The sequence below is a fragment of the Nocardioides sp. genome, assembly GCF_036405735.1.
Lineage (GTDB): Bacteria > Actinomycetota > Actinomycetes > Propionibacteriales > Nocardioidaceae > Nocardioides.
In genome coordinates, this window is record NZ_DASWXC010000069.1 from 1 (window position 1) to 104,217 (window position 104,217).

Consider the following 104,217-nt stretch of genomic DNA (forward strand, 5'->3'; position numbering starts at 1 on the left):
CGGTGCCCGGGTCGGCACCGGGGCCGCCGCCGAGCACTCGGACGCCGGCCGCCGGTCCACGGTCGAAGTTGGCGATGGTCGCGATCCGGTGCCGGTCGGCGACCAGGGCCAGGGAGACGTCGAGCGCCTCGTCGGTGCCGACCAGGTCGAGGGCGGCGGAGACACCGGCGGGGGCGAGGTCGCGGACGCGGTCGGCGAGGCCGTCGCCGTACGCCACCGGCTCGGCACCGAGCTCACGCACCAGCGCGTGGTTGCGGGGGCTGGCGGTGCCGATCACGCGCGCCCCGCGCAGCCGGGCGAGCTGCACCGCCGCCTGGCCGACGCCGCCGGAGGCCCCGTGCACGAGCACGACGTCGCCCTCCCCTACGGCGGTCGCCGTCAGGGCGTGGACGGCGGCCGCGCCGGCCACCATCAGGCCCGCCGCCTCCTCCCACGTCACGGACGCGGGCTTGGGCGTGAGCGCGTCGACGGGTACGACGAGCTCGCTGGCGTAGCCGCCGACGACCCGGAAGCCGATCACCTCATCGCCGACGCCGACGCCGACGCCGACGCCCGCGACGTCCGGACCGACCTCGACCACGACGCCGGCCACCTCGGAGCCCAGCCGGCGCGGCAGCCCGCCGCCGAACAGCCCCCGCCGGGCCTTCACGTCCGCGGGATTGACCCCGGCGGCACGCACCTCCAGCCGGACCTCACCCGGACCCGGCTCGGGAACGTCGGTCACCACCACCCGGAGCACCTCCGGGCCCCCGAACTCCTCGACGACGACGGCCCTGCCTGCGCGCTGCGTCCTGCCGGTCATGGCGCCCGAACCTACCGCCTGGACGTCCCGCCTGAAGCTTCCGGTGTGTGCCGAGCGCCGCTGTGGGGCACCGGCGCGTCGTGCGCGCGGAGACGCGTGCCACGCCGACGCACCCAGGAGAGCCCATGGCAGACAGCACCGACGCCGCACTCGGCCACGAGCGGTCGGACACCGACCCGAGGCCCGAGCACAGCCTCAAGCGGGTGATGGGCCCCGGCCTGCTGCTGCTCTTCATCGTCGGTGACATCCTCGGCGCCGGCGTCTACGCCGTCACCGGCCAGATGGCGGGGTACGTCGGCGGCCTGCTGTGGCTGCCGTTCCTGCTCGCGTTCGTGGTGGCGACGCTGACGGCCTTCTCCTACCTGGAGCTGGTGACGAAGTACCCCAGCGCCGCCGGAGCGGCGCTGTACACGCACAAGGCGTTCGGGATCCACTTCCTGACCTTCCTGGTCACCTTCGCGGTCGTGTGCTCGGGCATCACCAGTGCCTCCACGTCGGCCAACACGCTCGCCCAGAACTTCTTCCAGGGCCTGGCCGTCAACGGGGTGTGGGACCAGACGGCCGACGGCTCGGTCGTGACCTCGGTGGACACCGGCGTTGTGACCGCGCTGGCGATGGGGTTCATGGTGCTGCTCGCGCTCATCAACCTGCGCGGCGTCGGTGAGAGCGTGAAGTTCAACATCGTGCTGACCCTGGTCGAGATGGTCGCGCTGTGCATCGTCATCGGCGTCGGATTCGCCGTGATCGCGCGCGGCGAGGCGGACATGTCCGAGCTGGTCAGCTTCGAGGACTACCAGGGGATGGGCTGGGTCTTCGCGGTCACCGCCGCGACCTCGATCGCGTTCTTCGCGATGGTGGGGTTCGAGGACTCGGTCAACATGGTGGAGGAGACCAAGCACCCCGAGCGGATCTTCCCGCGCACGATGCTGCTAGGGCTCGGGATCGCGGCGCTGCTCTACATGCTGGTCGCCGTCTCCGTGGTCAGCGTGCTCAGCCCCGGTGAGCTCGAGCGCATCTACGAGTCGGAGGGCCGGGCGCTGGTCGAGGTGGTCCACAAGGGCTCGCCCGACTTCCCGATCGACAAGGTGTTCCCGTTCCTCGCGGTCTTCGCGGTCGCCAACACCGCGCTCATCAACATGCTGATGGCCAGCCGCCTGGTCTACGGCATGGCCCGCCAGCGGGTGCTCCCGCGACAGCTCGGCTCGGTGCTCGCGGGCCGGCGTACGCCGTGGTTCGCGATCCTCTTCACGACGCTGCTGGCGCTGCTGCTCATCTGGTACGTCACCAGCGACCCGGAGAGCAACGTGGTGGCCAACCTGTCCTCGACGACCGCGCTGCTGCTGCTGTGCGTGTTCGCCGTCGTCAACGTCGCCTGCCTGGTCCTGAAGCGCAAGCGCGCCGATCACGACCGGACCTTCTTCACCGCGCCCGTGGTCGTGCCGGTGATCGCGGCGCTGCTGTGCCTCTACCTCGCGGGGCCCTGGGTGGACCGCGACGGCGTCGTCTACGAGATCGCCGGCGGGCTGATGGTGATCGGCGTCGGGCTCTGGCTGGTCACCTGGCTGATCAACCGCTTCACGAACACCGACCAGGCGCCGCCGCGGTTCGCGGACGTCGAGCACATGGAGGACGGGCTCGACTGACCCGCGACCGGCGGAATGGGCCCCGGGTCAGGGCAGGTCGACGACCAGCGCGCAGTGGTCCGACAGCGGCAGCCGGCGTACCTCCGCGCGCACCTCCAGCGGCGGGTCGGCCAGCACGTGGTCCAGCTGCTCCGTGGGCGCGTCGGCCGGGAAGGTCGGGCCCGCGGCGACGCCGGTCAGGCCGCTGACGGAGGCCGCGCGCTCGGGACCCATGTTGAGGTCACCGGTCACCAGCAGCGGTCGCGGGCAGCCGGCCACCGCCCGCACCAGCGCGCGTAGCTGGCGGCCGCTCCACCACGGGACGAACGACAGGTGCGTCGTGCACACCGTCAGCTCACCCGACGGCGCCTGCACGTGCGCGGCCACCGCCACGCGCGGCTCGTCGCGCACCATCGTCGGCAAGAGGTTGCCGCGGAACCGCATCGGCTGCGGGAACGGCGCCTGCGGAAGCCGGATCACCTGCCACGAGGAGACGGGGAAGCGGCTCAGCAGGGCGATGCCGTACGCCGCGGCGTCCGGCTGCTCGTCGCCGGTGGCCGCCTCCCAGGTCGCGCCCGGGCTGCCGGCGAGCGCGGCGACGAACCGGTGCTCGGGGGCGCCCATCGCCTCGGCCGCGACCGCCGTCAGGTCGGCCCGGTTGGACCGGGGCTGGTTGCGGTCGACCTCCTGCAGCGCCAGTACGTCGGGGTCGAGCTCCTTCACGGCGCGCTCGAGCACCGCCACGTCGACCTCGTGGGCATCCTGCGCGCGCCCGTTGAGGATGTTGAAGGTCACCAGTCGCACCAGTGGCGAGTACCCGGTCGGCGCGCAGGGCATGACCGGGGCATGAACCTGAGGGCATGACCTGAGGGCATGACCGGGGCCTCGCGCGGCAACTGCAACGCCATGACCGACGAGAACCGCCGTGGCCTGCGGGAGGCCCTCAAGCTCGTGGCCGTGACGCTGAAGGAGGGCGACGTGCCGTTCGCCCTGGTCGGTGGCTACGCCCTGTGGGCCCGCGGGGGGCCGGAGCCGCACCACGACGTTGACTTCATGGTCGCCGAGGAGGATGCCGCCCGAGTGCAGGCCCTGCTCGCCGAGGCCGGGCTGCACGTCGTGCAGCCGCCGGAGGACTGGCTGTTCAAGGTGTTCATCGGGAGCGAGCCCAGCACCGCGATGGTGGACGTCCTCTTCCGCGCCAACGGCGTCCCGGTCACCCGGGAACGGTTCGCCGAGGTCGACGAGATCGAGGTCGAGTCGGTGCAGATGCCGGTGCTGGACGCGACCACGCTCATGTCCGACCGGCTCAACGCGATGGAGGAGCACGCCTGCAACTTCGGTGCGTCGCTGCCCGTGGCGCGGGCGGTCCGCGAGCAGGTGGACTGGGAGGAGGTGGAGCGGCGGACCGAGGACAATCCGTTCGCGGCGTCGTTCCTGTTCCTGGTCCGGCGGCTGGGCATCGTCTGACGGGCGGCAGGCGCCCGCGTACCCTGGGGTCGTGACTGATCGCACCATCCCGACGCTGGCTGAGCTGCACGCCATCGGCGCGGCCCAGCAGCCGTCGTACCCCGACCCTGCGGCCGTGTCGGCGGCCGTCGACCGGCTGCGCACCCTGCCGCCGCTCGTCTTCGCCGGGGAGTGCGACGACCTCAAGGCGAAGGTCGCCGCCGCCAGCCGCGGCGAGGCGTTCATCTTGCAGGGCGGCGACTGCGCCGAGACGTTCGCGGGCGCGACCGCCGACAACACCCGCAACAAGCTGCGGGTGCTGCTGCAGATGGCCGTGGTGCTCACCTACGCCGCGTCGGTGCCGGTGGTCAAGATCGGTCGCCTGGCCGGGCAGTACGCCAAGCCGCGCTCGTCCGACACCGAGACCCGCGACGGGCTCACCCTGCCGGCGTACCGCGGCGACGCCGTCAACGGCTACGACTTCACCCCCGAGTCGCGCATCCCTGACCCGCAGCGGCTGCTGGACGTCTACCACGCCTCGGCCTCGACGCTGAACCTCGTGCGCGCCTTCACCACCGGCGGGTACGCCGACCTGCGGCAGGTGCACGCCTGGAACTCCGAGTTCGTGCGCAACTCGCCCGTCGGCGCCAAGTACGAGGCGATGGGCCAGGAGATCGACCGCGCTCTGACGTTCATGCAGGCGATCGGCGCCGACCCCGACGAGTTCCACCGGGTCGACTTCTACTCCAGCCACGAGGCGCTGCTCATGGAGTACGAGCACGCCATGACCCGCATCGACTCCCGCACCGAGCAGCCCTACAACGTGTCGGGCCACTTCGTGTGGATCGGCGAGCGCACCCGCCAGCTCGACGGCGCGCACGTGGAGTACTTCCGCCACATCCGCAACCCGATCGGCTGCAAGCTCGGCCCGAGCGCGACGCCGGACGACGCGCTCGCGCTGGCGCACCGGCTCAACCCCGAGAACGAGCCGGGCCGGCTGACCTTCATCACCCGCTTCGGCGCCGGCAAGATCCGCGACGGCCTGCCGGGCCTGGTGGAGAAGGTCACCGCCGAGGGTGTGAACGTCGCGTGGATCTGCGACCCGATGCACGGCAACACCTTCGAGGCGTCCACGGGCTACAAGACCCGCCGCTTCGAGGACGTGCTGGACGAGGTCCAGGGCTTCTTTGACGTCCACCGCGCGCTCGGCACGGTGCCCGGCGGCATCCTGGTCGAGAACACCGGCGACGACGTCACCGAGATCATCGGCGGCGGCGAGGAGCTCGACGAGCACGGCCTGGCGCACCGCTACGAGTCGGTCGTCGATCCCCGTCTCAACCGGGTCCAGTCGCTCGAGCTCGCCTTTCTCGTCGCCGACATGCTCCGCAAGCCCTGAGCTGGTCGAGTCCCGCCTCCTGGCCCCGCGAGTCCCGCCTCATGGCCCCGCGAGTCCCCGGTTCTGGCCCCTAAAGGGCTGACAGGATCTCGGCGGCCCGCTCGGCGTCGGCCTTCGTCACGTCGAGGTGCGTCACCAGGCGGACCGTGCGGGGACCGACGGCACTGACCAGCACCCCGGCCTCGCGCGCCCGGGCGACGTACGCCGGCGCGTCCGCGTGCCCGAACACGACGATGTTCGTGTCGACGCTGGCGGGGTCCACGCCGACCGCGTCGGCGAGGAGCCGCGCGTGGGCGTGGTCCTCGGCGAGCCGTTCCACATGGTGGTCGAGGGCGTGCAGGCCGGCGGCGGCGAGGATCCCGGTCTGACGCATGCCGCCACCCATCCGCTTGCGCCACACCCGGGTCTCCGCGATGGCGGCGCTCGAGCCGACGACCAGCGAGCCGACCGGCGCACCGAGGCCCTTGGACAGGCACACGGCAAGCACGTCCGCGACGGCGCCGTACTCGGCCAGCGGTACGCCGGTGGCGACGTGGGCGTTCCAGATCCGCGCGCCGTCGAGATGGACCGCCGCGCCGTGGCCGTGGGCGAAGTCGCGCACCGCCTGGAGGTCGGCGAGGGGGAGCACGGCGCCGCCGGCGAAGTTGTGGGTGTTCTCCACCGAGATCGCGGCGGTGGGGACGAAGAACGGCCCGAGGTCGGGGGCGAAGAGAGTCTCGATGAGCGGCAGGTCGACCTGCCCGCGCGGGTGGTGCCAGGTGCGCATCGTGACGCCGCTGTAGGCGCCGTGGGCGCCGAGCTCGGCGCGCGCGATGTGGGCGGCCGACTCGCACAGCACCTCCTGTCCGGGGCTCACCAGGGTGCGCACCGCCAGCACGTTGGCCATCGACCCGGTGGGCGTGAACAGCGCCGCCTCATGCCCGAACAGGCCGGCCACCCGCTCCTCGAGGGCGCGGACGGTCGGGTCCTCGCCGTACACGTCGTCGCCCACCTCGGCGCGGGCCATGGCAGCGCGCATCGCCTCGGTCGGGCGGGTCAGGGTGTCGGAGCGCAGGTCGATCACGTGGTCATCCTCTCCCACCGTCGAAACCCGTTCGATGGCCCCTCGAATCCCGGCCCGTGGCCCTGCGAGTCGCGGCGCGTGGCCCTCACCAGCGCCGGTTGGTGTAGCGGCTGTCCAGCGTCTCACGAAGCTCGGCCAGCCAGCGCTCCCGAGCGCGCCCGGTGAAGTCGCCGCGCTTGACCACGATGACGACCCACCCCTGCTGGCGCAGCCAGGCGCGGCGCCGCTCGTCGTGCTCCCTCTGCTCGGGCGTGCGGTCGTGGAACTCCCAGCCGTCGTACTCGATCGCGATGCGGTAGCGCGGGTAGCAGAGGTCGAGGCGGTACGTCGGCACGCCGTCGATCTGGATCCAGACCTGTGCCTCCGGGACCGGGAGCCCGGCGTCGCGGATCTCCAACAGCGTCCACGACTCGCGCGGCGACTCGACCCGCAGATCGATGAGAGGGATCATGCTGCGCAGCTGGATCACCCCGCGCCGGCGACGGTAGCGACGCGTCGTCTCGGCCGCGAGGCGGTCGGGACTGAGGTCGTGGCGGCGGCACATGTCGTTGAGGAGCGCGTAGGCCTCCCGCCGCCGCAGCAGGCAACCGAGGTCCAGGGCCGTGCGCAAGGGGGTCGTCACGCGGAGGCCCTCGACCACCATGATGTCGTCGGGCTGGAGGTCGCGTGAGTGGCCGTCGACATCACCTCGTTCGGTCGGATGCCGACCGCGCAGGGTGCAGATCTCCACCGGTGGCAGGTACTGGTGCTCGCCGTACGTCAGCGCGTCGACGCCGTGGATCCAGGCAGCGGTGCGATCGCACACGACGTGCTGAGGCTCGACGACGAGCGCGACGGCACCGGTCCGCAGCTCGATGGTGTCGGGCAGGTCGGCGCTCACATAGACACCGGTCAGGAGGCGTCGTACGTCGCCGGCTGTGACCAGCGCGCGCAGCCTCTTCCTCGTCAGGCCGATCGTGGCGAGCTCGTCATAGCGGAAGGGAGTGTCCGGGAGAACGATCGTGGTCATGGGGGCAGCGTCCGACGGACGGACGTGCTCGGTGGCGGGCGCTCAGCGGGACTGTGGACGACGCGGCGCACGAGCGGTGCTGTGGACGGTGAACGGCCCCGTCGGCGGCCTCAGGCGGGACTCGCGGGGCCATCAGGCGGGACTCACGGGGCCACGGGGCGGGACTCAACGAGTCGTCCCGACCAGGCTCACCTCGCTGATCGGGGTGGCGTCGCGGGAGACCGGTCGACCGGGGGCCGACACGGCAAGGAGGCGGAGCCGGACCGTGGCGGTGCGAACGTCGTCCAGAGACATGGTCTGCAGCGAGCGGGACTCGGTGAGCTGCTGGGTGAGGGCGGTGCCGTCGTCGAAGAGCCACTCGACCGCGAGGACGCGGCGGTTGGCGGCGTACCAGTCGACCCGCCGCCCGCTGGGACCGTCGCTCTTGGCGTAGCCGTTGACGAGGCCGACCTCGCTCAACGTCACCGGCCCGGCGAAGGCGAACGTGAGCTCCGCACCCGTGCCGTCGCCCGGCATCCGCCAGGCCGTGCTCGGGTCGCCGTCGAGGACGTTGGCCGCGGCGAAGGAGATCGGCGCGCCCGCGAGGTCGACGCCGTCGGGGGAGGTCGCCGACGCCTCGGCGGTGGCGTACGCCGCCAGGGCGACCGCCTCGCCGGTCGTCCCGGCGCTCCCGGCGGAGGCGGTGGGGGTCCCGGATTCCCGGTCGGAGCCGTCCGCGAGGAGCAGCCAGCCGGCCACTGCGAGGACCAGCACGAGCATTAGACCCCCGACGCCCCAGACCGCCCCGGCGTGCAGCCGGGTCAACCGGGTCAGGCGGGTCAGCCGGCGACGCGGCGGCAGCACCGGCACCGCCGGCAGGGCCGACCGCACGGCCGTCATCGTCGTGACGGCCTCGGTCGCCTCGTCGGCGTACAGGGGGTAGCGCGGCCCCGCGGTCGGGAGGGCAGGGGCAGGAGGTGGCTCCACGGCGGCGATGGTCCCGCAGCGCCCGCAGGTGCGGCTGGCCCCGAGCTCGTGGCCGCACTGCGTGCAGTACTTCACCGCACCGACTCTAGGCGACGCTGCTGCGTCCGACGACTTGCGGAAGCGTCCGCACCGCCTGGGCCAGCTCGCGCAGCTCACCGCCGAGCAGGGCCTGAGGGCCGTCGCACAGCGCGGTCTCGGGGTGCGGGTGCACGTCGACGATGATGCCGTCGGCGCCGGCGGCGATGGCGGCCCGCGACAGCGGGACGACCAGGTCCTTGCGACCGGCCGCGTGCGAGGGGTCGACGATCACGGGGAGATGGCTGGCGGCCTGCACGACCGGAACCGCGGAGATGTCGAGGGTGTTGCGGGTGGCCGGCTCGAAGGTCCGGATCCCGCGCTCGCACAGCACGATGTCGAGGTTGCCGCGCTGGGCGATGTACTCCGCAGCCATCAGCCACTCCTCGATGGTCGCGGTCATGCCGCGCTTGAGCAGCACCGGCTTGCCGGCCTTGCCGACGGCCTGCAACAGCCCGAAGTTGGCCATGTTGCGGGTGCCGATCTGCAGCATGTCGGCGTGCTCGGCCACGACGGCCACGTCGCGGACGTCGACCACCTCGGTCACCACCGGAAGCCCGACCGCGTCGCCGGTCTCGCGCAGGATCTGCAGCCCGGCGACGCCCAGGCCCTGGAAGGCGTACGGCGACGTGCGCGGCTTGTAGGCCCCGCCCCGCAGGATCGTGGCGCCGGCGGCCTTGGCCATCTGGGCGGCGGCGAGAGTCTGCTCCGCGGTCTCCACGGCGCAGGGCCCGGCCAGGAACGTGAACGTCTCGGGGCCGATCGGCACGCGGGTGGTGCTGCCCACCCAGATCGTGCTGCGCTCCGGGTGGTGCTGTCGGCTCACCAGCTTGTAGGGGTCGGAGATACGGTGCACGTCGGCCACCCCGGCCAGGGTGCGCAGGTTGAGGTGGTGGAAGGACTCGATGTCGCCGACCAGTCCGATGATGGTCCGACTCAGGCCCTTGCTGACGAAGGCCTCGCCGCCGACGCTCTCCACCCGCTCGACGACGCGGGCCACGTCCTCGGCGGTGGCGTCCGGCGCCATGACCACGACCATGCTGGGACGGTAGCCCAGCGGTCCGCCATGCGGGACGGCAATTCCGCATGGCGGGATGACAGCCTGCGCCGCGCGCCTACTGCGGCAGGTGCGGTACGTCGGCGATGTCGGGCGCCCCGCGGCGCGGCCGCACCTCGACGACCAGCATCGCGGTCAGCACCAGCGCTCCACCGAGCAGCATCCGGATCCCCAGCGACTCCCCGCCGAGCAGCACGGCGAAGAGCGCCGCGAACACCGGCTCCATCGTCATGATGATCGCGCTGCGGGTGGGGGAGAGGTGGGCCTGCGCCCACGTCTGTGCCAGCAGGCCGAGCAGGCCGACGACCAGCGCGAGGTAGATCATGACCGCCCAGTCCTGGCCGGTGCTCGGCAGCACCACCCCGCCCGGAGCGGTGCCCGCGAAGCACACCGCGGCGATGACGAGCAGTTGGACCGTGGACAGCCCGAGCGCCTCGCGCGGCGTGGACCAGGCGCCGAGTCCGACGATGTGGAGCGCGTAGAGCGCGGCCGAGAGCAGGGTGAGGCCCTCGCCGTACCCGATCGCGAAGCCGTCCAGGGTCAGCACACCGAGCCCGGCGGCCGCGAGCAGGACCGCGGTCCAGGTGAGCGCGGTGATCCGGCTGCGCAGGATGAGCGCGGCCAGCAGCGGCGTGATCACGACGTACATGCCGGTCACGAAGCCGGAGACACTGGCCGAGGTGTGGTCCAGCCCGACGGTCTGGAGCACCTGGGCGACGCCGTAGACGAGGCCGAGGGCCGCGCCGCGGCGCAGCAGGGTCGGTGACAGCGAGGTCACCGCACGCGGTGCGACGGCGAGGAGGACGACGCCCGCGATGCCGAACCGCACCGCCAGGTAGTCGACGGCGGGCACCCGCTCCAGCATGTCCTTGAGCAGCACGAACGAGCTGCCCCAGCCGAGGGTGACGAAGACCAGCGCGAGCGTGGCGAGCAGCGCCACGGGCGCCGGCCGCCGCGTCACGCGTGCGCCTCGGCGGCCTCCGCGCGCAGCTGCTTGAGCAGGGGGATGCACTCGTTGTCCGCGTCGCGCGACCCGGGTGTCTCGAGGATGAACGGCACTCCCTCGGTGGCAGAGTGCGCGAACAGCTCGCGGAACGCGTCGGTGCCGATGTGGCCCTGCCCGATCTTCTGGTGCCGGTCCTTGAACGCGCCGCGCACGTCCATCGAGTCGTTGGCATGGATCAGCCGCAGCCGGCCCGGGCCGCCGATCTCCACGATGCGATCCACCGTCGCCGCTGCGCCGCCGACCTCGTCGAGCGGCGCGCCGGCCGCGAAGACGTGGCAGGTGTCGAGGCAGATGCCGGCCTTGGGGTGGAAGTCGAGGGCGGCGAGGTACGCCGTCAGGTCCTCCACGCCGGCGCACAGGCTGCGGCCCTGCCCGGCCGTGGGCTCCAGCAGCAGCCACGGCGCGCCCTCGTCGTCGCCGCCCGAGGACCCCGACGACACCGCGTCCAGGACGGGCAGCAGCGCCGCGCGCACCTGCCGCAGCGCCGTCGCCAGCTGCTCCTCGGGGTCGCCGTCGGTGCTGACGAACGAGCCGGTGTGCACGACGACGCCCTCGGCGCCGATCTCGGCGGCGCGCTTGAGGTTGTGCGCGACGACCGCCGCCGACTTCTCGTAGGTCGCGGGGGTGGGCGAGCCGAGGTTCACCAGGTACGGCGCGTGGATGAACGCCCGCATGCCGCGGCTCTCCAGCTGCCGGCGGAACTCCTTGTCCTCGGCCGGCCTACCCGCCGACAGCGCCCAGCCGCGGGGGTTCCCGACGAAGATCTGCAGCGTCTCGCAGCCCATCAGGTCGGCCTGCGCCAGCGCGCCGGCGACGAGGCCCTTCCCGACCTGGACGTGGGTGCCGATCGGGTTGCGCATGGTGCCGGATCCTACGGCCGCCGACGCCATGGCGCCGACTCGTCGCAGCGCCAGGGAGCGCCCTAGACCAGGTTGAGCGTGATGGTGCTGCCCTTGGGGACCTTGCTCCCCGCCTTGGGGTCGGTGGAGAAGACGTAGCCCAGGCCGATGTACGCGGGACTGTGGGCGGTCCGCACCTGGAAGCCGAGCTCCTCGAGCCGCTCGGTCGCCGCCTCGACGCCGGAGGCGCGCAGCTGCGGCACGACGACCAGCTCGGGGCCGCGGGAGACGAGCAGGGAGACGGTGTCGCCCTTGTACAGCGTGCCGGTCGGCGGGCTCTGGCTGATGACCAGACCAGCGGCGATCGTGTCGTCGTACTGCCGGTCGCGCTTCACCTTCAGGCCGGCGGCCTTGAGCGCGGCGACGGCCGCGTCGGCGCTCTTGCCGGTCCAGTCCTCGAGCTCGATGGGCTGTCGGCCCTTGCTCACCACGACGTCGACGGAGGTGCCGGGTCGCAGCACGGTGGCGGCGGCTGGCTCGGTGCGGATCACCTGGCCCGCGGGCACGGTCTCCGACCAGCGCTCGATCGCCTGGCCGTAGGTCATCTTGATCGCGAGCAGTGCGTCCTGGGCCTGGTCGACGGTCTGCCCGGCGAGGTCGGGCAACGCGTAGACCTCGGGGCCCTTCGACAGCGTCACCGTGACCGTGCCGCCGTCGAGCACCCGCTCACCCGGCCCGGGATCGGTGCGGAGGACGGCGCCCGCCTCGACGGAGTCGGAGTACGCCGGGTCCGCGAGCTCGACCTGGAGGCCGGCCGCCTGCAGCCGCTCGACGGCGACCGGCTCGGCGAGTCCGAGCACCCCGGGCGCCTGGGTGTAGCGGGCGAAGCCGAACCACCACGCCCCGCCGCCGACGCCCACCGCCAGCAGCAGCGCCAGCACGAGGACCAGTGGGCCGCGGCGTCGGCGCCTGCTGGTCGGCGCAGGAGTCGGCGCCGGAGCTCGCACCGAGGCCGGGGCGGGGGCGGCCACCGTCTCGCGGGGCACGGCGACGGTGGGGCTGTGCCGGATCTCCGGCCGGGTGTCCTCACGCTGCGCGGGCGGGGTGAGGTCGGCGGTCAGGTCCGGGTCGTCGGGGAGCCCCTCGGCGAGCGCGGCGATGACGCGCTGCACCTGACGCAGCAGCACGCCGGCGTCGGCCGGCCGGAGCCCGGGGTCACGTGCGGTGGCGCGGGCGACGAGCGCGTCGACGTACGGCGGCAGCCCGGCCACCAGCGTGGAGGGGGCCGGCACGTCCTCGTGGACGTGCTTGTAGGCGACCGCGATCGGTGTCTCGCCGGCGTGCGGCTTGTGGCCGGTCAGCAGCTCGTAGAGCATCACGCCGGCGGAGTAGACGTCCGCGCGGGCGTCTGCACGTCCCTCGGTCACGATCTCCGGCGCGATGTAGGAGACCGTGCCCATCAGCACACCGGTCGAGGTGTGCTGGGTCTCGGCGGTCACCGCGCGCGCCAGGCCGAAGTCCGCCACTTTCACGGCGCCCTCGGGGGTGATGAGGACGTTCTCCGGCTTGACGTCGCGGTGCACCAGTCCGGCGCGGTGGGCGGCGGCGAGCGCGGCCAGCACCGGCTCCAGCATCGCCAGCGCGCGGCGCGGGGCCATCGGGCTCTCGGCGGAGACGGTGTCGCGCAGCGTGTGGCCGGGCACCAGCTCCATGGCGAGGAAGAGCGTGCCGTCGTCATCGCCCTGGTCGAAGACCGAGACGACGTTGGGGTGGCTGAGCTTGGCGGCGGCCCGGGCCTCGCGCACGAACCGTGCCGCGAAGGCGGTGTCGTCGCCCAGGCCGGCGTGCATCACCTTCACCGCGACCGTGCGGTCCAGGCGCTGGTCGTGGGCTTCGTAGACGGCCGCCATCCCGCCGCGCGCGATGCGGGCGGTGATGAGGTAGCGGCGGTCCAGCAACCGGCCGAGCAGCGGGTCGGTGTCGGTGCCGGGGCGCGCCACAGCCGCGGTACGGGCATGCCGGTCAGGCTGCATGTCGACCTCCTGCGACCGGTCGGGGAAGGAACCGGATGCGGTCATGGTACGGACCGCGCGCCGCCGGATCGGCATCCGGCGCGCCGGAGTGGGACGATGGACCCATGGATCAGACCTCCGACCCCACCCCGCTGGCCGACCACGACCTGGCCGCGCTGGTCCCCGAGTGGATCGACTGGGCCGAGGCCGCCCGACGGCTCGGCGTCACCGTCGGCAAGGTGCGCACGATGATCCGCGACCACGAGCTCGCCGCTGCCGTCCCCAACCCCGGCGAGCCGGGTGCCGGCCAGCGCATCCCGGCCGACCTCATCCAGGACGGGCTGCCGGTCAAGGGTCTGCCGGGCCTGCTGACCCTGCTCCACGACGGTCACTTCACCGACCGCGAGATCATCGCGTGGCTCTTCCTCGACGCCGATCTGCCCGGCCGACCGATCGACGCCCTGCGGGAGAACCGCGGCTCGGAGGTCAAGCGGCGGGCCCAGGCGATGGCGCTCTGACGGGAGCCGACGATGACCCGACTGGCGGAGCTCCTGGCAGGGGTGCTGGCAGGCCGGGTCGCGCCCGGCGTCTACCACTGGCGCCCGGCGCTCACCCTCGAGCAGCTCGCCGATGCCGCGACGCCGACGGGATGGCGCACCGCCTACCTCGACGGTGAGGGCGTGCAGAGCCGGGGCGAGGCGTACGACGCGCTCAAGGTGACGCTCGGGCTGCCGGCACACGTGGCCAGTGACCTCGACGCGCTGTGGGAGGGTTTGCGTGACCTGCCCCGGCCCACCGTCGTGCTGTGGGAGGAGTGGGGGTCGCTGGCGTGGGCCGACCGGCCCGCGTTCGTCGCCATCGCGCGGCTGCTCGACGAGCGGGCGGCCGAGGTCGGCGGCCTGGTGGTGCTGTTGCGCGGAGAGGGGCCGGCGACGGACTACCCGTCCCTGGACGGATCCTCGGGCTGACCTCAGAGCCGCCGCTGGGTGGCGGCGTCCGCGAGCGCGCCGAGCACGGCCCGCGCGGTGGTGTCGGGAGCGGCCGCGGGCAGCGAGGCGAGCGCCGTACCGGTCAGCTCGGCGATCATCGCCTCCACCCGGTCCCGGGCACCGGAGTCGGTGATGACGGCGCGGAGCCGGTCCACCTCGGTGGCGGCGCCCGGCGTGCCCAGTAGCGAGTCCAGCAGCTCCCGGTCGGCCGGGGGCGCGCCCTCCAGGGCGAGCGCGACCAGGACCGTGCGCTTGCCCTCGACGAGGTCGTCGCCGGCGGGCTTGCCGGTCTCCTGCGGGTCGCCGAAGACGCCGAGCAGGTCGTCGCGCAGCTGGAACGCCTCGCCCAGCGGCAGCCCGACGTCGGTCAGTGCGGCGAGCTGCTCCTCGCCGGCTCCGGCCAGTGCCGCGCCGATGTGCAGTGGGCGCTCGATGGAGTACTTCGCCGACTTGTAGCGCAGCACGGTCAGCGCGGTCGCGACGTCGGCATGTCCGCGGGCCTGCACCGAGACGTCGAGGAACTGCCCGGCGATCACCTCGGTGCGGCACAGGTCGAAGACCTCCAGGGCGGCGGTCACCCGGTCGGCGGGGAGACCGCAGCGCCGCAGGAGCTCGTCGGCCCAGGACAGCAGCAGGTCGCCCAGCAGGATGGCCGCGGCGGCGCCGTACTGGCCGGCGTCACCCCGCCACCTCTGCGCGCGGTGCTCCTCGGCGAGCGCCCGGTGGGTCGCGGGCCGGCCCCGGCGGGTGTCGGAGGCGTCCATGTAGTCGTCGTGGACCAGCGCCGAGGCGTGCAGCAGCTCGAGCGCCGCGCAGGCCCGCACCAGCCCCGCCTCCGTGGCGGCGTCGGGAGCGGGGGCCAGTGCGCGGTAGCCCCAGTAGCAGAACGCCGCCCGGAACCGCTTGCCGCCTGCGACCGTGGTGCGCGCCTGGGTGACCAGCCGCGCGGCGTCGGGGCCGAGCGGCGTCAGCATGTCCTGCCGGCTGTCGAGGAAGTCGTCGAGCGCCTGCTGCACCTGGGCGCGGAACTGGTCGGTCTCCCACTGGCCGGTCACGCCCCGAGCCTAGGGCGTGGACAGCGGGCCGGGCCGGCGGGCCCCGGTCCCTAGACTGTGCGGGTGAGCCAGCGCATCGGGGACCTCGTCGGCCAGGGCGGCCGGTCCTTCTCGTTCGAGTTCTTCCCGCCCAAGGACGAGGTCGGTGAGGCCCAGCTGTGGGCGGCGATCGAGGCGCTGGAGCCGGTCCGCCCGACGTTCGTCTCGGTGACGTACGGCGCCGGCGGCTCGACCCGCGACACGACCGTGCGGATCACCGAGCGCATCGCGCGCGAGACCTCGCTGCTGCCCATGGCCCACCTGACCTGCGTCGGCCACACGGTCGCCGAGATCGAGACCGTGCTCGACGCCTACGAGGCGGCGGGCGTGCGCAACGTGATGGCGCTGCGGGGCGACCCGGTCGCCGGGCCGCGGGCGCCCTGGACGCCGACGGAGGGCGGGCTGACCTACGCGGCCGAGCTGGTCGAGCTGGTGCGCTCCCGTGCCGCCTTCGACATCGGTGTCGCCGCGTTCCCCGAGGGCCACCCGTCCGCAGCCTCGCTCGACGCCGACGCCGACGTGCTGGTCGCCAAGGCCGAGGCGGGTGCCCGGTTCGCGGTCACCCAGATGTTCTTCCGTGCCGCGGACTACTTCTCGCTCGTCGACCGGGTCCGCGCCCGTGGCGTCGACATCCCGATCCTGCCCGGCATCATGCCGATCCTGAACCTCGCGGCCATCCGCCGCCAGGGGGAGCTGATCGGCACCTCGGTCCCCGACGAGATCGTCAGCCGGATCCAGGCCCACGCCGACGACCCCGCTGCGGTCCGCGCCGAGGGCATCGCCCTGGCCGCCGAGCTGTGCGAGGAGCTGCTCGAGGGCGGTGCTCCCGGGCTGCACTTCTACACGCTGAACCGCTCCAAGGCGACGCTGGAGATCTTCTCCGCGCTCAACGTCACCAGCTGACGAGCGACGGCAGCCGGTCTCAGGCGGGGCCGATCGCCTGCGCCACGAGCGCGGCCGAGAGGCCGACGAACGGAAGGCCGTCGCCGGAGACGGCGTGCGCGCCGGCGGCGTACACCCCCGGCACGGGGGTCAGGGGTCCGAGCCGGTCGCGCACCGAGCGCCGGCCCTGCCACACCACTCCCAGCGGCGAGCCGTGCCAGCCCTGGACCAGCTCACGGGGGGAGAGGTCGACCCGGCTGACGACGCGCTCGCGGAGGTCGATCCGGTGCCGCGCGAGCGCGACCAGGACGTCCTCGTAGAGCTTTCCGCGCACGTGCACGGTCCACGCCTGGTGCCCGTCCGGCGCGCGGCCGCCGGTGCGGACCACGAGGGTCGGGTCCCCGTGCAGGACCGTCTCGTGGGGCAGGTCGGGCAGGTCGCCGGTCAGCCCCAGGTGCACGACCGAGGGCGGGATGGCCGGCATGGAGGCCGCGGCGTGTCGCGACAGCGCGGGCAGGCGCCGCGGGTCGACGGCGCACACGACGGCGTCGGCGTCGATCTCGCCGGCACTGGTGGCCACGGCGGCCACCCGGCCGTTGCGGACCACCAGGTCGGTCGCGGTGGTGCCGGTCAGCGCGGTGACCTTGCGGGTGACCAGCCGCCGCGCCAGAGCGTCACCGAGCGCCGCCATGCCGCCCTGGTAGGTCCAACAGCCGAACCGCTGCTCGAGGTAGGCGGTCAGGCCCGCCCAGGCCGGGACGTCGCGGGGGTCGTGCCCCGCGGCGCGGAACGGGTGGGCCGCGACTAGGCGCAGCCGCTCGTCGGGGAGCGCGGCCCGGAGCCGCCGCTGCAGCGTCTCCCGGCTCGTCAGCAGAGCCCGGACCGGCTTCGGGGGCTCGGCGGTGCTGGCCTCGAACACATGCAGCCGGAGCGCCTCCCAGGCCGGCCGGTACGCCGCCACGTGGTCCACCCACGCCTGACCGAGGGGGCGGCCCCGGCGGTCGCTGAGCTGGTCGAAGGCGGCGAGCTGGGCCGCTCGCGAGCCCCCCGGGAGCCGGACCGAGGACCCGTCGGCGAACCGGTGCTCCCGCACGACGTCGAGCTCGACCTCGGTCAACTCGCGCTCGAGGGGGCGGCCGGACTTCCGGAAGAGATCCCGGACGACGGCGGGCAGGATGGTGGCCGTCGCGGCGCCGTCCCAGGCGAACCCGTCCTGCTCGACCGGCCGCAGCGCGCCGCCGAGCGCGGGCTCGGACTCGACGAGTGTCACGGCGTGGCCGAGCTTCGCGAGCCGGGCCGCGGACGCCAGCCCGCCGAACCCCCCGCCGACCACCACCACGCGTGCCACGGGCGAACCCTAGGGCATCGTCGGGACGGTGCTCACTCGACCTCGATCGGGTCGCCACCGGTGAGGGCGAGCAGCTCGGCGTACGTCGTGGAGAAGACCGCCGCCGGGTGCCCGGCCGCCGCCCACACCACCGGATGCCGCTCCAGCCACGGGTCGACGTAGGTCGGTACCGGGGCCGGGTGGCCGATGGGGGAGACGCCGCCGATGACCTGACCGGTGTGCTCGCGGACGAACTCCGGCGTCGCGCGCACGAGCCGCTCGACCCCGATCCGCTGCGCCACCAGCCCGGTGTCGACGCGATGTGCCCCCGAGGTGAGCACCAGCACCGGGTGGACATCCGCGCTCGGGTGTGCGGCTGGATGTGCGGCGAACAGCAGGCTGTTGGCGATCGCGCCGACCTCGCAGCCCAGCGCCTCGGCGGCCAGCGCCGCGGTGTGCACCGAGTCGGGCAGAATGACGACGTCACCCGTCCCGCCTCGCGCGGCGTGCGCCGCGCGGAACCGCGTGATGGACGGGTGCTCGTCAGGCGTCACGGGTGCGCTGCCTGCAGGAGTGCCGGTGGCCATGACGTGACCCTAGCGACCAGTGTGAGTGCGTGTGAGGAGCGTGACCGTGGACGAGCGACCGATGTCGCTGAGGCTGGCCGTGCAGATGCTGTGGGCCCTGCTCGTGGTGGGAGCGGTGACCGTCCTGCTCATCGTCCTGCGCGAGGACGACCTGATCCGGACCTGGGCGGAGGGCAACCGCGCCACGCGCGAGATCCTGGAGCGGCAGGGCCTGGAGGCCGTCAAGGACGGCAGCGTGCAGCCGCCGCAGTTCGTGCCGGTCGCGGTCACGATGTACGTCGTCCTCGCCGCCCTGGTGTGGGTGCTCGGCGTGTTCCTCCGCAACGGCTTCGAGTGGGCCCGGTCGGGGATCACCGTCGTCCTGGTGTTCTCCGGCGTGGCCGCGGTCGGTGGGATGCGCGTGGGGCAGCCGACGCTGTTCGACGTCTGCACCGTGGTCTGTCTGGTGCTGGTGGCCGCCCTGCTGGTGGCGCTGTGGCACCCGCGCACCACCGCCTACATCCATGCCGACCTCGACGGTCCTGCCGACGACCAGGCAGGAGTGTCGGCGCCCGCTGCTTGACTCGGTGACGCGTCGGTCCGGGCTCTTGAGGAGTCGGAGCACCGCCGCTAGACTTCGAACACGTGTTCGAAGCGGATCGAGGAGTGAGCATGACCGAGCTGCTGTCGCCGGAGGCGCCGGCGTTCCTGCCCGCGACCACGCACGCCTACCTGCTGCGCGCGGCGGACTCACTGGCCGAGGCCCTCGACGCGGACGACACGCCGTCGCGCTACGCGTTCGCCCATGTCGCGGCGCTGCAGGCGGCCGCGGCCCTGCTCGCCGCCCGCAGCCGTCCGGCGCTCCCTCCCGCGGGTCGACGCCGCCCCCAGCGCAACGCGTGGGTGCTGCTCGCCGACGTCGCCCCCGAGCTGGCCGAGTGGGCCGCCTTCTTCGCCGCGGGCGCCGCCAAGCGCGCCGCGGCCGAGGCGGGCTCGACCCGGGCGGTCACCGACGACGAGGCGCTCGGGCTCGTGCGTGACGCCGACCGATTCCTCGGCATCGTCGAGCGTTCGCTCGGTCTGGTCCCGCACTCGCAGCTGGTCGCGGCGGACCGGGAGGTCGGCTGACCCGTAGGGTGGCCCCATGAGCGCAGCGAGCGAACGCCGGGGGAGCGCCCGCACCGCCGTCGTGTGGGACACCCTGCGGCCGATGCTCGACGGGCGCGGGCTCGACGTCCTCGACGTCGGCGGCGGGACGGGCGGCTTCGCGGTCCGTGTCGCGGGGCTCGGTCACCGGGTGAGCGTCGTCGACCCCAGTCCCGACGCGCTGGCCGCGCTCGACCGGCGCGCCCGCGAGCAGGGGGTCGTGGTCGAGGGCCGGCAGGGCGACCTGTCGAGCCTGCTCGACGTCGCCGGGTCCTCCGCCGCCGACGTCGTGCTGTGCCACGGCGTGCTCGAGGTCGTCGAGGACCCGGCCGCGGCGCTGGCGGTGCTGCGGGAGGTGCTCCGACCCGGCGGCCGGCTCAGCCTGTTGGTGGCGCAGCGCAACGCCGCGGTGATCGCGCGCGCCATGGCCGGCCACTTCGCACAGGCGGCCGCGCTGCTCGACGACACCACGTCGACCGGGCGGACCGGGCGGCGCTTCACGCTGGCCGAGGCCGAGCAGCTGCTCACCGACGCCGGCTTCACCGTGGCCGCCTCGCACGGCGTGCGGGTCTTCTCCGACCTCGTCCCGGGATCGCTGCTCGACCTGGAGCCCGGTGCCGCCGGCGCGTTGGTCGAGCTGGAGCGGGCGGTCGCCTCGCGGGCCGAGTTCGTCCCCCTCGCCACGCAGCTCCACCTGGTCGCCGAGCGCTGAAATTTCCGGGCTCCGCCTACCGTGGAGCCGACCGCCTGCCTAGACTTGCGTCAAGCACGACCGTCGGACCAGTGGAGGACACGGTGCCACTCTCGGAAGAGGAGCTGCGACTGCTCGAGCAGATGGAGCGGGCCCTTCTCCAGGAGGACCCGAAGTTCGCCTCCACGCTGCGCGGCACGACGCTCAAGCGCGCCGCGCACCGGCGCGCGATCCTGGCCGGCGTCGTGTTCCTCGTCGGCGTCGCGCTGCTCATGACCGGTGTCATCACCCAGCTGCCCGTGGTCGGCATCGTCGGCTTCGTGGTCATGCTGGGCTCCGCCACGGTGGCGGTCGCGGCGTTGCGCGGCAAGCCGACGCCGACCCCGCACCTGCCCGGTCACCACCCCAGCCAGGGCGGGTTCACGGTCATCGACGGCGGCCGCTCGGGTCGCACTGGCCGGTCCGGTCGCAGCGAGCGCCGGTCCCACGGCTCCTTCATGGACCGCATGGAGCGTCGCTGGCAGCGCCGCCGTGACGAGTCCGGCGGCTGGTGACCCAGCCCGTCTAGCTCACCCGGTCAGTTCACCGAGTCGACCAGCTCGCGCGCCAGCCTCGCGTCGGCGTCGACCGCTGCCGGGCTCGGCTGCCGGCTCAGCACCGACCGCGGCCACCAGGCCGCGCGACGACGGGTGCGGCCCGACAGGCCGGTGGTGAGCGCGGCCAGGATCGCCTCGGCGTCCGCCACCGGGACCAGTGCCGCGGGGCGCGGTGAGTACCGCTCCAGCTCGAGCAGTGCCACCAGCCGCAGCAGCGCCTGCTCGGCCTCGCCGTGGCCGACGTACGTCGCCAGCCGCTCGCCGGTCTCCCGTGGGGAGCGGCCCTCGGGCCACGGCAGCCCGATGTCGACGACGGTGTCGCGCAGCTCCAGCCAGACCGACTCGGGGCTGGCCTCGGCCAGTCGTGCGGCCCGGCGCCGGCGGCGGATGCGGCCGGGCAGCATCAGCAGCGCCATGACCACGAGCAGCACCAGGGCCGAGGCGAGCGCCCACCACCAGGCATCTCCGGCGACCTCGCCGCCCGACGCGTCGTCGGTCTGCTGCGTCTCCGGCCGTGGCGCCGCGCTGGGGCCCGAGCTCGCCGCGGCGCTCGGGGCCGCGGAGGTCGTCGGGGCGTCGGGGCGCTCGGCGTTGATGTTGCGGGTGTACGCCGGGACCTGCTCGGCCCGCGCGGCCGGGGTCGGCTCGAAGCGGACCCAGCCGGCGCCGGAGAAGTACAGCTCCGGCCACGCGTGCATGTCGTGGGCGCTGTAGACGTAGGTGTTGGGGGCCACCTCGTCCGGGATCAGGAATCCGACGGCCACCCGGGCCGGGATGCCGAGGGCGCGCGCCATCGCGGCCATCGCCGTGGCGAACTGCTGGCAGAAGCCGGTCCGGCCGCCGGTGCCGGGGGTCAGGAACTGCACCAGGTCGTCCGGGCTGCTGCGCAGCGGCACGTCGTCGTCGTAGGTGAAGCCGCCGTCCTCGCGGAACCAGTCCTGCAGCGCCACCGCCTTCGCGAAGGGCGAGCCCGCGTGCTCGGTGACCGAGCGGGCGAGGTCGCGCGCCTCCCGCGGGAAGTCGTCGGGCAGGTCGCGGAAGATGGCGGGCACCGACCCGGCTCCCACGGCGGCGTCGCGCAGGTCGGCGGCCTGCAGGGTCACCTCGAGCGCGGTGAAGGTGTAGTCCATGCCCGCGGCGCTCTGGCCGTCGCCGGCCAGGAAGTCCATCGTGCTGGTGTCGTAGCGCCAGTCGCCCTCGGCCTCGATCTCGGTGATGGGGTTCTGGGTCGGGAGCCAGCGGGACTCGAAGCCGTCGAAGACGCTCACGTCGTACGCGTGCTCCACCCGCTCCAGCCAGGGGGCGAGGCCCTGCGGGTTGGGCAGTCGTCCGTCGGCGTCGTTGCGCGCCGGCACGTCGCGGTCGCCGGCGGTCCACTCGTTGTCGCCGAAGCGGGCCAGGGCGGCGACACGCAGGTAGCGCGGGTCCGGGTCCGCGGTCGTGATCTGGACCAGGGGGACGTCCCGCCCGCGGGTCAGCTCCTGCTTCAGTCCGACCAGGGGGTTCGTGACCGTGATCTTGTTGCCGCCGCCGCTGCCCGGGCCGAAGCCGAGGAGGTGGACGTCGAGCGTGGGCACGGCGCCCGGCACCACCAGTGCCAGCACGGTCGCGACCGACCCGACCGTGCCGGCGCCCATCCCGAGCCGGCCCCGCCCGGTCAACGTCGGCGGGTCGAGCCGCTCGCCCCAGCGGCGGACGCGCTCGCTCTGCTGCAGCACCAGCATCGTGAGGAAGCCGGCCGCCGTCAGCACGAAGCACCACCACGGGACCGGGTCGTCGACGACGCTGAAGGGGACGGCGAAGATGGCGAGCAGCGGCATCCCGGCCAGCGCCGGACGGCGCAGCGAGCATGCCAGCAGGTCGACCAGCAGCAGGCAGGCGAGGCCGCCGCCGAGCAGCAGCGGCTCGATGCCTCCGGCGACGGGGACCGGTGGCTTGAGCCGGGCGGCGGTGTCGAGGCCGGTGTCCACCGCGGCCCGCAGCTCGGCGGCCGTCCCGCCGACCGGCAGCGGGGAGCCGGTCAGCAGCAGGCTGACAGCGGCGATGCCCAGCACGAGCTGGGCCACGAGCACGACTGCCGTCGGCATTCGCGCCGTGCGGGCCAGCAGGCCGCTCACCGCGACGACCGCGGCGAGCAGCGTCATGGGCTGCAGGTAGCCGCCCGGGTCGGTGGTGAAGCTGCGCCAGGCCAGCGTGCTCGCCCACACGGTCGCCGCGGCCACCAGGGCCAGCAGCACGGGGGCGAGCGCGGTGTCACGAAGTCGCATGGTCACGACCCCTCCCACGCGGACCACGCGACCCGAGCGCCTGCCACGCCTGGTCGATCCGGGTGTCGGGCAGCACGGTCGCGGCACGCCAGCCCTGCTGCAGCAGCAGCCCGGTTGACCCGCCGGTGCCGAGCTGGGTCGGGCCCCAGGCGTCCACGTCCAGCGCCATCGCCAGGGCGAGCCCGGAGTGGTGGACCATCCGCCGCAGCACGGGCAGGTCGGTTCCGGTCACACTGCCCAGCACGGCGACGGTCACGCCGCCGGAGCCGTGCTCGCCGAGCCACCCCGCCTCGAGCGAGACGGTCGGCTCGGGCCGCACCATGGCGAGCGCCTCCAGCAGCTGCCCGGCCGCCACGTCGGCGTCGCGACTGTGCCAGGCGCTGGCCGGCTCCTCGCCCGACGCGGTCACCAGCCGGACGGCGTAACCGCGCCGGCTGAGGTGGGCGGCGACGGACGCGGCCGCGACGACCGCCGTCTCCAGCGAGGACGCCAAGCCGTGTCCGCGGTGCGCGCCCGCGCGGTTGTCGAGGAAGACGGTGGCCCGTGACTGCCAGGGCTGCTCCTCGCGACGCACCATCAGCGCGCCGACGCGGGCCGAGCTGCGCCAGTGCACCCGGCGCAGGTCGTCGCCGCGGCGGTAGTCGCGCACGGTGACGTCCTCCGCGCTCCCGCCGGCGAACGCGCGCGGCCGGTGATCCCCCGATCCCGACTGCGCCGCCTCGAGGGGGACCGACGGGAGTGCGACGGTGCGGGGCGTGACCACCAGCTGCGTGGTGGTGCGGAACGTCCTCGTCAGCTCGACCAGCCCGAAGGGGTCGCCCACCCGGACCGACATCGGTCCCAGGTCGTACCGGCCACGGACCTCGGCCCGCACCGGGTAGGTGACCCGCCGGCGCCAGCCGTGCTCGATCCGCTCCAGGACGAAGCGAGGGCGGCTGCCCAGGGCGTAGGGCAGCTGCTCCTCGACGCGCAGCGCCCCCGAGGGCATCCGCCCGTCGTTGCGCAGCGTCAGCGCGACCTCGGCCGCCTGTCCGGCGCTGACGACCGACGGGGTGACCGTGCGGGTGAGCGAGAGCCGGTAGCGGCCTTGCGCCACGGCGTACGCCGTGAGCAGGGGAAGGGCGAGCAGCAGCACGCCGACACGCAGCAGGGTGGACTGACCCAGCGCGAAGGAGCACACCACGGCGCTGCCGCCGGCCGCGAGGAAGCACCGCCCCCTGACGGTCAGTCCGCGCAGCGACTCGCGCATGGTCGGCCTCCTCAGCCGGCGGCGGGGACGGGCACGGAGGCCAGCACGGAGTCGAGCACGCTGGCCGGGGTCCGTCCGCTCATGGTCGCCTCGACGGTGGGGAGCAGCCGGTGCGCCAGCACCGGCGTGACCAGGGCTGCCACGTCATCGGGGAGCACGTAGTCGCGGCCGTGCAGCGCGGCGCTGGCCTTCGCGGCCCGTACCAGGTGGAGCGTGGCGCGAGGGGAGGCGCCGAGGACCAGCTCGGGGCTGGTACGGGTGGCCGAGGTCAGCGCCACGGCGTAGCGCTGCACCGCGTCGGCGACGTGGACCTGGCCGACGATGCCGATCAGCTTGCGGATCTCCGCGGCGTCGGTGACCGCCTCGAGGTCGTCGAGCGGGTTGGCCCGCGTGTGGGAGGAGAGCATCGCGATCTCGGCGGCGGGCGGGGGATAGCCGACCGACACCCGCGCCATGAAGCGGTCGCGCTGCGCCTCCGGGAGGGCGTAGGTCCCCTCCATCTCGATGGGGTTCTGGGTGGCGATCACCATGAACGGCGTCTCGAGCTGGTACGTCGCGTTGTCGACCGTGACCTGGTGCTCCTCCATGCACTCCAGCAGAGCGGACTGGGTCTTGGGGGAGGCCCGGTTGATCTCGTCGCCGACCACGATGTTGGCGAAGATGCCGCCGGGGCGGAACTCGAACTCGCGGGTGTTCTGGTTGAACACCGACACGCCTGTCACGTCGGAGGGCAGCAGGTCGGGCGTGAACTGGATGCGCCGGACCGAGCAGTCGATGCTGCGCGCCAGCGCCTTGCTGAGCTGCGTCTTGCCGACGCCGGGCACGTCCTCGATGAGCAGATGGCCCTCGGCGAGCAGGACCACGAGGGCGGAGAAGACGACGTCGGGCTTGCCCTCGATGACGCGCTCGATGTTGGCCCGGATCCGGCCGGCGACGCGGGTGACGGTCTCGACGTCGGCGGGGCCACCGGGGCCGGCGAGGCCAGTGCTGGACGTGCTCACGTGCGGGGTCCTTCCGGGCGGGCCGCGTTGCGCGGGTGGGACCACCGTATTCGCCCCGGCAAGGCCTGTGGGCGGCGGGCGGGAGCGGAAACCCCGTCGCAACACCGGCGAAGTGGTTGACGGTGGGGGAAAGTGGTTTAAGGTGGGGCAAAGTGGAGGAAGAGACCACTGACGTGGAGCGGTAGGGGGTGGGCCGGTGTTCTTCATGGGCACGTACACCCCGAAGCTCGACGAAAAGGGCCGCCTCTTCCTCCCGGCGAAGTTCAGGGACCGACTGGCGGAGGGCGTCGTGGTGACACAGGGTCAGGAGAACTGCCTGGTCGTGTGGCCCGAGGACGTCTTCCTGGCGGAGGCCACCCGGGCGCAGCAGGCGCCGCTGACCTCCCGCGGTGCGCGTGACTACGCCCGCGTGCTCTTCGGCGGCGCCGAGCAGGGCGCGCCGGACAAGCAGGGGCGGATCAGCATCTCGCCGTTCCTGCGGGCCTACGCCGGGCTCACCAAGGACGTCGTCGTGATCGGCGTGATGGACCGGATCGAGATCTGGGACCCGGAGCGATGGCGCGACTACTCGACCGTCGCCCAGGCCAAGTTCGCCGAGCTCGACGAGGACGCCGCGCAGAACTGACCGGCACCCGCACCATCCGGCTCCACCCCGCACCACCCGGCACCACAACTCAACAGCGGCTCCGCAGAGCGAGGTCTCAGTCCCGCTCCCGAGGTCTTCTGGGGCACCTTCCCCGGTTCCAGACGACCGTCCGCCCTCTGGGGCACCTTCCCCGGCTCCAGATGGCGATCCCTTCCACCCCGGGAGCGGGCATGAGACCTGGCCCTGCGGAGCCGTTCCCCACTAACCAGCACCACCAGAAGGGTCGAACCGCGATGACCACCACCCCCATCGCACCCCAGGCGCCGCGCCGGGTGCGTCACCAGGCCCGTGAGGCCGCCGTGGTGATGGTGTTCTCCGCCGGGACCTCGCTGGGCATCGCGCTGGTCCTCCTCGTCCTCGCCAGCCTCACCCAGCAGGGCTGAGTCCCCATGAACAGTCCGAGCACCCCTCCGATCCCGCCCAGCGGACCGCGGCACGTTCCGGTGCTGCTCGACCGGGTCGTGGCGCTGCTCGCGCCGGCGCTCTCCCACGACGGCGCCGTCATGGTCGACTGCACCCTCGGCCTCGGCGGCCACTCGGCCGCCGTCTTGGAGCGCCTCCCGGCAGCGCGCGTGATCGGCATCGACCGCGACCCCGAGGCGCTGCGGCGGGCGGGCGAGCGGCTGGCGCCGTACGGCGACCGGTTCACCGGCGTGCACGCGGTGTACGACGAGCTGCTGGACGTGATCGAGGGCCAGAGCCTGGACCGTGTCGGTGGCGTGGACGCCGTGCTGTTCGACCTGGGCGTCTCCTCGATGCAGCTCGACGTGCGGGAGCGGGGCTTCGCCTACGCCGAGGACGCGCCCCTCGACATGCGGATGGATCCGACTCGCGGCCTGACGGCTGCCGACGTGCTCAACACCTACCCGGTGGCGGAGCTGACCCGGGTGCTCCGGGAGTACGGCGAGGAGAAGTTCGCCGCCAAGATCGCCCGGGCCGTCGTACGCCGCCGCGAGACCGAGCCGTTCACGACCTCGGGGCCACTCGTGGAGCTGCTCTACGCGACCATCCCGGCGCCCGCGCGCCGCACCGGGGGACACCCCGCCAAGCGGACCTTCCAGGCGCTTCGGATGGAGGTCAACGACGAGCTGGGCGTGCTGCGCCGGGCCATGCCCGCCTCGCTGGAGGCGATCGGCGTGGGCGGCCGGGTGGTCGTGGAGTCCTACCACTCGCTCGAGGACCGCCTGGTCAAGAACGTCTTCGCCGGGGCCACGCGGCTCGACGTCCCGCCGGATCTCCCGTTCGTGCCCGAGGGCGCCGAGCCCGCCCTGCGGCTGGTCACCCGCGGCGCGGAGCAGGCCGGCCCCGACGAGACCGCCGACAACCCCCGCGCCGCCTCGGTCCGGCTGCGCGCCATCGAACGAGTCAAGCCCTTCCTTCCCCGAGGAGCCACATCATGAGCAGCGCCAGCCCCGTGCCCTCAGGCCGTACGACGCCACTGCGCGGCCGCCCCTGGCTCGACGGCGCTGCGCTGCAGCGCGCCAGGCTCGCCGTCGTACCCCGCGTGCGGGTGCGGGCCTCGCGCTTCCCGTTCGTCACCCTCGTCAGTCTGATCCTGCTGGCCGGCGTGGTGGGACTGCTGTGCTTCAACACCTCCATGCAGCAGGCGGCCTTCACCGAGAGCCGGCTCTCCCAGCAGGCCACCGACCTGGCCGCGCGCCAGCAGACCCTCGAGATGGAGCTGGAGGAGCTGCGCGCCCCCCAGCACCTGGCCGCGCAGGCGCAGAAGCAGGGCCTGGTCATCGCGACCACGGTCGCCATGCTCGACGTCGAGACGGGGAAGGTGAGGGGCCAGGCCGCTCCCGCCACCGCCGACGCGACCCCGCCGCTGCGCCCCCGCGTCCGCAAGCCGGTCTTCCGCTGAGCTTCCCTCACCGCGACACGCGGCCGGCTGACCGCCGGTTGGGCGCTCGCCGGGGGAGACTGGCGGCACACACCGCAGGGGTAGGGAGAAGGGACGAGCGTGGCAGGCAACCAGCGCACCGTGCGCCAGCCGCGACGGGGCACCCGGCGCGGGTCGCCGCACGTGCGGCTGCGGATCGGCTTCATGCTGATCGCGATCGTGCTGTCCGTCTTCGGCGCCCGGCTGGTCCAGCTGCAGGGGATCGACCCCTACTCCTACGCCGCCGCCGCCCGGGCCGCGAACCTGGTCGACATCGACCTGCCGGCCGAGCGCGGTGACATCCTCGACCGCAACGGCGAGCCACTGGCCGACTCCGTCGAGGGCCTGATGATCGTGGCCGATCCCGCCCTGACGAGGAAGCACGCCCCGGAGCTGGCGAAGTTCCTCAGCAACCGGCTCGGGATCGACTACGCCAACGCCCTGCGCCAGCTGCGCGGCGACCCGGACAGCAGGTACGAGTACGTCGCCCGCAAGATCCCGGCCACCGTGGCGAGCGAGGCGGTCGACGAGGCGCGCGAGCTGGGCTACAAGGGTCTCTCCACCGAACGGGACCCCATCCGCGCCTATCCGGGTGGTGATGTGGCCGCCAACCTCGTCGGCTTCCTCGGCACCGACGAGTCCCTGGGCGGCCTGGAGCGCAGCTTCGACACCTACCTCGCCGGCAAGGACGGCAAGGCCACCTACGTGGAGGGCAGCGGCAACCGGATCCCGCTCGGCGAGAGCACCACCGTCGAGCCGGTGGACGGCAAGACGCTCACCACCACGCTCGACCGGGACCTGCAGTCCTATGCCCAGCGCGTGATCGCCGAGGCCGTCGACCGGTCCAACGGCGAATCGGGCGTCGTCGTCGTGCAGGACACGCAGACCGGAGAGCTGCTCGCCCTGGCCGACTACCCGACGTTCGACGCCAACAAGCCCGGGGAGGCGCCGAAGGCGGACCGCGGCAGCCGCGCGCTCAGCGACGTCTACGAGCCCGGGTCGGTGCAGAAGGTGCTGACCCTGGCCGCCCTCATCGACGCCGGCAAGGTCACCAGCCGGACCCGGCTCACCGTTCCGAACACCCTGCACCGCCAGGACCGCGTCATCCACGACTGGTTCGACCACCCCACCAAGCGGTGGACCCTTGCGGGCGTCGTCGCCCAGTCCTCCAACATCGGCACGGTGATCGCCGCCGACAGCTTCGCGGCCGGCCAGCTGCGCGACTACCTCACGAAGTTCGGCCTCGGCCGCACCACCGACATCGGGCTGCGCGGCGAGTCCGCCGGCATCCTGCCGTCCCCCACGCAGTGGAACGCCCAGATCGAGGACCGCATCGACTTCGGCCAGTCGCTCTCGGTCAACGCCGTGCAGATGACCACCGCCGTCAACGCTGTCGCCAACGGCGGGGTGCGCGTCTCCCCGAGCATCGTCAAGGGGTCGGCGACCACCGCGGCCGGGGTGGCGGTCGGCACCGACCACACCACGCGCGAGCGGGTGGTCAGCGCCGAGGCCGCCCAACAGATGATGGAGATGATGGAGCGGGTCCCCGACCCGGAGACCGGAACGGCGCCGCGCGCGCAGGTGCCGGGCTACCGCGTCGCAGGCAAGACCGGTACGGCGCAGCGGGCCAACTCCGAGTGCGGCTGCTACGACGGCTCGTTCACCGTCTCCTTCGCCGGCTTCGCGCCGGCCGACGCCCCGCGCTTCACCGTCTACGCCCTGGTCCAGAACCCGCGCAACGGCGGCGGCGGCGGCTCGCTGGCCGGACCGGTGTTCGCCAAGGTCATGAGCTTCGCACTGCGCCGCTACGGCGTCCCACCGACCGGTACGCAGCCGTCGCGCCTGCCGGTCGAGTGGGGCCGCGGCAGGGGATAATCGCCGCGTGCCCTCCACCGTCGATCGCGCGCTCGTCGCCGCGACCCGTCCGCTGCGTCCGCTGCGCACCCCGCTGGCCGACCTCGTCGAAGAAGGCATGACGCTGGCCGGCGATCCGGCGACCGTCGTCACGGGGGTCTCACTGAGCTCGCAGCGTCTGCTGCCCGGCGACCTGTACGCCGCCCTGCCAGGAGCGCGCGTCCACGGCATCGACTTCGCCTCCGACGCTCTCGAGGCCGGGGCGGTCGCGATCCTCACCGACCACGTGGGCGCGAGCCGGATCCTGCCGGGGTCGCCGATGCTGGCCGGCGTACCCGTGCTGGTGGCATCCGACCCCCGGGCCGTGCTGGGCCGGCTGGCGGCCCGGATCTACGGCGAGCCGGCGACCGCCATGCGGATGATCGGCGTGACCGGCACCCAGGGCAAGACCACCGCGACCCGGCTGATCGAGAGCGGCCTGCAGAAGGCGGGCCTCACGGCCGGTGTCATCGGCACGGTCGGCACCCGCGTCGCCGGCAAGGACCTGTGGACCAGCCTCACCACGCCCGAGGCGCCCGACCTGCAGGGGCTGTTCGCGCTCATGCGCGAGAAGAAGGTCGGCGTGTGCGCGATGGAGGTGTCCAGCCATGCCCTGGTGCTGGGACGGGTCGACGGCGTCGTCTTCGACGTCGGGGTCTTCTTGAACCTCGGCCGCGACCACCTCGACTTCCACCACGACGTGGCCGACTACTACGCGGCGAAGGCCTCCCTGTTCACGCCGGAGCGCGCCCGGCTCGGCCTGGTCAGCATCGACGACGAGCACGGACGGCGGCTGGCGACCGAGGCGGCGATCCCGGTGCGCACGTTCTCGACCCGCCAGGAAGCCGGCGCGGACTGGACCGCCGTCGACGTCGAGCTGGGCCCCGCGGGCTCCACGTTCCGGGCGATCGGCCCCGACACCGACGTGCCGGTGCACTGCCCGCTGCCGGGCGACTTCAACGTCGCCAACACGCTGGCCGCGGTCGCGGCCTGCGCGGAGGTCGGCCTGCCGGCCACGCAGGTACGCCGGCTGGGCGACGCGATCGGGCGCGCCGGCGGTGTCCCGGGCCGGCTGGAACGGGTGGAGGTCGGACAGGACTTCACCGTCGTGGTCGACTACGCCCACAAGCCCGATGCCGTGGAGGCCGTGCTGCGCACGCTGCGTCCGCTCACCGACGGCCGGGTGATCGTGGTCCTGGGTGCCGGTGGCGACCGGGACACCGGCAAGCGCCCGATCATGGGCGCGATCGCGGCCCGGTTGGCCGACGTCGTGGTGGTCACCGACGACAACCCCCGCGGAGAGGACCCGGCGGCGATCCGTGCCGCGATCCTCGCCGGCGCCCGTGGCGGCACGGCGACCGTCCGCGAGGTCGGCGACCGCCGGGCCGCGATCCAGGAGGCGGTCGGCATCGCGGAGGCCGGCGACATCGTCGTCCTGGCCGGCAAGGGCCACGAGAGCGGCCAGGAGGCGGCCGGGGTGGTGCAGCCCTTCGACGACCGCGAGGTCGCCCGCGAGGCGTTGCTCACACGCCTGCGCGGCACGACCGGCATGGCGTGAGGCGGCGTGGTGGGGCGTAGGCCAAGATGGCCTGTGCCTGTGGCAGGGCCCGGCAGGGACATCACCCAGGGACATCAGCGAGTGAACGAGCAGTGAGGCAACGATGAGAGCGATCCTCTTGGGCGGCGGTCTGGCCCTGTTGCTGTCGCTGCTCGGAACGCGTGTCGCGATCCGTCAGTTCACGCGGCTCGGCTACGGCCAGGAGATCCGCGACGACGGCCCGACCAGCCACCACACGAAGCGGGGCACGCCCACGATGGGCGGCGTCGTCATCATCGTCTCGGCCGTGATCGCCTACTTCGTCGCGAAGCTCATCACCCGCGCGGAGCCGTCGGCCTCCGCGCTGCTGCTGCTGTTCTTGTTCGTCGGCATCGGCGCGGTCGGCTTCCTCGACGACTTCATCAAGATCTTCCGGCAGCGCAGTCTGGGCCTGCGCAGCAAGGCCAAGATGATCGGCCAGACGGTCGTGGCCATCGCCTTCGGCGTGCTCGCGCTGTGGGACGAGCTCGCCGACGAGGCCGGCCGGCTGCCGGCGGCCGACCAGATCTCGTTCCTGCGCGACTTCGGCTGGACGCTGCCGACGGCGCTCGTGCTGTTCGTCATCTGGTTCCTGGTCACCGGCTTCAGCAACGCGGTCAACCTGACCGATGGTCTCGACGGCCTGGCCACGGGCGCGAGCGCACTGGTGTTCGCGGCGTACGTCGTCGTCGGCATCTGGCAGGCCAACCAGACCTGCGGCGTGACGCTGAACCCGCACTGCTACGAGGCCCGCGACCCGCTCGACCTTGCGGTCGTCGCCGCCTCGATCGCCGGCGCCTGCATCGGCTTCCTGTGGTGGAACGCCTCGCCGGCGCAGATCTTCATGGGCGACACCGGCTCGCTGGCGCTCGGCGCCGCGCTCGCCGGCCTCGCGATCCTGTCGCGCACCGAGCTGCTGCTGGTCGTCCTCGGCGGCCTCTTCGTCACCATCACGCTCTCGGTGATGCTGCAGGTGAGCTTCTTCAAGGCCACCCGTCGCTTCACCGGCGTCGGCCGGCGGATCTTCCGGATGACGCCGCTCCACCACCACTTCGAGATGCTCGGCTGGGAGCAGGTCACCATCGTGATCCGGTTCTGGGTCATCACGGGCCTGTGCGTCGCGGCCGGCGTCGGGATCTTCTACGCGGAATGGGTGACCGGGAACTGATGGCTGGGCGCGAGCTGGGATCCCTGGGCCGGGAGGACTCCTGGGAAGGCGTGCGCGCCGTCGTGGCGGGCTTCGGAGTCTCGGGCTTCGCCGCGGCCGACAACCTGCTGCATCTGGGCGCCACTGTCACCGCTCTCGACGAGAAGCCGGGTGAGGGGGACCGCGCGGAGCGGGCCGAGCTGCTGGAGGTGCTCGGCGCCAGCATCCGGCTCGGGCCCGGCGCCACCGCCACGCTTCCCGAGGACATCGACGTCGTGGTGACCAGCCCCGGCTGGAAGCCCTCGGCGCCGCTGCTTGCCCAGGCCCGCGAGCGTGGGATCCCGGTGTGGGGCGAGGTCGAGCTGGCGTGGCGACTGCGCGCTCCGGGCCCGTCGGGACAGCCGGCGCCCTGGCTGGCGGTCACCGGCACCAACGGCAAGACCACGACCGTCGAGATGCTCGACACCATCCTGCGCACCGCCGGCCTGCGCAGCGCGGCCGTCGGGAACGTCGGCCGGCCGGTCGTCGAGGCCGTGATGGACCCCGAGCCCTACGACGTCTTCGCCGTCGAGCTCTCCAGCTTCCAGCTGCACTACACCGAGTCGATGGCCGCCGAGTCGGCGGCCGTGCTCAACCTCGCTGAGGACCACCTCGACTGGTACGGCTCCGGCGACGCCTCGCCGATGGAGCTCTACGCCGCCGACAAGGGCCGCATCTACGAGCGCGTCTCCCGCGCCTGCGTCTACAACGTCGCCGACCCAGCCACCCGCCGTCTCGTGGAGGAGGCCGACGTGGTCGAGGGCGCCCGGGCGATCGGCTTCACGCTCGGCATGCCGAGCGTCGGCATGCTCGGCGTGGTCGAGGGAATCCTGGTCGACCGGGCCTTCATCGAGCAGCGCCACGACAGCGCCGCCGAGCTGTGCACGGTCGCGGACCTGGCCAGCGACGCGCCGCACTTCGTGGCGAACGCCCTGGCGGCGGCCGCCCTGGCCCGCGCCCACGGCGTCAGCCAGGCCGCGGTGCGTGACGGGCTGCGCTCCTTCCGGCCCGGTGGTCATCGCATCAGCGTGGTGGCCGAGCGCGACGGCGTCACCTGGGTCGACGACTCCAAGGCGACCAACCCGCACGCTGCGCAGTCCTCGCTGCAGGCCTACGGGTCCGTGGTGTGGGTGGCGGGCGGCCTGGCCAAGGGCGCCCGGTTCGACGACCTCGTGCAGGCGGTGCGCGACCGGTTGCGGGGCGTGGTGCTGCTCGGCCGCGACCGCGACGTCATCGCCGAGGCTCTTGCGCGACACGCCCCCGATGTCCCGGTGGTGACCCTGCCGAGCGGTGAGACTGGTCCCGGTGACGTCATGACGCACGTCGTCGACGCGGCAGCCGGTCTCGCCCGGCCGGGGGACACCGTGCTGCTCGCGCCGGGATGCGCCTCCATGGACATGTTCACCGACTATGCCGCCCGCGGGGACGCGTTCGCCGCGGCGGTGCGTGCCAGGAACAGCAGCTAGACCAGCAAGCGGAAGGGGAGGCCCGGTGACCACCGCCAACCCCGAGGACGCCGCTGCAGCCGGTCCTCTCGCACGCGTCCGGTCGGGACTCCAGGCGCGGCCCTCGTCGCGCTGGCTCACGGCCGTGCGCGAGGCGCTGGACCGGCCGCTCACCGCCTACTACCTGCTGCTCGGCGCCTCCGCCCTGCTGCTGACCATCGGCCTGGTCATGGTGCTGAGCTCGTCGAGCGTGTACTCCTTCCGGGAGTACGGCGACTCCTACTACACCATCAAGCGCCAGGTGGTCTGGGTCGTGCTCGGCATCCCCGCCGCCTGGGTCGCCAGCCGGTTGCCGCTGCGGGTCATCCGAGGCTTCGCCTACCCGGCGTACGTCGTCTCGCTGGCGCTGCTCTTCGCCACGGTGTTCGGGGGGCGCGAGGTCAACGGCAACCAGAACTGGCTGGTCCTCGGCCCGATCCAGATCCAGCCCTCGGAGATCGCCAAGCTGTGCCTGGTCCTGTGGGCGGGGCACATCTACGCGAACAAGGAGCGCCGGCTCGACAGCCTCCACCAGATGGCGGTCCCGGTCGTGCCGGGCCTGCTGCTGGCCACCGGACTGGTCGTCGCCGGTGACGATCTCGGTACCGCGCTGGTGCTGCTGGCGATCCTGGTCGGGCTGCTGTGGGTGGTCGGCTTCCCGGGACGCGTCTTCGGGCTCGGGTTCTCCGCGGTCGGCGTCGCGGTCTTCGGGTTCGCCACCCTGGACCAGGAGCGGGTCTCGCGCCTGACGAACTTCGTGGACCCCTTCCAGGACTTCGAAGGTGCCGGCTGGCAGGCCGGCCACGGCCTCTACGCGCTCTCCAGTGGCGGCTGGTTCGGCGAGGGCATCGGCGCCTCCCAGCAGAAGTGGGGCTCGCTCCCGGAGGCGCACACCGACTTCATCTTCGCGGTGCTCGGCGAGGAGCTCGGTCTGGTCGGCACGCTGCTGGTGGTCGGCCTGTTCCTCACCATCGCCTACGCCGCGGTCCGGGTGGCCCGGCAGACCGAGGACCCGTTCGTCCGCTACGTCACCTTCGGCATCGTGGTCTGGCTGCTCGGCCAGATGATGATCAACGTGTCGATGGTGCTCGCCCTGGGCCCCGTCATCGGCATCCCGCTCCCGCTGGTGTCCTACGGAGGCTCGGCGCTGCTGCCGTCGCTGTGTGCCCTCGGCCTGGTGATCGGCTTCGCGCGCCGGGAGCCCGAGGCCGCCCGCGCACTCGCGGCCCGGAAGAAGTCCCGCTCGGCGGGCCTGTCGGCCGGTGTTCCGGGACGCCGCGCCTAGGCTGAGCCCGATATGCGCGTCCTCCTCGCCGGCGGCGGTACCGCCGGACACACCTCGCCCCTGCTCGCGACGGCCGACGCCCTGCGCCGCCTGGATCCCGCGGTGGAGGTGACCTGCCTCGGCACGCCGCGCGGGCTGGAGACCACCGTCGTCCCGGCCGCCGGCTACCCGCTCGAGCTGGTGCCGCCCGTGCCGCTCCCGCGCTCGCTCGGCGGCGAGCTGTTCAAGGTGCCGGGCCGGCTCCGGGCCGCCGTGAAGGCCACCCACGAGGTGTTCGAGCGGGTGCGGCCCGACGTCGTCGTCGGCTACGGCGGCTACGTCTCGGTCCCGGCGTACCTCGCGGCGCGCTCGCGCAAGGTCCCCGTCGTCGTCCACGAGCAGAACGCGTTGCCCGGCATCGCCAACAAGCTCGGCGCCCGCGTGGCGACCCGGGTCGCCGTCAGCTTCCCCGACACCCCGTTGCCGAAGGCCGAGTACGTCGGCCTGCCGGTGCGGCCGATGATCGCCACCCTGGACCGTGCGGCGCTGCGCGCCGAGGCGCGAGCCTTCTTCGGCCTGGACCCCGACCGGCCGACGCTGGTCGTCACCGGCGGCAGCCAGGGCGCGCGCCGGCTCAACGAGGCGGTCACCACCGCGGCCGGCGCCCTGGTCGCCGCGGGGATGCAGGTGCTGCACGTGGTCGGCCCGAAGAACGACCTGCCCCCGGCCGCGCCGGGCTACGTGCCGGTGGGATTCGTCGACCGGATGGACTACGCGCTCGCCGCCGCCGACCTCATGGTCTGCCGCGCCGGCGCCAACAGCGTCGTCGAGGCGGCCGCCGTCGGCGTGCCTGCCGTCTTCGTGCCGCTGCCGATCGGCAACGGCGAGCAGGAGCACAACGCGCGCCCGGTCGTCGACGCCGGCGGTGCGCTGCTGGTCGCCGACGCGGCCTTCACCGCCGAGTGGGTGACGGGCACCCTTCCGGCGCTGGCGACCGACGAGGCCCGGCTCGCAGCGATGGGCTCCGCCGCGGCGGCGCTGGTGCCGCGTGACGCGGCCGAGCGGCTCGCCCGGATCGTGCTCGAGACCGCCACGAGGACGGGCCGATGAGGATCCCCGTCCCCGAGGTCATCCTCCCCGCCGACCAGCTCGGCCCCGTGCACTTCGTCGGCATCGGGGGCGCCGGGCTCTCGGCGATCGCCCGGATCATGCTGGCCCGCGGCATCCCGGTCAGCGGCAGCGACGGCGTCGCCTCGCCGACCCTGGACCGCCTGCGCGAGCTGGGCGCCACCGTCCACGTCGGCCACGCCGCCGAGCACGTCCACGGCGCCCAGACGCTGGTCGTCTCGACGGCCGTGCGCGAGGACAATCCCGAGTACCTCGAGGCGGTCCGGCTCGGCCTGCGCATCCTGCCCCGCTCCGCCGGGCTGGCCTCGGTGATGGCCGGGCGGCGCGTCCTCGCCGTCGCCGGCACCCACGGCAAGACCACGACCACCTCGCTGCTGACCGTCGCCCTACAGGCCGCGGGCGCCGAGCCGACGTACGCCGTCGGGGGTGACCTGACCTCCAGCGGTACCAACGCCGAGGTCGGCGCGGGGGACCTCTTCGTGGCCGAGGCGGACGAGAGCGACGGTGCCTTCCTGGTCTACCGCCCCCACGCCGCGATCGTGACCAACGTCGAGGCCGACCACCTCGACTCCTGGGGCACCGAGGCGGCGTACCGCGAGGCTTTCGCCGAGTTCGTCGAGCGCGTCGACGACCGCGCGGCCGGCGGCCTGCTGGTCGCGGTCGTCGACGACCCCGGCGCCGCCGCGCTGCGTGCGGTGGCCACCTCGCTGGACCGCGCCTTCGTCGGCGTGGGGGAGAGCGACCTCGCCGACGTCCGGGCCGTCGACGTCGTGCTGTCCGGCACGACCTCGAGCTTCACCGTCGTGGACCACGGGGTGGAGCTGGGCCGGGTGACGCTGCAGATCCCCGGCCGGCACTATGTGCTGGACGCGCTCGCAGCGTTGACGCTCGGCGTGCGGCTCGGCTACGACTTCGCCGACCTGCGCCGCGGACTGGAGGCGTTCGGCGGCACCCGTCGCCGGATGGAGCGCAAGGGCTCGGTCGACACTCCCGGTGGCGCCATCCGGGTCTACGACAGCTACGCCCACCACCCCGCGGAGATTGCGGGGGACCTCGAGGCCGCCCGCTCGGTCGCCGGCGAGGGCCGCGTCGTGGTCGCCTTCCAGCCACACCTGGTCTCTCGGACCCGCATCTTCGGCCCCGAGATGGGTCGCGCGCTCGGGGCCGCCGACGAGGTGGTCGTGCTCGACGTCTACCTCGCGCGGGAGGACCCCGACCCGGAGGTGACCGGCGACCTGGTCGCTCGGCACGTGCCGCTGCCGCAGGACCGGGTCGCGTCCGTGCCCGGACTCGACGAGGCCGTGGACGAGCTGGTCGCGCGCGCCCGGCCCGGGGACCTGGTGCTGACGCTCGGCGCCGGCAGCGTCACCGAGATCGGACCGCGGGTGCTCGACCGGCTCGGGGACCGATGAGGCGACGTACGACGCCGCCAGCGGACCGAGTGGACCGAGCGGACCCGGTGGCCCCGGCGGATGCGGAGGCGCGGGCGCTCGTGCGCAACCGCCGCCGGTTCGCGCGGCGGCAGTGGCGGCGCCGGTGGCTGGCCTGGAAGAACGTCCTGGCCGTGGTCGTCGTGCTCGGCCTCGTGGGCGGTGCGGTCTGGACGGTGTGGTTCTCCACGCTGCTCTCGGTGCAGGGCGTCGAGGTGGCCGGGACGAGCGCCCTCAAGCCGCAGCAGGTCCGGCGGGCCGCCGGCGTGCCGCTGGGCGAGCCGTTGGTGTCGGTGGACCTGACCGCCGTGCGCGCCCGGGTGGCCGCCCTCGCCCCGGTCGAGCGGGTGGAGGTGTCCCGGCAGTGGCCCGACCAGGTGCTGGTCGAGGTCACCGAGCGGACCCCGGTGGCCGTGATCGACATCGGCGGACGGCTGCGCGGCCTGGACCGGCACGGTGTGGTCTTCCTCGACTACCGCAAGGCCCCGCCGGCCCTGCCGCGCGTCAAGACCCCCGCCGGCACGGGCGTCGAGGCGCTGCGCGAGGCCGCGGCGGTGGTGAGCGCGATGCCGCCCGACCTGGCCCGCATCGTCGACCACGTCGCGGTCGAGACCGTCGACCGGATCTCGCTGGAGCTCGGCGACGGCCGCACCGTGGTGTGGGGGAGTGCCGACGACTCCGCCCAGAAGGCCCGGGTGCTGCAGGCGCTGCTGCGCCAGGACGCGAAGACCTACGACGTCTCCGTCCCGGGCCAGCCCACGACCTCGGGCTGAGCTGGCCCGCGGTTTTGGCCGCGCCGCTCCGCGTGTCGCCGCGAATCCGGCCCGCTCGGTGCCTACTGTCGTGACCACGACGAGGTTGACATAACTATAACCCTCAGCCTGAGGGTGACAGTTGAAGGTCGATCGGCGTGTCGCAGAGATCTTGGCGCGGGCCCTCCGCGCACCAGAGCACGACCGAGCACCAAGCCATTGAAGGGGCGAGCACCGTGGGAGCTGCACAGAACTACCTGGCGATCATCAAGGTCGTCGGCATCGGCGGCGGTGGCGTCAACGCCGTCAACCGCATGATCGAGGTCGGCCTCAAGGGGGTCGAGTTCATCGCGATCAACACCGACGCCCAGGCGCTCCTCATGAGTGACGCCGACGTCAAGCTCGACATCGGCCGCGAGCTCACCCGCGGCCTCGGCGCGGGCGCGAACCCGGATGTCGGCCGCCAGGCCGCCGAGGACCACTCCGACGAGATCGAGGAGGTGCTCAAGGGCGCCGACATGGTCTTCGTCACCGCGGGCGAGGGCGGCGGCACCGGCACCGGCGGCGCCCCCGTCGTGGCCAAGATCGCCCGCAGTCTCGGCGCGCTCACCATCGGCGTGGTGACCCGGCCCTTCGCCTTCGAGGGCCGCCGGCGGGCCAACTCCGCCGTCGAGGGCATCGAGGCGCTGCGCGCCGAGGTCGACACGCTCATCGTCATCCCCAACGACCGCCTGCTCTCCATCTCCGACCGCAACGTCAGCGTGCTCGACGCCTTCAAGCAGGCCGACCAGGTGCTGCTGCAGGGTGTCGCGGGCATCACCGACCTGATCACCACCCCCGGCCTGATCAACCTCGACTTCGCCGACGTCAAGTCGGTCATGTCCAACGCCGGCTCGGCGATCATGGGCATCGGCTCGGCGCGCGGTGAGGACCGCACCGTCCAGGCCGCCCAGACGGCCGTGTCCAGCCCGCTGCTCGAGGCCAGCATCGACGGCGCCCACGGCGTGCTGCTCTCGATTGCCGGTGGCTCCGACCTCGGCCTGTTCGAGATCAACGAGGCGGCCGCGCTCGTGGCCGACGCGGTCCACGCCGAGGCGAACATCATCTTCGGCGCCACCATCGACGACGCCCTGGGCGACGAGGTGCGGGTGACGGTGATCGCGGCCGGCTTCGACGGCGGCGCTCCGAAGACCCGCGACGAGAGCAACCTGATGCGGCAGCAGTCGCGCCCGGTCCGCCCTCAGCAGACCCAGGAGGAGGCCCGGGCCGCCGTCGCGGCGGCCGTCGCGGCCCGACCGGAGGTGGCGAGCGAGCCCGCCGGCCCGAGCACCCCGCCGCCCGCGCCGCGCCCGGCCGCCCCCGCCGTCGAGAGCCCCGTCCTGAGCGAGGACGACCTCGACGTGCCGGAGTTCCTCAAGTAAGGCGCATGTACGCCTTCCGCAGCACGCTGAGCCCCGCCGCAGGGGCCCCCGTCGACCTGGCGTTCACCGACCGGCTCGGCGGGGTCAGTGCTGCTCCCTTCGCCGAGCTCAACCTGGCGGTCTCAGGGCCTGACGACGAGGAGGCCAAGCGGGTCAACCACGAGCTCCTGCTGGCCGACTTCGCCCCCGGCAGCCGGCTCGCCGACCTCTACCAGGTGCACGGCAACGAGGTCGCGGTGGCGGCACCGGGCACCCGGCCCGAGTGCGACGGGATCGTGACGGCCGAGCCCGACATCGTGCTGCTGGTCCGCGCGGCCGACTGCGTCCCCGTCCTGCTCGCCGACCCGGCGGCCGGCGTCGTCGGCGCGGCCCACTCCGGACGGGCCGGCCTGGTCCGGGGCGTCGTGCCGGCGACGGTTGACCGCATGCGGCAGCTCGGCGCGACCTCCGTAGAGGCGTGGATCGGGCCGTCGGTCTGCGGTGGCTGCTACGAGGTGCCGGCCGCCCTCCAGGCGGAGGTGGTCGCGGCCGAGCCTGCCGCCCGGTCGACCACGAGCTGGGGGACCCCGAGCCTCGACATCGCCGCAGGCGTGCGTGCCCAGCTGGAGCGTGACGGCGTCACCGTCCACGACGTCGGCCGCTGCACCCGAGAGTCGGACGACCTCTACTCCTACCGCCGCGACGGCGAGCGGGCCGGCCGGCAGGCCGGCGTGATCCGGCTGCGGGGCGCCGCATGAGCCCGACCGACGCTCGCCGGCAGCAGCTGGCCGACAACCTGGCCGTCGTACGCCGGCGGATCGCGACCGCGGCCACCGCCGCTGGACGCGCCGCCGAGGACGTGGACCTCGTCGTCGTCACCAAGTTCTTCCCCGCCTCCGACGTGCGGATCCTGGCCGACCTCGGCGTCACCGCGGTGGGGGAGAACCGCCACCAGGAGGCGCAGCAGAAGGCCGCGGAGTGCGCGGAGAGCGGGCTGCGGGACCTGTCGTGGCACTTCATCGGCGGCCTGCAGAGCAACAAGGCGGCCGCGGTCGCGGCGTACGCCGACGTGGTGGAGTCCGTCGACCGGCTCAAGCTCGTCGGTCCGCTGGACCGCGGCGCCCAGCAGCACGGCCGCACCCTGGACGTGCTGCTGCAGGTCAGCCTGGACGCGCCCGGGGCCGAGCACCGCGCCGGCGCCCGGCCCGAGGACCTCCCCGGGCTCGCTGCTGCGGTCCAGGACGCCGCGGCCCTCCGGCTGCGCGGTCTGATGGCCGTCGCGCCGCTCGGCGAGGACCCCGCCGCCGCGTTCGCGCGGCTCGCGGCGATCCGGGCCGACTTCCTCCACGACCACCCCGCCGCAGAGTGGCTCTCGGCGGGCATGAGCGGTGACCTCGAGCAGGCCATCGCCCACGGCGCGACACACGTGCGCGTCGGCTCCGCGGTCCTCGGATCGAGGCCCCGTGTCCCCTAGTGTTCGAAACGGATCCACCACCCAGGCCGGTCGGCGGCCGAAAGGAAGGCAAGTGTCATGAGCGGCGCTATGCGCAGGATCGGTGAGTACCTCGGCCTGCTCGAGGACACCGGCCGGTACGACGACTACACCGACGAGTACTCCGACCTGGGGCGCTACGACGACGGCGACTACACCCGCGAGACGCCCGCGGTGCGGCCCGCGCGCGCCGAGCGTGCCCCGCGTCCGGCGCGCACCGCCTCGGTCTCGGACCTGGCTGAGCGCCGGCGTCCGCAGCCGCTGCCGTCGGTGGCCGAGCTGTCCCGGATCATGACGCTGACGCCGACGACCTACAACGAGGCCCGGGCGATCGGTGAGCACTACCGCGACGGCACGCCGGTGATCATGAACCTCACCGAGATGGACGACGCCGACGCCAAGCGCCTGGTCGACTTCGCGGCGGGCCTGATCTTCGCCACGCGCGGCACCATCGAGCGGGTGACGAACAAGGTCTTCCTGCTCTCGCCGCACAACGTCTCGGTGACCGCGGAGGACAAGCAGCGCATCGCCGAGGGCGGGTTCTTCAACCAGTCCTAGTCGGAGCCGAGCGCCGTCCTTCGACCAGCGTCCTCTAGGGTTCACCACCATGCAGATCGTCGGCACGGTTCTCTATGTCGCGCTCTGGGCCTTCATCGGGCTGCTCTGGGTTCGGTTCGTCGTCGACTGGGTGCAGGTCTTCGCCCGGTCCTGGCAGCCGCGAGGCTTCCTCCTGGTGCTGCTCGAGCTGGTCTACAGCGCGACCGACCCGCCCATCAAGGCGCTGCGGCGGGTCATCCCGCCGCTGCGCATCGGCTCGATCGCGCTGGACCTCAGCTTCCTGATCGTGCTGTTGGTGGCCTACGTACTGCTGCGGATCGTCGCGACGACGATGCTGTGACCCGTCGGCCCGGCCGGCGAGCACCTGGGTGCTGAGGCGCTAGAGTGCCTCGTGTAGGACTCCGGTGTGGCCAACGCACCACTCGGCACCACTCGGCGCTGCCCCGGCAGTGCCACGCACGACCCTGACTTTCTGACGTACCGACTTCCGAACAACCGAGCAAATGAATTGGGTGAGGTCATGCCGCTGACGCCTGAGGACGTGAGCAACAAGCGATTCACGCCCGTCCGGCTCCGCGAGGGCTACGACATGGGTGAGGTCGACCAGTTCCTGGACGAGGTGGAGGCCGAGCTGGCCCGCCTCACCAAGGAGAACGACGACCTGCGCGCGAAGCTCGCTGCCGCGCAGGGCGCCGGCGCGTCGTACACCCCGCCGGCCCCGGAGCCGGTGGTCGAGGCCGCTCCCGAGCCGACGCCGGCTCCCGCGCCCGTCGCGGCGCCGGTGCCCGCGGCCGGTGGCGTCGAGACCATCCGCGTCGAGACCGTCGCGGAGGCGTCCAACGCGGCCGCTCGGCTGCTGGAGATCGCGACACGCAACGCCGACGAGGTCGTCGAGGGTGCCAAGAACGACGCCGACAAGATCGTCGGCGAGGCCCGCACGAAGGCCGAGCGCCTCGAGTCCGAGGCGAAGGCCAAGGCCGACCGGCTCGAGTCCGACGCCCGCACCCGCGCGCAGATGCTCGACTCCGAGACCGCCGAGCGGCGCCAGCAGATGTTCGGCGACCTGGAGAAGGAGCGCGACAAGCTCTCCGCCGAGGTCGAGGGCCTGCGCTCCTTCGAGCGTGAGTACCGCTCCCGCCTGAAGAGCTACTTCACCCAGCAGCTCGAGTCGCTCAACAGCATGGGTGGCGAGACCACCGGTGCCGAGGACGTCCCGCCGGCGCCCAAGCGGCTCCGCTCGATCCTGGGCGAGGAGGAGGGCTGAGCAGCCCTTCCCGCTGAACCTCACGGAGCCCGGCCGACGCCTGTCGGCCGGGCTCCGTGTCGTTGTCGTGGGTGAGGTTCCGGGGCGGCTGGTTGAGTGCCACTGGGGGACCGGCTACTCTCCCGGAACGCTGTGAGGAGGCCCATCGATGGCGGCAATCCGCAAGGCACCGGCCCGCACGACCAAGAAAGCGAGCACCGTGGCGAAGAAGGCAGCAGCAAACCCGAAGCCCGCGGACCTGGTCGTCAAGGCCGACGAGACCGCGTGGACCCAGGCCGAGCTCGACGAGGTGCTCACCGAGCTCGACGAGCAGCGGCGTCACAGCAACGAGGTGCTGACCGCGATGGAGGCCGAGCTCGACGGCCTGATGCGCGACTCCGGCGACGGCGCCGGCCAGGACCAGGCCGACATGGGCGCGACCAGCTTCGAGCGCGACCAGGAGCTGACGGTGGTCAGCAGCGAGCGCGACAAGCTGGCCCAGATCGAGCGGGCGCTCGAGCGCATCGCCGACGGCAGCTACGGCGTCTGCGAGTCGTGCGGGCAGCCGATCGGCAAGATGCGGCTGATGGCGTTCCCGCGTGCCACACTGTGCATGACATGCAAGCAGCGCGAGGAACGTCGCTGAGCGACCTCAACGACACAGCAGCCCCCACTCCCGCCCCCGTACGGCGCCCGCGGCTCCAGGCCCTGGCCGTCGTCGTGGCCGCCGCCGGGCTGACGGTCGACCAGCTCACCAAGACCATCGCGGTGGACCGCCTCACCGGCCGGCCCGACATCGAGGTCGTCGGCGAGCTGCTGCAGCTCCACCTGACCCGCAACCCCGGTGCCGCCTTCAGCACGGGCACCGGCTTCACCGTGGCCCTCAGCTGCCTGGCGGTCCTCGCCGCCGTCGTCGTCGCATGGCTGGTGCGCCGGGTCGGCAGTCCGCTGTGGGCCCTGTCCCTGGGACTGCTGCTGGCCGGGATCACCGGGAACCTCGGCGACCGGCTCTTCCGGGCGCCGGGGCCGCTGCGCGGACACGTCGTGGACTTCCTCATGCTGCCGAACTGGCCGGTCTTCAACGTCGCCGACATCTGCATCACCGCCGCCGCGGTCGGCATCGTGCTGCAGACCTTCCGTGGGATCGCCATCGACGGCCGGCGGGACGGCGCGTGACCGCCGCCGCCGAGCACCGCACGCTGCCGATCCCCGAGGGGCTGGCGGGGGACCGCGTCGACGCCGCCCTGGCCCGCATGTTCGGCCTCTCCCGCACCCGGGCCGCCGAGCTGATCGCCGAGGGCCTGGTCCTCATCGACGGCGCGGGCGTCAGCAAGAGCGACCGCGTCATGCCGGGCTCGCTGCTGGAGGTGACGATCCCCTCCGCGGTCGATCCGCTCGAGGTCGTCCCCGAGGTCGTCGAGGGCATCAAGATCGTCCACGACGACGACGCCATCGTCGTGATCGACAAGCCGGTCGGCGTCGCCGTGCACCCCAGCCCCGGTTGGACCGGACCGACCGTCGTCGGACACCTGAAGGCCGCCGGCTTCCGCATCTCCACCAGCGGGGCCAAGGAGCGCGAGGGCATCGTCCAGCGCCTCGACGTCGGCACGTCCGGGGTGATGGTGATCGCGAAGTCCGAGTACGCCTACTCCGTGCTGAAGAACGCCTTCCGCAACCGCACGCCGCGCAAGATCTACCACGCGCTGGTGCAGGGACACCCGGACCCGCTCGAGGGCACCGTCGACGCGCCGATCGGGCGCCATCCCAAGCACGACTACAAGATGGCGGTGCTGGCCGACAGCAAGGGCGGCCGCCACAGCGTGACGCACTACGAGACCCTCGAGGCGCACCGGTTCGCCTCCCTGCTCGAGGTGCACCTCGAGACCGGCCGCACGCACCAGATCCGCGTGCACATGAGCGCGCTGAAGCACCCCTGCGTCGGCGACCTCACCTACGGTGCCGATCCGACCCTGGCCAAGCGCGTCGGCCTGGAGCGGCAGTGGCTGCACGCGGTGCGGCTCGGCTTCGAGCATCCCGAGTCCGGCGAGTACGTCGAGTACGAGTCGGCGTACCCCGAGGACCTGCGACACGCCCTCGACGTCATCCGTGACGCCCACTGAGCCTCGCCCCGAGCTGGTGATCCGCCCGGCCGGGCCGGAGGACGCCCTCGCGATCGCCGGCCTGTTCACCGCGGCCCGTGACGCCGCCGTCCCGCTGATGCCGCCCAGCGTCCACACGGCGGAGGAGGACCGCGCGTTCTTCACCGCCCGCGTGAGCGCCGCGGAGACCGAGACGTGGGTGGCGGAGGCGGGCACCGACCTCCTCGGGTTCGTCCTGCTGACCCCCACCTGGCTGGACCACCTCTACGTCCGTCCCGACGCCCAGCGCGCCGGTGTCGGCACCGCGCTGGTGGAGCTGGCCCAGGCGCTGCGCCCCGGCGGGCTGGGGCTGTGGGTCTTCGAGAGCAACGCCCCGGCCCGGGCGCTGTACCGCCGCCACGGGTTCGTCGAGGTGGAGCGCACCGACGGCTCGGGCAACGAGGAGCACGCCCCCGACCTGCGGCTGCGCTGGCCCTGAGCGGAGTGTCGGCGGTGCATGACAGGATCGGCCCCAGGCTCGCGTAGGCTGAGGCCCTTCCCCCTTGGCCGTCGGCAGGAGCCGTCGTCACCGTCTCTTCGCGACCCCTGAGGAGGGCCCTCCGCCGTGACCGCGCAGGACTCGTTCGTCCACCTGCACGTCCACACCGAGTACTCCATGCTCGATGGTGCGTCGCTGCTGGACGGCCTGTTCCAGCGGGTCTCGACGCTGGAGATGCCGGCGATCGCGATGACCGACCACGGCAACCTGCACGGCGCCTACGACTTCTACTCCAAGGCCAAGAAGTACGGCGTCAAGCCCATCATCGGCATCGAGGCCTACCTCACCCCGGGCACCCATCGCGGCGACCGCCGGCGGGTGCGCTGGGGCAAGGGCAACGCGTCGGAGGAGGGCGGCGACGACGTCTCGGGCGGTGGGGCCTACACCCACATGACGATGTGGGCCGAGTCGACCGAGGGCATGCACAACCTGTTCCGGCTCTCGTCGAAGTCCAGCCTCGAGGGCTACTTCTACAAGCCGCGCATGGACAAGGAGCTGCTGCAGACCTACGCCAAGGGCCTGATCGTCTCGACCGGCTGCCCCAGCGGCGCGATCCAGACCCGGCTGCGGCTCGGCCAGTGGGACGAGGCGGTCCAGGAGGCCGGCGAGCTGCAGGACATCTTCGGTCGCGACAACGTGTTCCTCGAGCTGATGGACCACGGCATCTCGATCGAGAAGCGGGTCCGTGACGACCTGCTCAAGCTCGGCCGGCAGCTCGGCATCCCGCCGATCGCCACCAACGACTCCCACTACAACAACCCCGAGGACGCCGGCGCCCACGAGGCGCTGCTCTGCGTGCAGTCGGGCAGCCGCATGGCCGAGCCGCCGTACAGCCAGGGCGGCAAGCGGTTCGCCTTCGAGGGCAGCGGCTACTACATCAAGTCCGCGGCCGAGATGCGCGAGATCTGGGGCGACCACAACGACCTGCGCGAGGCCTGCGACAACACGCTGCTGATCGCCGAGCGCTGCGAGGTGGAGTTCACCGAGTCGACCGGCGGCTTCATGGCGCGCGCCGACATCCCGCCGAGCGAGACCGAGGAGAGCTGGTTCCGCAAGGAGGTCTGGCGCGGGATCGAGGCGCGCTACCCCGGCGACGCCCTGACCGAGGAGGTCAAGGAGCGCACCAACTTCGAGCTCGACATCATCGCCCAGAAGGGCTACTGCGGCTACTACCTCGTGGTCGCCGACTTCATCCAGTGGTCCAAGCGCAACGGCATCCGTGTCGGCCCCGGCCGTGGCTCCGGTGCGGGCTCGATCGCGGCGTACGCGCTCCAGATCACCGACCTGTGCCCCCTCGAGCACGGGCTCTTCTTCGAGCGGTTCCTCAACCCCGAGCGTCCCTCGATGCCCGACTTCGACATCGACTTCGACGACCACCGCCGCGGCGAGGTCATCGCCTACGTCACCGAGAAGTACGGCGCCGAGCGCGTCGCCCAGATCGCCACGTTCGGCCGGATCAAGGCCAAGCAGGCCATCAAGGACGCCGCCCGCATCCTCGACCACGGCTTCGCCATCGGCGACCGGATCACCAAGGCGCTCCCGCCGGACGTGATGGGCAAGGGGGTGCCGCTCAAGGACATCTTCAACACCGAGCACAAGCGCTACGCCGACGGCGGCGAGTTCCGCGCCCTCTACGACCAGGACCCCGACGTCCGCACGATCTACAACACCGCGCTCGGCCTCGAGGGCCAGATCCGGCAGACCGGCGTCCACGCGGCCGGCGTGATCATGTCGAGCGAGCCGCTGCTCGACATCGTCCCGCTGATGGACCCCAAGCAGGACGGGCAGGTGATCACGCAGTTCGAGTACCCCACCTGCGAGTCGCTCGGCCTGGTCAAGATGGACTTCCTCGGCCTGTCCAACCTCCACACCATCGAGGACGCGCTGGCCAACATCGAGGCCAACCGCGGCGAGAAGCTGGTGCTCGAGGACGTCGGCTTCGACGACCGGGCGACCTATGAGCTGATGGGCCGCGGCGACACGCTCGGCGTCTTCCAGCTCGATGGTGGCGGCATGCGCGCGCTGCTACGGCTGATGCAGCCCGACAAGTTCGCCGACATCACCGCCGTCTCCGCGCTCTACCGCCCGGGCCCGATGGGTGCCGACTCGCACACCAACTACGCCCTGCGCAAGAACGGGCGCCAGGAGATCGACTACATCCACCCGGCTCTCGAGGAGCCGCTGAAGGATGTGCTGGGCGAGACCTACGGCCTGATCGTCTACCAGGAGCAGGTCATGGCGATCGCGCAGGTGCTCGCCGGCTTCACCCTCGGCGCCGCCGACAACATGCGCCGCGCCATGGGCAAGAAGAAGAAGGAGGAGCTCGACAAGCAGTACGCCGGCTTCGAGGCCGGCATGCTCGAGCGCGGCTATCCCCGCGACGCGATCAAGAAGCTGTGGGAGATCCTCGTCCCCTTCGCCGACTACGCCTTCAACAAGTCGCACTCCGCGGCGTACGGCGTGGTCACCTACTGGACCGCCTACCTCAAGGCCAACTACCCCACCGAGTACATGGCCGCGCTCCTCACCTCGGTGAAGAACGACAAGGACAAGATGGCGCTCTACCTGGGGGAGTGCCGCCGCATGAAGATCGCGGTCCTGCCGCCCGACGTCAACGAGTCGGCCCACAACTTCACCGCTGTCGGCACCGACATCCGCTTCGGCCTGACGGCCGTGCGCAACGTCGGGTGGAACGTCGTCGACGGCATCGTCGCCGCCCGCGACGAGAAGGGCCGCTTCGAGGACTTCAACGACTTCCTCGACAAGGTGCCGGCCCAGGTCTGCAACAAGCGGGTCATCGAGTCGCTGGTCAAGGCCGGTGCGTTCGACGACATGAAGCACAAGCGCCGGGCGCTGGTCGCGATCCACGAGGCCGCCGTCGACCAGTACGTCGACATCAAGAAGAACGAGGCGATCGGGCAGGACTCCCTGTTCGCGGACCTGGGGAGTGTCGACGACGGCGATCAGAACTGGGCCGGCTTCGGCATCTCGGTGACGATCCCCGACCTCGACGAGTGGGACAAGTCCACCCTGCTCGCCCACGAGCGCGAGATGCTCGGCCTCTACGTCTCCGACCACCCGCTGTTCGGTCTCGAGCACGTGCTGTCCAACGGCACCGACTGCACGATCGGACAGCTGCTGGCCGACGAGGCCCGGCCCCACAACTCCACCGTCACCGTCAGCGGGCTGGTCACCAGCATCCAGCGCAAGATCACGAAGAAGGGCGATCCCTGGGCGACGGTGACCCTCGAGGACCTCGAGGGTGGGATCGAGGTGCTGCTCTTCCCGAGCTCCTATGTCCTGGCCGCCCCCCACCTGGTGGAGGACGCCATCATCCGCGTCAAGGGCCAGCTCTCCCGCGACAAGGAGCAGCCGGAGCTGCGCGGGCAGGAGGTGACCGTCCCCGACCTGACCGACGCCGGTGTCGGTCCGGTCGTGATCACCCTGCCGCAGACCCGCTGCACGCCGCCGGTGGTGGCCCAGCTGCGCGACGTGCTCGGCACCCATCCCGGCCTCACCGAGGTCCGGCTCAAGCTGCTCACCCGCCAGTCCACCCATGTGATGCGGCTGGGCGACAACCTCCGCGTGACCCCGAGCCCGGCGCTCTTCGCCGACCTCAAGCAGCTGCTGGGCCCCGGATGTCTCGGCAGCTGACCCGCTGGTGCGCTGCCGTCGTCCTCGTCTTCGCGCTCGCGGGGGCGGCGTGCGGCTGGCTGTGGGAGTGGGTGTGGGACGCGCCGACCGGCGTCGTCGTGAAGGGCGCCTGGTACCCCGACCCGTGGGACGCCGGGAACCGCGCCGCGTTCTCCGGCACCGGCTGGTACGTCGCCATCGCCCTGACGGCGGGTCTGCTCCTGGGGCTGGGAGCGGGCCTGCGGTCGCGTGGCCGCGAGCTCGCGACGCTCGCCGCGGTCCTGGTCGGGTCTGCCCTGGCCGGTGCGCTGATGTACGCCGTCGGCGTCTGGCTGGCTCCAGCCGACCCGGAGCCGATGGCGGCCGGCCTGGCCGACGGCCAGCGGCTGCGCGGCTCGCTCAGCGTCAGCGGCGCGACGTCGTACGCCGCGTTCACGGTCGGCGCGCTGCTGCCGCTCGCCGTGCTCTACCTCACGGTGACCCGGCGTCCCGCCGAACCTCGCACGGCCGAGCCGACGCGGCGCTAGGCTCCGCTGCGTTCTCGTCCGCCTCGTCTCGAACTCCGGGGAACCCATGTCTGAGCACCATGAACCGCCCGCCGACGACCTGCTGATCGGCGGACCCGACGCCCGTCCCAAGGGCCGCGGTCGGGCCTACCTCGCCGGTGGCGCGCTCGCCGTGCTCGCCGTCGGCGGAGGCGCGGCGGCCTGGGCGGCGCTGTCGTTCTTCGGTACCGGCGCTCAGCCGGCGGAGGCGCTGCCGGCCTCGACACTCGGCTACGTCAGCGTGGACCTCGACCCGAGCGGCGCCCAGAAGATCGAGGCGCTCAAGCTCGCCCGGAAGTTCCCGGCGTTCAAGTCCGAGGTCGGGCTCGACAGCGACGACGACCTGCGCCAGTGGATCGTCGAGGAGTTCGCCAAGGACTCCGGGTGCGACCTCGACTTCGAGGCCGACGTCGAGCCGTGGCTCGGGTCCCGGGCCGCGATGGCGGCCGTCGACGGCGAGGACGGGCCCTTCCCGGTCTTCGTGCTGCAGACCACCGACGCGGACCGGGCCGAGAAGGGGCTCGCCGCGTTCGCGGAGTGCGGCGGCGAGGAGGCCGGCTGGCGGATCGAGGGCGACTGGATCGTCCTCGCCGAGACCGAGGCGCAGGCCGACGCGGCCGTCGCGGCCACCGACGAGGGCACCCTCACCGACGACGCCGACTTCCGGAAGTGGACCGAGCGCGTGGGCGACAGCGGCCTGCTCACGGCGTACGCCGCGCCCGAGGTCGGCGGCCTGCTGGCCGACGCCGCGGTCGCGGACCTCGGGGACGTGGCCCAAGGCCCTGCCGCGCTGCCCGGCTGCGAGGCCGCGAGCACGGCCTACGAGGAGGAGCTGCGCGCCAAGCTGACCGCCTTCGACGGTGCGGCGGCCACGGTGAAGTTCAACGACGGCGGCGTCGAGCTGCAGGCGACGGCCGACTCGGGGATCCAGACCGCCGCCGGCCTTGGCTCCCTCGCCTCGGCGGACATCGACAACCGCGCGGTCACCGGCCTGCCGGCCGACACGGCGTTCGCCTTCGGCGTCGGCCTCCCGGAGGGCTGGGCCACGGCGCTCGAGGAGAACCTCGCCGCACTGTGCGGTGAGGGCGTCGACCCGGAGTCGTTCGGCGACGAGCTCGCCGAGGGGTTGGGCTTCGACGTCTTCGGGGAGCTGCCGCAGGTGCTCGGCCGGTCCGTCGTCGTCGCGCTCGGCGCCGACATCGACGTGGAGGCGCTGATGAACAGCAGCGACCCGACCGGCCTCCCGCTCGCGATCCGGACCACCGGCGACAAGGCCGCGGTCGACCGCGTCGTGGCGAGCCTGGCGTCCAGCTTCGGCGTGCCGCAGGACCTGGTCACCGTGCGCGAGGGCGAGGACGGTGTGGCGGTCTCTCTCGACGCCACCTACGCCGAGCAGGTCGCCGCGGGCGGCGAGCTGGGCAAGGACGAGGTGTTCCGCGACCTGGTGCCGAACGCCGCGGACGCCAGCTTCGTGTCCTACCTCAACCTCGACCGGCTGCAGCCGGCGATCGAGCAGCTCGCCGGGGGCGACCAGGAGGCGGTCGAGAACCTGGCGCCGCTGCAGGGCGTGGGCCTGAGCTCCTGGAACGAGGACGACGAGCTCCACGTCCTGCTGCGCGTCAGCGTCGACTGACCCCGCCGGTCGCGGCCTCAGTTCGGTGACCAGCGGGTCCGGGCGACCTCGGTGGCGGGCAGCGACGGGACGACGTTCATCGCCCGCAGCTCCTCACGCAGCATCTCGTTGACCAGCGCGAGCCGTTCGCCGGCGTCCTCGGCCTCGAGCAGCGTCTGCCGCTCGTGCAGCGGCAGCGGCGCACACGCCGCCAGCGTCCAGGAGAGGTACTCCGGGTCCCGGGGCAGCGTGCCGGAGTAGGGATCGCTGCGCAGCCCGACCAGCGCCGCACGGAACGCGGTGAAGGTGGCGCGGGCGCGGTCCAGCAGCTCCACGGGTACGGCGACCTGCGGCTCGGGCCGCTCCGACACCTCGCCGACCGGGAACGGCCCGGTGGCGTCGAGACGGTCCAGCCGGATCCGGTCCAGGCCGACCACCATGACGTCGAAGCCGCCGTCGGGGTCCGGCTCGGCCTCGACGAGCTGCACCCGCACGCCCACGCGGTAGAGCGACTGTGCCCCGTGGTCGCCGACCTCGTAGCCCTCCCGGATGGCCACGGTGCCGAACACCCGATCGGCCGGGTCGGGGATCTGCAGCAGGTGGTCGACCATCGCGGTGTAGCGGTCCTCGAACACCCGCAGCGGCACGCTCACGCCGGGGAACAGCACCGCGTTGAGCGGGAACATCGGCAGGGTCGCTGACGCGTCGGGCACGCGTTCCAACCTAGGGCATTCCCCGGGCCTCGGGTGGCCGTGATCAGCGGTAGCCGGCGGCGCGGTCCACGCGGTGGTGGTAGCGATGGCCGACGATCCCGCCGAGCACGGCGCCGAGCAGCATCACGGCGAGCAGCACGACCGCCGTGAGCGCCAGACCCCATCCGAGCTGGTCCTGGCTGAGGTCGACCGAGGGCAGCTCGACCTGCTCGAGCACGTTGTAGCGCGACCCGAACACTGCGCCGACCGCTCCGGCCAGCGCCGCGACCACCAGGCCGATGAGCCAGACGCCGACCCCCTGCCGGGCGCCGTCGAAGCGCGACATCCGGCCGGCGACGTACCCACCGGCGTAGTAGGCGACGAACATGACGACGGCCAGGACGATGGCCGCCCCGAGCCCGATCGAGGCGGCGTTGGCCTCGGCCTCGGTCCGGGTGAGGTCGAGGTTCTCGCCCACGGCAGTGGCGATCGCGGAGGCGATCCCGGCCAGGAGCACCATCAAGCCGACCGCGACGAGCCAGCCGAAGAAGCCGGCGCCCCAGTTGACGCCGCCGAAGTTGTCGTGGGCCCGGTCCGGCGTCCGGTCCCGGGTGCGGTCATCGGAGCGGTCCTCGGCCCGGTGGTGCGCCCGATCCGCGGCCTGGTGTGTGGCCTGGTCCTGGTGGCGGTGATCGCGATGGAGCAGCGAGTGCAGTGACATCGAACGTCCTCCTGGTCGACGGATCTCCCTGTCCGGTCGCCGATCCAGGCGCGAGGCATGCCTGCTGCGCCGCGTAGAATCGGGCGCATGACCTCGCCAGGATCGATCCGACGCATCCGCCGCATCGACCTGCGCCGCTCGGCCCTGACCGGTGGCCCGGTCGACTACCGCCGGGCGGTGCCCCGCGCGGAGTTCGACGTGGAGGCGGCCGTCGACATCGTCAAGCCGATCACCGACGCCGTGCGCGAGCGCGGCGTCGAGGCGATCTTGGAGTTCAACGCCAGGTTCGACGGTGTCGAGCAGACCGAGATCCGGGTGCCGGTCGAGGTGCTGCACCGGGCCCTGGAGAAGCTTGCTCCCGAGATCCGCGCCGCGCTGGAGGAGTCGATCGCGCGGCTGCGCGCCACCTGTCAGGCCGAGCTGGAGACCGACGCGGTCACCGAGCTCGGCCCCGGCGCGCGGGTCACGCACCGCAAGGTGCCCGTGGGCCGCGTCGGCCTCTATGTCCCCGGCGGCCTGGCGCCGCTGGTCTCCAGCGTCGTCATGAACGTCGTGCCCGCCCAGGTCGCCGGCGTCGAGTCGATCGCGCTCGCGAGCCCGCCCCAGAAGGAGTTCGGCGGTCTGCCGCACCCCAGCATCCTGGCGGCGTGCGCGCTGCTCGGCGTCGAGGAGGTGTACGCCGTCGGCGGTGCCCAGGCGATCGCCATGTTCGCCTACGGGGTCGAGGCGAGCGCGACCACGGAGGGGTGCGAGCGCGTCGACCTCGTCACGGGGCCGGGCAACATCTACGTCGTCACCGCCAAGCGGGTGCTCAAGGGTCAGGTCGGCATCGACTCCGAGGCCGGGCCGACCGAGATCGCGATCCTCGCCGACGACACCGCCGACGCGGCGTACGTCGCCGCCGACCTGATCAGCCAGGCCGAGCACGACCCGCTGGCCGCCGCCGTGCTGGTGACCTCCAGCGAGCGCCTCGCCGACGAGGTCGAGGCCGAGCTGGACAAGCAGGTCTCCGTGACCAAGCACGCCGAGCGCATCGGCATCTCGCTGAGCGGCAGCCAGTCCGGCATCGTCCTGGTCGACGACGTCGAGCAGGGCATCGACGTCGTCAACGCCTACGCCGCCGAGCACCTCGAGATCCACACCCAGAACCCCGACGTCGCCGCGAGCAGGATCCGCAACGCCGGCGCGATCTTCGTCGGCCCGCACGCCCCCGTGAGCCTCGGCGACTACTGCGCCGGCTCCAACCACGTGCTGCCCACCGGCGGCTGCGCCTGCCACTCCTCGGGTCTGTCGGTGCGTGCGTTCACCAAGTCCGTGCACGTGGTCGACTACTCGCGCGAGGGCCTGGCAGCGGTCAGGGACCACGTCGTGACGCTCGCCGAGGCGGAGGACCTGCCGGGCCACGGTGCCGCGGTCTCGGTCCGGTTCTCCGAGCCGTCGCCGGTCGAGTCTGGCGAGACCACGCCGTGAGCTGGCCTCCGATCCGGCCCGAGCTGGCCGGGATCGAGCCGTACGGCGCGCCGCAGCTGCCGCTCGACCAGGTGCCGGTCCAGCTCAACGTCAACGAGAACCCCTACGGCCCCTCGCCGGAGTGCGTCGCCGACATCGCCGCCGCGGTGGCGGCGGCGGCCGCGACGCTGAACCGCTATCCGGACCGGGAGTTCACCGAGCTCCGCACCGCGCTCGCGGCGTACCTCTCCCGTGACGCCGGCCCCTCCGGCGCCGGCATCGCCCCGGAGCAGGTGTGGGCCGCGAACGGCTCCAACGAGGTCATGCTGCAGCTGCTGCAGGCCTTCGGCGGTCCGGGCCGCACGGCGGTGAGCTTCGCGCCGACGTACTCGATGTATCCCGAGTACGCCCGCGACTCGATGACCGAGTGGGTCGCCGGCCGCCGTGAGGACGACTTCTCCCTCGATCTGGCCAAGGCCCGAGCGCTGGTGGAGGAGGTCCGGCCCAGCGTCGTGCTGCTGCCCAGCCCGAACAACCCCACCGGCACCGCGCTGCCGCCCGAGGCGGTCGACGTGCTGTGCCGGGCGGTGGGCGAGGCGGGCGTCGTCGTCGTCGACGAGGCGTACGGCGAGTTCCGCCGCGCCGGGGTGCCCAGCGCCCTGGAGCTGCTGCCGTCCCATCGCAACCTCGTGGTGACGCGCACGATGAGCAAGGCGTTCGCCGGTGCCGGCCTGCGGCTCGGTTACCTCGCGGCCGACCCGGCGATCTGCGACGCGATCCGGGTGGTGCGCCTGCCCTACCACCTCTCCGCGCTCACCCAGGCGGCCGCGCTCGCCGCCCTGCGCCACGCCCCCGAGCTGCTCGGCAAGGTCGACGAGCTGCGCGCCGAGCGCGACCGGCTCGTGACCTGGCTCAAGGAGCAGGGCCACGACGTCGCCGAGAGCGACGCCAACTTCGTCCTGTTCGGCAGCTTCGCCGACCGCCATGCGGTGTGGCAGGGCCTGCTGGACCACGGCGTGCTGATCCGGGAGACCGGACCCGACGGCTGGCTGCGGGTGTCGGTCGGCACGTCCGAGGAGATGAGAGCATTCCGCCAGGCATTGACCTCCGTCACGGTGACGGAGACAGGAAGGGTGACGGCATGAGCAGGACCGCGCGCATCGAGCGGCAGACCTCGGAGTCGAAGGTCCTCGTCGAGGTGGACCTCGACGGCACCGGACGTCACGACATCTCCACCGGCGTCGGCTTCTACGACCACATGCTCACGGCGTTCGCCCGCCACGCGCTGGTCGACCTCACGGTCCAGACCGAGGGCGACACGCACATCGACGCCCACCACACCGTCGAGGACACCGCCATCGTGCTGGGCCAGGCCCTGCGCCAGGCGCTCGGGGACAAGAAGGGCGTACGGCGCTTCGGCGACGCCACCGTGCCGCTCGACGAGGCGCTGGTCCAGGCCGTCGTCGACGTGTCCGGCCGGCCCTACTGCGTCCACACCGGTGAGCCGGAGGGTCAGCAGTACGTCCAGCTCGGCGGCACCGCGGGGTCGGGGCCGGCGTACCTCGGCTCGCTGACCCGCCACGTGTTCGAGACCATCGCGTTCCACGCCCACCTGGCCCTGCACGTGCGGGTGCTGGCGGGCCGCGAGCCACACCACATCGTGGAGACGCAGTTCAAGGCCTTCGCCCGCGCGTTCCGCGACGCCATCGCGCTCGACCCGCGGGAGACCGGCGTGCCGTCGACCAAGGGCAGCCTGTGAGCTCCACGAACGGTCGGGCACTGTGACAGCTCCCAGCGTCGTCGTCCTCGACTACGGCTCCGGCAACCTCCGATCCGCCGTCCGCGCGGTCGAGCGCGCCGGCGCCTCGGTGGAGCTCACCGCCGACCTCGACACCGCGATGGCCGCCGACGGTCTGCTGGTGCCGGGCGTCGGCGCGTTCGCGGCCTGCATGGCCGGGCTGCGCGCGATCCGCGGCGAGCGGATCATCGCCCGCCGGCTCTCGGGCGGCCGGCCGGTGCTGGGCATCTGCGTGGGCATGCAGATCCTCTTCGAGCACGGCGTCGAGCACGGTGTGGACACCGAGGGCTGCTGCGAGTGGCCGGGCACCGTGGAGCGGCTGCAGGCGCCCGTCGTACCCCACATGGGCTGGAACACCGTCGAGGCCCCCGAGGGCAGCCGGATGTTCGCCGGCATCGAGGACGAGCGCTTCTACTTCGTGCACTCCTACGGTGTGCGGACGTGGGAGCTGGTGACCAACGACCGCACGAAGGCGCCCCTGGTGACCTGGGCCGACCACGGTGGCGACCGGTTCGTCGCCGCCGTCGAGAACGGTCCGCTGTGGGCCACGCAGTTCCACCCCGAGAAGTCCGGCGACGCCGGCGCCGCGCTGCTGCGCAACTGGGTCACCTCGCTCAAGGCGGCCTGATGGCCGCGGGTGCCCGGGCCCGTGCGCGCCGCGTCCGGCGCCCGCGCGGCGGCTACGCGACCAGGCGGCGGCGCGAGGTCGAGACGCTCGTGCTGGTGCTCTTCGTCCTCAACGTCTTCGTCTGGTTCGTGGTGCCGCAGTGGTCCGGCCGGGCGCTGGCGGTGGTCGCCAGCGTGCTGGTGGCGCCCGTCCTCTACACGTTCATGTTCCGCCGTCCCTGAGAGAAGCGATCCCATGTCCTACCTCGAGCTCCTTCCCGCCGTCGACGTCAAGGGCGGCCAGGCCGTCCAGCTGGTGCAGGGCGTCGACGGCTCCGAGAAGCGCTTCGGCGACCCCGTCGAGGCGGCCCTGCGCTGGCAGGAGGCGGGGGCGGAGTGGATCCACCTCGTCGATCTCGACGCGGCCTTCGGCCACGGGAACAACCGGGAGCTGCAGGCGGAGATCGTCGGCCGGCTCGACATCCACGTCGAGATGAGTGGCGGCATCCGCGACGACGAGTCGCTGGAGGCCGCCATGGCCACCGGCTGCCGGCGGGTTAACATCGGCACCGCGGCGCTGGAGCAGCCGGAGTGGTGCGCGAAGGCCATCGCGACGTACGGCGACCGTGTGGCCGTGGGCCTCGACGTGCGGGGCCGCACCCTCGCCGCCCGCGGCTGGACCAAGGACGGCGGCGACCTCTACGAGACCCTCGCGCGCCTCGACGCCGAGGGCTGCGCGCGGTACGTCGTCACCGACGTCAACAAGGACGGCATGCTGCAGGGCCCCAACCTGCAGCTGCTGCGCGACGTCTGCGCCGCCACCGACCGTCCCGTCGTCGCCTCCGGCGGCGTCACGACGATCGACGACATCGCCGCGCTGATGGAGCTCGTGCCGCTGGGCGTCGAGGGCGCGATCGCCGGCACCGCGCTTTACACCGGGTCCCTCTCCCTGTCCGAGGCGCTCGACCTGACGCTCGGCCGCGCGCGGGGTGACAACTCATGACGCTGGCGGTCCGCGTCATCCCGTGCCTCGACGTCGACGGTGGGCGGGTGGTCAAGGGCATCAACTTCCAAGACCTCCGTGACGCCGGCGACCCGGTCGAGCTCGCGAAGGTCTATGACGCCGAGGGCGCCGACGAGCTCACGTTCCTCGACATCTCCGCCTCCCACGAGGGGCGGGCGACGACGATGGAGATCGTGTCGGCGACCGCCGAGCAGGTCTTCATCCCGCTCACGGTCGGCGGCGGCGTCGGCTCCGTCGAGGACGTCGACCGGCTGCTGCGCGCCGGCGCCGACAAGGTCGCGATCAACACCGCCGCGATCCGGCGGCCCGAGCTGATCTCGGAGGTGGCCGACCGGTTCGGCAACCAGGTGCTGGTGCTCTCCGTCGACGCGCGGCGCGCCGCGGGCACCGACTCGGGGTTCGAGGTGACCACCCACGGTGGCCGCACGTCCGCCGGGATCGACGCGGTCGAGTGGGCAGCCCGTGCCGCCGAGCTCGGCGCCGGCGAGATCCTGCTCAACGCCATGGACGCCGACGGGACCGAGGACGGCTTCGACCTCGAGCTGCTGCGCGCCGTACGCCGCGAGGTGGCGATCCCGGTCATCGCGTCGGGCGGCGCAGGCGCGGCCGAGCACTTCCCGCCGGCCGTCGAGGCGGGTGCCGACGCGGTGCTCGCGGCGACGATCTTCCACTTCGGCAAGGTGCGTGTCGGCGAGGTCAAGGACGCGTTGCGGGGGGCCGGCCACCCGGTGCGCTGATGACCGACCGCGAGCTGATCGTCCTGGGCACCGCGTCGCAGGTGCCGACGCGGACGCGGGCCCACCAGGGGACCGTGCTGCGCTGGGGTCGCGAGGTCGTGCTCTTCGACCCCGGCGAGGGCACCCAGCGGCAGCTGACGCTCGCGGGGATCTCGGCGGCGAGCATCACCCGCATCTGTCTGACCCACCTCCACGGCGACCACTGCCTGGGCCTGCCCGGGGTGCTGCAGCGGATGGTGCTCGACGGCGCACGGCACCCGGTCTCGCTCTACTTTCCGGCCTCGGGACAGGAGTACGTCGACCGGCTGCGCCAGGCGTCGGCCTCCTTCGGCTCGCCGGTCGTCCACGAGCATCCGGTGTCCTGCGACGGTCTGGTGGAGGACTGGGGCGCGGTGTCGCTGCACGCCCGTGCGCTCGACCACCGGATCGACGCCTACGGCTGGCGGCTGGAGGAGCCGGACGGCGTCCGGTTCGTGCCCGCCCGGCTCGCCGAGCTGGGCATCGCGGGACCGGCGGTCGGGCTGCTGTCGCGGCAGGGCTGGCTCGACGTGGCGGGCCGGCGGGTGACGCTGGCCGAGGTCAGCGAGCCCCGCCCCGGCCAGGCGTTCGCGTTCGTCATGGACACCCGGCTGTGCCGCGCCGCCGTCGACCTGGCGGCCGGTGTGGACCTGCTGGTCTGCGAGTCGACGTACGTCTCGGGCGAGGAGGCACTCGCCGAGCAGTACGCACACCTCACCGCGGCCCAGGCCGCCACCATCGCCCGCGACGCCGGCGCCCGTCGGCTCGTCCTCACGCACTACTCGGGCCGGCATCCGGACGAGTCGGTGTTCGCCGAGGACGCCGCCCGCGTCTTCCCGCACGTCCACGCCGCGCGGGACCTGGACCGGATCCCCGTGCCGAGCCGCCGCTGATCCATCGCCGGCCCGTCGCCGGTGTCGGTCCCGCGTCCTACCGTGGCGCCATGACCCGCTTCGTCTACGCCACGGCCACCACGCTCGACGGCTTCCTCGCGGATGCCGACAACTCGCTCGACTGGCTCTTCGCCGTCGAGGGCGGCGAGGAGTCGCTGTCCGGCCTCGCGGAGTTCACCGCCGGCGTCGGTGTGCTCGTGATGGGCTCGACCACGTACCAATGGGTGCTCGACCACGAGCGCCTGCTCGACCATCCGGAGAAGTGGCGGGAGTTCTACCCCGGCATGACGACCTTCGTCTTCTCCTCGCGTGACCTGCCGGTCATCCCCGGCGCCGACCTCACCGTCGTGAGCGGTCCCGTCGCCGACCACCTGCCGACGATCCTGGCGGCGGCGGGCGACAAGGACGTGTGGGTGATGGGCGGAGGCGACCTGGCCGGGCAGTTCACCGACATCGGGCGGCTCGACGAGATCATGCTGTCGGTCGCCGCCGTGACGCTCGGCTCCGGTGCCCCGCTGCTGCCACGACGGCTCGAGTCGGACCGGCTGCGCCTGGTCCATGTCGCCCAGGTCGGCCAGTTCGCAGAGCTCCGCTACCAGCTGCGCTGAGTGCCAACAGCCAGCATCGGGCGCTGGCGGTCATCGAGCACCTCGACCGGGCGCCCGCCGTGGTTCTGGAGCTCGACGGGGTCCGACAGGCGAGGTGGTGGTGGACACTACGACTTCGTGGCGGCCGATCTCCGGAACCCGCTGGACGGCTCGGCTCGCTGAGCGCGGCACTCGATGGCGTAGGGCGGGCCCACCCGTGGCGGGAGATCCACCCGTTCGTAGCATGGCGGGCATGCCTGGTGACCTCTCCTTGTTCGGTGACGACGAGCCCACCAGCGCGGCGCCCGCCCAGCATGAACCAGCATCTATCGCTGACTGGCAGGTCGAACTCATCCGCAAGGCGTTGGACGGCCAAGGCTGGACGTCCATGTCCGATCGTCAGGCGGCAGTCGTGCAGGCGGCCGGGCGAGAAGTTGAGTCGTTACGAGCACTCACCCATGACGAGGCGATCCGCGTGCTTGCGCGACTGGGCGAGATCGGGCGTACGCGCGCGGCGAGATCCCTGTGGGAACAGCGTGAAGATGACACCTGGATCGACCGTCTTTGACGTTCAGGCGCTCTTGAACACCTCGTCCATGTGCCATTCGAGGTGCTCTCGGGCAGGGAGCGAGTCTCGCTGAACCGGCAGATGGATCACTTCTCCGCGGTCCTGCTTGGCATAGAGCTCGACGCCGTTGCCGAACTCGTCGCGCAGCCGAGGGCTGACTCGCAACGTGTAGTCCGGAGTGACGCCGAGGTAACCCTTGTCAAAGAGCGTGTGCATGTCCGATCGCAACAGCAGACCGTTCGATACGACGTGCTCGCCGCCCTGCGCGTACGGCCGGATGTGTGCGGCCTGCAGTGCGGGGCGGACCTTGCTGCCGCTGATCGCGCACCGGCTCTGATAGGCGTCCTCGACGCGCAGCCGGAAGCTGCCCTGACCCAGTCGGTGCCGCGTCAGCGCAGCAGGGCCGTACCTCTCTGTGGCGATCTCGACCGCCACCTTCGGCTCCCACGAGATGTCGATGCGCGGCGTCGCGGCTAGTGACTCGAAGGCGTGTTGGACGTAGTCCCAGTCCGGATCGGCGCTGTCATACGTCTTGCCCTGGACGATCGACCTGCCCCAGTGGAGCGGCTGGGGAAGCTCGTCCAGTGGCTCGACGAAGAACACGTTGCGCAGGATCAGGCAGCCGATTGTCGGGTCGGGGGAAAACGGTGCCTGGTTCCTCGCGCGGTAGACCTGGATAGCGGCCTGGAGGTCGGCTTCCTCGGAGACGCCGTTGGCCTCACCGAAGACTGTCCAGGCCTCACTGACACGACGCTCGTAGAAGCCGGCGTAGAACCCACCGCCGACCAGCGTGTTCCGGGGAGACTTGGTCTTGAAGAGGAAGGGCTCGTCGAGCGCGGCCCGGCCCATGAAGTTCCGGCCGGACGGGACCCAGAAGTTCACCTCGTCGAGATCGAGACGGGCTCGGAGGAAGTCGGCCCAGGCGTGGTCGGTCACGCCGAGGGTGATCCGCATCGGGTCAGTCCTCGACCGGTACGTCGGGATCGGCCAGGTATCCCACGCTCACCTCGAGCACCTGCGCGAGTCCGAAGATCGTGTCGAGCTTCGGATTGCCCGGCCCATAGAAGCCTTGCTTCTTCGTGCTGGCACGGCCGTACTCGACGTTCTGGATCGCCTTGCGGTCCATGCCGACGCGATGGCCGAGCTCTTCCTGACTGAGTCCGAGCTTTTCGCGACGAACGCGGACCTTGCGCCCCAGCGTCTCTGCCACCCGCCTGAAGTCGTCGGAAGGGGCGGAGCCAGGCACGACGCACACCCTCGCCGCGCAATTGCCGAGAGTCTGCCCATTGCAATGCGCATCTCTGGCATGATCCGCGATGCGCATTGCAATGGGCGTGCCGTCGGGAGGATGAACGCGTGTCGAGGATCGGGGACCTGCTGCAGCAGGTCACGAAGCTCGACGCCGCCCTCGGCGCCGACCTCGGCCGCGAGGTGAAGGCGCTCGAGCAGCGCCGGCCCTTCGGGCTGAACTTCGAGCGGCACCAGCCGGAGACGGTCGAGCTGCCGGGGCGGTCCGTACGCCGCGGCGACAAGGTGCGAGTCCTGCCCGCCCGCGGCTCGTCGGTTCGGCCGGATCACCGACTCTGGCTCGTCCGACGCGTGGCTGACGGCGTGGCCCAGCTCGTCGAGCTGGGGGCGGAGGAGCCCGAGGTCATCACCCACGCGGTCGACGACCTCGTCGTCACAGCGGAGTTCCGCGACCCGATCTACCCCGGCCTCGTCTCGACCGGTCGGGTCGAGCGGGGTGGCGACAAGCCGTTCCACACCGTTATCAACGGCGAGAACTTCCACGCGCTCCAGGCGCTGACCTACACCCACGAGGGCAAGGTCGACGCGATCTACATCGATCCGCCCTACAACACCGGCGCGCGCGACTGGAAGTACAACAACGACTACGTCGACGGCGAGGACGTCTACCGCCACTCCAAGTGGCTGGCGTTCATGGAACGGCGGCTCAAGCTCGCGAAGCGGTTGCTCAACCCCGAGAACTCCGTGCTCGTAGTGACGATCGACGAGAAGGAGTACCTCCGATTGGGACTCTTGCTCCAGCAGGTGTTCCCTGACGCGCGGACACAGATGGTGAGCGCGGCGATCAACGGTGCGGTCGTTGCCCGCGGTAACGCGTTTGGACGCGCGGATGAGTATGTCTACTTCGTTTATGTGGGCGAGGCGGCGCCGTCACCTCTCCCACTGGGTCCCGACTGGGTTTCGGGTCGCGGTGTCACCCATCGCGGCGAGATTCGATGGGACCGCCTTATCCGGTCCGGCACGGGGACTTCGCGTTCAGATTCACCGGGTGGCTTCTACCCGATCTACGTCGATCCGACGGGCCCGCGTATCGAGGAGATCGGGGATCCGTTACCTGCCGGAACGTCCGTGCCGCCTCCGGTGGATGGCTGCGTGGCTGTTCTGCCTCTGCGGAGCAACGGTTCCGAAGGACGGTGGCAGATGAGCGCGCGAGAACTCGCGTCCCGCCTGTCGCAGGGCCGAGTGAGAGTGGGGGGCAACTCGCGGCGCGGCTTCACCATCTACTACTTGAAAGACGGCGAATTCCGGAAGGTCGTAGACGGGCTCTATGCCGTCTTGGGACGCCGCGCGGACGGGTCCATCATCACGGATGTCATCGGAGAACACTCGACCTCGGTCGTTCCCGGAACTCAGTGGAAGGTCGAAGCGCACGACGCCTCGCATTACGGGTCCCGCCTGCTACTGAAGGTGATGCCGGACCGCAAGTTCCCCTTCCCCAAGTCGCTCTACGCCGTCGAGGACGCCCTGCGATTCTTCGTGGCCGACAAGCCTGACGCGGTGGTCCTCGACTTCTTCTCCGGCTCCGGCACGACCGCCCACGCCGTGATGCGCCTCAACAAGCAGGACGGTGGACGGCGGCAGTGCATCAGCATCACGAACAACGAGGTCGGTGCCGACGAGCAGAAGGTGCTCCGGGAGAAGGGGCTGCGCCCCGGCGACCCGGAGTGGGAGCGGTGGGGGATCTGCGACTACATCACCAAGCCGCGTATCCGTGCCGCGATCACCGGCAGGACGCCCGACGGCGACCCGATCAAGGGCGACTACAAGTTCACCGACGAGTTCCCCATGGCCGACGGCTTCGAGGAGAACGCCGAGTTCTTCACCCTGACCTATGAGGCACCGCGCACCGTCGCGCACCACCGATCGTTCGAGGCGATCGCGCCGCTGCTCTGGCTCAAGGCCGGCGCGCGCGGCCGGCGCATCGACGAGCCGACCGACACCTTCGACGTAGCCGAGACCTACGGCGTGCTCTTCGACGTCGACGCGGCGACGCCGTTCATCGAGTCGCTCGGCGCCGACGTACGCCTCGCCTATGTCGTCACCGACGACGACCGGGCATTCCAACTGGTCTGCAGCGAGCTGCCCGAGCACATCGAGCCGGTCCGGCTCTACGAGTCGTACCTGACCAACTTCACGATCGGTGCCCAGGAGTGATGGCGTGAAGTTCGACCTGAAGGACTACCAGGCTGAAGCTGTCGCTGACGTGCTCGACCGACTCGCGAAGGCCAAGGGAATGCTCGGACTGGGCATGACGAGTTCGGTCGCCCTCACCGCACCGACCGGCGCCGGCAAGACCGTGATGGCGGCAGCGGTCATCGAGTCGCTCTTCTTCGGGAACGCAGACCTGGACATCGAGCCGGACCCGACGGCCGTGGTGCTGTGGTTCACCTCCGACCCGTCGCTCAACGAGCAGACCCGCCACCGGATCGTGCAAGCCTCCGACCGGGTCGGCAGCGGCCGGCTCCGGGTCGTCGAGTCGACGTTCTCGGACGAGCAGCTCCGTCCGGGCAACGTCTACTTCCTCAACTCGCAAAAGCTCGGCAAGAACTCCCTGCTCGTGCGTGGCGCCGGCGCCGGCGACGAGTCCGAGATGCTTGCCGCCCCCGACATGCGGGCCCGCACCTTCTGGGAGGTGCTTCGCAACACGATCGAGGACGAGCAGGCGACGCTGTACGTCTTCCTCGACGAGGCTCACGTCGGCATGAACACCTCCAAGCGCGACCTCGGTGAGAAGTCCACGATCGTGCGCCAGCTCGTCAACGGCGAGGCGGGCTCGCCGCCGGTGCCGATCGTGCTCGGCATCAGCGCGACCGTCGAGCGCTTCAAGACCGCCATGGAGTCCGCCAGCGGTCGCACCTCGCTGCCCGACGTGAACGTCGACGTGACACGGGTCCAGGAGTCGGGGCTCCTCAAGGACAACATCCTGCTGTCGTTCCCGGCCGAGACCGGCACCTTCGACACCGTGCTGCTGCGGCACGCGGTGAAGCGGACCAGGGATGCCAGCGAACTGTGGGCGGCGTACCACGCGGCCCAGGGTGGCAGCGGTGACCTGGTGCAGCCGCTGCTCGTCGTACAGGTGCCGAACACGCCGAGCGAGGAGATGCTGCTCGACGCGGTGCAGACGGTGCTGGCGGAGTGGCCCGAGATCGGGGCGGGCAACATCGCCCACGTGTTCGGAGAGCGGACGGACCTGAGCGTCGGAGGCTCCGAGATCGCGTACGTCGCACCCGAGGATGTGTCCGAACGGCAGCACGTTCGAGTGCTGCTTGCGAAGGACGCCATCTCCACCGGGTGGGACTGTCCGCGCGCCGAGGTGCTGGTCTCGTTCCGGCCGGCCCAGGACCAGACCCACATCACGCAGCTGCTCGGGCGAATGGTGCGGACGCCGCTGGCCCGGCGGATCCCCGGCGATGACCGGCTCAACTCCGTCGAGTGTGTCCTGCCGTTCTTCAACCGAGCGGCCGCGGAGCAGGTCGCCCGCCGGATCATGGGCGAGGGCGCCGACCCGATCGGCCCGCGGGTCGCGGTGGCGAGCGCGGACTTCACGCCCAACCATGCTGTGTCCGACGAGGTCTGGGTTGCGTTCGACCGGCTGCCCTCCCAGACCGTCCCACGCAAGGGTGCGCGTCCGGTGAGCCGGTTCACCGCGCTCGGAGCCGCACTGGCACGTGACGGCCTGCTGGCCGACGGACACAGCCGCGCCCTCGCCGAACTCGTCGCCTTCCTCGAGAGCCAGGCGGTGCGCCACGCCCCCCAGCTGGGTGCACAGGTCGACGAGCTGCTCGAGATGGCGGGCGAGACCCTCGTCGTCGGTCAGGGCCTCGGCGGCCAGGTCATCACCGGCGTCGAGACGCTGAGCCTGGTCGCCGACGACAGGGCGGTCGATGCCGCGTTCCGGGTGGCCAGGCGAGCGCTGAGTCCGCAGCTCGCGACGGCGTATGCCGATCTGCTCGAGAAGACCTACCAGGACGGCTACTTCGAGGCGCACCTTCGGACCGCTGCGCTCGCCCGGATCCCCGAGGTGATCGAGGCGCTCGATGCCGAGGCGGAGCGGCTCTTCAAGGGGTGGGACACCCAGCACCGCGTCGCGATCAAGGGGCTGCCGGACGACCGGAAGGTCGTCTACGGCGACCTGCGCGCGCTCGCCGGGGAGCCGCAGGAGGCCGACATCCAGAGGCCGACCGTGCGCACCGAGCCGATCGAGACGCTCGCCGGCGTAGCCGCCCCGACGCAGCCGAAGCACCTGCTGGCCGACGAGGTCGGGCAGTTCCCAGTCGCCTCCCTGAACGACTGGGAGCTCACCGTCCTCGAGTCGGAGATCGAGCGCTGCGTCGCCTGGTACCGAAACCCGGCCCGCGCGTCCGCGGACGCCGTCGCCATCGCATATGTCGACGGCCAGGGCGGCTGGCGGCGGATGTGCCCCGACTTCGTGTTCTTCGAGGACGTGCAGGGCCGGGTCAAGCCCTCGATCATCGATCCCCATGGGATCCACCTCGGCGATGCCATGCCCAAGCTCAGGGGCCTGGCGGCCTATGCCGAAAGGTACGCCGACGTGTTGCACCGCGTCGAGGCGGTGGCTGCGACCGACGGCGATCTGCGGGTGCTCGACCTCACAGAGCCGCACGTACGGAACGCCGTGATGAAAGCCGATGACGCGACGGCGCTGTATCTGTCGGACGTTGCCTCGGACTACTGAAGCGGCCCGTTGACCTGCGCAACCGGGCTGTCGGTGGCGGGTGCTTGGCTGTCGCCATGAGCGATCGGGCGCAGTGGGACGACCTGGACGAGGCGGAGCTCCTCGACCGGGTGGAGGCCCGTGCCCGCGAGCTGCGGGAGGCGGAGGCGGACCTGCTTCGGCTGGCGTTCGCCTGGGCGGTGCGGCATCCGAGGGAGCGGTTGCCGGAGCGTGTGAGTGGCAAGCCGGGACGGGAGCAGGCCCGGCTCTTCGGCGGTGACGGCACGCCGGAGGTGACCGAGTTCGCCGCCGCGTCGTTCGGGGCACGAGTCGGTCTGTCCCCCTCGGCGGCCCGCACTCTGATGGCCGACGCGCTTGATCTGCAGCACCGGCTGCCGCTGCTGTGGGGGCGGGTGGAGGCGCTGGAGGTCAAGGCCTCCTACGCGCGCCACGTGGCCCGGCAGACCCGTGACCTGACCCGGGACCAGGCGGGTTATGTCGACTCCCGGGTGCACGAGGCCGCGGACGGGCGGATCGCCTGGAGCCGGTTCGAGGCGCTGGTCAAGGGCGCCGTGGTCGCCGCCGACCTGGAGGCGGCCCGGGAGCGGGAGGAGCGTGCGTCGAAGGCGACGTTCGCCAAGCGCACCCGCGGGGACGCACACGGCATGGCGTCCTTCTTGGTGCGCGCCGACGTGGCCACGATCGAGGCGATCGACCACGCCGTGACCGCCGTCGCGAGCCGGCTGGACGAGGCCGCCGGAGCGACGGTCGACGAGCGGCGCGTCAGCGCGGTGCTGCACCTGCTCACCGGCCACACCGGGCTGGACGAGCACGGCCAGCCGCAGACGCTGCCGAGCCGCGACCTGCTGCCGGCCGCCACCATCTACGTCCACACCTACCAGGGCCTCGACGCCCCGGGAGTCGCCCGCATCGAGGGCCACGGCCCCGTCACCGAGGACTGGATAGCCCGCGTCCTCGGCCCCCGGGCCACGATCCGGTTGCAGCCGGTGATCGACCTGAGCCATCAGGCACCGGTGGACGCCTACGAGATCCCGCAGCGACATCGCCGGGCCGTGCGCCTGATGACGCCGGCCGACTGCTTCCCCTTCGCCTCGGATCTCGACGGGCTGGACCCACACCGCCCACCCATGGACATCGACCACACCGTTCCCCATGAGGCCGGTGGGAGATCGGCGCAGGGCAACTACGGCCCGATGACCCGGTGGCACCACCGGATCAAGACCCATGGCGACTGGGAGGTGAAGCAGCCGTTCCCCGGCATCTACCTGTGGCGAGACCCTTACGGCCTGCTCTACCTCGTCGACCACACTGGCACCCGCGTCATCCGCCGACCGGGCCTCACCGTCGACTACGTCCTGACGTCCTAGAGTGCTCAGATGACGGAGCCGGACCAGCACGGAGCGCCAGCGGGGCAGCGGTGGGCCGCCTACCTCGACTGGCTGCGCGAGGAGATCATCGTCGGTGTCTCCGCCTTGCCGGAGGACGAGCAGCGCCGGACCCGACTGCCGAGCGGCTGGACGCCGATCGAGCTGCTCAGCCACGTGCTCCACATGGAGCAGCGCTGGTTCGTCTGGGGCTTCCTCGGCGAGCAGGTGGACGATCCGTGGGGCGACTGGGACGTCGCCGTGGATCCGTGGGTCGAGGGCGTCGAAGGACGCTGGTCGGTGCCGGACGACGTCACGGCCGAGGCGCTCGCACGCGAGCTCCGGGCGATCGGCGACCGGACGCGGCACGTCCTGACGACGCACCTGCTCGATGACACCGCCGCGCTCGGCGGCAGGTTCGGCCAGGACCCGCCGACGCTGGAGTGGATCTGCTTCCACGTACTGGCCGAGTACGCCCGCCACGCCGGCCACCTCGACATCGTGGTCGAGGTCGCCACCGGCTAGGAGGAGGCTCCCGTCGTCGCCGCGAGATCGCCAACTACCCTGGGGCGGGTGAGTGGTGACCAGGGAAGCAAGCGGGCCACCACGACCGAGGGCTTCCGGGTGCTGTGGGTCGCGATCAAGCGCGAGCCCTGGGTCTTCGCCCTCTCCACCTTGGGGAGCACGCTGTTCGGCGCGCTGACCGTCGCCGACGCCTGGGTGCTCGGCTGGTCGACCGACCATGTGCTGCTGCCGGCGTACCGCGACCGTGAGGTGGACGCCACCATGCTGGTGGCGGTGGTGGCGCTCTTCGTCGCCGTGGCCATCCTCCGCGCGGTCGGCATCGTCGCGCGGCGCCTGGGTGCGGGCATCATGCAGTACCGCATGCAGGCCCACACCCGCCGTGCCGTCACCCGTCAGTACCTCACGCTCCCCATGGCCTGGCACCAGCGCCATCCGACGGGCGAGCTGCTCTCCAACGCCAACTCCGACGTCGAGGCCGCCTGGTCGCCGATCGCGCCGCTGCCCATGGCCGTGGGCACCATCGTCATGATGGTGATCGCGATCGCCCAGATGTTCGTCGCGGACCTCGTCCTGGCCCTGGTCGGGCTGCTGGTGTTCCCGGCGGTCGTGCTCGCCAACCTCGCCTTCCAGCGGTTGTCCAGCCCGCTGATGACCCGCGCCCAGCAGCTGCGCGCCGAGCTCAGCGAGGTCGCGCACGAGTCCTTCGACGGTGCCCTCGTCGTCAAGACCCTGGGGCGCGAGGACGAGGAGACCGCCCGCTTCGCCGCGAAGGCCCGCGAGCTGCGCGACGTCAACGTCCGCGCGGGCCGGATCCGGGCCGCCTTCGACCCCGCCCTCGCCGCACTGCCGAACCTCGGTGTCCTCGTCGTCCTGGTCGTCGGCGTCGCCCGCGTCACCAGCGGTGCGACCGACGCCGGTGACGTGGTGACGGTGGCGTACCTGCTCACGATCGTCTCGTTCCCGATCCGCTCCATCGGCTGGCTACTGGGCGAGTTCCCCCGCAGCGTGGTCGGCTTCCGACGGGTCCGGAACGTCCTCGACGCCTCCGGCGCCACGCCGTACGGCGGCAGCCGGCTGCCGCCCGCCCAGGACGGTGTCCGGCGCGGCGCCCACCTCGAGCTCGAGCACGTCGCCTACGGCTACGAGCCGGGTCAGCCGCTGCTGCGCGACGTCAGCTTCGAGGTGCGCCCCGGCCGCACGGTCGCCGTGGTCGGCGCGACCGCGAGCGGCAAGAGCACGCTCACCGCGCTGCTGGCCCGCCTCGTCGACCCGCACCACGGCACGATCCGCCTCGACGGCACCGACCTGCGCGACCTGGCCCACGGCGAGCTGCCGAAGACCGTCGCGCTGGTGCCGCAGACGGCCTTCCTCTTCGACGACACCGTCCGCGGCAACATCACCCTCGGCCACGACGAGCCCGGCGAGCGCACCGACGAGCTCACTGACGAGCTCACTGACGAGGCGGTGTGGGCGGCCTTGCGCGTCGCGCAGGCCGACGGCTTCGTGGCGGCGCTGCCGCAAGGCCTCGACACCCAGCTCGGCGAGCGTGGCACCAGCCTGTCCGGAGGACAGCGGCAGCGGATCTCGCTGGCCCGTGCGCTCGTGCGCAAGCCGCGCCTGCTGGTGCTCGACGACGCGACCTCCGCGGTCGACCCGGAGGTCGAGCAGCGGATCCTCGCGGGGCTGAAGGAGGCCGGCGCCGAGACCACGCTCGTGGTGGTCGCCTACCGCAAGGCCACCATCGGGCTGGCCGACGAGGTCGTGCACCTGGTCGACGGCCGGATCGCGGACCGCGGCACGCACGCCGAGCTGCTGGCGCGCAGCGACGCCTACGCCCGCCTGGTCAACGCCTACGAGCAACAGGCAGAGCAGCACCCAGAGCAGCACCCAGAGCAGCACCCAGAGCAGCAGCCCGACACCGTGGAGGCGGCCGAGTGAGCACCGTCGACTCCGGCGCCCGCCTGGGTGCCCTGGAGACCATCCGCCGCGGCGTCCACCACTCGCCCGAGCTCACCGAGGGCATCGGCGCCACGCTGGCGCTGGCGGTGGTGGCCAGTGCGGGGCAGGTGGTGGTGCCGATCGCCGTGCAGCAGGTCCTCGACCGGGGCATCAACGCCCCCGGCGGCCCCGACACGTCGTTCACCGTGGCAGCCTCGATCGCGGCGGCGGTCGCGATCGCGGTCACCGGGGTGGCGTCGTACCTCATGACCGCCCGCCTGTTCGCGGCCTCCGAGCGCGGTCTGGCGACGTTGCGCACCAAGGCGTTCCGTCACGTCCACGACCTGCCGCTGCTGACCCAGAACACCGAGCGACGGGGCGCGCTGGTGAGCCGGGTGACCAGCGACGTCGACCAGGTCAGCCAGTTCCTCGTCTTCGGGGGCCTGCTCTTCATCGTCAGCGTCGGCCAGATGCTGGTGGCGACCGTGGTCATGGTCGTCTACTCCTGGCAGTTGGCGCTGGTGGTGTGGCTGGCGTTCGCGCCGCTGTTCGCCAGCATCCGCTACTTCCAGCGCAAGCTGTCCGAGGCCTACACCCACGTCCGGCAGACGGTGGCGACCATGCTGAGCGCGGTCTCCGAGCCCGTGGTGGGCGCCGCCGTCGTCAAGGCGTACGGCGTCGAGGACCGCACCCAGCGGCGGATCGACACCGCCATCGCGGCCAACCAGGCGGGCCAGACCCGGGCGCAGCGGTTCACGGTCATTTCGTTCTCGCTGGGCGGCATCTCGGCCGGCATCGCCAACGCCGGGGTGGTCGTGGTCGGGATCCTGCTGGCCCAGCAGGCCGGCTGGGTGGGCGACATGACGCCGGGCCGGATCCTGGCGTTCGCGTTCCTCGTGACGCTGTTCGTCGGCCCGGTCCAGATGGGCACCCAGATCCTCACCGACGCCCAGAACGCCATCGCGGGCTGGCGCCGCGTCATCGGCATCCTCGACACCCCCGCCGACCTGGTGGACCCGGGTGCGGACGGGGCCTCGCTGCCGCGCGGCCCGGTCGACGTGCGGTTCGAGGACGTGTGCTTCGCCTACCCGGGCGGCCCGCCCGTCCTCACCGACGTCACCCTCGACATCGCCGCCGGCCGCCGGGTCGCGATCGTGGGCGAGACCGGCTCGGGCAAGTCGACCTTCGCCAAGCTGCTCACCCGGCTGATGGACCCGACGAGCGGGCGGGTGCTGCTCGACGGGCACTCGCTGAAGGACATCTCCCAGCGTCAGCTGCGCAGCAGCGTCGTGCTGGTGCCGCAGGAGGGGTTCCTCTTCGACGACACCATCGCCGCCAACGTGCGCTACGGCCGCCTGGAGGCCACCGACGACGACATCGCGCGTGCCGCCGACGAGCTCGGCCTGAGCGACTGGCTGGCCGGCCTGCCGCGTGGTCTGCAGACCCGCACCGGTCAGCGAGGCGAGGCGCTCAGCGCGGGGGAGCGGCAGCTGGTCGCGCTGCTGCGGGCGCAGCTGGCCGATCCGGACCTGCTGGTCCTCGACGAGGCGACGAGCGCGGTCGACCCCGCCCTGGAGATGCGGATCGGACGCGCGCTGGAGCGGCTGATGCGCGGACGCACGAGCGTCACCATCGCCCACCGGCTCAGCACCGCCGAGAGCGCCGACGAGGTCGTGGTCGTGGACCGCGGCCGGATCGTCCAGCGCGGCCCGCACGCCGAGCTCGTCACCCAGTCCGGGAGCGTGTACGACGGCCTGCACCGCTCCTGGACCGCCCAGCAGGGATAATCGAAGCCGTGAGCCTGGACCCCGCGATCGCCGCCCGCCTCAAGCGGACCTCCGACGGACTCGTTCCGGCGGTGGCCCAGCAGCACGACACCGGCGAGGTGCTGATGCTCGGCTGGATGGACGACGAGGCGCTGCACCGCACCCTGACGACGGGGCGTGCGACGTACTGGTCCCGCAGCCGGCAGGAGTACTGGGTCAAGGGCGAGACGTCGGGTCACCGGCAGTGGGTCAAGGAGGTCCGGCTCGACTGCGACGGCGACACGCTGCTGCTGAAGGTCGACCAGGAGGGCCCCGCCTGTCACACCGGCGACCGCACCTGCTTCGACGCCGACCGGCTCGCATGAGGCACTCGCTGTGGCCGACCGTGCTCGCCGGGGCGGGCGGGTCCGGCCTGGCGGCGTACGCCGGCGCGCGCGACTGGGTCCGCGCCGACGGCAGTGACCCGCTCAGCACGCTGCGGGCCAGCCTCGACAGCCCGGCCACGACGTCGCTCGCGCTGGTCGCCCTGGCTGCCTGGGGTGTCGTCCTGGTCAGCCGCGGCCGGGTCCGCCGGGCGGTGGCGGCGCTCGCCGGGCTCGCCGCCGTCGCGCCCGTCCCTGGCGTCTGGTCGACGCGGAGCAGCCTGCTGGAGGAGCACGCAGGCACGACGCCCACCGTGTGGCCCTGGGTGGCCGTCGCCGCCTGTCTGATCGCCGGTGCCGCGGCGGTCCTCGCTTTCCGTGAGGCGCCGTCCTGGCCGGAGATGGGCCGCAAGTACGACGCCCCTGGCGGCACCGCGGCCACTGAGAGCGACCGACCCCGCCTCGAGGACCAGTCGAGCCTCGATATCTGGAAGGCCCTCGACGAGGGGCACGACCCGACCTGACCCGGGGCGCCGCGGTGAGAACGCGGTGAATACACTGTGCCCGCACAGCCGACCGAGCAGAGGAGCCCCCCGCATGTCCGACAACCACGGAAACACCCCGGCCGCCTGGAGCGCCGTCGCCGTGGCGCTGCTGGGCTTCCTGGTCGGCAGCGTCGCGCTGCTGTTGGACCCGGTCAACTACGTCGTGTTCTGGGTCGGCGTCGCGATCGTGATCGCCTCCGGCGTCCTGTTCGCCGTCCTCGCGAAGCTGGGCTACCACGAGTCCGGCCACTGACCGTGCCGTGAGCGGCCGGGGCCAGCGACTGCGGGCGCCGGCGTTGACCTTCGGTGCGCTCGCCGCCGCCGCCCTCGCGCTGCGGCTGCACGACCCGCACCAGCGCGGCTCCTGGGGCTTCTGCCCCAGCGCGCTGCTTGGTGTGGCCTGTCCCGGATGCGGCGGCCTGCGGGCCGTCAACGACCTCACCCACGGCGACGTCGGGGCCGCTGCGTCGAGCAACCTGCTGCTGGTCGCCGGCGCCCCGTTCGCGGTGGCGCTGCTGGTGCTGTGGACCGTCGCGCGGTGGCGCGACCGGCCGATGCCCCGGCCGCCCGAGCGGACGCGGCGGGTGTCGGTCTGGCTGCTGGCCGGAGCGGCGCTCGGCTTCACCGTGCTGCGCAACACCCCGGCCGGAGCCTGGCTCGCCCCCTGATCGGACCGGCCGGGAGCGGTCAGGTGGTGCTGAAGCCGCCGGCCGCGATCCGCAACCCATCTCAGCGGGTCGCGGGCGGCGATGGAGCGCTGCGTCGGCCATGAAAGACTCGGAGTGCATCGTCGTCGCGGGAGAGGACCGTCGTGACCCAGGTAGCAGGCGTGCTGGGCGAGATCGTCGCCGGCGTGCGCGCCGACCTCGCCGTGCGCCAGGCCGAGACCAGCGAGGCGGACCTGCGTGCCGCGCTCGCCGACGTCGACCCGCCGCGCGACCCCATGCCGCACTTCCGGGGCGCCGCCAGCAGCGTGATCGCCGAGGTCAAGCGCAGGAGCCCCTCCAAGGGTGCGCTGGCCGACATCCCGGACCCGGCGGTGCTCGCCGGCGCCTACGAGCGCGGCGGCGCGGCGGCCATCAGTGTCCTCACCGAGCAGCGCCGCTTCGGCGGCAGCCTCGCCGACCTGCGCGCCGTGCGTGCCGCGGTCGACGTGCCGATCCTGCGCAAGGACTTCATCGTCGAGCCCTACCAGCTTCTCGAGGCCCGGGCGGCGGGCGCGGACCTGGCGCTGCTGATCGTGGCGGCGCTCGACGACGACCGGCTCCGGTCGCTGCACGAGTACGCCGGCGAGCTGGGCCTGACCGTGCTGGTCGAGGTCCACGACGAGGCCGAGACCGAGCGCGCCGTCGCCGTGGGTGCCGAGCTCGTGGGCGTCAACGCGCGCAACCTCAAGACGCTGCAGATCGACACCGACACGTTCGGCCGGCTCGCTCCGCTGGTCCCCGACGACCGGGTCAAGGTCGCCGAGTCCGGCATCTTCACGGCCGCCGACGTGGCGCGCTTCGTCGGCGAGGGCGCCCGCGCGGTCCTGGTCGGCGAGGCACTGGTCAAGGAGGGCGACCCGGAGGGCGCCGTCCGCGCGATGACAGGGATCACCCCATGACGACCCATCTCAACGAGCCCGCCAACGAGCGGTACGACGCCGACGACCGCGGCTGGTTCGGCGGTCCCGCGGACGGCTTCGGTGGCCGCTTCATGCCCGAGGCGCTGGTGGCGGCGCTCGACGAGCTCGACGCGGCGTGGACCGCGGCGAAGGCCGACCCCACCTTCGTCGCCGAGTTCGACGCGATCCTGCGCGACTACGCCAACCTGCCCAGCCCGCTCTACGAGGCCCGGCACCTGTCGGAGCGGGTCGGTCGGCGCATCCTGCTCAAGCGCGAGGACCTCAACCACACCGGCGCCCACAAGATCCGAAACGTCCTCGGCCAGGCGCTGCTGACCAAGCGGATGGGCAAGACGCGCGTCATCGCGGAGACCGGGGCCGGCCAGCACGGCGTCGCCAGCGCCACCGCCGCGGCGTACTTCGGCCTGGACTGCACCGTCTACATGGGCAAGGTCGACACCGAGCGGCAGGCCCTCAACGTCGCCCGGATGCAGCTGCTCGGCGCCGAGGTGATCGCCGTCGACTCCGGCAGCGCGACCCTCAAGGACGCCATCAACGAGGCGCTGCGCGACTGGGTCGCCAGCGTCGACCACACCGCCTACCTGTTCGGCACGGCCGCCGGCCCGCACCCGTTCCCGACCCTGGTGCGCGACCTGACCCGCGGCATCGGCGACGAGGCCCGGGAGCAGTGCCTGCAGCAGTACGGCGTCCTGCCGGACGCGGTCGCGGCCTGCATCGGCGGCGGCTCCAACGCGATCGGCCTGTTCACCGCGTTCCTCGACGACGCCGACGTCCGCATCTACGGCTTCGAGGCCGGCGGCGACGGCGTCGAGACCGGCCGACACGCGGCGACCATCACCGCCGCCGACGCCGGTGTGCTGCACGGGGCGCGCACCTACGTGCTGCAGGACGAGGACGGGCAGACGATCGAGTCGCACTCCATCTCCGCCGGTCTGGACTACCCCGGCGTGGGCCCGCAGCACTCCTGGCTCGCGCGCAGCGGGCGGGCGACGTACCAACCGGTGACCGACACCGAGGCGATGGACGCCTTCGCGCTGCTGGCGCGCACGGAGGGCATCATCCCGGCCATCGAGTCCGCGCACGCGGTTGCGGGTGCGCTGCGGATCGCGCCCGAGCTCCCGGAGGGTGCCACCATCCTGGTCAACCTGTCGGGCCGCGGCGACAAGGACATGGGCACGGCCGTGGAGTGGTTCGGCCTCGGCCGCGCCGACAGCGAGGGCAACGCCGGCCGGGCCAGCGACGCCGAGATCGCGGAAGGCGCGAAAGCATGAGCACGACCACGACCGCGTTCGAGAAGGCGAAGGCCGACGGTCGCGCCGCCCTGGTCGGCTACCTGCCGGCCGGCTTCCCGGACGTCGACGGCGGCATCGAGGCGATGCGGGCGATGGTCGCGGCCGGCTGCGACGTCATCGAGGTCGGCCTGCCCTACAGCGACCCGGTCATGGACGGCCCCACGATCCAGGCCGCCGCGCAGCAGGCCCTCGAGGGCGGCGTCCGCACCCGTGACGTGCTGCGCACGGTCGAGGCCGTCGCCGCGACCGGCGTCCCCACGGTCGTGATGACCTACTGGAACCCGGTGGAGAGGTACGGCGTCGAGCGGTTCGCCCGCGACCTGGCCAGCGCCGGGGGCGCGGGGCTGATCACGCCCGACATCACGCCCGACTACGGCCAGGACTGGATCGCGGCGGCCGACACCCACGACCTGGACAAGATCTTCCTGGTCGCGCCCAGCAGCACCGACGAGCGGATCGCGATGACCACGGCCGCGTGCCGCGGTTTCGTCTACGCCACCGCCGTCATGGGCGTCACCGGCGCGCGCACCACCACCTCCGACCTCGCCGGTCCGCTGGTCGCGCGGACCAAGGCGACCACGGCGCTTCCGGTCGGCGTCGGCCTCGGCGTCTCCAACGGCGACCAGGCCGCGCAGCTGGCGGCGTACGCCGACGGCGTGATCGTCGGCTCGGCGTTCGTGCGCGCCCTGCTGGACCACCAGGGCGACGCGGCCGCTGGGCTGCGGGCGCTCACAGCGCTGACCGAGGACCTCGCCGCCGGTGTCCGGCGTGGCTGACCAGCGCCGCCCACGGGTCGCGCTGGCCGCGAGCCTGGCGGCGGGGCTGCTGCTCGCCGGCTGCGGGGGAGGGGACGAGGCGACCGGCTTCGCCGGGACCACCCACGACCCCTACCCGGTGCCGGCCACGCCGCTGACCGACACCAGCGGGGCGCCGTACTCGCTGGCCGCCGACACCGACAAGCCGCTGACGCTCGTCTTCTTCGGCTACACACGGTGCGACGACTTCTGTCCCATGGTGATGACCTCGCTCTCGAGCGCGCTGACCCGCCTGGACGAGGAGCAGCGCGAGAACGTGGACCTCGTCTTCGTCACCACGGACCCGAACCGGGACACGCCCGAGGTGCTGCGCCGCTACCTGGACCGGTACGACCCCGAAGCGGTCGGCCTGACCGGCGAGCTGCAGACCATCGTCGACGTCGCCCGGCCGCTCGCCATCCACGTCGACGACGGGAGCGAGCTGCCCGGTGGCGGGTACGACGTCGCGGCGCACAGCACGTACGTCACCGCGATCGGGGCCGACGACACCGCCCGCGTCGTGTGGGACATGGACACCTCCTCGGCGCAGTTCGCCGCCGACATCATCGCCCTGCTCGACGGGAAGAAGCCGGCCTCATGACGATCCTCTCCATCCCCAGCCCGGCCAACGGCGTCTGGGAGCTCGGCCCGGTGCCGATCCGCGGCTACGCCCTGTGCATCGTGGCGGGCATCGTGGCGGCGGTGTGGCTCAGCGAGCGGCGCTGGACCGCCCGCGGCGGCAAGGCCGGCGAGATGCAGGACGTCGCGCTGTGGGCGGTGCCGTTCGGCATCGTCGGCGCCCGGCTCTACCACGTCGCCACCGACCACCAGCTGTACTTCGGCGAGGGCCGCAGCCCGTGGAACATCCTCTACGTCTGGCACGGCGGCCTCGGGATCTGGGGCGGCATCGCGGGCGGCGCCCTCGGGGCCATCCTCTACGCCCGCCGGCGCGGCATCCGGCTGCTGCCGCTGCTCGACATCGTCGGACCGACCTGCCTGGTCGCCCAGGCCATCGGGCGCTGGGGAAACTGGTTCAACCAGGAGCTCTACGGCAGGCCGACCGACCTGCCGTGGGGCCTGGAGATCGACCCGGCGAACTACCCCGCCGGGGCCGACTTCCCGGCCGGCACCACCTTCCACCCGACGTTCCTCTACGAGTTCGGATGGAACCTGCTCGGGTTCGCGCTGATCGTCGCGGCGGAGCGACGCTTCCGGATCGGCTACGGGCGCGTGATGGCGCTCTACGTGATGGTCTACACCGCGGGCCGCGGCTGGATCGAGATGCTGCGCATCGACACCGTCGAGCTCGACGACGTGCTCGGCCTCCGGTTCAACGTGTGGACCTCGATCGTCCTCTTCCTCGCGGCCGCGGCCTTCTTCGCGTGGAGCCGGCGTCGCCACCCCGGTCGGGAGGAGACGGTGTACGTCGAGGAGCGGGTCGCCGCCGCCTGACCGGGCCTGACCGGCTCTGACCGGCTCTGACCCGGGGCGTGCCGGCCGCTGGTGCGAGCACGCGTCGGGAGGTGATAGCGTTCCCTCCACGCGCGGGCCAATGTCGTCCCCTGCACTTCCTGCCGAACGACATGGTGCCCGCCTCGAGTGGCTCTGAGAGCCGTTCCTCCCGGCGTGCCCGTGCACGAACGACGACGGGAGAACCACGTGCCGTACACGCACTCGTTCCCGCCGCCGCAAGGGCTCTACGACCCCCGCTTCGAGCGTGATGCTTGTGGCGTGGCCTTCGTGGCGACCCTGACCGGCGTTGCCAGTCATGACATCGTCTCGCGGGGCGTCACCGCCCTGATGAACCTCGACCACCGCGGCGCCGCGGGCGCCGAGACCAACTCCGGCGACGGTGCCGGCATCCTGATCCAGGTCCCCGACGCCTTCCTGCGCGCCGTGGTCGACTTCCCCCTCCCGACGGCGGGGGCGTACGCCGTCGGCTCGGCGTTCCTCCAGGGTGACGCCGAGCAGGTCGCCAAGACCCGCCAGCGCATCGAGGAGATCGCCCGCGAGGAGGGACTCGACGTCCTCGGCTGGCGCCCGGTGCCGGTCGACCCCACGACGCTGGGCGAGACCGCCCGCGCGGTGATGCCGGTCGTCGAGCAGCTCTTCGTCGCGGGCGCCGGCCAACGCATCACCGGGATGGCACTGGAGCGCCTGGCGTTCTGCCTGCGCAAGCGGGCCGAGCTCGAGACGGCGGTCTACTTCCCGTCGCTCTCGGCGCGCACCCTGGTCTACAAGGGCATGCTCACCACCGCGCAGCTGGCCGAGGTCTTCCCCGACCTGCGCGACGAGCGGATGGCCTCGGCCATCGCCGTCGTCCACTCGCGGTTCTCGACCAACACCTTCCCGAGCTGGCCGCTCTCGCACCCGTTCCGCTACATCGCGCACAACGGCGAGATCAACACGGTCATGGGCAACCGCAACTGGATGCGGGCCCGCGAGGCACTGCTCGCCTCGGACCTCATCCCCGGTGACCTGGAGCGGCTCTACCCGATCTGCACCCCCGGTGCCTCGGACTCCGCCAGCTTCGACGAGGTCCTCGAGCTGCTCCACATGGGCGGGCGCAGCCTGCCCCACGCGGTGCTGATGATGATCCCGGAGGCGTGGGAGAACCACGCCGAGATGGACGCCAAGCGACGCGCGTTCTACGAGTTCCACGCCTCGCTGATGGAGCCGTGGGACGGCCCGGCCAACGTCGTCTTCACCGACGGCTCGCAGGTCGGCGCCGTGCTGGACCGCAACGGCCTGCGCCCGGGGCGGTACTGGGTGACCGAGGACGGCCTGGTCGTCTACGCCTCCGAGGCCGGCGTGCTCGACGACATCGACCCGGCCACGGTGGTCCGCAAGGGCCGGATGCAGCCCGGACGCATGCTCCTCGTCGACACCGACGAGCACCGGATCGTCGAGGACGACGAGATCAAGGACGAGCTCGCCTCGGAGTACCCCTACGCGGAGTGGCTGCACGCCGGCATCGTCCACCTCGAGGACATCCCCGAGCGTGAGCACGTGGTGCACACGCACGCCAGCGTGACCCGGCGTCAGCAGGTCTTCGGCTACACCGAGGAGGAGCTGCGGATCCTGCTCACGCCGATGGCGAACACCGGCGCCGAGCCGATCGGCTCGATGGGCACCGACACGCCCATCGCGGCGCTCAGCAGCAAGCCCCGGCTGCTGTTCGACTACTTCGCGCAGCTGTTCGCGCAGGTCACCAACCCGCCGCTGGACGCGATCCGGGAGGAGCTCGTCACCTCTCTCAAGGGCAGCATCGGCCCCGAGGCCAACCTGCTCGAGCCGACCCCGGCCTCGTGCCGGCAGGTGGTGCTGCCGTTCCCGGTCATCTCCAACGACGACCTGGCCAAGATCCGCCACATCAACCGCGACGGCGACATGCCGGGCTTCGTCACGCACGTGTCCCGGGGGCTCTACCCGGTCGACGGCGGCGGTGAGGCGATGGCGCGCCGGCTCGACGAGATCTGCCGCGAGGTCAGCGACGCGATCGCCGGCGGCGCCCGCATCATCGTGCTCTCCGACCGGCACTCGACCGCCGAGCTGGCGCCGATCCCGTCGCTGCTGCTCACCGGTGCGGTCCACCACCACCTGGTCCGGGAGAAGACCCGCACCCAGGTGGGCCTCATCGTCGAGGCCGGTGACGTGCGGGAGGTGCACCACGTTGCGCTGCTCGTCGGGTACGGCGCCGCCGCGGTCAACCCCTACCTCGCGATGGAGTCCGTCGAGGACCTGGCCCGTGAGGGTCACTACGTGAAGGTCGACCCCGAGGTGGCGGTGCAGCACCTCGTCAAGGCGCTCGGCAAGGGCGTGCTGAAGGTGATGTCCAAGATGGGCGTCTCCACGGTCGCGTCCTACACCGGCGCCCAGATCTTCGAGGCGGTCGGCCTCTCGCAGGCGCTGGTGGACCGGTACTTCACCGGAACGGTCTCCAAGCTCGGCGGCATCGACCTCGACGTGGTGGCCGAGGAGGTCGCGAAGCGGCACGCCACGGCGTACCCCCGCGACGGCGTGGCGACCGCGCACCGCCAGCTCGAGATCGGCGGCGAGTACCAGTGGCGCCGTCCCGGTGTGGCCGGCGAGGCCGAGCCGCACCTGTTCGACCCCGAGACGGTCTTCCGGCTGCAGCACGCCACGCGGCAGGGTCGCTACGACATCTTCAAGCAGTACACCCAGCGGGTCGACGAGCAGTCCGAGCGGCTGATGACGCTGCGCGGGCTGTTCCGGCTCAAGAGCGCCGAGGAGCTGGGTCGGCAGCCGATCCCGCTCGACGAGGTCGAGCCGGTCGAGTCGATCGTCAAGCGGTTCAGCACCGGTGCGATGTCCTACGGCTCCATCTCCCAGGAGGCGCACGAGACCCTCGCCATCGCGATGAACCGGCTGGGCGCGAAGTCCAACACCGGTGAGGGCGGCGAGGACCCCGAGCGGCTCTACGACCCCGAGCGGCGCAGCGCGATCAAGCAGGTCGCGTCCGGCCGCTTCGGCGTCACGTCGGAGTACCTCACCAACGCGGACGACATCCAGATCAAGATGGCCCAGGGCGCCAAGCCCGGCGAGGGCGGCCAGCTGCCCGGCCACAAGGTCTACCCATGGGTGGCCAAGACGCGGCACTCCACCCCGGGCGTCGGCCTGATCAGCCCGCCGCCGCACCACGACATCTACTCGATCGAGGACCTGGCGCAGCTGATCCACGACCTCAAGAACGCCAACCCGTCCGCTCGCGTCCACGTGAAGCTGGTGGCCGAGGTCGGCGTCGGGACGGTCGCGGCAGGCGTCTCCAAGGCGCACGCCGACGTCGTGCTGATCTCCGGGCACGACGGCGGCACGGGAGCCTCGCCGCTCACCTCGCTCAAGCACGCAGGCGGCCCGTGGGAGCTCGGCCTGGCCGAGGCGCAGCAGACCTTGCTGCTCAACGGTCTGCGCGACCGCGTCGTCGTGCAGACCGACGGCCAGCTCAAGACCGGCCGCGACGTCGTCATCGCCGCCCTGCTGGGGGCGGAGGAGTACGGCTTCGCGACCGCGCCGCTGGTCGTCTCGGGCTGCATCATGATGCGGGTCTGCCACCTCGACACCTGCCCGGTGGGTGTGGCGACGCAGAACCCCGTGCTGCGCGAGCGCTTCTCCGGCAAGGCGGAGTACGTCGTCAACTTCTTCACCTACCTCGCCGAGGAGGTGCGGGAGATCCTGGCGTCGCTGGGGTTCCGCTCGCTCGACGAGGCCATCGGTCAGGTGGGCGCGCTCGACGCCCGCCAGGCGATCGACCACTGGAAGGCGTCGGGACTCGACCTGGCGCCGATCTTCCACCAGGTCGAGCTGGCCGAGCAGTTCTCCGACCAGGACTTGCGCTGCACCCAGCAGCAGGACCACGGGCTGGAGAAGTCGCTCGACATCACCACGCTGCTGCCGTTGGTCCAGCCGGCGCTGGAGCGGGGTGAGCCCGTCCGGGCGCAGGTCCCGATCCGCAACGTCAACCGCACCGTCGGCACGATCGTCGGCCACGAGGTCACCAAGCGCTACCGCGGCCAGGGCCTGCCGGACGGCACCATCGACCTGACCTTCGTCGGGTCGGCGGGCCAGTCGTTCGGTGCCTTCCTGCCGCGGGGCGTGACGCTGCGCCTGGAGGGTGACGGCAACGACTACGTCGGCAAGGGCCTGTCCGGCGGGCGGATCGTGATCCGCCCCGACCGGGACGCGACCTTCCGGGCGGGCGACCACATCATCGCGGGCAACACGATCGCGTACGGCGCGACGTCGGGGGAGATGTTCCTCCGGGGCGGCGTCGGCGAGCGCTGCTGCGTGCGCAACTCCGGTGCCACCGTCGTCACCGAGGGCGTGGGCGACCACGGCTGCGAGTACATGACCGGCGGCCGGGTGGTCGTGCTGGGCCCGACCGGACGCAACTTCGCTGCCGGCATGTCCGGTGGCTACGCGTTCGTGCTGGACCTGGCGCCCCAGCGGGTCAATCCGGAGCTCGTCGAGCTCGCAGCCGTACCCGCCAAGCGTGCCGACGAGCTCGAGGAGCTCGTCCGGCGTCACCACGAGGAGACCGGCTCCGAGATCGCCGGTGAGCTGCTCGCCGACTGGGAGGCCGCACTGGCGCGGTTCACCCTCGTCATGCCGAGCGACTACAAGCGCGTGCTCGAGGCCCAGGAGGAGGCCCTCGAGGAGGGCCTCTCCGAGGACGAGGCCGCCGCGCGGATCATGGAGGTGCTGCATGGCTGACCCGAAGGGCTTCCTCAAGGAGGGGCGCCAGGTCGCCACCCGTCGTCCCGTGGACGAGCGGCTGGGGGACTGGAACGAGGTCTACCCCGGCGGGATGGGCCGCGCGCTGCTGCCCATCATCACCACCCAGGCCAGCCGCTGCATGGACTGCGGCATCCCGTTCTGCCACCAGGGCTGCCCGCTGGGCAACATCATCCCGGAGTGGAACGACCTGGTCTGGCGCGACGACTGGGAGGGCGCCATCGAGCGCCTGCACGCGACCAACAACTTCCCGGAGTTCACCGGCCGGCTCTGCCCGGCGCCGTGCGAGACCGCGTGCGTGCTCGGCATCAACCAGGATCCGGTCACCATCAAGAACGTCGAGGTCTCGATCATCGACAAGGCGTGGGAGTCCGGCTTCGTCGCACCCCAGCCGCCCGAGTGGCTCTCGGGCCGGACGGTGGCCGTCATCGGCTCCGGACCGGCCGGTCTCGCCGCCGCGCAGCAGCTCACCCGTGCCGGCCACACCGTCGCGGTCTACGAGCGGGCCGACAAGATCGGCGGCCTGCTGCGCTACGGCATCCCCGAGTTCAAGATGGAGAAGCAGCACGTCGACCGCCGCCTCGAGCAGATGCGCCGCGAGGGCACGGTGTTCCGCACCGGCATCGAGGTCGGCGTGGACATCACCGCCGAGCAGCTGCGGGACCGGTACGACGCCGTCGTGCTCGCCATGGGATCGACCGAGCCGCGCGACCTGCCCGTCCCGGGCCGGGAGCTCGCCGGCATCCACCAGGCGATGGAGTTCCTGCCGCAGGCCAACCGGACCGCGGTGGGCGAGTCGGTCAGCGACCAGATCATGGCCACCGGCAAGCACGTCGTGATCATCGGCGGCGGCGACACCGGTGCGGACTGCCTCGGCACCTCGCTGCGCCAGGGCGCTGCGTCGGTGACGCAGCTGGAGATCATGCCGCAGCCGCCGGAGACCCGCCCCGCGGGTCAGCCGTGGCCGACGTACCCGATGCTCTTCCGGGTCTCCTCCGCTCACGAGGAGGGCGGCGAGCGGGTCTACGCCGTCTCGACCCAGGAGTTCCTCGGCGACGACGACGGCAACGTCCGGGCGCTGCGCATCGTCGACGTGGTCTTCGAGAACGGCAAGCTGGTCGAGATCGAGGGCACCGAGCGCGAGATCCCCGCCGACCTGGTGCTGTTCGCGATGGGGTTCGTCGGGCCGGAGCGGGCCGGTCTCGTCGAGCAGCTCGGCGTCGCGCTGGACCAGCGCGGCAACATCGCCCGGGACGGGTCGTTCGCCACCTCGGTGCCGGGCGTCTTCGTCGCCGGTGATGCGGGTCGCGGCCAGTCGCTCATCGTGTGGGCGATCGCCGAGGGCCGGGCCGCGGCGGCCGGTGTCGACGCGTACCTCACCGGCTCCACCACGCTGCCCGCGCCGATCAAGCCCACCGACCGGCCGCTGGCGGTCTGAGCCAGTCGTCAGGAGGCCGGGATCACGTCCAGGGACGTGGTCCCGGCCTCTTTGATCGTTCCACGGGTCGCTAGGCTGGGGCCGTGAGGCGAGCGAAGATCGTGTGCACCCTGGGCCCTGCCGTCGGAACCGAGCGCCGCGTCCGCGAGCTCGTGTACGCCGGCATGGACGTCGCCCGGCTCAACATGAGCCACGGCACCCACGAGGAGCACGCCGAGCGCTACCGCCTCGTGCGCCAGGCCGCGGACGCCAGCGGTCACGCCGTGGGCATCTTCGCCGACCTGCAGGGCCCGAAGATCCGGCTGGAGACGTTCGCGGACGGTCCGGCGCAGCTGCGCCGCGGCCAGAGCTGGACCATCACCACGCGTGAGGTGCCCGGCGACGACACGATCTGCGGCACGACCTACAAGGGGCTGCCCGGCGACGTGAAGGTCGGCGACCCGATCCTGATCGACGACGGCAAGATCCGGCTCCGGGTGACGGCGGTCGAGGGCAGCGAGGTCCACACCGAGGTGCTCGTCGGCGGACCGGTCAGCAACCACAAGGGCATCAACCTGCCCGGTGTCGCGGTCTCCGTGCCCGCGCTCTCGGAAAAGGACGTGGAGGACCTCCGGTTCGCGCTCGCTCTCGGCGTCGACTACGTCGCCCTGAGCTTCGTGCGCAACGCCAAGGACGCCGAGGACGTCCGGGCGATCATGCGGGAGGCCGGACGGATGGTGCCGGTCATCGCCAAGATCGAGAAGCCGCAGGCCGTGGAGAACCTCGACGAGGTCATCGACTCCTTCGACATGTTCATGGTGGCCCGCGGCGACCTGGGCGTGGAGTGCCCGCTGGAGGAGGTGCCCTTCCTGCAGAAGAGCATCATCGAGAAGGCGCGCCGCAACGCCAAGCCCGTCATCGTGGCCACCCAGATGCTCGACTCGATGGTCAGCAACCCGCAGCCCACGCGCGCCGAGGCCAACGACGTCGCCAACGCCGTCCTCGACGGCGCCGACGCGGTGATGCTCTCGGCCGAGACCAGCGTGGGGGAGTACCCCGTCCACACCGTCGAGACGATGGCGCGGATCATCGAGGCGACCGAGCACCACGCCTACGAGGCCAAGGGGCTCGCGCCGATCGACTGGAGCCCGCGCACCAAGGGCGGCATCATCGCCAAGGCGGCCGAGGAGGTCGCCGAGCGGGTCGGCGCCAAGTACCTCGTCGCCTTCACCACCACCGGCGACTCGGCGATGCGGCTGTCCCGACTCCGCGGCCCGATCCCGCTGCTCGCCTTCACGCCGCACGCCTCCGTGCGCTCGCAGATGGCGCTGAGCTGGGGCATCGAGCCGTTCAAGACCGCCGAGGTCGAGCACACCGACGAGATGGTGCGCCAGGTCGACGAGCAGCTGCTGCAGCTCGGCCGGGTCCAGGAGGGCGACCTCGTCGTGATCATCGCCGGCGCGCCTCCGGGCATCCCCGGCTCCACCAACGCGCTCCGCATCCACCGGATGGGTGACGCCATCAACGAGGTCGCCCCGGCGTACCGCAGGAGCTGATCACCTCTTCAGGCCGATCAGCTCGTCGAGACGGGCGACGGCAGGCCGACGCGAGACGCTGATGGTCTTCCAGTTCGACTGCCGCCACGGGATGTCGAGGAGGTCGAGGGCCCAGCAGCAGAGCTCGCGGATGTCGGCGGAGTTGTTCGTGAACTGCCAGCGCGGGTGGTCGTAGCGCTTGGGCCGGCCGGCGACGATCCTCTGGGTCCAGTTGTTCGCCCGGCAGCCGTCGGAGTGGAACAGCCCGCGCAGAAACGCGGCGGGATGCGTCTCCACGATCATCCGCTGCCAGTCCTCCAGCACGATCGGTCGCTCGTGCTTGCGGCCGGGGCCGTGCTGGGGGAACAGACACGTCCAGTGCTTCCACGAGATCGTCGTGATCACGGCTCCTGGCACCAGGCGGGTGTGCGGCCGTCCGTCCGGCTTGACGGTGCGCATCAGCACCTTCAACCGATCGTTGTCATCGGCGTACCGCCTGTCGTTGTACACGTGCAGGTTGTAGACGTCACGTCGGCCACGAGAGATGTGCCCATCTCCTAGGTACCAACCGAGCAGTTCCGCGTACTCGGCTGTCGCCAACGGCCCATCACCGCAACGCGGGCACGGCGGATCCACGTGTCGCTGCCCGCGTGTCTGTCCGCGCCGTTGGTAGAGCCGTCGCCAGCGTCTGATGGTCTTGACCGCGACGCCGTGGAGCGCGGCATTGTCCACGTCGCGCATTCCGCTGTCGGACGCGCGAAGCGCGCTGTCGACTGTCTCTTGGGGGCGGATGTGCGGCATGCACCGATGGTGTGCGCAGGCACCGACAGTCGGTGCCGGGTGCGGGACTCGAACCCGCACGCCTTGTGGGCAACGCTTTTTGAGAGCGCCGCGTCTACCGATTCCGCCAACCCGGCCACGTGCTGCGATCCGTCAACCTATCCGATGTGACCCTGTCGGCATCACCCGGCCCGCGCCATGCACCATGCCCTAACCTGAACGCCGTGACCCAGCCCAACCCCGAGCCGCGCACCGTCGTCATCGCCGAGGACGAGGTGCTGATCCGGATGGATCTCGCCGAGATGCTCGCCGAGGAGGGCTACCGGGTGGTGGGGCAGGCCGGTGACGGCCAGACCGCCATCGAGCTGGCGCAGGAGCACCGGCCGGACCTGGTGATCCTCGACGTGAAGATGCCCGTGCTCGACGGCATCGCGGCCGCGGAGGCGATCGCGCGGCAGCGGATCGCGCCGGTGGTCATGCTGACCGCCTTCTCCCAGCGTGAGCTGGTCGAGCGTGCCCGTGACGCCGGGGCGATGGCGTACCTCGTCAAGCCGTTCACCGCCGCTGACCTGGTGCCGGCCATCGAGCTGGCCGTCAGCCGGTTCTCAGAGCTCTCGCAGCTCGAGGCGGAGGTCGCCGGGCTGAGCGAGCGGCTGGAGACACGCAAGCTGGTCGAGCGCGCCAAGGGCGTGCTGCAGCAGCAGCTGGGGGTCACCGAGCCGGAGGCCTTCCGGTGGATGCAGAAGACCGCCATGGACCTGCGGCTCTCGATGCGCCAGGTCGCCGAGGGCGTCATCGCGCACGGGGCGGGCATCGCAGGCTCCTGAGCAAGCACGACGGGCACGTCGTGCGCAAGAGCCGCGGGTCGGCGGTTTCGTAACGACGACGTCGCCCAGATAACGGATTCGTCAGGATTCGATGTGGTGGGCGCAACCTCCTTCCGCCCTCCGGAATGTCGGTGTACGTTCCCGCGCAGTGGGTGGACGACGGACCTCGGGAGGGTCGTGGTCCCACCCCTCACACCCCGTTGCTCCGGGCACTGTGCCGGGGGCAGTTCAAGGAAGTAGGAACGTCTTGCGACGAAACACTCGATACGGCTTCGGAGCCGTTGCCGTTTCGCTGGCGCTGGCCCTGTCCGCGTGTGGCACGACCGATACTGACGGCGAGGGCGGCGACGACGCCGAGGGCCTGACCGCTTCCATCGGCATCATGGGTGCGCTCAGCGGCGGCAACGCCTCGATCGTCATCCCGTCGGTCAACGGCGCCAAGCTGGCCCTCGAGGAGTGGTCGGCCGAGCACAAGGACTTCAAGATCACCCTGCAGGAGTTCGACACCGAGGGTGACCCGGCCAAGGCCACGCCGGCCGCGACCAAGATGGCGACCGACGAGAACTTCCTCGGCGTGATCGGCGGCGCGTTCTCCGGCGAGACCCGCGCGACGAAGGGCATCTTCGCCGACGCCGGCCTCACGATGATCAGCCAGTCCGCCACCGCCACCGACCTCACCCTCGAGGAGCCGTCGCCGGTCTTCCACCGCGTCATCGGCTACGACGAGATCCAGGGCGCGGCCGTCGGCAAGTACATCGCGGAGGTCCTCGGCGCCAAGAAGGTCTACGTCGTCGACGACTCCACCACCTACGGCCAGCCGCTGGCCGACAAGGTGCGCGCCACCCTGGGCTCCGCCGTGGCGGGTAGCGACAAGACCCAGGAGAAGCAGACCGACTTCTCCGCTGTCGTCTCCAAGATCAAGACCGCTCAGCCCGACGCGATCTTCTACGGCGGCTACGCGGCCGAGGCCGGTCCGTTCCTCAAGCAGCTGCGCGACGCGGGCGTCCAGGCGCCGTTCGTCGGCGGCGACGGCCTCTACGGCGCGGACTTCCCGAAGGCCGCCGGCGAGGCGTCCGAGGGCGCCATCGTCACCTGCCCGTGCCTGCCGTCCGAGGAGGCCGGCGGCTCGTTCGGTGCCGACTACGAGGCCAAGTTCGGCGAGAAGCCGGGCGCGTACGCCGCCGAGGGGTACGACGCCATGACGATCTTCCTCAAGGCGTTCGAGGACGGTGCGACCACCCGTGAGGAGGTCGAGGAGTTCGTCGACAACTACGAGGGCGAGGGTCTGACCAAGACCTACAAGTTCGACGAGAAGGGTGACGTTGCCGAGAGCAACGTCGTCGTCTGGGCCTACAAGGTGCAGGACGGTGCCCTGGTCGCCGACCAGGAGATCGCGCTCGGCTGACGAGCACACAGATGATGACCAGCGGGGCGGTCGGTTTCGTCCGATCGCCCCGCTGTCATGTGCGGTACTTTCCTCGACACCCCCTCTGAGTTCGGGAAGAACTACATGGACTTCAACAACCTCTTCGACCATCTGGGTGCACACACCCTCGATGGCTTGACCAAGGGCTCCATCTACGCCCTGGTCGCGCTCGGGTACACGTTGGTGTACGGCGTGCTGAAGCTGATCAACTTCGCGCACTCCGAGGTCTTCATGGTCGGCACCTGGGCGGTGCTCGGCACCTACACGGTGCTCGGCGTCGGTTCCGGCTCCGGCCTCGGCATGGTGCTGCTGGCGACCGTGGTCGCCCTGTTCGTCGCGGCTCTGGCCTCGGCGAGCGTCGCGCTCGCCGTGGAGCGGATCGCCTACCGGCCGCTGCGCAAGAAGAACGCGCCGCCGCTGATCTTCCTGATCACCGCCATCGGATGCTCGATGGTGCTGGTCGAGGTGTTCGGCCACGTCCTGCGCTACTTCTTCGGCCCGCCGTTCGGCCGCGCCGCGGTGAGCGTCCCCTCGCCGATCCAGACCACGACGCTGTTCGAGGTCGGGGGCGTCGGGTTCACGAACGTGCAGCTGCTCGTGATCGTCGGCGCCGTCGTGATGATGGTCGTGCTCGACACCTTCGTGAACCGGACCCGGCTCGGCCGCGGCGTCCGAGCTGTGGCCCAGGACCCCGACACCGCCGCGCTGATGGGCGTCAACCAGGACCGGGTCATCATGCTGATCTTCGTCCTCGGTGGGGCCATGGCCGGGGTCGCGGCGCTGCTGTTCACGATCCGCTTCGACCTCACCAAGTTCGACATCGGCTTCCTCATCGGCGTCAAGGCGTTCACCGCCGCCGTCCTCGGGGGGATCGGCAACCTGCGCGGCGCGCTGGTCGGAGGCCTGCTCCTCGGCGTCGTCGAGATCTACTCCTCGGCGCTGTTCGAGTCGCGCTGGGAGGACGTCACGGCGTTCATCGTCCTGGTCCTGGTGCTGATGTTCCGCCCGTCGGGGATCCTCGGCGAGTCGCTCGGGAAGGCACGCGCATGAGCATCCTCACGAACGCCTTCAAGGGCATGGACGTCGTCCGCGACCGGTGGGTCGGGGCGCCGAAGTGGGTCCAGCTGGTCGCCGTACTGGCGATGGTGTCCTTCTTCTTCTACCTGCCGTACCTCAACGTCCTGCCGTTCGCCTACATCCGGACCGATCTCAGCTCCGGCGGCACGGACTGGTCGAGCGTGCTGTTCCTCTGCGTGCTCTACATGATCGTGGCGGTCGGCCTCAACGTCGTGATCGGCCTGGCCGGCCTCCTCGACCTCGGGTACGTCGGCTTCTACGCGCTCGGCGCCTACTCGGTCGCGCTCTTCGGCTCCCGGGAGTCGGTCGTCACGCAGAAGATCGCCTCGACCTTCGGTCTCTCCGAGGGCTGGGCGGTCCCGTTCGCTGCCTGCATCCCCATCGCGCTGGCGTTCGCGCTCGTGGCGGGCGTCATCCTCGGTGCGCCCACGCTGCGGCTGCGCGGTGACTACCTCGCGATCGTGACGATGGGGTTCGGCGAGATCATCCGCATCATCCTGCGCAACTCCGACTGGAGCGGCGGCCCCAGCGGCGTCATCGGCATCCCGAGGCCGCCGGGTCCGGAGGACGCGGCCGGACGCCCGTTCTTCAACGGCCTCGACGTGGAGCGGTGGTACTGGTTCGCGCTCGTGGTGCTGATCATCCTCATCCTGGCGGTGCGCCGGCTGGAGAACAGCCGGGTCGGACGGTCCTGGCTGGCCATCCGCGAGGACGAGGACGCGGCGTCCGTCATGGGCGTGCACGCGTTCAAGTTCAAGCTCTGGGCCTTCGCCATCGGCGCCACCCTGGGCGCCATGTCCGGCCTGCTGTTCGCCAGCAAGCAGGGCATCGTGGAGCCCAACGGCTTCGCGCTCAACCTGTCCTTCCTGTTCGTGGCCATGGTGGTCATCGGCGGCTCGGGCAACATGGTGGGCGCCCTGCTGGGTGCCTTCCTCATCACCTACCTGCCGGAGCGGTTCCGGGGCTTCGCCGAGTGGCGCCCGTTCGCGTTCGGTGTCGCGCTGGTCGCGGTGATGGTGCTGCGGCCCCAGGGCCTGGTGCCGAACCGACGACGGGCGCGCGAGCTCGAGGACCGCAAGCAGCAAGCAGAGGAGGCGGCAGCCGATGCCTGAGACCACCGAGAGCCCGACGGCCGGGACCGGCACCACGGGTGCCGGCGTGCTGCTCGAGGTCGACCACGTCACGCTCCGCTTCGGTGGCGTGGTCGCGCTCAACGACGTCCACTTCGAGATCCGCAGGGGCGAGATCCTCGGCCTGATCGGCCCCAACGGCGCCGGCAAGACGACCTGCTTCAACGCGATGACGGGCGTCTACCAGCCGACCGAGGGGACCATCCGGTTCGACGGCCAGCGGATCAGCGGCAAGCGTCCCCACGAGATCACCGCGCTGGGGATCGCCCGCACGTTCCAGAACATCCGGCTCTTCCCCGAGATGTCGGCCCTGGAGAACGTCATGGTCGGTGCCGACGCACGTCACCGCACCAGCGTGCTGGGGGCGCTGTTCCGGCTCTTCCCGCGGGTGAGGCTGGAGGAGCGCGACCTGCCGCGCAACAAGGTGAAGGCCGCCTTCGCCCGCACCTTCGGGGTGAGCCGGCACTACGCCGAGGAAGAGGTCGGCCGGCGGGTGGCCATGGAGCTGCTGCGGTTCGTCGGCATCGCCGACCGGGCCGGCGACCTGGCCAAGAACCTGCCCTACGGCTACCAGCGCCGGCTCGAGATCGCCCGGGCGATGGCCACCGAGCCCCAGCTGCTCTGCCTCGACGAGCCGGCGGCCGGCTTCAACCCCGCGGAGAAGGAGGAGCTCATGGGGCTCATCCGCCGGATCCGCGACCGTGGCCTGACGGTGCTCCTCATCGAGCACGACATGAAGCTGGTCATGGGGGTCACCGACCGGATCGTCGTCTTGGAGTTCGGGAGCAAGATCGCGGAGGGCCTGCCCGCCGAGGTCGCCCGCAACCCCAAGGTGATCGCCGCCTACCTAGGAGAACCTGATGACGCTGCTTCGGCTTGAGGACGTCGTCCTCAACTACGGCAAGATCGAGGCGCTGCACGGGCTGACGCTCGAGGTCAACGAGGGCGAGATCGTCGCGCTCATCGGGGCCAACGGCGCCGGGAAGACCTCCACGATGCGCGCCATCTCCGGCGTGCGCGGCCTGCAGCGCGGCAAGATCTTCTTCGACGGCCAGGACGTGACGCGGCTCCGCGCCGACCAGCGGATGCGCAAGGGCCTGTGCCTGGCGCCCGAGGGCCGCGGGATCTTCCCCGGCATGACGGTCACGGAGAACCTCGACATGGGCGCCTACAGCCGCAAGGACAAGGCCGCGATCGCCGAGGACTTCCAGCGGGTCTACGACCTGTTCCCCCGGCTGCTGGAGCGCAAGAGGCAGGTCGCCGGCACCATGTCCGGCGGCGAGCAGCAGATGCTCGCCATCGGCCGGGCGCTGATGTCGCGCCCGCGGCTGCTGCTCCTCGACGAGCCGTCGATGGGGTTGGCGCCGATGCTGATCCAGCAGATCTTCGACATCATCTCGGAGATCAACGGACAGGGCACCACCGTGCTGGTCGTCGAGCAGAACGCCAAGCAGGCGCTGACGCGCGCGCACCGCGCCTACGTGCTGGAGACCGGCTCCATCGTGAAGTCCGGGACCGGTGCGGAGCTGCTCGACGACGCCAGCATCCGGGAGGCCTACCTCGGCGTGGCCTGATCGGAGGGGACGACCGCCGCCAGGGCCTCACGACAGGCGCGGATGGCGGGCGTCCCCGCGATCGAGCGACGGGTGGCGGTGAACGCCACCCGTCGCGGCGTTCCGGGCAGCTCCACCATCCTGGCGGCCGGCGGCCGACGTACGCCCATCAGGTCCGGCAGGATCGCGACCGCGTTGCCCGACTCGATCAGGGCGACGTGGGCCTGCAGGTCGGCGGTCTCGAACCGTACGTCGGGCTCGAACCCGGCCGAGCGGCACAGCTGCTCGGCCCAGTGCCGCGAGGCGGCGCCCTGGGGCTCCATCACCCACGGCACGTGAGCGGCGTCGGCGATGCCGCGGATGCCTGCCCAGGGTCCGTCACCGGCGGGGACCGCGAGTCGCAGCGCGTCGGTGGTGAGCGGGACCCGGTCCAGCTCGGGGTGCCAGGGCGCCGCGTGCTCGGGGTACTGCTCGGCGATGACGAGGTCGAACTCGCGCACCCACGTCTCGTAGAGCGCCTCCTCCGGCTCGCGCTGGGACAGCGTCACGCGCAGCCGGGGGTGCCGACGGCCGAGCTCGGTCAGCAGCTCGGGGGCGAAGGCCAGCGCCGCGGACTGGAAGACGGCCAGCCGGACGGTGCCGACCACCTCGCCGGCCGGGTCGCCCAAGGCGCGCGCCTCGGCCTCCGCGCGCTCCAGCCGCTGCAGCACGGCCTCGGTGTGACCCACCAGCACCTCGGCGGCGGGCGTGAGCTGCACCCGCCGGCCCGCCTTGCGGAGCAGCGCGACGCCCGCCTCGCGCTCGAGCTGGGCGAGCTGCTGGGACACCGAGGAGGGGCTCTGGTGCAGCGCCTCGGCCACCTCGGCGAGCGTCCCGCGCAGACTCAGCTCGCGCAGCAGGCGGAGTCGTCGTACGTCGAGCAAATCGTCACTCCAGATGATCGATAACCGTCACAGATCGTCGCTTTTCCTTACGGTACCTGCGGCTGATACTCGAGACATGAGGATCGAGGACGTCGAGGAACTGGTCCGCCACTGGCTCGCGGAGGCGGCCACCAAGCCGGTCGACCCGGCGGCGCGCCGGCTCGCCGAGGCGCTGCGCGACCCCGACGGGCTCGCCTTCACCGTGGGCTTCGTGGACCGCGTGGTCCGACCCGAGGACACCCGCGTGGCCGCCGCCAGCCTGCGCGAGCTCGCGAGCGCGCCCCCCGGCTTCCTGCCACGCCATCTGCGGCTCGCGCTGCGGCTGGGCGCGCTCGTCTCGCTGGTCGCGCCCGGTCTGGTGATCCCCGCCGTGCGGCGCGTGCTGCGCGGGATGGTCGGCCACCTGCTGGTCGACGCCACCGACGCCCGCCTGGGGCGGGCGATCGCCCGTCTGCGGCGACAGGGCGTCCGCCTCAACGTCAACCTGCTCGGCGAGGCCGTGCTCGGTGCCGCGGAGGCGGGCCGCCGGCTGGAGGGGACCCGGCGGCTGCTCGAGCGGCCCGACGTCGACTACGTCTCCATCAAGGTCTCCGCCACCGTGCCGCCGCACTCACCGTGGGCCTTCGACCAGGCCGTGGCCGAGATCGAGGAGAGCCTGCTGCCGCTGTTCCGCCTGGCGGCGGCGTCGGAGGCGTCGGGGGCGCCGAAGTTCATCAACCTCGACATGGAGGAGTACCGCGACCTCGACCTGACCATCGCGGTCTTCACCCGGTTGCTGGAGCGTCCCGAGCTGCTCGGCCTGGAGGCCGGGATCGTGCTGCAGGCCTACCTGCCGGACGCGCTCGCCGCGATGATCCGGCTGCAGGAGTGGGCTGCTGCCCGGCGCGCCCGCGGGGGAGCGGGCATCAAGGTGAGGCTGGTCAAGGGCGCCAACCTGCCGATGGAGCGGGTCGAGGCCGAGCTCCATGGCTGGCCGCTGGCGACCTGGGGGACCAAACAGGAGACCGACACCTCCTACAAGCGGGTGCTCGACTACGCCCTGCGCCCCGAGCACGCGGCCAACGTCCGGCTCGGCGTGGCGGGCCACAACCTCTTCGACGTCGCCTACGCCTGGCTGCTCGCCGGAGAGCGCGGCGTCCGGGACAGGGTCGAGTTCGAGATGCTCCTCGGGATGGCCAGCGGCCAGGCAGAGGCGGTCCGGGACACCGTCGGCGGGCTGCTGCTCTACACGCCGGTGGTGCACCCGCGGGAGTTCGACGTCGCGATCGCCTACCTGGTGCGGCGGCTGGAGGAGGGCGCCAGCCAGGAGAACTTCATGTCGGCGGTCTTCGACCTCGACGGCGACGCGGCGCTCTTCGCCCGCGAGCGGGACCGGTTCGCGGCCTCGCTCACGGCCCTGGAGGCCGAGCCCGAGGTCGTCCCGGCACCGCACCGGGTGCAGGACCGACGACACGACGAGCCCGCCATCGAGGCGGTTGCTCGGCCCGGCTTCGACAACACCCCCGACACCGATCCCTCGCTGCCGGGCAACCGCGAGTGGGGCGCACAGATCGTCGCTCGGGTCGCCGGCTCGCAGGTGGGCATGGCGCTCGTGGACGAGCACACCGTGACCGACGCCGACGTGCTCGAGGAGCACATCCAGGGCGCCGTCGCGGCCGCCAAGGCGTGGGGCGCGCTCGGCGGCAGTGAGCGGGCCGCCGTACTGCGCCGCGCGGCCGTGGTGCTGGCGGAGCGTCGCGAGGTGCTGCTGGAGGCGATGGCCGCCGAGTGCGGGAAGACCTTGGACCAGGGCGACCCCGAGGTCTCCGAGGCGGTCGACTTCGCGCGGTACTACGCGGTGCTGGCCGAGGAGCTGGACCGGACGGACGGAGCGGTCGCGGAGCCGGTCGCCCTCACCGTCGTCACGCCGCCGTGGAACTTCCCTGTCGCCATCCCGGCCGGATCCACGCTCGCTGCGCTGGCCGCCGGCTCGGCCGTCGTGGTGAAGCCGGCGACGCAGGCGCGCCGGTGCGGGTCCCTGATGGTCCAGGCGCTGTGGGACGCCGGAGTCCCGCGCGAGGTGCTGCGGCTGGTGCACATCGAGGAGTCGGGCCTGGGCGAGCGGCTGGTGGCCCACCCAGCCGTGGACCGGTTGGTCCTGACCGGCGCCTTCGAGACCGCGCAGCTCTTCCGCCGCTTCCGCCCCGACCTTCCGCTGCTGGCCGAGACCAGCGGCAAGAACGCGGTCGTCATCACGCCGCACGCCGATCTCGACCTGGCGGTGAAGGACGTGGTCGCGTCGGCCTTCGGCCACGCCGGCCAGAAGTGCTCCGCGGCCTCGCTGGCCATCCTCGTCGGCTCGGTCGCCACGTCGCGCCGCTTCCGCGAGCAGCTCGTCGACGCCGTCACCTCACTCCGGGTGGCCTTCCCCAGCGACCCGGCCGCCCAGATGGGCCCGGTCATCGAGCCGGCGCGCGGCAAGCTGCTGCGTGGCCTCACGGAGCTCGGCCCGGGGGAGCGTTGGCTGGTGCAGCCGCGGCGGCTCGACGAGGAGGGGCGGCTGTGGTCGCCGGGCGTGCGGACCGGCGTCGCGCCCGGTTCGGACTTCCACCTCACCGAGTACTTCGGGCCCGTCCTCGGGCTGATGGCCGCCGACACCCTCGAGGACGCCCTCGCGCTGCAGAACGCCGTCGACTACGGCCTCACCGCCGGGCTGCACTCCCTGGACCGTGCCGAGATCGGGCTCTGGCTGGACCGGGTCGAAGCGGGCAACCTCTACGTGAACCGCGGCATCACCGGCGCGATCGTGCGCCGGCAGCCGTTCGGCGGCTGGAAGCGCTCGGCGGTCGGCGCCGGCACCAAGGCTGGCGGCCCCAGCTATCTCATCGGCCTCACCGACTGGCGCTCGGCCCCGGCCACCCGCACCGCGCCGGTGAGCGGGGCCGCTGCCACGCTGCGGGCCGAGGCACCGGCACTGCTGGACCCCGACGGCGTCGCCTTCCTGGAGCGCGCCCTCGGCTCGGACGCCGCGGTGTGGCGGGACGAGCTCGGCCGGCCGCGCGACGTGTCCGGGCTGCGGTCGGAGCACAACCACCTGCGTCACCGCCCCGTGCCGGCCACGGTGAGGTTGGAGGACACGGCAGCCGTCGGGGTCGCCGAGCTGCTGCGCGTGGTCGGCGCGGGGCTGTGCGCCGGCGCGCCGGTCGAGGTCTCGGTGGCGGCCGCACTGCCGGACCCGGTGGTGCGACTGCTGGACCGCCTCGGGGTGGGGTACGCCGTGGCGGACCGGTCGGCGTGGTCGGACCTGCTCCGGCGTACCGAGCCCATCCGCGTCCGCCTGCTCTGCGGCGACCGGCGCGCTTTCGCGGAGGCGAGCGGTGGCCGCGTCGACCTGGCGCTCTACGCCCAGCCGGTCGTCGAGGCGGGCCGCGTCGAGCTGCTCACCTTCCTGCGCGAGCAGGCGGTCGCCGTGACCGCCCACCGGTTCGGGTCGCCCACCCCGCTGGTCCGCGACCTGGTGTGAGCCCTGCCGCGCGCCGCGGGTCCTAGCCGAAGGTGATGATCTGGCGCAGCTCGATGCCCTCGGCGAGGCGGTCCATCGCCGCGTTGATCTCCTCCAGCCCGATGTGGGAGGAGATCAGCCGCTCGACCGGCAGTCGGCCCTCGCGCCACAGCTGGGCGTAGACCGGGATGTCGCGCTGCGGTACGGCGGAGCCGAGGTAGCTGCCCACGATGGTGCGCGCCTCGGCGGTGAGCAGGAGGGGCGAGACCGACGAGCGGGCGTCCGGGCCGGGCAGGCCCACCGTCACCGTGGTGCCACCGGCCGCGGTCAGTGCGACGGCCGTCTCGAACGCGCGGGGGTGTCCGGCCGCCTCGACGACCAGCGCGGCGCGGACGCCGGCCGCCGCCGCCTCCTCGGGGGTGTAGGCCTCCGCGGCCCCGAGCTCGCGGGCCGTGGCGAGCTTGCCCGGCACGGCGTCGACGCCGATCACGTCCGCGCCCAGGGAGACCGCTGTTAGCACCGCTGCCATGCCGACCCCGCCGAGGCCGACGACCGCGACGCGGTCACCGGGGCCGGGCCTGGCGACGTTGAGCACGGCTCCGCCACCGGTCAGCACCGCGCAGCCCAGCACGGCCGCCACGTCCGGCGGCACGTCGTCCGCGACAGGGGTGACCGAGCGTCGGTCGACGACTGCATACGTGGCGAACCCGGAGACGCCCAGGTGGTGGTGGACCGGTTCGCCGTCGCGGGTGAGGCGCCGGTCGCCTGCCAGGAGCACGCCGGCGTTGTTCGCCGCGCTGCCGGGCGTGCACGGCATCCGGCCGTCGGTGGCACAGCCGGCGCACTCGCCGCAACGCGGGAGGAACGCCATCACGACCCGTTGCCCGACGCTGACCTCGGTCACGGCAGTGCCGACCTCGACGACGCGTCCGGCCGCCTCGTGCCCCAGCAGCATCGGCGTGGGGCGCACCCGGTGGCCGTCGACGACGGAGAGGTCGGAGTGGCAGATCCCCGCCGCCTCGACCCGGACCAGCAGCTCGTCGGGGCCCGGCGGCGCGAGCTCCAGGTCACTCACGGTGATCGGCCGGGACAGGGCGTAGGGACGCTCTCCGCCACAGGCTTCGAGGACGGCGCCGCGGATCCGCTGGGTCATGCCCGGATCGTAGTGACCGCCCGATCGTGGGCTCGCGCAACCGGGCCGAAGTGCGTAGGGTCGACTCCCGACAACCACGCGTCGCCCGCTCGGGACCCGGCGCGAGCGTGGTCCGCCAGATGGGAGCTGGAAGGGCATGGGCATGAGCCGCACGCCGGTGTCGCTGCGTGAAGCAGTCGTCTCCGATGCCGCGTTCCTGGTCGACCTGTGGCAGGACACCATCCGCCGCGCCGACCGCACCGACCAGGTCGCCGACCTCGAGACGGTGATCAAGACGGCGGCCGAGTCGCCCGAGCAGCGGCTCCTGGTCGCCGAGTACGACGGCCATCGGGCCGGTGCCGTCTTCCTGATGCTCGGCACCCTCGGCCCGCTCAACCTCGAGCCCGTGGTCTACGCGCTCTCGCCGCACGTGACCGACGAGTTCCAGCGCAAGGGCATCGGACGGGCGCTGATGGACGCCGCTGTGTCGCTGGCGGAGGAGAACGGCGTCACCCACATCGCCACCGCGGCCGCCTCGGGGTCGCGCGACGGCAACCGCTTCCTGGCCCGGCTCGCGCTCGGCGCCGCGGCCACGCTGCGGGTCGCTCCGACCCACACCGTGCGGGCCAAGCTCAACGCGCAGCTGCCCGCATCCCAGCGGGTGATCGGCTACCGGCCGCAGCGGGTGCTCGCCGTACGCCGCTCGATGCGGCGCTCGGCGCAGGGCTGACGCGGGCCGCTACCCCTGCGGCTGCTCGATGAGCGCGCAGGTGATGCGTGAGGTGCACACCCGCTTGCCGCGCTCGTCGCTGATGACGACGTCGTAGGCCGCCGAGGTGCGGCCGAGGTGGATCGCGGTCGCCACCCCGGTGACGGTCCCGGCCGTGACGGCCCGGTGGTGCGTGGCGTTGATGTCGACGCCGACCGCGATCTTGCCCAGGCCGTAGGCGTGGATGCCCGACCCGACCGAGCCGAGCGTCTCGGCGAGCACCACGGAGGCTCCACCGTGGAGTAGCCCGTAGGGCTGGGTGTTGCCCTCGACCGGCATGGTCGCGACGACCCGCTCGGCGGAGATCTCCACCAGCTCGATGCCCATCTTGTCGTTGAGCCCGCCCATGCCGAGCGGCAGGGAGGCGAGGAACTCCTCGATCGACAGGGAGGCGCTGCGCTGATCGGTCATGGGGTCATTCTGCTGTCCGTGCCGGCCGATAGGCTCAGGGGGTGCCAGTGCCTGCTTCGGAGACCCGTCCGCGCCTGCTTCTCCTCGACGGCCACTCGCTGGCCTACCGCGCCTTCTTCGCGCTGCCGGTGGAGAACTTCTCCACCGCCGCCGGACAGCACACCAACGCGGTCTACGGCTTCACCTCGATGCTCACCAACGTGCTGCGCGACGAGCAGCCGACCCACGTCGCGGTCGCCTTCGACCTGTCGCGTCAGACGTTCCGGCTGGAGGAGTACTCCGACTACAAGGCCAAGCGCAACAAGACCCCCGACGAGTTCAAGAGCCAGCTGCCGCTGATCCAGGCGATGCTCGACGCGTGGCGGATCCGCCACCTCTCGCTGGCCGGCTACGAGGCCGACGACATCATCGCGACGCTCGCCACCCGCGCCCAGGCCGACGGCATGGAGGTGCTGATCCTCACCGGTGACCGCGACTCGCTGCAGCTAGTGACCGACAGCTGCACCGTGCTCTACCCGATGCGCGGCGTGTCCGACCTCGCGCGGATGACGCCGGCCGCCGTCGAGGAGAAGTACGGCGTCCCCCCGCATCGCTACCCCGAGCTGGCCGCGATCGTCGGGGAGACCTCCGACAACCTGCCGGGCGTGCCCGGCGTCGGCGCCGGCTTCGCCGCGAAGTGGATCAACCAGTACGACGGCCTCGACAACGTCATCACCCACGCCGACAAGATCACCGGCAAGAAGGGCGAGGCGCTGCGCGCGCACCTCGGGGACGTGATCCGCAACCGGCGGCTCAACGCGCTGGTGTGCGACCTTCCGCTCGAGCTCACGCCCGCCGACCTCGCCCGGTCCGAGTGGGACCGCCAGGCGGCGCTGGAGCTGCTCGACGAGCTGGAGTTCCGCGGCGAGCTGCGCACCCGCATCCTCGGCGTGCTCGCGCCGGCCGAGGACGAGCCGGTCGCCGAGGCGGGCTTCGACCTCGTGGGGGAGTCGCTGGCGCCCGGCTCGGTGGCCGGCTACCTCGCCGGCCTCGGCGCCGAGCCGGTCGCGCTCCACGTGCGCGGCGGCTGGGGCTCCGGCACCGGCCGGGTGGACGGCCTGGCCCTCGCGCTGGCCGGGCCGGACGGAGCCGGCGCGGCGGCGTACGTCGACGTCGCGACCCTCGACGCGGCCGACGAGCAGGCGCTGGCCGCGTGGCTGGCCGACGCCGGCCGGCCCAAGATCCTGCACGACGCCAAGGGGCCGATGCTGGCGCTCGCCGCGCACGGCTGGCAGCTCGCGGGACTGGTCACCGACACGGCGCTCGCGGCCTACCTCGTCGCCCCCGACCAGCGCTCCTACGACCTGGCCGACCTGACGCTGCGCTACCTCAAGCGGGAGCTGCGCACCGAGGGCGACGCCGACCAGGGCCTGCTGTTCGAGGAGGGCGACGCCGTCGCCGACACCGCGATGCTGCACGCCCGGGCGGTGCTCGACCTGGCCGCGGCGCTGGCCAGCGAGGTAGAGCATGCCGGCGGCACCCGGCTGCTGACCGAGATCGAGCAGCCGCTGCTGGGGCTGCTCGCCCGCATGGAGCAGACCGGCATCGCGATCGACACCGAGCACCTGGAGGCTCTCGAGCGGCACTTCGCCGCCGAGGTGAAGCTCGCCGCTGAGGAGGCCTTCTCGGTCATCGGCAAGGAGATCAACCTCGGCTCGCCCAAGCAGCTGCAGGTGGTGCTCTTCGACGAGCTCGACATGCCGAAGACCAAGCGCACCAAGACCGGCTACACCACCGACGCCGAGGCCCTGCAGCAGCTCTACGCCACGACCGAGCACCCCTTCCTCCTGGCGCTGCTGCGCCACCGCGACGTCACCCGGCTGCGGGTCACGATCGAGGGGCTGCTCAAGACCGTCCAGCCGGACGGCCGCATCCACACCACGTTTAACCAGACCATCGCCGCCACCGGCCGGCTCTCCAGCACCGAGCCGAACCTGCAGAACATCCCGATCCGCACCGAGGAGGGCCGCCGGATCCGCTCCGGCTTCATCGTCGGCGCGGGCTACGAGTCGCTCATGACCGCCGACTACAGCCAGATCGAGATGCGGATCATGGCGCACCTCTCGCAGGACGCCCTGCTCATCGACGCCTTCAAGTCCGGCCAGGACTTCCACACGATCACCGCCCGACGGGTCTTCGGTGTCCCCGACGACGCGGTGGTCACTCCCGAGCAGCGCGCGAAGATCAAGGCGATGAACTACGGCCTGGCCTACGGCCTGTCGGCGTTCGGCCTCTCCCAGCAGCTCGGCATCGAGCCGAGCGAGGCGCGCGGCCTGATGGAGGAGTACTTCCTGACCTTCGGCGGCATCCGCGACTACCTCGCGGGCGTCGTCGACGAGGCCCGCAAGACCGGCTTCACCGAGACGATCATGGGCCGGCGGCGCTATCTGCCGGACCTGACCAGCGACAACCGGCAGCGCCGCGAGACGGCCGAGCGGATGGCGCTCAACGCGCCGATCCAGGGCTCCGCGGCCGACCTCATCAAGGTCGCCATGCTCAACACGCAGCGGGCGATGGACGAGGCGGGCCTGGCCTCACGGCTGCTGCTGCAGGTGCACGACGAGCTGGTGCTCGAGGTCGCGCCGGGGGAGCGGGAGGCGCTCGAGACGCTGGTGCGCGAGCAGATGGGTGGCGCCGCCGACCTGCTCGTGCCGCTCGACGTCTCGGTGGGCACCGGCCGCAGCTGGCACGACGCCGCTCACTGACCGCTCACCGGCCCACGAGGTCGTGGCGCATCCGCCACAGGCTCAGCGCCAGCAGCGCGAGCAGGAGCGCGGCGTCGACGGCCGCGACGGTGAGCAGCAGCCGGTCCAGGCTGTCGATGCCGGGGGAGACCGCCAGCAGCGTGGCGACAGCGGCCAGCATCAGGTACGACGACCGCCGCGACTGCCGGGCGAGCACCGCGTAGACCAGCAGCTGCAGGCAGGCCAGCACGGTCCCGAGGGCGGCGAACAGCCACAGCCGCTCCTCGATCTCCGCGTAGTCGCGTCCTCCGACGAACTGCATGGCGATGCCGGAGAGCGCGACCGAGCCGAGCACGCAGCCGGCGCCGAGGACGCAGACGCCGGCCAGACCGCGCAGCAGCGTCCGGCGGCGCTCCCGCCCGGTAGCCAGCGCCGGGAACGCCACCACGACGACGAACTGCGGCAGGAAGAGCACGGCCTTGGTGAGGATCAGGCCACCGGCGTACAGGCCGGAGTCGTGCTCGCTGAGCACGTTGCGGGCGATGAGGATGTCGGCGTTGGTAATGGCGAGGAAGGCCAGCATCGCCAGCGACCCGTGCATGCTCTCGGCGAAGGCCGCGCGGAGCCGGTGGCCGCCCTCCTCCCCGGGACGGCCGCGGTGGTCGCGCCGGCGCAGCGCGATCCTGCCGACGACGACCGGGGCGAAGGTCGCCAGCGCCACCGCCGCCATCGCGGCCCCCTCGGTCGGCCGCACCCACATCGCGACGACACCGATGAGGAGGCGGGGGACGCCGGCCGCGGTGTAGTGGAGGGCCAGCCAGAGCCAGCGTCGCTCGCCCTGCAGGATGCCGGCCTGCGCGCCCTGGACGGTGAGCGGCACGGCGGCCACCGCGAGCAGCAGGGCGGGGTAGATGCTCTCCAGCCGCAAGGTGTGCTGGACGAGCGGGGCCAGCACGAGGAGCAGCCCGCCGAGCGCCAGTGAGAGCCGGGAGGCGAGGGTGAGGATGGTGCGCTCGATCTCGTCGACGGCGTCCGGGCTGGCGGAGATCCGGCGCGCCGCGGTGGTCTGCAGGCCGATCTGCAGGACGCTCGCCACGAGGTAGAGCGCCATCAGGCCGGCCACGGCGCCGTACTCCGCCGGGCCGAGCATGCGGGCGGCGATCATCTGGAAGCCGTACGTCGCGACGTTCATGACGACGATCGCCCCCGCGATGGCGCCGCCGCCTTCGAGGAGCCGCTGGAGGCGGGTCCTGCCCGGGTGGTCGCGCACGCTGCTCACGGCGGCGAGCCTAGTGGGCACTCTCTGGTGGGCCGACTGTGTGGGGCAGGTGTCCCACATATTCCGTGGTGTGCGCTCAGGCGAGCCGGACAAATTGCGATATTTCCCGTGATGACCCGAAACACATGTGGTGTGACCTACACTCCAACCGTTTGCTACTGGGAGGTAGTAGCCCGCCGGGGCGGTGGTGTCCCGGACGGTGTCAAAGAGGGAGATGTCGCATGCGTGCGCCCATCGTGACCGGGGGCCTGCTGGCTGCAACGGTCGCCGTACTAGTGCTGCTCAACGCCGCACTCGAATTGAAGCTCGAGCACCTCGTTCTCGCCGGTGTCCTGACCGGCGCCGTCGTCGCTCTGGTGCCCGACCGCTCGATCGCAGCCCGTCTGGGCGGGTTCGCCGCGGGCGTGCTCGCTGCGTGGATCGGCTTCCTGCTGCGGGCCGGAATGCTGCCCGACTCCGACGGCGGCCTGGCCGTGAGCTTCGCCGTCACCGCCGTGCTGTGCGTCGTCGTGGTGCTGCTGGCCCGCGGGCGCGTCGCGCTCTGGGCGGTGCTGCTGGGCGCCGGCGCGTTCGCCGGTGTGTACGAGACGACGTTCGCGGGCGCGCCGCCGGAGGTCGTGAGGACCTCGGTCGACGCCGTGACCGCGCTGGCCATCACCGTCGTGGTCGGCTTCCTCGTCGCCTCGGCGGCGCCCACGACCCGCCGGCCCGCCGGCACGCCGACCGCGAA

The 104,217-nt window shown here is 72.2% G+C and carries 97 protein-coding genes and 1 tRNA gene; 73 read left to right on the forward strand and 25 right to left on the reverse strand.

All coding sequences use genetic code 11. The annotated features are described in order from the left end of the window. On the reverse strand, window positions 1-802 hold an 802-nt coding region (locus VGE38_RS10930; RefSeq protein WP_331142570.1), incomplete at its 3' end, for a quinone oxidoreductase family protein. Between the two features lie 125 nt (window positions 803-927). Between VGE38_RS10930 and VGE38_RS10935 the strand changes: the two genes are divergently transcribed. Beyond that, complete coding sequence (locus VGE38_RS10935; RefSeq protein ID WP_331142571.1) at window positions 928-2,445, forward strand: APC family permease; 1,518 nt, start codon at window positions 928-930, stop codon at window positions 2,443-2,445. A gap of 27 nt (window positions 2,446-2,472) precedes the next feature. Here VGE38_RS10935 and VGE38_RS10940 read toward each other — a convergent pair whose 3' ends face one another. Beyond that, entirely contained in the window at window positions 2,473-3,228 is a 756-nt protein-coding gene (locus VGE38_RS10940; protein WP_331142572.1) for an endonuclease/exonuclease/phosphatase family protein, read from the reverse strand. A 69-nt stretch (window positions 3,229-3,297) separates the two neighbouring features. Here VGE38_RS10940 and VGE38_RS10945 point away from each other — a divergent pair, with 69 nt between their 5' ends. Next, on the forward strand, window positions 3,298-3,891 hold the full coding sequence (locus VGE38_RS10945) for a nucleotidyltransferase domain-containing protein (protein ID WP_331142573.1): 594 nt from the start codon (window positions 3,298-3,300) through the stop codon (window positions 3,889-3,891). 31 nt (window positions 3,892-3,922) lie between these two features. Beyond that, window positions 3,923-5,266 carry a class II 3-deoxy-7-phosphoheptulonate synthase gene (locus VGE38_RS10950; RefSeq protein ID WP_331142574.1) on the forward strand — a complete coding sequence of 448 codons (1,344 nt, stop codon included), beginning with the start codon at window positions 3,923-3,925 and terminating at the stop codon, window positions 5,264-5,266. Window positions 5,267-5,336: 70 nt separating this feature from the next. Here VGE38_RS10950 and VGE38_RS10955 read toward each other — a convergent pair whose 3' ends face one another. From VGE38_RS10955 to pknB, 7 genes are all read right to left on the reverse strand, one after another. Beyond that, window positions 5,337-6,329 carry a threonine aldolase family protein gene (locus VGE38_RS10955; RefSeq protein ID WP_331142575.1) on the reverse strand — a complete coding sequence of 331 codons (993 nt, stop codon included), beginning with the start codon at window positions 6,327-6,329 and terminating at the stop codon, window positions 5,337-5,339. A gap of 85 nt (window positions 6,330-6,414) precedes the next feature. Continuing rightward, on the reverse strand, window positions 6,415-7,338 hold the full coding sequence (locus tag VGE38_RS10960) for a type IV toxin-antitoxin system AbiEi family antitoxin (protein ID WP_331142576.1): 924 nt from the start codon (window positions 7,336-7,338) through the stop codon (window positions 6,415-6,417). Between the two features lie 165 nt (window positions 7,339-7,503). Beyond that, window positions 7,504-8,379, reverse strand: a complete 876-nt coding sequence (locus VGE38_RS10965) for an NADase-type glycan-binding domain-containing protein (RefSeq protein WP_331142577.1) — start codon at window positions 8,377-8,379, stop codon at window positions 7,504-7,506. 10 nt (window positions 8,380-8,389) lie between these two features. Continuing rightward, window positions 8,390-9,418 (reverse strand): 3-deoxy-7-phosphoheptulonate synthase, encoded by a 1,029-nt coding sequence (gene aroF / locus VGE38_RS10970; RefSeq protein ID WP_331142578.1) that lies wholly within the window; start codon window positions 9,416-9,418, stop codon window positions 8,390-8,392. A 76-nt stretch (window positions 9,419-9,494) separates the two neighbouring features. After that, a complete protein-coding gene (locus tag VGE38_RS10975; RefSeq protein ID WP_331142579.1) occupies window positions 9,495-10,397 on the reverse strand; it encodes a DMT family transporter in 903 nt (300 codons plus the stop codon). After that, a complete protein-coding gene (locus VGE38_RS10980) occupies window positions 10,394-11,302 on the reverse strand; it encodes a deoxyribonuclease IV (RefSeq protein WP_331142580.1) in 909 nt (302 codons plus the stop codon). The genes VGE38_RS10975 and VGE38_RS10980 overlap by 4 nt, the downstream gene beginning before the upstream one ends. 62 nt (window positions 11,303-11,364) lie before the next feature. Continuing rightward, window positions 11,365-13,359, reverse strand: coding sequence for a Stk1 family PASTA domain-containing Ser/Thr kinase (pknB, locus tag VGE38_RS10985; protein ID WP_331142581.1), 1,995 nt, complete (start codon window positions 13,357-13,359; stop codon window positions 11,365-11,367). Between the two features lie 59 nt (window positions 13,360-13,418). On the opposite strand from pknB, the gene VGE38_RS10990 reads away from it, so the two are divergent. Together VGE38_RS10990 and VGE38_RS10995 are read left to right on the forward strand one after the other, a co-directional pair. Further along, window positions 13,419-13,811: an Rv2175c family DNA-binding protein gene (locus tag VGE38_RS10990; protein ID WP_331142582.1), complete on the forward strand. Its 393-nt coding sequence runs from the start codon at window positions 13,419-13,421 to the stop codon at window positions 13,809-13,811. Between the two features lie 12 nt (window positions 13,812-13,823). Further along, window positions 13,824-14,261: a barstar family protein gene (locus VGE38_RS10995; RefSeq protein ID WP_331142583.1), complete on the forward strand. Its 438-nt coding sequence runs from the start codon at window positions 13,824-13,826 to the stop codon at window positions 14,259-14,261. A gap of 2 nt (window positions 14,262-14,263) precedes the next feature. Here VGE38_RS10995 and VGE38_RS11000 read toward each other — a convergent pair whose 3' ends face one another. Next, the gene (locus tag VGE38_RS11000; RefSeq protein ID WP_331142584.1) at window positions 14,264-15,337 is read right to left on the reverse strand and encodes a polyprenyl synthetase family protein; all 1,074 of its coding nucleotides are present in this window, start codon (window positions 15,335-15,337) and stop codon (window positions 14,264-14,266) included. Window positions 15,338-15,400: 63 nt separating this feature from the next. On the opposite strand from VGE38_RS11000, the gene metF reads away from it, so the two are divergent. Further along, window positions 15,401-16,279 carry a methylenetetrahydrofolate reductase [NAD(P)H] gene (gene metF / locus VGE38_RS11005; RefSeq protein WP_331142585.1) on the forward strand — a complete coding sequence of 293 codons (879 nt, stop codon included), beginning with the start codon at window positions 15,401-15,403 and terminating at the stop codon, window positions 16,277-16,279. A gap of 19 nt (window positions 16,280-16,298) precedes the next feature. Here the strand turns inward: metF and VGE38_RS11010 are convergent, their stop codons facing one another. Beyond that, entirely contained in the window at window positions 16,299-17,606 is a 1,308-nt protein-coding gene (locus VGE38_RS11010; RefSeq protein ID WP_331142586.1) for a phytoene desaturase family protein, read from the reverse strand. A gap of 32 nt (window positions 17,607-17,638) precedes the next feature. Beyond that, window positions 17,639-18,172 (reverse strand): YbaK/EbsC family protein, encoded by a 534-nt coding sequence (locus VGE38_RS11015; protein ID WP_331142587.1) that lies wholly within the window; start codon window positions 18,170-18,172, stop codon window positions 17,639-17,641. Between the two features lie 46 nt (window positions 18,173-18,218). Between VGE38_RS11015 and VGE38_RS11020 the strand changes: the two genes are divergently transcribed. The 4 genes from VGE38_RS11020 (at window position 18,219) to VGE38_RS11035 (ending at window position 20,542) form a co-directional block, all read left to right on the forward strand. After that, window positions 18,219-18,734: a hypothetical protein gene (locus VGE38_RS11020; protein ID WP_331142588.1), complete on the forward strand. Its 516-nt coding sequence runs from the start codon at window positions 18,219-18,221 to the stop codon at window positions 18,732-18,734. A gap of 89 nt (window positions 18,735-18,823) precedes the next feature. Then, complete coding sequence (locus tag VGE38_RS11025) at window positions 18,824-19,279, forward strand: SAV_6107 family HEPN domain-containing protein (RefSeq protein WP_331142589.1); 456 nt, start codon at window positions 18,824-18,826, stop codon at window positions 19,277-19,279. 16 nt (window positions 19,280-19,295) lie between these two features. Beyond that, complete coding sequence (locus VGE38_RS11030) at window positions 19,296-20,009, forward strand: methyltransferase domain-containing protein (RefSeq protein WP_331142590.1); 714 nt, start codon at window positions 19,296-19,298, stop codon at window positions 20,007-20,009. Between the two features lie 83 nt (window positions 20,010-20,092). Beyond that, window positions 20,093-20,542: an SCO2097 family morphological protein gene (locus tag VGE38_RS11035; protein ID WP_331142591.1), complete on the forward strand. Its 450-nt coding sequence runs from the start codon at window positions 20,093-20,095 to the stop codon at window positions 20,540-20,542. Between the two features lie 23 nt (window positions 20,543-20,565). On the opposite strand, the gene VGE38_RS11040 is transcribed toward VGE38_RS11035, so the two are convergent. The 3 genes from VGE38_RS11040 to VGE38_RS11050 are packed head-to-tail and all read right to left on the reverse strand — an operon-like array spanning window position 20,566 to window position 25,101. Further along, window positions 20,566-22,851 (reverse strand): transglutaminase TgpA family protein, encoded by a 2,286-nt coding sequence (locus VGE38_RS11040; RefSeq protein WP_331142592.1) that lies wholly within the window; start codon window positions 22,849-22,851, stop codon window positions 20,566-20,568. Next, on the reverse strand, window positions 22,838-24,100 hold the full coding sequence (locus tag VGE38_RS11045; RefSeq protein ID WP_331142593.1) for a DUF58 domain-containing protein: 1,263 nt from the start codon (window positions 24,098-24,100) through the stop codon (window positions 22,838-22,840). The genes VGE38_RS11040 and VGE38_RS11045 overlap by 14 nt, the downstream gene beginning before the upstream one ends. Window positions 24,101-24,111: 11 nt before the next feature. Further along, complete coding sequence (locus VGE38_RS11050) at window positions 24,112-25,101, reverse strand: AAA family ATPase (protein WP_331142594.1); 990 nt, start codon at window positions 25,099-25,101, stop codon at window positions 24,112-24,114. Between the two features lie 196 nt (window positions 25,102-25,297). Between VGE38_RS11050 and mraZ the strand changes: the two genes are divergently transcribed. The 25 genes from mraZ to VGE38_RS11175 all read left to right on the forward strand — a co-directional run bounded on the left by mraZ (window position 25,298) and on the right by VGE38_RS11175 (window position 51,483). After that, the gene (mraZ, locus tag VGE38_RS11055) at window positions 25,298-25,726 is read left to right on the forward strand and encodes a division/cell wall cluster transcriptional repressor MraZ (RefSeq protein WP_331142595.1); all 429 of its coding nucleotides are present in this window, start codon (window positions 25,298-25,300) and stop codon (window positions 25,724-25,726) included. Between the two features lie 254 nt (window positions 25,727-25,980). Beyond that, a complete protein-coding gene (locus VGE38_RS11060) occupies window positions 25,981-26,130 on the forward strand; it encodes a hypothetical protein (RefSeq protein WP_331142596.1) in 150 nt (49 codons plus the stop codon). 6 nt (window positions 26,131-26,136) lie between these two features. Next, window positions 26,137-27,147, forward strand: a complete 1,011-nt coding sequence (gene rsmH / locus VGE38_RS11065; protein ID WP_331142597.1) for a 16S rRNA (cytosine(1402)-N(4))-methyltransferase RsmH — start codon at window positions 26,137-26,139, stop codon at window positions 27,145-27,147. After that, a complete protein-coding gene (gene ftsL / locus VGE38_RS11070; protein ID WP_331142598.1) occupies window positions 27,144-27,611 on the forward strand; it encodes a cell division protein FtsL in 468 nt (155 codons plus the stop codon). Before rsmH ends, ftsL begins: the two co-directional genes overlap by 4 nt. A gap of 99 nt (window positions 27,612-27,710) precedes the next feature. Continuing rightward, a complete protein-coding gene (locus VGE38_RS11075) occupies window positions 27,711-29,504 on the forward strand; it encodes a peptidoglycan D,D-transpeptidase FtsI family protein (RefSeq protein ID WP_331142599.1) in 1,794 nt (597 codons plus the stop codon). A gap of 7 nt (window positions 29,505-29,511) precedes the next feature. Then, on the forward strand, window positions 29,512-31,080 hold the full coding sequence (locus VGE38_RS11080; RefSeq protein WP_524538548.1) for a UDP-N-acetylmuramoyl-L-alanyl-D-glutamate--2,6-diaminopimelate ligase: 1,569 nt from the start codon (window positions 29,512-29,514) through the stop codon (window positions 31,078-31,080). Window positions 31,081-31,183: 103 nt separating this feature from the next. Then, on the forward strand, window positions 31,184-32,266 hold the full coding sequence (mraY, locus tag VGE38_RS11085) for a phospho-N-acetylmuramoyl-pentapeptide-transferase (protein ID WP_331142600.1): 1,083 nt from the start codon (window positions 31,184-31,186) through the stop codon (window positions 32,264-32,266). Continuing rightward, window positions 32,266-33,750, forward strand: coding sequence for a UDP-N-acetylmuramoyl-L-alanine--D-glutamate ligase (gene murD / locus VGE38_RS11090; protein WP_331142601.1), 1,485 nt, complete (start codon window positions 32,266-32,268; stop codon window positions 33,748-33,750). The genes mraY and murD overlap by 1 nt, the downstream gene beginning before the upstream one ends. A gap of 25 nt (window positions 33,751-33,775) precedes the next feature. After that, window positions 33,776-35,053: a putative lipid II flippase FtsW gene (gene ftsW, locus VGE38_RS11095; RefSeq protein ID WP_331142602.1), complete on the forward strand. Its 1,278-nt coding sequence runs from the start codon at window positions 33,776-33,778 to the stop codon at window positions 35,051-35,053. A gap of 12 nt (window positions 35,054-35,065) precedes the next feature. Then, window positions 35,066-36,142: an undecaprenyldiphospho-muramoylpentapeptide beta-N-acetylglucosaminyltransferase gene (gene murG, locus VGE38_RS11100; RefSeq protein WP_331142603.1), complete on the forward strand. Its 1,077-nt coding sequence runs from the start codon at window positions 35,066-35,068 to the stop codon at window positions 36,140-36,142. Beyond that, complete coding sequence (gene murC / locus VGE38_RS11105) at window positions 36,139-37,572, forward strand: UDP-N-acetylmuramate--L-alanine ligase (RefSeq protein ID WP_331142604.1); 1,434 nt, start codon at window positions 36,139-36,141, stop codon at window positions 37,570-37,572. Before murG ends, murC begins: the two co-directional genes overlap by 4 nt. Window positions 37,573-37,619: 47 nt before the next feature. Further along, window positions 37,620-38,363, forward strand: a complete 744-nt coding sequence (locus tag VGE38_RS11110) for a cell division protein FtsQ/DivIB (RefSeq protein ID WP_331142605.1) — start codon at window positions 37,620-37,622, stop codon at window positions 38,361-38,363. Window positions 38,364-38,578: 215 nt separating this feature from the next. After that, the gene (ftsZ, locus tag VGE38_RS11115; protein WP_331142606.1) at window positions 38,579-39,763 is read left to right on the forward strand and encodes a cell division protein FtsZ; all 1,185 of its coding nucleotides are present in this window, start codon (window positions 38,579-38,581) and stop codon (window positions 39,761-39,763) included. 5 nt (window positions 39,764-39,768) lie between these two features. Continuing rightward, window positions 39,769-40,500 (forward strand): peptidoglycan editing factor PgeF, encoded by a 732-nt coding sequence (gene pgeF / locus VGE38_RS11120; protein ID WP_331142607.1) that lies wholly within the window; start codon window positions 39,769-39,771, stop codon window positions 40,498-40,500. Next, window positions 40,497-41,216 carry a YggS family pyridoxal phosphate-dependent enzyme gene (locus tag VGE38_RS11125; protein ID WP_331142608.1) on the forward strand — a complete coding sequence of 240 codons (720 nt, stop codon included), beginning with the start codon at window positions 40,497-40,499 and terminating at the stop codon, window positions 41,214-41,216. The genes pgeF and VGE38_RS11125 overlap by 4 nt, the downstream gene beginning before the upstream one ends. Window positions 41,217-41,273: 57 nt before the next feature. Continuing rightward, a complete protein-coding gene (locus VGE38_RS11130; RefSeq protein WP_331142609.1) occupies window positions 41,274-41,792 on the forward strand; it encodes a cell division protein SepF in 519 nt (172 codons plus the stop codon). Between the two features lie 49 nt (window positions 41,793-41,841). Further along, window positions 41,842-42,132, forward strand: a complete 291-nt coding sequence (locus VGE38_RS11135; RefSeq protein ID WP_331142610.1) for a YggT family protein — start codon at window positions 41,842-41,844, stop codon at window positions 42,130-42,132. Window positions 42,133-42,312: 180 nt separating this feature from the next. Then, a complete protein-coding gene (locus VGE38_RS11140) occupies window positions 42,313-43,056 on the forward strand; it encodes a DivIVA domain-containing protein (RefSeq protein WP_331142611.1) in 744 nt (247 codons plus the stop codon). 148 nt (window positions 43,057-43,204) lie between these two features. After that, window positions 43,205-43,681, forward strand: a complete 477-nt coding sequence (locus VGE38_RS11145; protein ID WP_331142612.1) for a TraR/DksA family transcriptional regulator — start codon at window positions 43,205-43,207, stop codon at window positions 43,679-43,681. Beyond that, a complete protein-coding gene (locus VGE38_RS11150; protein ID WP_331142613.1) occupies window positions 43,654-44,211 on the forward strand; it encodes a signal peptidase II in 558 nt (185 codons plus the stop codon). Before VGE38_RS11145 ends, VGE38_RS11150 begins: the two co-directional genes overlap by 28 nt. Beyond that, a complete protein-coding gene (locus VGE38_RS11155) occupies window positions 44,208-45,155 on the forward strand; it encodes an RluA family pseudouridine synthase (RefSeq protein WP_331142614.1) in 948 nt (315 codons plus the stop codon). Before VGE38_RS11150 ends, VGE38_RS11155 begins: the two co-directional genes overlap by 4 nt. Next, window positions 45,142-45,612 carry a GNAT family N-acetyltransferase gene (locus VGE38_RS11160; RefSeq protein WP_331142615.1) on the forward strand — a complete coding sequence of 157 codons (471 nt, stop codon included), beginning with the start codon at window positions 45,142-45,144 and terminating at the stop codon, window positions 45,610-45,612. The genes VGE38_RS11155 and VGE38_RS11160 overlap by 14 nt, the downstream gene beginning before the upstream one ends. A gap of 126 nt (window positions 45,613-45,738) precedes the next feature. Beyond that, complete coding sequence (gene dnaE, locus VGE38_RS11165) at window positions 45,739-49,326, forward strand: DNA polymerase III subunit alpha (protein ID WP_331142616.1); 3,588 nt, start codon at window positions 45,739-45,741, stop codon at window positions 49,324-49,326. Further along, window positions 49,311-49,832, forward strand: a complete 522-nt coding sequence (locus VGE38_RS11170) for a hypothetical protein (protein WP_331142617.1) — start codon at window positions 49,311-49,313, stop codon at window positions 49,830-49,832. Before dnaE ends, VGE38_RS11170 begins: the two co-directional genes overlap by 16 nt. 46 nt (window positions 49,833-49,878) lie before the next feature. Beyond that, entirely contained in the window at window positions 49,879-51,483 is a 1,605-nt protein-coding gene (locus tag VGE38_RS11175) for a DUF3352 domain-containing protein (RefSeq protein ID WP_331142618.1), read from the forward strand. A 17-nt stretch (window positions 51,484-51,500) separates the two neighbouring features. Here VGE38_RS11175 and VGE38_RS11180 read toward each other — a convergent pair whose 3' ends face one another. Both VGE38_RS11180 and VGE38_RS11185 read right to left on the reverse strand, forming a co-directional pair. Continuing rightward, window positions 51,501-52,175 (reverse strand): LON peptidase substrate-binding domain-containing protein, encoded by a 675-nt coding sequence (locus VGE38_RS11180; protein WP_331142619.1) that lies wholly within the window; start codon window positions 52,173-52,175, stop codon window positions 51,501-51,503. A 43-nt stretch (window positions 52,176-52,218) separates the two neighbouring features. Then, entirely contained in the window at window positions 52,219-52,875 is a 657-nt protein-coding gene (locus VGE38_RS11185) for a hypothetical protein (RefSeq protein ID WP_331142620.1), read from the reverse strand. 87 nt (window positions 52,876-52,962) lie between these two features. On the opposite strand from VGE38_RS11185, the gene hisD reads away from it, so the two are divergent. The 10 genes from hisD (at window position 52,963) to VGE38_RS11235 (ending at window position 60,555) form a co-directional block, all read left to right on the forward strand. Continuing rightward, window positions 52,963-54,345, forward strand: a complete 1,383-nt coding sequence (hisD, locus tag VGE38_RS11190; protein WP_331142621.1) for a histidinol dehydrogenase — start codon at window positions 52,963-52,965, stop codon at window positions 54,343-54,345. Then, complete coding sequence (locus tag VGE38_RS11195) at window positions 54,342-55,469, forward strand: histidinol-phosphate transaminase (protein WP_331142622.1); 1,128 nt, start codon at window positions 54,342-54,344, stop codon at window positions 55,467-55,469. The genes hisD and VGE38_RS11195 overlap by 4 nt, the downstream gene beginning before the upstream one ends. After that, complete coding sequence (hisB, locus tag VGE38_RS11200) at window positions 55,466-56,083, forward strand: imidazoleglycerol-phosphate dehydratase HisB (RefSeq protein ID WP_331142623.1); 618 nt, start codon at window positions 55,466-55,468, stop codon at window positions 56,081-56,083. The genes VGE38_RS11195 and hisB overlap by 4 nt, the downstream gene beginning before the upstream one ends. 22 nt (window positions 56,084-56,105) lie before the next feature. Continuing rightward, window positions 56,106-56,750, forward strand: coding sequence for an imidazole glycerol phosphate synthase subunit HisH (gene hisH / locus VGE38_RS11205; protein ID WP_331142624.1), 645 nt, complete (start codon window positions 56,106-56,108; stop codon window positions 56,748-56,750). Further along, window positions 56,750-56,971 (forward strand): hypothetical protein, encoded by a 222-nt coding sequence (locus VGE38_RS11210; protein WP_331142625.1) that lies wholly within the window; start codon window positions 56,750-56,752, stop codon window positions 56,969-56,971. The genes hisH and VGE38_RS11210 overlap by 1 nt, the downstream gene beginning before the upstream one ends. A 13-nt stretch (window positions 56,972-56,984) precedes the next feature. Then, a complete protein-coding gene (gene priA, locus VGE38_RS11215; protein ID WP_331142626.1) occupies window positions 56,985-57,731 on the forward strand; it encodes a bifunctional 1-(5-phosphoribosyl)-5-((5-phosphoribosylamino)methylideneamino)imidazole-4-carboxamide isomerase/phosphoribosylanthranilate isomerase PriA in 747 nt (248 codons plus the stop codon). Further along, complete coding sequence (gene hisF, locus VGE38_RS11220; RefSeq protein WP_331142627.1) at window positions 57,728-58,489, forward strand: imidazole glycerol phosphate synthase subunit HisF; 762 nt, start codon at window positions 57,728-57,730, stop codon at window positions 58,487-58,489. The genes priA and hisF overlap by 4 nt, the downstream gene beginning before the upstream one ends. Further along, complete coding sequence (locus VGE38_RS11225) at window positions 58,489-59,400, forward strand: ribonuclease Z (protein WP_331142628.1); 912 nt, start codon at window positions 58,489-58,491, stop codon at window positions 59,398-59,400. Before hisF ends, VGE38_RS11225 begins: the two co-directional genes overlap by 1 nt. A gap of 50 nt (window positions 59,401-59,450) precedes the next feature. Beyond that, window positions 59,451-60,008: a dihydrofolate reductase family protein gene (locus VGE38_RS11230; RefSeq protein ID WP_331142629.1), complete on the forward strand. Its 558-nt coding sequence runs from the start codon at window positions 59,451-59,453 to the stop codon at window positions 60,006-60,008. 232 nt (window positions 60,009-60,240) lie between these two features. Then, window positions 60,241-60,555 (forward strand): hypothetical protein, encoded by a 315-nt coding sequence (locus VGE38_RS11235; protein WP_331142630.1) that lies wholly within the window; start codon window positions 60,241-60,243, stop codon window positions 60,553-60,555. A gap of 3 nt (window positions 60,556-60,558) precedes the next feature. Here VGE38_RS11235 and VGE38_RS11240 read toward each other — a convergent pair whose 3' ends face one another. Both VGE38_RS11240 and VGE38_RS11245 read right to left on the reverse strand, forming a co-directional pair. After that, window positions 60,559-61,509, reverse strand: a complete 951-nt coding sequence (locus VGE38_RS11240; protein ID WP_331142631.1) for an HNH endonuclease — start codon at window positions 61,507-61,509, stop codon at window positions 60,559-60,561. Between the two features lie 4 nt (window positions 61,510-61,513). After that, complete coding sequence (locus tag VGE38_RS11245) at window positions 61,514-61,801, reverse strand: helix-turn-helix transcriptional regulator (protein WP_331142632.1); 288 nt, start codon at window positions 61,799-61,801, stop codon at window positions 61,514-61,516. Window positions 61,802-61,911: 110 nt separating this feature from the next. Here VGE38_RS11245 and VGE38_RS11250 point away from each other — a divergent pair, with 110 nt between their 5' ends. From VGE38_RS11250 to pyk, 18 genes are all read left to right on the forward strand, one after another. Then, entirely contained in the window at window positions 61,912-64,017 is a 2,106-nt protein-coding gene (locus VGE38_RS11250; RefSeq protein ID WP_331142633.1) for a site-specific DNA-methyltransferase, read from the forward strand. A 4-nt stretch (window positions 64,018-64,021) separates the two neighbouring features. After that, window positions 64,022-66,559, forward strand: a complete 2,538-nt coding sequence (locus tag VGE38_RS11255; protein ID WP_331142634.1) for a DEAD/DEAH box helicase — start codon at window positions 64,022-64,024, stop codon at window positions 66,557-66,559. A 56-nt stretch (window positions 66,560-66,615) separates the two neighbouring features. Further along, a complete protein-coding gene (locus VGE38_RS11260) occupies window positions 66,616-67,926 on the forward strand; it encodes a hypothetical protein (protein ID WP_331142635.1) in 1,311 nt (436 codons plus the stop codon). Between the two features lie 9 nt (window positions 67,927-67,935). Next, complete coding sequence (locus VGE38_RS11265; protein WP_331142636.1) at window positions 67,936-68,448, forward strand: mycothiol transferase; 513 nt, start codon at window positions 67,936-67,938, stop codon at window positions 68,446-68,448. A gap of 48 nt (window positions 68,449-68,496) precedes the next feature. Further along, window positions 68,497-70,386 carry an ABC transporter ATP-binding protein gene (locus VGE38_RS11270; RefSeq protein WP_331142637.1) on the forward strand — a complete coding sequence of 630 codons (1,890 nt, stop codon included), beginning with the start codon at window positions 68,497-68,499 and terminating at the stop codon, window positions 70,384-70,386. Next, window positions 70,383-72,173 carry an ABC transporter ATP-binding protein gene (locus VGE38_RS11275; protein WP_331142638.1) on the forward strand — a complete coding sequence of 597 codons (1,791 nt, stop codon included), beginning with the start codon at window positions 70,383-70,385 and terminating at the stop codon, window positions 72,171-72,173. The genes VGE38_RS11270 and VGE38_RS11275 overlap by 4 nt, the downstream gene beginning before the upstream one ends. Window positions 72,174-72,181: 8 nt before the next feature. Next, window positions 72,182-72,517 (forward strand): phosphoribosyl-AMP cyclohydrolase, encoded by a 336-nt coding sequence (hisI, locus tag VGE38_RS11280; protein ID WP_331142639.1) that lies wholly within the window; start codon window positions 72,182-72,184, stop codon window positions 72,515-72,517. Next, entirely contained in the window at window positions 72,514-73,038 is a 525-nt protein-coding gene (locus VGE38_RS11285) for a Trp biosynthesis-associated membrane protein (protein ID WP_331142640.1), read from the forward strand. The genes hisI and VGE38_RS11285 overlap by 4 nt, the downstream gene beginning before the upstream one ends. 73 nt (window positions 73,039-73,111) lie before the next feature. Next, window positions 73,112-73,312, forward strand: a complete 201-nt coding sequence (locus tag VGE38_RS11290) for an HGxxPAAW family protein (protein WP_331142641.1) — start codon at window positions 73,112-73,114, stop codon at window positions 73,310-73,312. Window positions 73,313-73,319: 7 nt separating this feature from the next. Next, window positions 73,320-73,727, forward strand: coding sequence for a DUF2752 domain-containing protein (locus VGE38_RS11295; RefSeq protein WP_331142642.1), 408 nt, complete (start codon window positions 73,320-73,322; stop codon window positions 73,725-73,727). Between the two features lie 143 nt (window positions 73,728-73,870). After that, window positions 73,871-74,665, forward strand: a complete 795-nt coding sequence (gene trpC, locus VGE38_RS11300) for an indole-3-glycerol phosphate synthase TrpC (protein ID WP_331142643.1) — start codon at window positions 73,871-73,873, stop codon at window positions 74,663-74,665. Next, window positions 74,662-75,957 (forward strand): tryptophan synthase subunit beta, encoded by a 1,296-nt coding sequence (trpB, locus tag VGE38_RS11305; protein WP_331142644.1) that lies wholly within the window; start codon window positions 74,662-74,664, stop codon window positions 75,955-75,957. The genes trpC and trpB overlap by 4 nt, the downstream gene beginning before the upstream one ends. Further along, on the forward strand, window positions 75,954-76,754 hold the full coding sequence (gene trpA / locus VGE38_RS11310) for a tryptophan synthase subunit alpha (protein ID WP_331142645.1): 801 nt from the start codon (window positions 75,954-75,956) through the stop codon (window positions 76,752-76,754). Before trpB ends, trpA begins: the two co-directional genes overlap by 4 nt. After that, window positions 76,747-77,373, forward strand: coding sequence for an SCO family protein (locus tag VGE38_RS11315; protein ID WP_331142646.1), 627 nt, complete (start codon window positions 76,747-76,749; stop codon window positions 77,371-77,373). Before trpA ends, VGE38_RS11315 begins: the two co-directional genes overlap by 8 nt. After that, the gene (gene lgt / locus VGE38_RS11320; protein WP_331142647.1) at window positions 77,370-78,224 is read left to right on the forward strand and encodes a prolipoprotein diacylglyceryl transferase; all 855 of its coding nucleotides are present in this window, start codon (window positions 77,370-77,372) and stop codon (window positions 78,222-78,224) included. The genes VGE38_RS11315 and lgt overlap by 4 nt, the downstream gene beginning before the upstream one ends. 207 nt (window positions 78,225-78,431) lie before the next feature. Continuing rightward, complete coding sequence (gltB, locus tag VGE38_RS11325) at window positions 78,432-83,003, forward strand: glutamate synthase large subunit (RefSeq protein ID WP_331142648.1); 4,572 nt, start codon at window positions 78,432-78,434, stop codon at window positions 83,001-83,003. Then, window positions 82,996-84,462, forward strand: a complete 1,467-nt coding sequence (gene gltD / locus VGE38_RS11330) for a glutamate synthase subunit beta (protein WP_331142649.1) — start codon at window positions 82,996-82,998, stop codon at window positions 84,460-84,462. Before gltB ends, gltD begins: the two co-directional genes overlap by 8 nt. Window positions 84,463-84,545: 83 nt before the next feature. Then, window positions 84,546-85,997, forward strand: coding sequence for a pyruvate kinase (pyk, locus tag VGE38_RS11335; protein ID WP_331142650.1), 1,452 nt, complete (start codon window positions 84,546-84,548; stop codon window positions 85,995-85,997). Here pyk and VGE38_RS11340 read toward each other — a convergent pair whose 3' ends face one another. Together VGE38_RS11340 and VGE38_RS11345 are read right to left on the reverse strand one after the other, a co-directional pair. Continuing rightward, window positions 85,998-86,777 (reverse strand): transcriptional regulator, encoded by a 780-nt coding sequence (locus tag VGE38_RS11340; RefSeq protein ID WP_331142651.1) that lies wholly within the window; start codon window positions 86,775-86,777, stop codon window positions 85,998-86,000. It abuts the gene before it with no gap. Between the two features lie 33 nt (window positions 86,778-86,810). After that, window positions 86,811-86,893: transfer RNA gene (locus tag VGE38_RS11345), tRNA-Leu, on the reverse strand. An 87-nt stretch (window positions 86,894-86,980) separates the two neighbouring features. Here VGE38_RS11345 and VGE38_RS11350 point away from each other — a divergent pair. The 6 genes from VGE38_RS11350 to VGE38_RS11375 all read left to right on the forward strand — a co-directional run bounded on the left by VGE38_RS11350 (window position 86,981) and on the right by VGE38_RS11375 (window position 92,790). After that, a complete protein-coding gene (locus VGE38_RS11350; RefSeq protein WP_331142652.1) occupies window positions 86,981-87,583 on the forward strand; it encodes an ANTAR domain-containing response regulator in 603 nt (200 codons plus the stop codon). A 247-nt stretch (window positions 87,584-87,830) separates the two neighbouring features. After that, complete coding sequence (locus VGE38_RS11355; RefSeq protein ID WP_331142653.1) at window positions 87,831-88,988, forward strand: branched-chain amino acid ABC transporter substrate-binding protein; 1,158 nt, start codon at window positions 87,831-87,833, stop codon at window positions 88,986-88,988. Window positions 88,989-89,144: 156 nt separating this feature from the next. Then, on the forward strand, window positions 89,145-90,059 hold the full coding sequence (locus VGE38_RS11360; protein WP_331142654.1) for a branched-chain amino acid ABC transporter permease: 915 nt from the start codon (window positions 89,145-89,147) through the stop codon (window positions 90,057-90,059). Then, window positions 90,056-91,198, forward strand: a complete 1,143-nt coding sequence (locus VGE38_RS11365; RefSeq protein ID WP_331142655.1) for a branched-chain amino acid ABC transporter permease — start codon at window positions 90,056-90,058, stop codon at window positions 91,196-91,198. Before VGE38_RS11360 ends, VGE38_RS11365 begins: the two co-directional genes overlap by 4 nt. Next, a complete protein-coding gene (locus tag VGE38_RS11370; RefSeq protein WP_331142656.1) occupies window positions 91,191-92,096 on the forward strand; it encodes an ABC transporter ATP-binding protein in 906 nt (301 codons plus the stop codon). The genes VGE38_RS11365 and VGE38_RS11370 overlap by 8 nt, the downstream gene beginning before the upstream one ends. Beyond that, complete coding sequence (locus VGE38_RS11375) at window positions 92,077-92,790, forward strand: ATP-binding cassette domain-containing protein (protein ID WP_331142657.1); 714 nt, start codon at window positions 92,077-92,079, stop codon at window positions 92,788-92,790. Before VGE38_RS11370 ends, VGE38_RS11375 begins: the two co-directional genes overlap by 20 nt. Here the strand turns inward: VGE38_RS11375 and VGE38_RS11380 are convergent. Continuing rightward, window positions 92,772-93,692, reverse strand: a complete 921-nt coding sequence (locus VGE38_RS11380; RefSeq protein WP_331142658.1) for a LysR substrate-binding domain-containing protein — start codon at window positions 93,690-93,692, stop codon at window positions 92,772-92,774. The genes VGE38_RS11375 and VGE38_RS11380 overlap by 19 nt on opposite strands. 76 nt (window positions 93,693-93,768) lie before the next feature. On the opposite strand from VGE38_RS11380, the gene VGE38_RS11385 reads away from it, so the two are divergent. Beyond that, window positions 93,769-97,194, forward strand: coding sequence for a bifunctional proline dehydrogenase/L-glutamate gamma-semialdehyde dehydrogenase (locus VGE38_RS11385; RefSeq protein ID WP_331142659.1), 3,426 nt, complete (start codon window positions 93,769-93,771; stop codon window positions 97,192-97,194). A gap of 22 nt (window positions 97,195-97,216) precedes the next feature. Here the strand turns inward: VGE38_RS11385 and VGE38_RS11390 are convergent, their stop codons facing one another. Further along, a complete protein-coding gene (locus VGE38_RS11390) occupies window positions 97,217-98,326 on the reverse strand; it encodes an alcohol dehydrogenase catalytic domain-containing protein (RefSeq protein WP_331142660.1) in 1,110 nt (369 codons plus the stop codon). A gap of 142 nt (window positions 98,327-98,468) precedes the next feature. On the opposite strand from VGE38_RS11390, the gene VGE38_RS11395 reads away from it, so the two are divergent. Then, the gene (locus VGE38_RS11395) at window positions 98,469-99,035 is read left to right on the forward strand and encodes a GNAT family N-acetyltransferase (RefSeq protein WP_331142661.1); all 567 of its coding nucleotides are present in this window, start codon (window positions 98,469-98,471) and stop codon (window positions 99,033-99,035) included. A 9-nt stretch (window positions 99,036-99,044) separates the two neighbouring features. On the opposite strand, the gene VGE38_RS11400 is transcribed toward VGE38_RS11395, so the two are convergent. Then, window positions 99,045-99,485 (reverse strand): hotdog fold thioesterase, encoded by a 441-nt coding sequence (locus tag VGE38_RS11400; RefSeq protein ID WP_331142662.1) that lies wholly within the window; start codon window positions 99,483-99,485, stop codon window positions 99,045-99,047. 41 nt (window positions 99,486-99,526) lie between these two features. Here VGE38_RS11400 and polA point away from each other — a divergent pair, with 41 nt between their 5' ends. Further along, window positions 99,527-102,229: a DNA polymerase I gene (polA, locus tag VGE38_RS11405; protein ID WP_331142663.1), complete on the forward strand. Its 2,703-nt coding sequence runs from the start codon at window positions 99,527-99,529 to the stop codon at window positions 102,227-102,229. A 4-nt stretch (window positions 102,230-102,233) separates the two neighbouring features. Here the strand turns inward: polA and VGE38_RS11410 are convergent, their stop codons facing one another. Beyond that, a complete protein-coding gene (locus VGE38_RS11410) occupies window positions 102,234-103,487 on the reverse strand; it encodes a lipopolysaccharide biosynthesis protein (protein ID WP_331142664.1) in 1,254 nt (417 codons plus the stop codon). 221 nt (window positions 103,488-103,708) lie between these two features. On the opposite strand from VGE38_RS11410, the gene VGE38_RS11415 reads away from it, so the two are divergent. After that, the coding region (locus tag VGE38_RS11415; RefSeq protein ID WP_331142665.1) for a hypothetical protein at window positions 103,709-104,217 on the forward strand (509 nt) is incomplete at its 3' end.

Coding starts and splice junctions, on each gene's coding strand:
- VGE38_RS11030 (WP_331142590.1), top strand. CDS start 19,296: ATGAGCGCAGCGAGCGAACGCCGGGGGAGCGCCCGCACCGCCGTCGTG.
- VGE38_RS11290 (WP_331142641.1), top strand. CDS start 73,112: ATGTCCGACAACCACGGAAACACCCCGGCCGCCTGGAGCGCCGTCGCC.
- priA (WP_331142626.1), top strand. CDS start 56,985: ATGTCCTACCTCGAGCTCCTTCCCGCCGTCGACGTCAAGGGCGGCCAG.
- VGE38_RS11140 (WP_331142611.1), top strand. CDS start 42,313: ATGCCGCTGACGCCTGAGGACGTGAGCAACAAGCGATTCACGCCCGTC.
- VGE38_RS10945 (WP_331142573.1), top strand. CDS start 3,298: ATGACCGGGGCCTCGCGCGGCAACTGCAACGCCATGACCGACGAGAAC.
- pgeF (WP_331142607.1), top strand. CDS start 39,769: ATGTACGCCTTCCGCAGCACGCTGAGCCCCGCCGCAGGGGCCCCCGTC.
- VGE38_RS11185 (WP_331142620.1), bottom strand. CDS start 52,875: ATGTCACTGCACTCGCTGCTCCATCGCGATCACCGCCACCAGGACCAG.
- hisF (WP_331142627.1), top strand. CDS start 57,728: ATGACGCTGGCGGTCCGCGTCATCCCGTGCCTCGACGTCGACGGTGGG.
- VGE38_RS11235 (WP_331142630.1), top strand. CDS start 60,241: ATGCCTGGTGACCTCTCCTTGTTCGGTGACGACGAGCCCACCAGCGCG.
- gltD (WP_331142649.1), top strand. CDS start 82,996: ATGGCTGACCCGAAGGGCTTCCTCAAGGAGGGGCGCCAGGTCGCCACC.
- hisD (WP_331142621.1), top strand. CDS start 52,963: ATGACCTCGCCAGGATCGATCCGACGCATCCGCCGCATCGACCTGCGC.
- VGE38_RS11145 (WP_331142612.1), top strand. CDS start 43,205: ATGGCGGCAATCCGCAAGGCACCGGCCCGCACGACCAAGAAAGCGAGC.
- VGE38_RS10995 (WP_331142583.1), top strand. CDS start 13,824: ATGACCCGACTGGCGGAGCTCCTGGCAGGGGTGCTGGCAGGCCGGGTC.
- murG (WP_331142603.1), top strand. CDS start 35,066: ATGCGCGTCCTCCTCGCCGGCGGCGGTACCGCCGGACACACCTCGCCC.
- aroF (WP_331142578.1), bottom strand. CDS start 9,418: ATGGTCGTGGTCATGGCGCCGGACGCCACCGCCGAGGACGTGGCCCGC.
- VGE38_RS11260 (WP_331142635.1), top strand. CDS start 66,616: ATGAGCGATCGGGCGCAGTGGGACGACCTGGACGAGGCGGAGCTCCTC.
- VGE38_RS11340 (WP_331142651.1), bottom strand. CDS start 86,777: ATGCCGCACATCCGCCCCCAAGAGACAGTCGACAGCGCGCTTCGCGCG.
- VGE38_RS11135 (WP_331142610.1), top strand. CDS start 41,842: ATGCAGATCGTCGGCACGGTTCTCTATGTCGCGCTCTGGGCCTTCATC.
- VGE38_RS11240 (WP_331142631.1), bottom strand. CDS start 61,509: ATGCGGATCACCCTCGGCGTGACCGACCACGCCTGGGCCGACTTCCTC.
- VGE38_RS11175 (WP_331142618.1), top strand. CDS start 49,879: ATGTCTGAGCACCATGAACCGCCCGCCGACGACCTGCTGATCGGCGGA.
- murC (WP_331142604.1), top strand. CDS start 36,139: ATGAGGATCCCCGTCCCCGAGGTCATCCTCCCCGCCGACCAGCTCGGC.
- VGE38_RS11125 (WP_331142608.1), top strand. CDS start 40,497: ATGAGCCCGACCGACGCTCGCCGGCAGCAGCTGGCCGACAACCTGGCC.
- VGE38_RS11365 (WP_331142655.1), top strand. CDS start 90,056: ATGAGCATCCTCACGAACGCCTTCAAGGGCATGGACGTCGTCCGCGAC.
- VGE38_RS11285 (WP_331142640.1), top strand. CDS start 72,514: ATGAGGCACTCGCTGTGGCCGACCGTGCTCGCCGGGGCGGGCGGGTCC.
- lgt (WP_331142647.1), top strand. CDS start 77,370: ATGACGATCCTCTCCATCCCCAGCCCGGCCAACGGCGTCTGGGAGCTC.
- mraY (WP_331142600.1), top strand. CDS start 31,184: ATGAGAGCGATCCTCTTGGGCGGCGGTCTGGCCCTGTTGCTGTCGCTG.
- ftsL (WP_331142598.1), top strand. CDS start 27,144: ATGAGCAGCGCCAGCCCCGTGCCCTCAGGCCGTACGACGCCACTGCGC.
- VGE38_RS11150 (WP_331142613.1), top strand. CDS start 43,654: ATGCAAGCAGCGCGAGGAACGTCGCTGAGCGACCTCAACGACACAGCA.
- VGE38_RS11400 (WP_331142662.1), bottom strand. CDS start 99,485: ATGACCGATCAGCGCAGCGCCTCCCTGTCGATCGAGGAGTTCCTCGCC.
- VGE38_RS11210 (WP_331142625.1), top strand. CDS start 56,750: ATGGCCGCGGGTGCCCGGGCCCGTGCGCGCCGCGTCCGGCGCCCGCGC.
- VGE38_RS11060 (WP_331142596.1), top strand. CDS start 25,981: ATGACCACCACCCCCATCGCACCCCAGGCGCCGCGCCGGGTGCGTCAC.
- VGE38_RS11390 (WP_331142660.1), bottom strand. CDS start 98,326: ATGACCCAGCGGATCCGCGGCGCCGTCCTCGAAGCCTGTGGCGGAGAG.
- VGE38_RS11170 (WP_331142617.1), top strand. CDS start 49,311: ATGTCTCGGCAGCTGACCCGCTGGTGCGCTGCCGTCGTCCTCGTCTTC.
- rsmH (WP_331142597.1), top strand. CDS start 26,137: ATGAACAGTCCGAGCACCCCTCCGATCCCGCCCAGCGGACCGCGGCAC.
- VGE38_RS11265 (WP_331142636.1), top strand. CDS start 67,936: ATGACGGAGCCGGACCAGCACGGAGCGCCAGCGGGGCAGCGGTGGGCC.
- VGE38_RS11230 (WP_331142629.1), top strand. CDS start 59,451: ATGACCCGCTTCGTCTACGCCACGGCCACCACGCTCGACGGCTTCCTC.
- pknB (WP_331142581.1), bottom strand. CDS start 13,359: ATGACCGCATCCGGTTCCTTCCCCGACCGGTCGCAGGAGGTCGACATG.
- murD (WP_331142601.1), top strand. CDS start 32,266: ATGGCTGGGCGCGAGCTGGGATCCCTGGGCCGGGAGGACTCCTGGGAA.
- VGE38_RS10935 (WP_331142571.1), top strand. CDS start 928: ATGGCAGACAGCACCGACGCCGCACTCGGCCACGAGCGGTCGGACACC.
- trpB (WP_331142644.1), top strand. CDS start 74,662: ATGACGACCCATCTCAACGAGCCCGCCAACGAGCGGTACGACGCCGAC.
- VGE38_RS11015 (WP_331142587.1), bottom strand. CDS start 18,172: ATGGCCACCGGCACTCCTGCAGGCAGCGCACCCGTGACGCCTGACGAG.
- VGE38_RS11370 (WP_331142656.1), top strand. CDS start 91,191: ATGCCTGAGACCACCGAGAGCCCGACGGCCGGGACCGGCACCACGGGT.
- VGE38_RS11045 (WP_331142593.1), bottom strand. CDS start 24,100: ATGCGCGAGTCGCTGCGCGGACTGACCGTCAGGGGGCGGTGCTTCCTC.
- VGE38_RS11375 (WP_331142657.1), top strand. CDS start 92,077: ATGACGCTGCTTCGGCTTGAGGACGTCGTCCTCAACTACGGCAAGATC.
- VGE38_RS11385 (WP_331142659.1), top strand. CDS start 93,769: ATGAGGATCGAGGACGTCGAGGAACTGGTCCGCCACTGGCTCGCGGAG.
- VGE38_RS10960 (WP_331142576.1), bottom strand. CDS start 7,338: ATGACCACGATCGTTCTCCCGGACACTCCCTTCCGCTATGACGAGCTC.
- VGE38_RS10990 (WP_331142582.1), top strand. CDS start 13,419: ATGGATCAGACCTCCGACCCCACCCCGCTGGCCGACCACGACCTGGCC.
- VGE38_RS11130 (WP_331142609.1), top strand. CDS start 41,274: ATGAGCGGCGCTATGCGCAGGATCGGTGAGTACCTCGGCCTGCTCGAG.
- hisB (WP_331142623.1), top strand. CDS start 55,466: ATGAGCAGGACCGCGCGCATCGAGCGGCAGACCTCGGAGTCGAAGGTC.
- VGE38_RS11395 (WP_331142661.1), top strand. CDS start 98,469: ATGAGCCGCACGCCGGTGTCGCTGCGTGAAGCAGTCGTCTCCGATGCC.
- VGE38_RS11025 (WP_331142589.1), top strand. CDS start 18,824: ATGACCGAGCTGCTGTCGCCGGAGGCGCCGGCGTTCCTGCCCGCGACC.
- VGE38_RS11225 (WP_331142628.1), top strand. CDS start 58,489: ATGACCGACCGCGAGCTGATCGTCCTGGGCACCGCGTCGCAGGTGCCG.
- VGE38_RS10980 (WP_331142580.1), bottom strand. CDS start 11,302: ATGCGCAACCCGATCGGCACCCACGTCCAGGTCGGGAAGGGCCTCGTC.
- trpA (WP_331142645.1), top strand. CDS start 75,954: ATGAGCACGACCACGACCGCGTTCGAGAAGGCGAAGGCCGACGGTCGC.
- VGE38_RS11040 (WP_331142592.1), bottom strand. CDS start 22,851: ATGCGACTTCGTGACACCGCGCTCGCCCCCGTGCTGCTGGCCCTGGTG.